Genomic DNA, 88,016 nt, shown 5'->3' on the forward strand with positions numbered 1-88,016 from the left:
CGCCCCGCGCCATGGATGGCGCGTGGCGGCGGCCCCCCAAATCACTGTCGGATTACGGGCATACCGAGCCTAGGCGAGGTGCCGAGTGTTGGGGCGAGGACCTTTTGGTTACTTTTGGGTCCTTCCAAAAGTGACCCGCTGTAAGAGCGGAACCCTAAGCAGCCGTTACCCAAATAACGGATATACACCCAACCCAATCAAACCCACCCCAACCAACTCCAGTAAGTCACCGCAAACACCACCATCAACAAATAACCAACCAGCGTCACCAAAACCCCAACCTTGGCAAACTGCCGCGCCGTAAACGTCCCCGTCCCCAGACACACCATATTCTGCGGCGCATTGATCGGCAGAATAAACCCATAACTCATCACAAACCCCAACAGCATCGTCATCCCCAGCCGACTGAACTCCCCCGGCAACGTCTGCAACACCGCAATCAAAATCGGCAGCAGCGCCGAGGTCAACGCCGTGGCACTGGCAAACCCCAAATGAATCACAATCAAAAACGCCCCAAGAATCGCAAACACCCCCAGCGGCCCCACCTGATCCAACCCCGTGTGCGCCACCACCGCAGCCCCCAACCACTGCCCCGCCTGGGTGGTCAACAGCGCCGTGCCCAGGCTGATGCCCACCCCGAACACAATCACCGTGCCCCACGGGATCCGCGACTGCACATCCTTCCAGGTCATCACGCCGATACCCGGCAGCAACAACAACACCAACCCCGCGTACGTGGTCGAGGTGGTGTCAAAACTGTGCAAGCGCCCTTCCGTGGCCCAGGCCAGCAGCAACATCACCGACACCGTCAACAGGCGCTTCTGCGGCCCGGTCATCGGCCCGATATCTACCAGCGATTGCGCCACCGCTTCCTTGCCACCGGGAATGCTGTCGGTCTCCGGCGGCAGCAATTTAAGCACGAGGAACAGCAACACCGCCGACATGATCAAGGCCCACGGCGCCCCCGCGATCAGCCAGTCGATCCACGACACGCGCTGGCCAAGCATCTTGTCCATGAAGCCAACGGTCAGCAGGTTCTGCGCGGCGGCGGTCTGGATGCCGACATTCCAGATGCTGGTGCCCTGCGCCACCACGATCATGATGCCGGCGGCGATGTTCGAGCGTTTGTCCACGCCGAACGCAGCGATCACGCCCATCATGATCGGCACCACGCAAGCACTGCGCGCCGTGGCGCTGGGCACCACCAGGCTGAGCAAAATAGTCACCGCAATCGCCCCCAGCAGGATGCGTCGGGTGCTGGTGCCGACGCGGCTCAGGGTGACCAGGGCGATGCGCCGGTCCAGGCCGGTGTGGGTCATGGCGGCGGCGATAAACAATGCCCCCGCCACCAGCGCCAGCGCCGGGTTGGAGAAGCCGGTCAGCGCCATGCTGATGGCCGGGCTGGTGCCAATCAAATGAGTGGGGTCTTGCAGCGACGGCGCCGTGCCAAGCAAAAAGGCCATGAGCGAGGTGATCATGATCGCGCTGGCTTCATAGGACACCGCTTCGGTGATCCATACCACCACGGCAAACGCGAGGATCGCCAGCATGCGATGCCCGGCCACCGGCAAGTCGGCGGGCAGCGGCAACAGCAGCACGCCGGCCATCACCAGCACGGCGATCACCAGGCCCAGGGGTAATTTGTAGGATGCCGCGCTCATCGGGTGCTCCAAGGCTCTAGATCAAGCCTTGAGCATGGGGCAAAACCATCTGGGACCTGTTGACCTAGGCCAATAACTGACTCAACACCGCCCGCAACTTGCCGGGTTTGACCGGTTTGTTCAGCAACGGTGCGTCCAGGCGGCGCAACGCACGGCGGCATTGGTCAGTGCGATCAGCCGTGATAATGACCGCCGGGATGTTGCAGGCAAAATGCTCGCGCAACTGCTTGACCACCGCACAACCCACCACCCCATGGTCCAAGTGATAATCCGCCAAAATCAACTCCGGCGCCCTGCCCTGCAAGGCCAGCAAAGCACCTGCCTGGTCGGTGGCGGTGACCACTTCACAGCCCCATTGCCCGAGCAGCGCACGCATGCTTTCGAGGATGCTCACCTCGTTGTCGATCACCAGCAAACGCCGCCCCGGCAACGGATTGCCGGTGGTCGGTTGCACCGGCAATTGGCTGATCGGCAACGGCATCTCATCACTCAACGGCACTTCGATGCTGAACATCGAGCCCCGCCCCGGCCAGGAACGCACGGCGATGGGATACCCCAGGATCTCGGCGATCCGCTCGACAATCGCCAACCCCAGTCCCACGCCTTTGCGGTCGGAGGCGCGGCCGACATCGAGCTGGTTGAACTCCAGGAAGATCGCCTGCAGCCGGTCCGCCGCAATCCCGCGCCCGGTGTCCCACACCTCCAGGCGCAAGCAATGGCCACGCCGGCGTGCGCCCAACAGGATGCAGCCGTCGTCGGTGTAGCGGCAGGCATTGCTGAGGAAATTGCGCAGGATCCGCGTCAGCAGCCGCAGGTCGGTGCTGATTGCATAACGCCCAGTGTGCACCCGTAGGTTCAGCCCGGTCGCCTGGGCCACTGACTGGAATTCCGAGACCAGCGGCGCGAACAGTTCGTCGAGGCGATACAACGCCACATCCGGTTTGACCGCCGCCTGGTCGAGCCGCGAGATATCCAGCAAGTCGGTGAGCAAATCCTCGGCGCCTTCCAGCGCCTGGTGCGTGCGCTCCACCAGCACCTGCTCGACACTGGGCAACTGCCGTTCACGCAACGTGGCGATCAACAGCCGTGCGGCATTCAGCGGTTGCAGCAGGTCATGGCTGGCGGCGGCCAAGTATTTGTCCTTGCTGCGGTTGGCGGCCTGGGCGGCGTCGCGGGCGTCGCGCAGGTCCTGTTCGATCTGTTCGCGCTGGGCGATCTGCTGTTGCAGGTTGTGGTTGGCCTCCAGCAGCTCATCGGTGCGCGCTGCCACGCGTTGCTCCAGTTCGTCGTTGAGACGGATATAGCGCTTGCGCTCGGCCTCCAGCTCATCCAACCGCGCGGTGAGTTCCGGGTAATGGCTCTTGCGCGCCGACTGGTCGCTGAGCCCCAGCAGCCCCGCGAGCGCGCGCTGCTGGTCGTCAGAGAGCTTCGCCATAGACGACCTCGACATCACGCTGGCTCGACTCCCTCGGGTTGGTGAGGATGCACGGATCGCCCATCGCATGCTGGGACAGGAACGGAATATCCGCCACGCGCACCCCATGCAGGCCGAGGGTTTCGTGGAAGCCGATGGCGTGCTTCAGCGCGATCAGGTGCTCCACCAGCCGCCCGCAGATCTGCCGGTGATTGAGGCCGCGACAGTCGATGCCAAAGGTTTCGGCAATCACCTTGAAGCGCTCCGGCGCCGAGCTGTAGTTGAACGCCACCACATGCTCGACCAGCACCGCGTTGCACAGGCCGTGGGGCAGATCGAGAAAACCACCGAGGCTGTGAGACATGGCGTGTACCGCGCCGAGGATCGCATTGGAAAACGCCAGCCCCGCCTGCATGCTGCCGAGCATGATTTTTTCGCGCAGGGCAATGTCCGTGGGGTTGGCGATCATCTGCACCAGGTTGCCATTGATCAGGCGCATCGCTTCCAGCGCATGGGGGTCGGTGAGCGGGCCATGGCCGGTGGAAACGAACGCCTCGATGGCATGCACCAGCGCGTCGATGCCAGTGCAGGCAGACAGGAACGGGTCCATGCTGGCGGTGGTTTCCGGGTCGATCAGCGACACGTCCGGCACCACCGCCTTGCTGACGATGGAGAACTTCATGCGTTCCTGCTGGTTGGATATGATCACGAACTGCGAGACATCCGCCGAGGTACCGGCGGTGGTGGGGATCAGGATCAGCGGCGGGCTGGGGACGCGAAGGGTGTCGACGCCCTCGAACTCAAGAATGCTGCGTCCGTGGGCCACCACAATGCCAATGGCCTTGCCGCAGTCCATGGGGCTGCCGCCGCCGATGGCGACGATCACGTCGCAATGGTTTTCGCGGTACACCTCGGCGCCGGTCATTACCTCTTCGACACGGGGGTTGGGTGAAACGGCGCTGTACAGGCAGTAGTCGATGCCGAGGGCTTGCAGGCTGGCCTCCACATCGGCCACCCAACCGGCGGCGATCACGCCGGGGTCGCTGACCACCAGCACTTTGCGCGCACCGAAGGTCTTGGCGTAGTTGCCGACGTTGTGCCGGCAGCCGGCACCAAAGATGATTTCAGGCGAGACGAATTTACGCAGTTGGCTCAGGGTCTGGCTCATTGGAAAGCCTGTTTTTATTATTTTGGAAGAATGCGCTCCACACTAACCGATCCGGCTGCGAATGCAATCAGACCAAAGAGGCATCCTTCCAGCAGCTCCCGCGATCAGCGGCTAGCGAAGTACATGGTGACTTCGAAGCCAATACGCAGGTCGGTAAACGCAGGTTTGGTCCACATGGGGGCAGTCCTCTTGTTGTGCCGGAGGGTTCCGGTATAGGCATTAATGCATGTGAGGTTGAGAGGGCGAATACTACTTTCGAAGTAGCGAAGACACTGCATTAGTCGCGAATGTACAGAAGTCAAAATGTGGGAGCGGGCTTGCTCGCGAATAGGGTGTGTCAGCCACATTTAGGTTGACTGATCCACCGCTTTCGCGAGCAAGCCCGCTCCCACAGTTTTGACCGCGTTGAATCAGAAGAAGCCCAGCGGATTGATGTCGTAGCTCACCAGCAGGTTCTTGGTCTGTTGGTAATGGTCGAGCATCATCTTGTGGTTCTCACGCCCTACCCCGGATTTCTTGTACCCACCAAATGCCGCATGCGCCGGGTACAGGTGATAACAGTTGGTCCACACGCGCCCGGCCTTGATGGCCCGGCCCATGCGGTACGCGCGGTTGATGTCACGGGTCCACAGGCCGGCGCCGAGGCCGAACTCGCTGTCGTTGGCAATCGCCAAGGCTTCGGCTTCGTCCTTGAAGGTGGTGACGCCCACCACCGGCCCGAAGATTTCCTCCTGGAACACGCGCATCTTGTTGTGGCCCTTGAGCAGGGTCGGCTGGATGTAATAACCGCTGGACAGGTCGCCCTCCAAGCGCTCGGCCGCGCCGCCGGTCAACAGCACCGCGCCCTCCTCCTGGGCGATCTTCAGGTAGGAGAGGATCTTGTCGTATTGCTGCTCGGACGCCTGGGCACCGACCATGGTCTCGGTGTCGAGCGGGTTGCCGCGCTTGATCTTGACGATCTTCTTCATCACCTCGGCCATGAATGCTTCGTAGATCGACTCCTGTACCAGCGCCCGCGACGGGCAGGTGCACACTTCGCCCTGATTGAAGAACGCCAGCACCAGGCCTTCAGCGGCTTTTTCGATGAATTGTGGCTCGGCCTGCATGATGTCTTCAAAGAAGATATTCGGCGACTTGCCGCCCAGCTCCACGGTGGACGGAATGATGTTCTCGGCGGCCGCATGCATGATGTGCGCGCCTACCGGGGTGGAGCCGGTGAAGGCGATCTTGGCGATGCGCTTGCTGGTGGCCAGCGCCTCCCCGGCTTCGCGGCCAAAGCCTTGTACGATGTTGAGCACGCCAGGCGGCAGCAGGTCACCGATCAGCTCGGCGAACACCATGATCGACAACGGCGTCTGCTCGGCCGGTTTGAGCACGATGCAATTACCGGCAGCCAACGCAGGCGCAAGTTTCCAGGCAGCCATCAGCAGCGGGAAGTTCCACGGGATGATCTGCCCGACCACGCCCAAGGGCTCATGGAAGTGATAGGCCGCGGTGTGCTCGTTGATCTCGGCGGCACCGCCCTCCTGGGCCCGGATGCACCCGGCGAAGTAGCGGAAGTGGTCAGCGGCCAGAGGCACGTCGGCGTTGAGGGTTTCGCGCACCGCCTTGCCGTTGTCCCAGGTTTCGGCCACCGCCAGCACTTCGAGGTGTTGCTCGATGCGGTCGGCGATTTTCAGCAGCACCAGGGCGCGGTCCTGGGCCGAGGTCTTGCCCCAGGCATCGGCGGCGGCGTGGGCGGCGTCGAGGGCCTTGTCGACATCAGCGGCGCTGGAGCGCGGGAACTCGGCAATCACTTCGCCCGTCACCGGCGAAGTATTGGTGAAGTACTCACCCTTGATCGGCGCGACAAACTCACCGCCGATGTAATTGCCGTAGCGCGGCTTGAAGCTGACGATGGCGCCGGGGGTGCCAGGTTGGGCGTAGATCATGGTGAGGCCTCTGCTTACTTATTGTTGGGTGTGGATGGGCTGCATCTGGGTGCGTTCGTAGTGGGGGTACAGGTGGGTCACGCTGCGGATCAGTTCATAGCGGCTAAGGCTGATCGCGGCGAATCGCTTGGGGATCGGGCTGCGGATCAGCTCGGGCATGTCGCTGCCCTGGGCCGCACCGTCACGCAGCAACTGGTCGAGCCAGGCGAGGTAGTCGCGCATCTGCTCCAAGGGTTTGGCGTCGCTCGCGACAGGGCCGTGGCCGGGCACAATCAGGGTCCAGGGCAAGCCTTGCAGGGTGGCAAGATCCGCCAACCAGATCGACAGCCCCGGTGAATGAGGCGTGGTGAGCGCACGCTGGTAGAACACCAGGTCACCGGCAAACAGCACGCCGGTCTTCTGGTCGAAGATCGCCAGGTCGGCACCGGTATGGCCGCGCAGCTGCAGCAGTTGCAGGTCGTGGCTGCCGAAGCTTTTCACGCCAGGTTGCAGGGTCTGGTTGGGCAACACCACTTCGGTGCCGCGCATCCAGTCACCGACCATGCGGTACAGGTTCTCGGCCAGGCTGTCGCCTTGCTCATGCAATAGCTCGGTGGTGCCGGCCAGGGCGCCGATCGGCACGTCCTTGAAGGCTTGGTTGCCCAAGGCGTGGTCGGGGTGATGGTGAGTCAGCAGCACCTGGATCACCGGTTTTTCGGTGACACGGGCGATGGCCTGGCGCAGGGCTTCGCCGTAGCGTTTGGACGGCCCGGTGTCGATCACCACCACGCCAGGTTCGGTGACGATGAACCCGACGTTGACGATATTGCCGCCGTTGTCCTTGGCAAAGTTGTCGGTGCTGCCTTCCAAAAGCCAGGTGTTGTCGGCAATCAAACGCGGCTTGAGGCCGTAGTCCAACTCGGCCAGCACCGGCAGGCTGAACAGCAGCAGCCACAGCAGAATCCAGCGCTGGGTCATGGGATGGCCGCCTCGAACTGGCTGCCGCTGGTGTCGCGCAGGGTCAGGCGTGTGGGCCCGGAGCCTTCGATGTCGAAGGCCAGGTTGGGGTTTTCGCTGACCGCAGGGAACAGCGCCAGCCGCGCCAACAGTTGGTTATTCGCACCGTGCAGTTCGGCCTGGTTGATGAAGAATTCGGGAATGCCGCTGACCATGCCGTTATCCATCGGATGGGCGACTTGCAGCTTCACGCGGCTGAATTCGGCGCGCGGGTAACGCCCGCCGAGCACCTCGCCGAGCTGGTCTTCCCAACCGGATTGGGTGCGCACCACGCTGGGCGCCGTGCAACCGCCGCCGCTGGCATCAATCAGGGTCGAGCCAACATGCCACAAGCCATCACGGGTCAGCACCGCCGCGCGTAACGGCGTGGCCTGTTCGATGCGAATCCGGATCGACAGCCACGGCAGCACGCCTTCCATGGGCTGGAAATCGACGATCTGCGGCAGCGGATTCAGCTCGGCCCAGGCGAGGATCTTGACCACGTCACCCTTGAAGGCTCGGGCGTCGATTTCCAACGGCACCTGGCGTGCGTCCTCGGCGAACGGCGGCGCCAGGACCTTCACCCGCTCGTCGAACACGAACGGCGCGTTGTCGAGAAAACGCTGGTGATAGTAGGCCCACATCACCGAGGGCACCGGGTCGACAGGCGCGCCCCAGGCCAGCATCGGCAAACAGCATACCCACCACCCGCGCAGGCCCACGGCTTACTCCTCGACGTGCACGCTGTCGAGGTAGGTACGCACCGCCCACAGGGCTTCCTGGCTCAGGTAATCGGCCATTTTCGGCATGTACACCCGGCCATCGCGCACGGCGCCGTGGCGTACACGTTCCACGAACCACTCATCCCCGGCGTCACCGGCATCGAGCATGCGCAGGTCGGGGGCGATGCCACCGGACTTGGCTTCCAGGCCATGGCACGCCGCGCAGTTCTGGTTGTACGCCGAGGCGCCGACTTCGACGGCCTTGTCATGCTCGGCGGTGGTGCGATACGGGTTGGTGGCGGCCCAGCCATCGGCGTCCAGCGGCACGCCGGCGTCCTTGATCGGGGTGAGGCCCTTGGTTTCCACGGCGGTGGGCGTCACGTTGCCATGGGCCCAGACCGAACCGGTATTGATTGCACCGGCGAGCAGGCAGGCGGTGATCAAGGCGTTGCGTTTTGTTGTCATTATTTTTCCCTCAGGAGTGCACGCAAAACCTCTCGGCAGAGGCTATGGCGACCATCTTAGGAAGCCCCCGGCAGCGCCCGTATGCTGCTTTGGTGGGCGGGTTCTCATCCGTTGGTAGCAGGCCTTGTGGGGCACTGCTAAATCAGAGGCGGTTCGGGAAATTGTCCCGGCAACACCGGGACTTTTTCCGTATTCGCCAACCCAGCCAGGCAGCAACCTGTGCAGGCCAAAACCTCCACTGGGAACTGCAACCATGACAATAAGATCGCTACCCGCCCGCTCACCGCTAAGCCTTGCCGTGCAAGCTTTTGTGCTGGTGGGCAGCCTGTGCCTCAGTGCTGCGAGCTTTGCAGCCGCCGAACCTGCCGTCGCCAAGCAAACCCGTAATGTCACCTGGGAAGACATCGCCAACGATCACCTGACCACCAAGGACGTGCTGCAATACGGCATGGGCACCAACGCCCAGCGCTGGAGCCCCCTGGCCCAGGTCAACGACAAGAACGTGTTCAAACTCACGCCGGCCTGGTCCTATTCGTTCGGCGACGAGAAACAACGCGGCCAGGAATCCCAGGCCATCGTCAGCGACGGCGTGGTCTACGTCACCGGCTCCTATTCCCGCGTATTCGCCCTCGATGCGAAGACCGGCAAACGCCTGTGGACCTACAACCACCGCCTGCCCGACAACATTCGCCCGTGCTGTGACGTGGTCAACCGCGGCGCGGCGATCTTCGGCGACAAGATCTACTTCGGCACCCTCGACGCGCGCCTGATCGCCCTCGACAAAAACACCGGCAAAGTGGTGTGGAACAAGAAATTCGGCGACCACGCCGCCGGCTACACCATGACCGGCGCGCCGGTGCTGATCAAAGACAAGGTCAGCGGCAAGGTGCTGCTGATCCACGGCAGCTCCGGCGATGAATTCGGCGTGGTCGGCCAGCTGTATGCACGCGACCCGGACACCGGTGAGGAAGTCTGGATGCGCCCGTTCGTGGAAGGCCACATGGGCCGCTTGAACGGCAAGGACAGCACGCCGACCGGCGATGTGAAGGCGCCGTCGTGGCCAGATGACCCGACCACCGAAACCGGCAAGGTCGAAGCCTGGAGCCACGGCGGTGGCGCCCCTTGGCAGAGCGCGAGCTTCGATGCCGAGACCAACACCATCATCGTCGGTGCCGGCAACCCCGGCCCGTGGAATACCTGGGCGCGCACGTCAAAGGACGGCAACCCCCACGACTTCGACAGCCTCTACACCTCGGGCCAGGTCGGCGTCGACCCCAGCACGGGCGAAGTGAAGTGGTTCTACCAGCACACCCCGAACGATGCCTGGGACTTCTCCGGCAACAACGAACTGGTGCTGTTCGACTATAAGGACAAGGACGGCAAAGTCATCAAGGCCACCGGCCACGCCGACCGCAACGGCTTCTTCTATGTGGTCGACCGCAACAACGGCAAGCTGCAGAACGCCTTCCCCTTCGTCGACAACATCACCTGGGCCAGCCACATTGACCTGAAGACCGGCCGCCCTGTGGAAAACGAAGGCCAGCGTCCGGCCAAGCCGCTGCCGGGTGAAACCAAGGGCAAGCCGGTGGAAGTCTCGCCGCCGTTCCTGGGTGGCAAGAACTGGAACCCCATGGCCTACAGCCAGGACACCGGTCTGTTCTACATTCCGGGCAACCAGTGGAAAGAGGAATACTGGACCGAAGAGGTCAACTACAAGAAGGGCTCGGCGTACCTGGGCATGGGTTTCCGCATCAAGCGCATGTATGACGATCACGTCGGCACCTTGCGGGCGATGAACCCGACCACCGGCAAGGTGGTGTGGGAGCACAAGGAACACCTGCCACTGTGGGCCGGCGTGCTGGCAACCAAGGGCAACCTGGTGTTTACCGGTACCGGCGACGGTTTCTTCAAGGCCTTCGACGCGAAAACCGGCAAGGAACTGTGGAAGTTCCAGACCGGCAGCGGCATCGTCTCGCCGCCGATCACCTGGGAACAGGATGGCGAGCAGTACATCGGCGTCACCGTCGGCTATGGCGGCGCAGTACCGCTGTGGGGCGGCGACATGGCCGAGCTGACCAAGCCGGTGGCACAGGGTGGGTCGTTCTGGGTATTCAAGATTCCGAGTTGGGATCAGAAAACTGCCCAGAAATAACCCATGGAATATGCGGGGGCCGCCTTTTGTGGCGAGGGAGCTTGCTCCCGCTGGGCTGCGAAGCGGCCCCGGCATTCCTCCTGTGGCACTGCGCAGCCAGGTTTACGACTGCTGCGCAGCCGAGCGGGAGCAAGCTCCCTCGCCACAGGTACCCCGCCACCTTCGAGGTTTTGTGATGAGATATCTGCCGTTGTTACTTCTACTGTCCCTACCCTTCGCCCACGCCGACGACGGCGACGACGCCGCCCTGATCATCAACGGTTGCACGCTTGCCGAGCACAGCCAATGCCCCGGCGCCAATCTCAGGGGCGCCAACCTGCGCAACCAGAACCTGAGCGGCATGAACCTGGCCGGTGCCGATCTGCGCGATGCCGACTTGCGCCACGCCAATCTGGACCTTGCCAACCTGGAAAAAGCCCAATTGCAAGGCGCCAACCTGACCCGCGCCAGCCTGCAACAAGCCAACCTGCGCCTGGCCGACTTTACAGGCGCCACATTGATGGCCGTGCAAGGCTGGGGGATGTTTGCCCAGGGCGCGCAATTTGAAAACGCCAACCTGAGCGCCGCCTACCTGCAATTTGCGCGGTTGTCGGGGGCAAAAATGCACAAGGCCAACCTGCGCGCGGCCGACCTGGAAATGACCTGGCTGAGCAAGGCTGACCTGCAAGGCGCCGACCTCAGCGACGCCAACCTGCAAGAAGCCAAGTTCGGTGAAAGCAACCTGGAAAAAGCCACCCTGAGTGGCAGCCGCCAGCACTATGCCAACTTTCAAGACGCGAATATGGAGGGCTGCAAGGACTGCCCCACCACCTGGGACCGTTAACCGGCGACCCGCACCACCCCCATGTCGATGCCCAGGTGCACCAGTTCGGCATGGGAACTCACCTGCAACTTGCTCTTGAGCAAGGTCAGGTGGTTGGACACGGTCTTGGTGCTGATACTCAGCTGGGCCGCAATCGAACGGGCCGGGGTGCCCTTGGCGAGCATCAGGAAAATCTCCAACTCGCGTTGGGTCATGCTGTGCAGACGGCGATCGGTGGGGTGATAGGCCAACTGGGTGGCCAGGTCCTGTTCGATATAGGTGTGGCCATCGAGGATGCGCTCTACGGCTTCAAGCATCACCGCAGGCGAAGCGCGCTTGGTGAGATAACCCGACGCGCCCGCCTCCAGAGCCTGGCGCACCAGGGGCAGCTCGGCATGCTGGCTGAAAAACAGCACACGTAATTGCGGCAGGCGCTGACGCAGGCGGCGGGTGGTTTCCAGGCCGCTGATACCGGGCAGGCCAAAGCCGATGATCACCAGGTTAGGCACTGCCTCATGCACCCGCGCCAGGGCCTCTTCGCCGCTGGCCGCTTCGCGCACGTACACACCCGGCAGGCCGCTGCGCAACAGCCCGGCATAGCCCAGGCGGACCACGGCGTGATCGTCGACCAACAGGATGTTCATAGCGGCCTCCAATGCCAGTGCTTGCTGTGCATGCTAGAACCCGAGGGCCTGCGGCGACCTACTACTTTGGTACTGGTTTTGCTGTCTATCGTCGCATTCCCAAGGCAGCGGGACTCGCGTGTAATGGGCGCATAACGATAAGGATTGGACCCGCCATGCTGCCCGCTCGACTGCCCCTTGCGGCACTGTTGTGCCTGTTCATCAGCCACGTACAGGCCGACACGCCACTGTTTTCCGCCGAGGGCTACCGCACCCGGCTGTATCGCAGCCCCACGCCCGATCATCTGCCCGGCGTAACTATTGTCGACACGCCAACCCTGCAGACACTGCTTAACCAGACGCCCGCACCGGTACTCATCGATGTGTACCGCCGCCAATGGCTGCAAGGCCGCTTCATCGAAGACCAGCCCCACGCCAACCTGCCCGGCAGCCACTGGCTGGCCAATACCGGCGACGGCGACCTCACGCCGGAATGGCAGGGCTACTTCGTGCGCCACCTGTACAAGTTCACCGACGGCCAGCTGGCACGCCCGCTGGTGTTCTACTGCCGCTCCGATTGCTGGCTGAGTTGGAACGCGGTAAAACGAGCCGCCAGCCTGGGCTATACCTCTGTGTATTGGTACCGCGACGGCTTGGACGCATGGGAAGCGGCAAAACTGCCAGTGATGGCTGCGACACCCGAACCCTTTGAATAAAAAACCACAACAAGAAGGTGAACGGCCATGTACAAAATTTTGATTGCCGACGATCACCCGCTGTTTCGCGAGGCGATTCATAACGTCATCAGCGACGGTTTCCCCGGCAGCGACGTGATGGAAACCGCCGACCTGGACAGCGCCCTCGCCCTGACCCAGGAACACGACGACCTCGACCTGATCCTGCTGGACCTGAACATGCCCGGCATGCACGGCCTCAACGGCCTGATCAACCTGCGCAACGAGGCGCCGACCATCCCGGTGGTGATCGTCTCGGCCGAGCAGGACAAGCAGATCGTGCTGCAAGCCATCACCTACGGTGCCGTGGGTTTCATCACCAAGTCATCACCGCGCCTGCAAATGACCGAAGCCATCCAGCAGATTCTCAACGGCAACGTGTACCTGCCGCCGGACATCATCCGCACCCAGAAAAATACCGGGCAACGGCGCATGCACGACAGCCCGGGGTTTGCCCCGGAGCTGCTGCAGGCCCTCACGCGCAAGCAGTTGCTGGTGCTGGAACGCATGACCAAGGGCGAGTCGAACAAGCAGATCGCCTATACCCTGGAGATTGCCGAGACCACGGTGAAGGCCCATGTGTCAGCGATTCTGCGCAAGTTGAATGTGCATAATCGGGTACAGGCGATACTCAGTGCCGGGGATATTGATTTCGGCTCGTACCTGCGTCGCTGAACCCTCAGGGTCGACTGAGCAGGTGACACATGGCGGTCTTGAGCTTCATTGGCCGCACCGGTTTGTGCATCAACGTATGCCCCAACTCACGAATCTGCTGCTTTAACTCGTTGCTGTAGTTCGCCGTGATCATCATCGCCGGAATCGCACGGCCGCGGCGGGCGTTGATCCGCGCCACGGCATCCACGCCGTTCTGGTCGTCGTCGAGGTGGTAATCGGCAATCAGCAGGTCCGCCTCGGCATGGTAGTTGTCTACCTGGCGCGCCAGGTCCTGTTCCGACAGCGCGGTGATCACCCGGCAGCCCCAGCCTTCGAGCAAGGTGCGCATGCCGGCGCAGATTGCCGCGTCGTTATCCAGCACCCACACCCGCGCGCCTTGCAGGCGTTCGAGCATCGGCTCGCTCATGCACGGCGCCGGCAATGACTTGGGCGCGGTGGCGCTCAACGGCACTTCTACCGAAAACATCGAGCCCTGGCCCGGCCAGGATTTGACGCTGATCCGGTGGCCGAGGATGCCGGCGATCTTTTCCACGATGGCCAGGCCCAACCCCAGCCCGCGATCCTGATCCGGACGCTGCACATCGCCGCGCTTGAACTCCTGGAAAATTTCCTCCAACCGGTCTTCGGCAATGCCCATGCCGCTGTCCCACACCTGGATCAACAGGCGCTGCTGCTGGCGCCGACAGCCCAGCACCACACGGCCCTTGTAGGTATAGCGAAGCGCGTTGCTCAGCAGGTTGCGCAGGATCCGCGCCAGCAGCTGGATGTCGCTGCGCACCAGCGCCGAGCAGCCGATGAAGTGCAGTTCAAGCCCCTCGCTGCGGGCCAGTTCGGTGTATTCGGCGGCCAGGTTGTCGAGCAGTTCACTCAAGGCGAACGGCGCGATATCCGCCTTGATCACCCCAGCGTCCAGCTTGGAAATATCCACCAGGGTGCCCAACAGGTTTTCCACGTCTTCCAGGGAGTTACTCACATTACGCACCAGGGTTTCGCTCGGGCGCTCCAGCAAGGCACTGGTGAACAGCCGCGCCGCATTCAGCGGTTGCAGCAGGTCATGGCTGACGGCGGCCAGGAATTTGGTCTTCGACAGGTTGGCCTGCTCGGCCTCCCTTTGCGCCGCCACCTGCTGCTGGCACAAAGCCTCAGCTCGCAGCCGGGCGTTGATCAGCAGGTGGTTGCTGGCCTTGAGTTCGGCCATCGCCTGGTTCAACGCGTCGGTGCGTTCGCGCACTTGCTCGGCCAGCACCACTGAATGCTGGAAGATGGTGTAGGGGTTATTGCCCTGGGTCATGCCGGACTCGATGCGCTCGATCAGCGCCGCGTTGATCCGCATCAGCTTGTGGTTGTCCTGTTGCAGCCGGGCAAGTTGAGCGGACAGGTCAACGCCGGCCTCGGGCAATGGCGACCCCGGTGAAGGTCTGGTTGATGTGCATGCCATTGAACTGTTCTCCGTAGGTGTTGAAGCCCATCACCCGTTGGTCGCGCAAATAAGCACCGATCGGTTCCAGCTGGCCGGTGTCTTCCAGCTCCAGGCGGCGCAGGAAGCAATCGCAGCCGATGGTCAGCAACAGGTCGCCAAGGCGCGCTTGCAGGCCGTCGAACAGGCCTTTCAGGTTGGGCAGGATCGGGCCAGGCTGCATGACGGTGAGCACGATGCCGTTTTCCACCGCGCAGTAGAAACTCAGGCTGAGGTCGGCGTGCACCTGCTGGATCGAGCGCACGTAATACTGGTCGTGAATGCGCACCGCCAGCGGGTGGGCGGCGAAGACGCGGTGATCGAGGTCGGCCACGGCCACGCCGATATGCCGTGCGTACTCTTCGGCGGCTGGCTCGGCGTTGAGCTCGAAGACGCGACGTGACGGGCTGTCTGCGCCGGTGACCACCAGTTTTTCCGTGCGCGGCAGGATGTGGTGGGTGGTGAACACCTCGAAATCCAGCCAGGTATTGACCAGCACCACCACCGCCGCACCGCTGTGGAAAACACCGTTGAAGTACACGTGGGTGTGGGTGAGGAAGTTGTCGTCACCGGCCGAGCCGCCGAAGTGCGGGATATCGCCCAGGGCGGCACTGAGGGCGGCCAGCACCAGTTCTTCACGGCTGGACAGGCCATCGAGCAAGGTCAGTGCAAAGGTATTGCCCTTGATCGGTGCCAAGGTATTGCTGCGGCAGCCGCCGACCAGGCGCTCGACCATGTCCTGGGCGTTGATCAGGCTGAAGTGTTCTACCTGGTCGATGAGTTCGGTGGCGATTGAAAAGTGCGCGTGGTTGAAGCCCACGGCCGTGATGCAATTGCGCCCATAACCGTGGGCGGTGATCTCGCCGGCGCTGGTGCAGCCCACCACGCGCACGCTGCCAAAGCATTGTTGCAGCGCCTGGCCCAAGGCCTGCAAGTCATAGGAGGCCGAGCAAAAAAACAGCACGAAACCCAGGTACGGATGCAACAGCTGCCGGGCCAGCTCTTCGGCGGCCTGCCCGGCATCCGAGGCCTGGGACATGGCACTGACTACGCCTTCACTGTTGTGCATCGTTGGCTCCCCCTCTGAAGCACCAGTTTACGAAGCGCCAGGGGGGAGACCTATGCTACTTGGGTACTGGGTCGGGGATGCGATGGGATGAGGCGTCAGGCACGGGCAAAGGCCACGGCTTTCTCAAACTGCTCCGGGGTCGGACGCACTCCGGTGTAGAGCACGAACTGCTCCAGGGCCTGGATGGCGATCACTTCCAGTCCAGTAATCACCCGCTTGCCCTTGGCACGGCCACGCACGATCAGCGGTGTTTCGGCGGGGATCGCTACCACATCGAATACAGTCTCGGCAGAGTCCACCGCCTCTGCATCAAACGCCAGTGCGTCCGCTTCAGCGCCGCCGGTCATGCCGATGGGAGTGACGTTGATCAGCATTTGCGGGCGCAGGTCACCCAGTTCGGCCAACCACTCATACCCCAGGTTTTGCGCCAATGCCCGGCCTGCGGTTTCGTTGCGCGCCACGATCACGCCATTGGCGTAGCCGCCATCGCGCAAGGCACTGGCTACGGCCTTGGCCATGCCGCCGCTGCCGCGCAGGGCGAAGGTCGAGTCCTGCGGCACCGCGTGCTTTTTCAGCAGTTGTTCGATGGCGATGTAGTCGGTGTTGTAGGCCTTGAGGTGCCCGTCGGTGTTGACGATGGTGTTCAGCGAGTCGATGGCTTGAACCGAATCGTCGAGTTCGTCCACTAAGGCAATGGCGGCTTCCTTGAACGGCATGGAAACCCCGCAACCACGGACGCCCAGCGCGCGGATACCACCGATCGCACCGGGCAAATCCTGGCTGCTGAAGGCCTTATAGTAGAAGTTCAGACCCAACTGCTCGTACAGGTGGTTATGAAACCGCAGGCCGAAATTCCCGGGGCGCGCCGACAGAGACATGCACAGTTGGGTGTCCTTGTTGGGGTGCATCTGCATGGATAACTCCTTTGAGTAAGCAATTGGGTACAGACCTTACACAACCTTTACCTAGCGGCTGTGCTGTTTTTCAGAAATACGTTGTCTTAAAAGTATCCCCGCGACATTACTTGAGTCTATTGATTGCAGACCACAAGCGCTGGGGCTAACCGAGGAATGACCATGATTCGTACAATCCCCAAGATCGCCTTGCTGGTTGGCGCACTCGCGATGGCAGGCCAAGCCTCCGCCCACGGTGGTGGTTGGGGTGGCCCGGCCGTATTGGGTGCTTTAGTCGGCGCAGCCGTCGTGGGCTCCGTGGTTGCCAGCCAGCCGCGTGAGGTCTACGTGCAGCAGCCGGTGTATGTGCAACCACAGCCGGTGTATGCCGCGCCGCCGCCGGTCTACTACGCACCGCCACCACCGGTGTATGTGCAGCAGCAGGTGTATTACCGCCCGGCGCCGGTGTATTACGGCCCGCCGCGTGGCTATTACGGTCCACCACGCGGTTACTACGGCCCTCCCCACGGCTACTACGGTCGCGGCTGGTAATCGGATCGTCTGAAAAAACAGGCCTCGCAGCGTTGCGGGGCCTTTTTTTTGCCTGCAAAGTCCGGATTCAGGCCGTCAAGGTCGCTCTGAGGACAATGCCCGGCGCGCAATCGCACATCATCGACACCAATGTCTACTTGCCCGAACCGGCCTTGCGCTGTCATGTTTGTGTCACGACATACTTCCACTATCGATCCTGTCCACCCAATAACAACAAGGACGACTGACCATGCCCACGCAAAACCCGCACCGCACCGCTGGCCTTTGTACGTCCAGCAAGGTCTACAGCGCCCTCACCGAACTCAAGCACCTGGAAGGCCATCGCAGCGCCAAATTCCTCGCGCTGCTGGCGGAAAACCTGGTGCGCAAGGGTTTGCTCAGTGAGCAGGAAGTGGTGCACATGCTCGATCAAGTGGTGGACTGACGCCTCGCGTCGATGTCGACTATCGAGACAGGTGATTTTTCCTGCATCACCCCACCCCGTAGAGTGACCACCATAGCGATTGGAGGTCCTTATGCACACTGTTCAAATCATGTCCGTCATCGGCAGCGCCGTTCCCGCCCCTCTGCGCAAGCTGGGTCTGCTTGCCTGCTGGTACCTGGTACGCGATGGCGAAACCATCAGCGGCCCGCTGACATCCCTGTCCGACGCCGAAAAACAACTGCAACACGCCTCGAATTTCAGGCTCCACGCCTGAGGTTCACGGTAATGGCAACTTGACTCGCGGCTTGCTCTCCACAAACAACGCCCAACTGGACATGAACAACGCCGCCACCAACGGCCCGATCACAAAGCCGTTCAAGCCAAACACCGACAAGCCGCCCAGGGTCGAGATCAGGATCAGGTAATCCGGCATCTTGGTGTCCTTGCCCACCAGGATCGGCCGCAGCACGTTATCCACCAGGCCAATCACGAATACCCCAAACAGCGCCAGCACCACACCTTGCCAGATGGCGCCGCTCAACAGGAAGTAGGCGGCCACCGGCCCCCACACAATCCCCGCGCCCACCGCCGGCAACAGCGACAGAAACGCCATCAGTACCGCCCAGAGCAATGCACTGGGAATATCCAGGAACCAGAAGATAAGCCCGCCGAGCGCACCCTGTGTCACGGCCACCAGCACATTGCCCTTGACCGTGGCCCGCACCACACGATTGAACTTGAGCTGTAACCGGCGCTTCTGCGGCTCGGCCAACGGCACCGCCGTGCGTACCTTGCGCACGAGCTCCGGGCCGTCGCGCAGCAGGAAATACAACAGGTACAGCATGATGAAAAAGCTCACCAGGAAATCAAACGTGCCCTGGCCGAAGCTGAACGCCTGGGTGGCAAAGAACTGGCTGCCCTGCATCGCGCTCTTGACGATCTTCTCGCGCAAGCCTTCCAGGTTGCCCATGCCGAAGCGGTCCAGCAGGTGCTGGAAGTACGGCGGCAACACATTCTTGAACTGCTCGATATATCCCGCCACATCCAGCTTGCCGCTTTCGATGTTCTTGTAGAGCGTCGCACCTTCCTGCACCAACAAGGCACTGGTGATGATCACCGGCAGGATCGCGATGATCAGGCAGGCACTCAAGGTGGCCAGGGAAGTGAGGTTGCGGTTCCAGCCAAAGCGCTGCTGCAGGCGCCGCTGCATCGGGGCAAAGATGATGCCGAGGATCACCGCCCAGAACACCGCGCCGTAGAACGGCAGCAGTATCCAGATAAACGCGATGGTCACCAGGCCGAGCAATAACAGCAAGGTCTTGAATTGCAGGTTGGTTTGATTCATGTCCGGTCCATGTCAGAAAAGCAGAGGTCCCTTGTAGGCCCTGTTGCTTAGTCCGCAGCGAAACCTGGGAGTGCCCTCGGTTATTGAACAAGCATAGACCCGCCCACAGCGCGTGGATCGACACCATCGTGCAATGTCCGCTGCCCCTGCCCCGTGATGAGATTGGCGTGCACTTGCGACACTCCATCACGCTCCCACCGGGGCTCTGTCGAACAGAGAGGCCATCATGCTTTTACACATGTCCACCTGGGCTGAAATCGAGCAATTTCTTGAACGCAGCCGCACCATCGTGATTCCCATCGGCTCCAACGAGCAGCACGGGCCCATTGGCCTGCTGGGCACCGATTGGATGTGTCCGCAGATCATTGCCCACCAGGCGCAGGAAACGGCGGATATTCTAATCGCCCCCACGTTCAATATCGGCATGGCCCAGCATCACCTGGGGTTTGCCGGTACCATCACGCTGCGCCCATCGACGTTTATCGCGGCCATCGAGGACTGGGTGCTTTCCCTGGTTGCCCACGGTTTCGAGAAAATCCTCTTTATCAATGGCCATGGCGGCAACATTGCCTCGATCGAAGCGGCCTTTTCGCAACTGTATGCCCGCGCGAGTTTCGCCAGGCAACCCGTCGGGTTCGCCTTGAAACTGAGCAACTGGTGGGACCTGGAAGGCGTTGGCGCACTGGCCAACCGACAATTCCCCACCGGCCACGGGATCCACGCCACGCCGTCGGAGATTGCGGTGACTCAATGGGCCTACCCGGACGCGATCAAGTCGGCGGCCTATTCGCCGCAAATCGCCAATTCCGGGCCGATTCGCGAGGCCCATGACTTCCGCGCACGCTTCCCGGACGGCCGCATGGGCTCGGACCCGGGCCAGGCAACACCGGAAAAAGGCGGTGAGTTGGTCAGGCTGGCGGCCGAAAGCCTGGTGCGCGAGCTGGAGGCATTCAGCCATGAATCAACACCGCTCGGCCCGGTCAACGCCTCGACTAACAACTGCTAACACCGCCTAACTGGTGGCCAACGCGGCCAGGCATCACTCTTGAATCTCACCACCGTCAGCATTCAAGAGGGATGCAACCATGACCGAAGGGTATCGCGGCAATTGCCTGTGCAAGGTGGGCCGTCTCGGCAATGAGAGGCTGTGCACATTGATGGTGCATGTGCTCAATGGTGACCGAGGCGCCGTGCGGCGACTCTCGGGCAACGTCACACCGTTGTTGGTGGCTTTTTATGAGGGCCAGGCACAGGCCGGGCGCATCCGCCATGACAACATCCAATCCCTGGTACGTGAAGCCTTCCTGGCCGTGCTGGAAAATGCCGCAGGCTACGACGCTGCCACACCGTTCCGAGCCTGGTTGCTGGGGATCGCCCGCACGACGCTGCTGGGATATCTGCCCTCCACCAGCGTCCACCCTCTGCTGAATTCGCCATCTATCCAGTGGGCAATTTGACTCTTCCGCTGCCGTCGGTTTTTCCCAGGACATGCCCATGCTGAGCATCGAAAAAATTCTGTATTCCGGCCACACCTCTACCACAGGCGGTCGAGAGGGCGCAGGGCGTAGCGAGGACGACCGGCTGGATATCAAGCTCTCCCCGCCCGGCGCTCCGGGGAGCGGCACCAACCCCGAGCAACTGTTTGCGGTGTGCTGGTCGGCGTCGTTCCTGGCCGCACTGCGTCATGCCTGCAATGCCCGGAAAATCCTGTTTCCGGCCACGGCGGCGATTGAGGCCCAGGTCGACCTGCTGCACGGCGCACAGGGTTTTTTCTTGCAGGCGCACCTCAGCGTTTCGTTGCCCGAGATAGAACCCGAGGTAGCCCGGCAATTGATTGAAGCGGCCCACCAGAACTGCCCCTACTCCAAAGCCACACGCCGCAACATCGACGTCAACTTCACCCTGAACTGAGGTTCAGTGACTCGATACCTACGTGCAATCGCGGTGCCCTGAGGGGTCTGGTTTGATGCTCCCTGACACAACAATCAGAAACAAGGGGACTTGAGCATGAAAAAACTGACGACAGCCGCCGGCGCACCCGTGGTCGACAACAACCATTCGCAAACCGCCGGCCCCCGCGGCCCCGTGTTGTTGCAGGATGTCTGGCTGCTGGAAAAACTGGCGCACTTCGACCGTGAAGTCATCCCCGAGCGCCGCATGCACGCCAAGGGCTCTGGCGCGTTCGGCCGGTTTACCGTCACCCAGGACATCACCCGCTTCACCAAGGCCGACCTGTTTTCCCACGTCGGCAAGACCACGGATGTCTTCGTGCGTTTTTCCACCGTGGCCGGCGAGCGTGGCGCCGCCGATGCCGAGCGGGACATCCGTGGTTTCGCCATCAAGTTCTACACCGAGCAAGGCAACTGGGACCTGGTGGGCAACAACACCCCGGTGTTTTTCCTGCGCGACCCGTTGAAATTTCCCGACCTCAACCACGCCGTCAAACGTGACCCGCGCACCCACATGCGCAGCGCACGCAACAACTGGGATTTCTGGACCCTGCTGCCCGAAGCCCTGCACCAGGTCACGATTGTGATGAGCGACCGAGGGTTGCCGCAGTCCTATCGGCACATGCATGGTTTTGGCAGCCACACCTTCAGCTTTATCAGCCCGGCCAACGAGCGCTTCTGGGTGAAATTCACCTGGAAAACCGCGCAAGGCATCCACAACCTCACCGACGAGCAGGCCAGCCAAGTGGTCGGCGGCGACCGTGAAAGCGCCCAGCGCGACCTGTACACCAGCATCGAAGAAGGCCGCTTCCCGCAATGGACGCTCCACGTGCAAATCATGCCGGAGGTGGATGCCGGCACCTACGCGATCAACCCGTTCGACCTGACCAAAGTCTGGCCGCATCAGGACTACCCGCTGATCGAAGTGGGCGTGCTGGAGCTCAATCGCAACCCCGACAACTACTTCGCCGATGTCGAACAAGCCGCTTTCAACCCCGCCAACGTGGTGCCGGGCATCAGCTTTTCGCCGGATAAGATGCTGCAGGCACGCCTGTTCGCCTATGGCGACGCGCAGCGCTACCGCGTCGGCGTGAACCACCATCAGATCCCGGTGAACGCCCCGCGTTGCCCGGTCAACAGCTACCACCGCGACGGGCAGATGCGCACCGACGGCAATGCCGGCAGCACCCTCGGCTACGAACCCAACAGCCACGCGCAATGGGTGGAGCAACCCGACTTTCGCGAGCCACCGCTGGCCCTGCAAGGCAGCGCTGCGCACTGGAACCATCGCGAAGACACGGACTATTTTTCCCAACCCGGCGCCCTGTTCCGCCTGATGAACGCCGCCCAGCAACAGGCCTTGTTCGACAACACCGCGCGTTCGATCCAGGGCGCCTGCCCCCAGGCCAAAGCGCGCCATATCCAGCACTGCACGCAAGCCGATCCTGCCTATGGCGCGGGTGTTGCCCGCGCCATCGAACTCTTAGGGTGAGCCAGATGGACCATATCGATCACATTATGATTGTCGACGACGATCGTGAGATCCGCGAACTCGTCGGCAATTACCTGAAGAAAAACGGCTTGCGCACCACGGTGGCCTCGGACGGTCGGCAAATGCGCGCCCTGCTCGATGCCACGGCGGTGGACCTGATCGTGCTCGACATCATGATGCCGGGCGACGATGGGCTGGTGCTGTGCCGTGAGTTGCGCGCGGGCAAACACAAAGCCACGCCGATCCTGATGCTGACGGCACGCAATGACGAAACCGACCGCATCATCGGCCTGGAAATGGGCGCCGATGATTACCTGGTCAAACCCTTCGCCGCCCGCGAGCTGCTGGCGCGCATCAACGCCGTATTGCGCCGCACCCGCTCGCTGCCGCCCAACCTGATCGTCAGCGAGGCCAGCCGTCTGCTGGCCTTCGGCAAATGGCGGCTGGACACTACCGCGCGTCACCTGATGGACGCCCAGGGCACTATCGTCAACCTGAGCGGCGGCGAATACCGCCTGTTGCGGGTCTTTGTCGACCACCCCCAGCGTGTGCTGAGCCGCGATCAATTGCTCAACCTCACCCAGGGCCGCGATGCCGACCTGTTCGACCGCTCCATCGACTTGCTGGTCAGCCGCCTGCGCCAGCGCCTGCTGGATGACGCGCGCGACCCGGCCTACGTCAAGACGGTGCGCAGTGAAGGCTATGTGTTCACCTACCCGGTGGAAATCCTTGGAGAAGCCTCGTGAAACGGCTGCGCTGGCCGCGCTCCTTGGCCTCGCGCCTGACGCTGATCTTTCTGACCAGCCTGGTAATCGCCCACGGGCTTTCGTTCGGGCTGCAGTTTTATGAGCGTTACCAAAGCGCCATGTCGCTGATGCTGGGTAATTTCGAACAAGACATCAGCACCTCAGTGGCCATGCTCGAACGCCTGCCCGCCGAAGAGCGGCAAGCCTGGCTGCCGCGCTTCGAACATGCCACCTATCGCTACCAACTGGATGAAGGCCAGCCTGGCCAGCCGATGGACATGGCCACCGCGCCTGCCTCGGTGCATTCGATGGAGGCCACCCTGGGCCAGGACTACAGCCTGACCTTCAATACCATCCCCGACAAACGCCCGCATTATCAGGCGCACTTGCGCCTGCGCGATGGCACGCCGCTGACCATTGATGTGCGCCCACAAGTCTCACCGCTGTCGCCCTGGCTGCCGCTGTTACTGGGGGTGCAGCTGTTGCTGCTGCTCGGCTGCACCCTCCTGGCCGTGCGCACCGCGATTGAGCCGCTGACGCGCCTGGCCAATGCGGTCGACCGCCTGGACCCCAACGGCGGCGGCGCGCGCCTGGATGAGAACGGCCCCACCGAGGTGGCCTACGCGGCCGTGGCCTTCAATACCCTGCAGGAGCGCATCGCCACCCACATCAAGGAACGCATGCAACTGCTCGCGGCTATTTCCCACGACCTGCAAACCCCGATCACGCGCATGAAACTGCGTGCCGAGTTCATGGAGGAGTCGGTGGAGCGGGAAAAACTCTGGAATGACCTCAGTGAAATGCAGCACCTGGTCCAGGAAGGCGTGGCCTATGCACGCAGCATGGACGGCACCGTCGAGGCCAGTCGCCGGGTCGACCTGCATTCGTTTCTCGACAGCCTGGTGTTCGACTATCAGGACGTCGGCAAACAGGTGGTGCTCACCGCCCCTACCGGGACCGTGATCGACACCCGCCCCCACGCACTGCGCCGGGTGCTGGTGAACCTGGTGGACAACGCGTTGAAGTTCGGCAGCGACGTCACGGTCAACGTCGAGTACCACGCCGACGCGCATCTGTCGATCCAGATCCTTGACCGTGGCCCCGGCATTCCCGAGGCGCAACTGCCCGACGTGGTCAAGCCGTTCTATCGCGTCGAAAGCTCACGCAACCGCACCACCGGCGGCACCGGGCTGGGCCTGGCCATCGCACAGCAACTGGCGCACACCCTGCAAGGCGGCTTGACCCTGTACAACCGCGAGGGCGGCGGGTTGTGCGCGCAGTTGCTGCTGCCGCGCTGCCAGTCGCCCATGCCGTCAGTCGCGGACCAGAAAGTCGCGCGGTGAAACGCCGATCGCCCGGCGAAACATCGCACTGAAAGCACTGGCGCTCACATAGCCCAGGTCCTGGGCGATCCGGCCGATGGGCTCGCCATTCTCCAGCCGTTCCAGGGCACAGGCCAGGCGCACCTGCTGCACCCACTGGCGGTAGGTCAGGCCGGTTTCCTTGAGAAACAGGCGGATCAGCGTGCGTGAACTGGCGCCGACCTGGTCGGCCCAATACGCCACCGTATGGGTTTGCCCAGGTGTATCAAGAATCGCGCGGCACACCATCAGCAGTCGGCGGTCGAGCGGCCACGGGATCTGCAACGGCAAGGTGCGCGCGGCGGCCAGTTCGCTGAGGATCAGCGCCACCACGTGGCTATTGCGACCTTCCAGTTCGTACTCGATCGGCTCATTGGCCAGCACCAGAATCAGCTCGCGCAACAGCAGCGAAACATCGACGATCCGGCACCGGTCACCGAAACCGGCGGCCGCGTCGGCCTGGATATAGATCGAGCGCATCTGCACCGGCGTCAGCATCAGTTGATCGTGTTCTTCTTCGGCGGGAATCCACAGTGCCCGTTTGGGCGGCAAGAACCACAGGCTGCCCTGGGCAACGGCGCGCATCACCCCACTGACCGCATACAACAACTGGCCGTGGCGGTGGGTGTGCGGCGCGTTGTAGGCGCCGGCCGCCTGGTTGCGCACCAGAGCCATGAGCACACGGGGCACGTCCTGGTAATCCAGGTAGTCCTCACTGCGTCCGTTCAGCTCGGCAGGCTTACCGACGGTGCGGGCATCTTGTTTCATGGTGGGCTCATCGCTTTGTCACTTTGTCGATATAAGCTGGCATTTGTCGATTCTTGCACATTGCTACGATCGGTTCGACTTCCACGACCCGAAGAGCCCGTCGACATGACCTCCACCGACAAGCACAGCCTGGCAGCCGTCCTCGGCCTGTTGGTGCTGTCCATCGCCCTGCGCCCCGCCATCGTATCCATCGGGCCGATCCTGCTGTTGATTCAGGACCATTATGGGTTGAGCTTTACCCAGGCGGCGCTGCTGACGTCGATCCCGGACGTGTGCATGGGTGTGCTCGCCCTGCTTGCGCCAGGCTTGAGCCGACGCTTTGGGTCAGACCGCTGCATGATTGCGGCGCTGGTGCTGATCGGCGCCGCGTGCCTGTTGCGGGCGGTCTCGCCGAATGCCGCGCTGCTGCTGCTGAACACCTTTGTGATCAGTGTAGGCATCGCCATCGCCGGCGCGTTGATGGGGGGCTGGATCAAAACCCACTTTGCCCACCGTCCGGCGTTTTTCATGGGTATTTATGCCGCAGGCTTGAGTGTCGGGGCCACCCTTTCTGCACTGTTCACCGCGCCCATCACCGAACTTGCCCACAGCTGGCGGGTAGGCGCCGGTGTATGGAGCCTGTTGAGCGTCACGGCGGTGATCAGCTGGGTGTGGATGGCCCGACGTTTCGCGGCCGGCGCGCCCCGGCTGGCGCCAGCACCGGCCCGGTCGATCCGGCTGCCGTGGCGCAATCCCCAGGCTTGGCTGGTGGCGCTGTACTTCGGTGCCAGCCAGTTTGTGGTCTATGCCCTGTTCGCCTGGCTGGCCCCGTCCTCCACGGAAACGTCCGTCACCCACCTGTCCGCCGGCACCTTGTTGGGGCTGTTCACCGCGGTGTTCGCGGTTGCCAGCGTCGGCGCCGGCCTGATCCCCGGCAAGGCCCATGACCGTCGCGGCCTGCTGGCCGTCTGCACATTGATCGCGCTGGTGGGCACCGCCGGCATGGCGTTTGCGCCGACGGCCTGGCCTACGCTGTACGTGTTGCTGGTGGCGATCGGCCTGGGCATGGCGTTCACCGTGGGCATGACGCTGCCACTGGACAATGCCAGCAGCCCTGCACAAGCCGGTGCCTGGACGGTATTCATGCTGTTTATCGGCTACCTGGTGGCCGCCTTGGGCCCGCTGTGTTTCGGTGCACTGCGCGACCACAGCGGCAACTACAGCCTGGCCTACGCCATGCTGTTTGCCGTGCTGGTCTTCATGCTGTGCCTGACGCCGATGCTCAAACCGGCCCAAACCAACGCCCCCGCGCCCCATGCGGCCGAGGTTGTACGGACTTGAACCAACACTGGGATCTCCTATCATGCTCAGACCGAGACAGGGTTCCAACACCCTTGAATACACCCTCCCCTTTTCGAGAGCGTGATAACCGTGGAGTCCGCCCCTGACGACCTGCATGAGGCCGCGAGCCTGGATTTTGCCTTCGGCCCTTTTCGCGTGGTTCCGGGCAAACGCTTGCTCACGAAAGATGGCGCGGCACTGGATATCGGCGGTCGTGCCCTCGACCTGCTGATCGCCCTACTCGAACGTCCAGGACGCGTGGTGTCCAAGCGTGAACTGATCAGCCTGGTGTGGCCCGACATCATCGTCGAAGAAGGCAGCCTGCGTTTTCACATGACCGGGCTGCGTCGCATTCTGGGCGATGGCGAAGACGGTGCGCGCTATATCAACACCCAAGTCGGCGTTGGCTACGCGTTCGTCGCGCCGATGGAGCGCACTGCCCGACCATTGCCTGCCGCGCACAGCCGCCCTCGAGTGGCCAATGGCGTCGGCCGCCTGCCGCCGCGCCCCAGCCTGATCGGGCGCCACGCCGATGTGGCGCTGGTGATGGAGCGGCTGCGACAGCCCAAGCTGTTCACCATCGTCGGCCCAGGCGGCGTGGGCAAGACCAGCCTGGCCGTGGAAACCGGCCACTGCCACGCAGAGGAAGACGCCGTGCACTTCGTCGACCTGGCCCAGGTCGAGGATGCGGGCTTGGTGCCCATCGCCCTCGCCAGCGCACTGGGTATTGCGGTGCAGGCCGAAGAACCGATGCAGGTGTTACTCGCCCACCTGCGGGCGCAACGGTTGCTGCTGATCATCGACAACTGCGAACACCTGATCGATGCGGTCTGCGCAATCGTTGAGCAGATCCAGGATACGGCCCCGGGCGTGGCCCTCCTCGCCACCAGTCGCGAACCGCTGCGGGCACGTGGCGAGCACGTGTATCGGCTCGACCCGCTGGCCTTTCCCAGCCAGTTGCAGGACTTGAGCGTTGAACAACTGCTGGGATTTCCCGCCGTGCAACTGTTTGTCGAGCGCGTGTACGCCAGCAATGCCGCACTGGCCCTGGCACCCGGCGATGCACGTCTGATTGCCGACATGTGCCAACGCCTGGAAGGCATGGCGCTGCCCATCGAATTGGCGGCGGTGCGTGTGGCGGTGCATGGCGTACACGCCACTCACGCCCTGCTCGGCGAGCGCTTTTCCCTGGGATGGGCCGGCCGCAGGACCGCGCTGCCACGGCATCAGACGCTGCGCGCAATGCTGGACTGGAGTTACGACCTGCTCTCGGCCAATGAACGCCTGGTGTTCGAGCGGCTGGCGGCGTTTGTCGGTCCGTTTGCCCTGGAGGCGGCCTCGCACATTGCCGCCGACGACTGGATCGACCCCGTCAGCGTGGCCGCCACCCTGGATGAGCTAGCCGCCAAAGGCCTGGTCACCGTGAACCGCAGCAACGCCACGACCTCTTACCGCTTGCTGGAAATGACCCGCGCCTATGCGCGGGAAAAACTCCAAGTGCGGGGCCCATCCGAGGTGCACGCCCTGGCCTTCAGGCACGCGGCCTACCATATGGAGCAGCTCAAGCACCTGGGCGACACCCCTCACGCCATCTTCGCCAGCGCCACGCGGCTGGGCTGCCAGTTGGGCAATATCCGCAGCGCGCTGGAGTGGAGCTTCGGCCCCCAGGGCGATCCCGGCCTGGCTCTGCCGCTGGCGGCAGCGAGTGCGCAACTGTTCCTGCATTTTTCCCTGTTGGTGGAGTGCCGCACCTGGTGCACCCGCGCCACCGAATTGCTGGAACTCGGCTACTTCGGCACGCCCACCGAAATGGAACTGCAGGCCGCCCTGGGCCTGGTGCTGATGTTCACCAAGGGCAATAGCGCCGCCGCAGAAAAAGCCCTGCTACGCGCCCTGGACATTGCCGTGAGCCTTGGCGAGCACCGCTCGCAACTGCGCCTTTTGGGGCGTTTACAGATTTTCTACGAACGCATTGGTGACTTTAAGGCATCCCTGGCCTGGGCCGAACGCGCCGTGGAGATCGGCGCAGGGATCGGCAAGCCGGAAGCCATCGCGGTTGCCGCCTCCCTTGCGGGCATTTGTTATCACTTGCTGGGGGACCAGGCGTTGGCGCGCCACGCGTTGGAACACTCCCTGCGCAACAGCGTGCCGTCGCAGCGCAGCCTGACCATTCACTATGGCTTCGACCATCGCAACCGCACCGGCCTGGCCCTGGCGCGCACCCTGTGGCTGATGGGCTTTCCCGACCAGGCCAGGCAAGGCGCCCAGCAGGTCGAAACCGAAGCCGCCGCGCTGGACCATGCAACCACTCATTGCATTGCGCTAGTCTGGACCCTGCAGATATACATCTGGACCGGTGACCTGCACACCGCCGCCGAGCGCCTGCACACCTTCAAGTCCATTGCCGAGGCCAACGCCTTCGGCCCCTATATCGCCGCAGCCATGGGCTTTGGCGCGGCGGTCGCGATCCGCGCAGGCCAGCCCGGCAATGCCGTCGCCGTCCTTGAGGAAACCCTGGCGCGCCTGCACGGCATGCGCTACGAATTGCTGACCACCTCCTTCGAGATCGCCCTGGCCGAGGGCTTGATGCTGGAGGGGCAATTTGAAAAGGCCCTGGCACAAGTGAAGGCGACCATCGAACACTGCCGACACAGTGGCGATACCTTCCCCCTGCCGGAACTGCTGCGTCTCCAGGCCAGCATTCATAAGGCACAAGTGCCCGGCGACAACCAACGGCCTGAGACACTGCTGGAAGAATCCTTGAGCCTGAGTCAGCAGCAAGGCTCACGCAGTTGGGCGTTGCGCAGTGCCATCGACCTGGCCGCGCTGTGGCAGGCGCAAGGTCGCGGCAGTGAGGCCCAGCGTTTGCTGGGCCAACACCGCGAGCAGTTTTCGGAAGGCTTCGACACCCAGGACCTGCGCCTGTTACAGACGCGCCTGGACGATGCTCAACACGCCTGAAGAAGCCTCAGGGCTTGGCCGAAGGGCGCAATGGGCGAAAGGCTTCGCGCAGTTCCTCGCTGAACAGTTGCGGCTGTTCCCAGGCGGCAAAATGCCCGCCTTTGCTGACCTGGCTGTAGTAGGACAGCGAGGGATAAGCGCGCTGGGCCCAGGATTTCGGCGCCTGGTAAATCTCGCGGGGGAACACGGTAATGCCGACCGGAACCTTGATGGTGTCGGTCTTCTGCGCCGCAGCGCTGAAGTTATTGTTGTTGTTCTCCCAATAGAAACGCGAAGACGCCGCACCGCTGTTGGTCAGCCAATACAGGCTGATGTCGTCGAGCATTTCATCACGACTGAGCACACGCTCGGGCTTGCCATCACTGTCGGTCCAGGCGGCGAATTTCTCGTACATCCAGGCGGCCGTACCGGCCGGCGAGTCGGCCAGCAGATAGCCGATGGTTTGTGGGCGAGTGACCATCATCGCGCCATACGCCGCGTTGCGCCCAAAGAAAGTACTCAACGCGTTGTAGGCTGTGCGCTCAGGTTCGGTGAGGTTAGCGGGCGCCGGTTCGCCACTGTTGATCGGTTTGACCAGTTCAGACGGCACGGTGGCCGGCATATTCAGGTGAATGCCGAGCAAACCGGGGGGCGCCAGGCGGCCCAGCGCGTCGGAGATCACCGAGCCATGGTCGCCGCCCTGGGACACGTAATGGCTGTAGCCCAGGCGTTTCATCAGCACATCCCAGGCCTTGGCGACCCGGTCCGGGCCCCAGCCTAGCTCGGTGGGCTTGCCGGAAAACCCATGGCCGGGGATCGACGGAATCACCACGTCGAAAGAATCTTCGACCCGGCCCCCATAGGCGACCGGGTCGGTCAGCGGGCCGATGGTCTTGAGGAATTCAAATTGAGAACCCGGCCACCCGTGGGTAAGAATCAACGGCAGCGCGTTCGGATTGCGCGAGCGCACATGAATGAATTGGATGTCGACCCCGTCGATGGTGGTCATGAACTCAGGCAGCGCATTGAGCTTGGCCTCGGCCTTGCGCCAGTCGTAGCCATTGCCCCAGTACTTGACCAGTGCCTGTACCTGCGCCAATTGCACGCCCTGGGAGGTGTCGTTGACGGTTTCCTGGTCGGGCCAGCGGGTGGCGGCGATGCGTTTATGCAGGTCGGTCAGTTGGGCTTCATCAACGTGAATGCGGTAAGGACGGATGGCGTCGGTGGCCGCCCACGCGGCCTGGCTGCCGGCGAGCAGCGCCAGGCCAAGCAACGAGGCCCGGCAGCGAAGCCGCAGGTAATGGGACGAAGCTGCAAGCATGATGAATCTCCTGTCGTGGCACTGCGCCCTGGTGGCCCGTGCAAGACCGATCAGACCATCGGCGTTTGCCACGCACGATTGCACGTAGGTGTCGGTCGATACCTTTGTATGACTTGCCAGCAGAGGCGCCCGATGCTGCCATCCACCCTCGATAAACAAAGGACCCAACGCCAATGAGTGGGCAGGCAATCAGTGCGGCAACACCGGGCATTGCGACACGGCGCGCTGCGTGGACCGTGGTGGGGCTGTGCTTGCTGTTCAATGTGATCGATGGCCTGGACGCCATGGCCATGGCATTCACCGCCAGCCGCGTCGCGGCGCAGTGGTCATTGAGCGCGGCGCAAATCGGCCTGCTGCTCAGCGCCAGCCTGGTAGGCATGGCCTGCGGCTCGCTGGGGGCTGCGCCGATGGCCAACCGGCATGGACGCCGCCGGGTGTTGCTGGCGAGCCTGATGCTCAGCGGCGTGACCATGGTGCTGTGTTTCTGGAGCCAGGGTTATTGCACGTTGCTGTGCCTGCGCTTGCTCACGGGAATCGGCGTAGGCGCGGTGTTGGTGGGCGCCAATGTCCTGACCCACGACCATGCACCGTCCACCCGTCGCAGCCTGGCAATTGCCTTGCAATCGGTGGCCTTTGCGCTGGGCGCCACCTTGGGTGGGGTGCTGGCCCATCTGCTGAATGACGGGCTCGGTTGGCGTTATGTGTTCCTGGCAGGGGGCGGCCTGACGCTGTTGGTCGGCGTGGCCGGCGTGCTGTGGTTGCGCGAATCCGCGTCGCAGGTGGCGCTGGCGGCCGAGCGGCCAGGCCAAGGTTATCGCGGCCTATTCAGCCATGGACGCTGGGCATCGACCTGCGCCTTGGCCTGCGTATGCTTTTTGCTGATGTTCGGGTTTTATTTTGTAATGAGCTGGACCCCCATGCTGCTGACCCATAGCGGTTTTTCCGCACGCCACGGCATCACCGGCGGCATGTTGCTCACGGTTGGTGGCATGTTCGGTGCGCTGCTGTTGGGCTTGGGTGCAAATCGCTGGGGCTGCAACCGGTTGCTGTGCATGTGCCTGCTGCTCAATGCCGTGCTGATGCTGCTGATGGTGACGGCCACGCGCGTACCGCTGCTGGCGATTGCCACGGGGTTCACGGCCGGCCTGTTGCTCTATGCCGCCATTGCCGCGCTGTTTGTGCTCGCGCCCCAGGCGTTCGACAGCGCCGAACGTACGCGCGGCGTGGGCCTGGTGCTGGCCACGGGAAGGCTGGGGGCAATTGTGTCGCCCACATTCGCCGGTGTACTGCTCGACGCCCAATGGCGTCCCCAGGATCTGTTTACCTTCTATGCGAGCAGCCAATTGCTGGCTGCCCTGCTGATCTGGCGCCGCCGCCAGCCTAGGCGTGAGGCAGGATAATCAGCTTGCCGGTGCTGCGGCGTGACTCGATATCCCGATGCGCCTGGTGCGCCTGCGCCAATGAATAATGCTGGCCGATGTTCACCTTGAGCCTTCCAGTGCTCACCCAGGTGAACAACTGCTGCGCGCGGGCCAGCAAGGTCTCGCGGTTGCGCACATGGTGCATCACCACCGGGTAGGTCAGCTTGACGCTGCGCGGGATGGAAAAGATATCGATCGGCGCAATCGGGTCCATGAACGCGCCGAACAGGGCCAAGGTGCCGAAGTAATCCAGCAGATTGAGTGACTCGCTGAAACCTTCATTTCCGGTGCCGTCATACACCACATTTACCGCGTGCTTGCCCACCAGGCGTTCGACCTGGCCGGCGATATGCCCGGCGTGCCCGATCACCACGTAATCGGCGCCGGCCGCCAATACGCTGTCAACCTTGTCGGCATGGGAAACCCGGCCAATCGCCTGGCCGCCGAGCAGCTTGACCATCTGCGTCAGCATCAGCCCCACGCCCCCCGCCGCAGCGTGGATAAACGCCACGTCGCCCTTCTGGATGGCATGCACGTCAAACACCAGGTTGCTCGCGGTAAGGCCTTGCATCATCAGGCCGGCGGCGGTTTCGAAGCCGATGTCATCGGGCAACGGCACCAATTGGCTGACCGGGGCGATGACCTGTTGCGCATAGCTGCCAGGCACGTAATACCAGGCCACCCGATCACCGGGTGCTACCTCAGTCACCTGCGGCCCGACGGCCAGCACCACGCCTGCGCCTTCTGCGCCCAGCGTCAGCGGCAACGAGCTGGCGGCGCCGAGGCCTCGGCGCGCGCCGGTATCCATGAAATTCACCCCGGCGGCAATGACCTGGACCAGTGCCTGCCCAGGCCCCGGCCGGGCCAGTGAAACCTCTTGCACGGCCAAGACTTCGGGGCCGCCAAATGCGTTGATCATCACCGCTTTCATCGTGTTCACAGCCTTCAACATCCGTCAGCGTCGGATGACGCCAAACCTGCCGCCATGCTGTGCAGCGCGTGTATCTGCGACATGTCGGCAAAGCGGCGGGTTTGAATGGCTGTGTAACGTCAGCCGCGCTGGATACAGTGGCTTACCTTCACACCAGGTTGAGCACCACATCGATGTTGCCACGCACCGCCTTGGAGTACGGGCATGTCTGGTGGGCACCTTCAATCAGCGCCAGCGCCACATTGCGCTCCAAACCCGGCAGGCTGACGTTCAAGCGTGCCCGCAGGAAGTAAGCATCGCCCTCCATGCACAGGTCGACTTCAGCATCGATGGCCACATCAGCCGGCAGCTCGACCTTCAATTTGCGCGCCGCCAAACCCAGGGCGCCGTTGAAACAGGCCGACCAGCCGGACGCAAACAATTGCTCGGGGTTGGTGCCGGTGCCTTTGGAGCCCGGTGGGGAATGGAGAATGTCCAGGCGCCCATCGTCGCTTCGCGAGGTGCCTCCATCGCGGGCACCGGTGGTGTGGACTTTGGCGGTGTAGAGTACTTGTTTGGCGGTCATGGCAGAGCTCCGGGAAATTGAGGAAAGCGCACTCGGGATGCGCGGCTCAATCAAAACAGAACCCGTGCCCGCCATCGATAACACGATGGTATCGTTTGCCTGCCCGCCAGCGTGGGCATGCGACACCTAAGTATGATGGGCGAACTGCCGCCCACAGGGCATTCTCTGCGCACGGCGCCTGTCACTAGAGAACCGGTATGTCGAATGAATTCGATCGCGTCGTCGATGCACTGCCTGGGGTGGCCTTCACCGCCCTGGCGGACGGCAGCGTCGACTACGTCAACCAAGGCTGGTGCGCCTACACCGGACGCAGTGCCAGCGCAGCCATCGGCTGCGGTTGGCAGGCGGCCGTGCATCCGGACGACCTGCAGACCACGCTCAACGCCTGGCGCGAGGCGGTACGCAGTGGCGAGCCCTATCGCAAGGAACTGCGCCTGCGCCAGGCGGACGGTGCCTACCGCTGGTTTGTCAGTGACGGCAAGCCGATGCGCGACAGCCAGGGCCGGATCCTGCGCTGGTGGGTGATCAGCGTGGACATCAACGAGCAAAAGCGCGACAAAGCCTTGATCGCCCATGCACTGGCCGAAGTCAGCGCCTCGGAAGACCGCCTCAGCAACATCATCAACGCTATTCCAGGGTTTGTCTGGAGCGCGGCGCCCGACGGCAGTGTCGGCTTCGTCAACCAGCGCTGGTGCGACTACACCGGCATGAGCCTGGACGAAGCGCGCGGCGATGGTTGGGCGCGCTCGGTCCACCCCGACGACGCCGAGCAACTGGCCCACTATTGGGGCGCCCTGCTGCAGTCGGGCGAAGCCGGAGAGTACGAGGCGCGGTTGCGCCGCTTCGACGGCGACTACCGCTGGTTCCTGGTGCGCGCGGTACCGCAACGCGATGCGTGGGGCGTGGTGCTGCGCTGGTACGGCGAGAACACCGATATCGAAGACCGCAAACGCGCCGAAATGCTCGCGGCGAGCATCGCCATCGAACGCCGGTTATCCGAAGAAACCCTGAGCAAGGCGCGCTCGGAGCTGGCGCACCTGGCACGTGTGGCGAGCCTGAGCACCGTCACCGCCTCGATTGCCCACGAAGTCAATCAGCCGCTGGCCGGCATCATCACCAATGCCAGCACTTGCCTGCGCATGTTGGGCGCCGACCCGCCGAATGTCAGCGGTGCCCTGGAGACCGCGCGGCGTACCATTCGTGATGGCAACCGCGCCGCCGAGGTGATCAATCGCCTGCGCGCGCTCTTTTCGAAGAAATGCATCACCCTCGAACCAGTCGATTTGAACGAGGCGGCACAGGAGGTCATCGCCATGCTGCTGGGCGAGTTGCAGCGCAATGACGTGAAGCTGATCCCGGCATTTGCCGACGCCCTGCCCACCGTCAAGGCCGACCGCGTGCAGCTGCAACAAGTGATCCTCAACCTGATCCTCAATGCCACCGAGGCGATGAACACCATGACGGGTGGTTCGCGACACCTGCATGTCACCACCGGGCTGGACGAACACCAGGGCGTCTACCTTGCCGTGAAGGACAACGGCAATGGTTTCGACCCGCAGGATGCCGAGCGCCTGTTCCAGGCGTTCTACACCACCAAGACCACCGGCATGGGCATTGGGCTGTCCATCAGTCGCTCCATTATCGAGCGCCACGATGGCGTGTTGTGGGCCACCGCCCATGACGGCCCCGGAGCCACTTTCCAATTTGCCCTGCCGAGCATGACCGACCAGGATGCCGACTCGACCAAGGAGGGAATCTGATGGAACAGCCTGTTCTTATAGCGGTTGTCGATGATGACGAATCGGTGCGCGAATCCCTGCCGGACCTGCTCCGGGAGTTCGGTTTTGCGGTCGAAGCGTTTTCCTCGGCGCCAGCGTTCCTGGCATCGCCCCATGTGGCGGGCACGCGCTGCCTGATCCTCGATGTGGCGATGCCTGGTATGTCCGGCCCGGAAATGCACGCCACCCTCCAACTGCGCGGCCATGCCATTCCGGTGATTTTTATCACTGCCCATGGCGATACCGGCGACCGGCTGAAACTGATGCGCACCGGCGTGGTGGACTGCCTGATGAAGCCGTTCAGCGAAGCGCAATTGCTCAAAGCGCTGAGCGCGGCCTTTCCAGTCGACTGAACCGCTCCGGCAGGGAGCTATCTTGAAGGAGCTATCATGATGTATTCGACTCACCCCAGTGCCCATGCACGCAGAGCCGCGCCGATGACCGACACCCAGCCGATCGTATTCGTTGTCGATGACGATGTTTCCGTGCGCGAATCCCTGGAGCTGCTGATCCGGTTCGCCCAGTGGCAGCCCCGGCTGTTCGAATCGGCCCAGGCGTTTCTGAGCCAGCCGCGTACAGACGTGCCCACCTGCCTGGTGCTGGACATCAACCTGCCCGACCTCAACGGCCTGGACCTGCAAGCCGCCATCGCCAACGAACGCCCGGACACACCGATCATTTTCATCACCGGCTACGGCGATATCCCTTTGACGGTGCGCGCCATGAAGGCGGGGGCGGTAGAGTTCCTGACCAAGCCGTTCAATGATGATGTGCTGTTGACCGCGATTGCCGGTGCCCTCGAAAAGAGCCGCACCCTGCTGGACCAACAGGATCAATTGCGTGTCCTGCGGGCGGCCTACGCCACCCTGACGCCACGGGAGCAGGAGGTGATGACAAGGGTCGTCGCGGGGCATATGAACAAAGTCATTGCCAGCGACCTGGCGATTAGCGAGATCACGGTCAAGGCCCATCGGGGCAAGGCAATGCGCAAAATGAAGGCCCGCTCGTTGCCGGACCTGGTCAAGATGGCGGCTTTGCTGGCAAAGCCGCTGCATTGAGTCACTGAGGGGCCTTCGCCTCGTTCAACAGCGTCTGGATCATCTGCTCCTGCGCCTCATAACGACCTTCGCCAAAATGGGTGTAACGCACTTGCCCCTTGGCGTCGACCAGGTAATGGGCGGGCCAGTACTGGTTGTCGAAGTTGCGCCAGATCGCGTAGTTGTTGTCGATGGCCACCGGGTAGGTGATACCCAGCTTGCGCACCTGGTCCTTGACGTTGCCGATGATGCGCTCGTAACCGTATTCCGGGGTGTGGACGCCGATCACCACCAAGCCGTCCTTCTCGTATTTCTTCGCCCATTGCTTCACATACGGCAGCGTGTGCTGGCAGTTGATGCAGTCATAGGTCCAGAAATCCACCAGCACCACTTTGCCTTTCAAGGACTCGCGGGTGAGTTCCGGTGAGTTGAGCCACTCGACCGCGCCGGCCAGCGACGGCATGGCGCCTTGGGCATTGTCCTGGGCCGGGTCGGCCTTGACCTTGCTCACCACGTAATCCACCACCTTGGGCACGTTTTCCAGCACGCCTTTTTCCAGGCTGCTGACCCCTTCGGACGAAGTGCCTGCCAGCAGGGTCTTGTCCGCTCCGGTGGAAATCACCACCGCCGCCGCCAGCACCGCCACCCCAGCCCCACGGCGCAGCCAGCCAGTCACCGGAATGGACGCCTTGAGTCGATTGACCAGGCCACGCCCGGCAAAAATCAGCGCGCCCAGGGACAAGGCGCTGCCCAGGCCGTAGGCCACCAGCAACAGGCTGGTCTGCGCATTGGCGCCTTGCAGCATCGCGCTGGTCAGGATCACTCCCAGGATCGGCCCCGCGCACGGCGCCCACAGCAGGCCTGTGGCGACGCCGATCATCAACGACTTCAGCGGACCGGACAGCGTGCGGCTGTCAGGATCGATACGGTTGCCCAACAACACGAAGGGCCGCGCCAGCCAGCCACCGACCCGCGCCGAGATCAGCGACAGCGCAAACAGCCCCATCACGATCAGTGCCACATGGCGGCCGGTGTTATTGGCCTGTATCACCCATTCGGTGCTGACCACGGCCAGGCTGGAAATCAGCGCGAAGGTCAGGACCATGCCGCCGAGGGTCAACAGGATCGAACGGCGGGTGCGGTCGACGCCGGCGAACAGAAACGGCACCACCGGCAGGATACAGGGGCTGAGGACGGTCAGGATGCCGCCCAGGAATGCGATGAGTAGCATGGTGTTTACCTTATCGAGTGGGGAGACGGTGTCACGCCGTCTGGTGGTCCAGCGCCTGGCCGAGCGGTGTGCGGCGGCTGCCGTCCTCTACCAGCAGGTCATGGCCGGCGGCATGTTGCACCGGCGTCAGTTGGAAGCAGGTGCTGGCGGCGCAGCTGCTTTTCTCCACGGCGGCGTTGGCGTGCACGGCCGTGCCGGCAAGGGCAAAGGCGGTGGCGGTCAAAAAGCGGGTCAGGTGGTTCATGGCAGTCTTCCTGTGGCAAACAATGGGAGGGGACAGCGGGACTCAGTTATCGCCGACGCAACCGTCGCCGAACTTGAGGTAATCGAGCACCTGGGTCTTGTCGTGGGAGTCCAGGTAGGTCATGCGCGCATTCACCACGCCGCAGGTGGACTTGGAGTCCTGGCTCATCGATACCACTTGCTTGATGTCCAGGTGCGTGCCGTAGTTGTAGGTCTGAGCGGTAACGGCGGCTTCGGCGCGGGCCGACAAGGTGCAGATGTTCAGGGCGGCAAACAGGCAGGCGGCGTAGATGGCTTTGGTGTTCATGGTGGTTGACTCCAGGTTCTCAGGGTTGGAGGCGGTGTGCCTCGTTGGAATCAATTAAAAGCCCCTGAGGTATCGCGCCTGTGTCGGAAAACCGCGCGGATAAATCGATACGTATCCACAGCCCCTGCCGATACACAGCGATACAAAAAGCCCAAAGGACGACCTGGATCAATAAACCGCCCTCGCCGCTCGGCTACCTTCGCGACCTTTTGCGACCCGTGCCCATGCCCCCCATCCTCGCTCCCGAACTGCTCGCCCCCGCCGGCACCCTGAAAAACATGCGCTACGCCTTTGCCTACGGCGCCGATGCGGTCTACGCCGGCCAGCCGCGCTACAGCCTGCGGGTGCGCAACAACGAATTCGACCACGCCAACCTGGCCCTTGGCATCCAGGAAGCCCACGCCCTGGGCAAGCGCTTTTATGTGGTGGTGAACATCGCGCCGCACAACGCCAAGTTGAAGACCTTCCTCAAGGATCTGGCGCCGGTGATCGCCATGGGCCCGGACGCGCTGATCATGTCCGACCCTGGGTTGATCATGCTGGTGCGCCGGCATTTCCCCCAGATGCCGATCCATCTGTCGGTGCAAGCCAACACGGTGAACTGGGCCAGCGTGGAGTTCTGGCAACAGCAAGGGATCTGTCGGGTGATCCTGTCGCGGGAATTGTCGCTGGAAGAGATCGACGAGATCCGCCAGCAGGTGCCGGCCATGGAGCTGGAAGTGTTTGTGCACGGTGCCTTGTGCATGGCCTATTCCGGGCGTTGCCTGCTCTCGGGCTACATGAACAAGCGCGACGCCAACCAGGGCACCTGCACCAATGCCTGTCGCTGGAAGTACCAGGCCACCCCGGCGGTGGAAAACGCCACGGGGGATATCGTCCAGCAATATCAGACGACCCTGGGCATTGGCGCGCCCACCGATCAGGTGTTCCTGCTACAGGAAGCCAACCGCCCCGATGAACAGATGCCCGCCTTCGAGGACGAACACGGCACCTACATCATGAACGCCAAGGACCTGCGCGCCGTGCAGCACGTGGAGCGCTTGACCCAGATGGGCGTGCATTCGCTGAAGATCGAAGGCCGCACCAAGTCGCACTTCTACTGCGCGCGCACCACCCAGGTGTATCGCCAGGCCATCGATGATGCGGTGGCCGGTCGCGCCTTCGACCGCACCCTGATGACCGACCTTGAATCCCTGGCCCAACGCGGCTACACCGAAGGTTTCCTGCGCCGCCATGTGCACGATGAATACCAGAACTACCAGAGCGGCAGCTCCGTGTCAGAGCGCCAGCAGTTCGTCGGCGAGCTGACCGGCGAACGCCGGGGCGAGCTGGCCGAGGTCAAGGTGAAAAACCGTTTTGCCGTGGGCAATCACCTGGAATTGATGACCCCTGCCGGCAACTTCCACTTCGACCTGGCCACCTTGCACAACGCCAAAGGCGAAGCCATCGACGTCGCGCCGGGGGATGGGCACACCGTGTATGTGCCGCTCCCGGCGCAGATGGACCTGCGCTTTGGCTTGCTGATGCGCGACCTCTAACGCGTCGCCGCGCAGAACCGGTGGATCGCCGCGCAGGCCTGGCGCAACGAATCGTCATCCAGGGCATAGGCGATGCGCAGGTACGGCGCCAGGCCGAAGGCGCTACCGTGCACCACGGCCACGTTGGCTTCGTCGAGCAAGGCGTGGGCGACGTCCTCGTCAGTCTCAAGCAACCTGCCAGCGGCCGAGGTGCGTCCCAGTAGGCCAGCGCAAGAAGCAAAGGCGTAGAACGCGCCGCTCGGGCTGATGCATGCCAAGCCAGGCGTGGCGTTGAGCAAGGACACGACCAGGTCGCGGCGCCTCTGGAAGACCGCCCGTGATTGGCGGATAAAGTCCTGTGGCCCGTTCAAGGCAGCAATGGCGGCATGCTGGGAAATCGCGCTGGCCCCCGAGGTCTGCTGGCCCTGGAGTTTTTCCATGGCCTCCAGCAGCCAGCGCGGGCCGGTGGCGAAGCCGATGCGCCAGCCGGTCATGGCGTAGGCCTTGGAGACGCCGTTCATGGTCAGCACCCGAGGCGCCAAACGCGGCTCTACCTGGGCCAAGGTGTGGAAGGCCTGGCCGTCGAACAGCAGATGCTCGTAGATATCATCCGCCAGCACCATCACATGGGGATGCTTGAGCAACACGTCGGCCAGCGCCTGCAATTGCGGGCGACTGTAGACGGCGCCCGTCGGGTTGGACGGGGAGTTGAGGATCAGCCAGCGGGTGCTGGGGTTGATCGCCTGGTCGAGCGCGGCCGGGGTCAGTTTGAAGCCGTCCTCGGCGCTGCACGGCACAATCCTCGACGTGCCGCCACACAGCTCGACCATCTCCGGGTAGCTGACCCAGTATGGCGCGGGCACGATCACTTCGTCGCCTTCGTTGAGGGTGGCGGCGAGTGCGTTGTAGATCACATGCTTGCCGCCGTTGCTGACAAGGGTGTCTTGCCAGGTCACCTCCAGGCCGTTTTCGCGACGGAACTTCTCCGCCACCGCTTCGCGCAGGGCCCGCACGCCAGCGACCTGGGTGTAGCGCGTACGGCCATTGCGGATCGCCTCGATGCCGGCCTGGCGGATGTGCTCCGGGGTGTCGAAGTCCGGCTCGCCAGCGCACAACGAAATGATGGTTTCGCCTTCGGCCCGGCGCGCGGCGACGCGGTCGATGATGCGGTAGGTGGCGGACGGTTGCGCCTGGGCCAGGCGCTTGTTCAGGGTATTCATGAGCCCTTCCTCTGCAAGGTGTGATAACCCAGGGATTCACGGGCCTGCTTCAGCGTCTTGCCCGCCTCGATCTGCGCGCGGATCTGCGATTCCACCGCTTCGATCTGCCGTGCCACCTGCGCCACCTCAGCGGCACGGGCGCGGGGCACCACCAGCACGCCGTTGGCGTCGGCCACTACGATGTCCCGGGGGCACACGCGGGTTTCGCTGATCGCCACCGGCTGGTTCACCGACAGCACTTCGACGCGGTCCTTGCCGGTGCGCATGTAGCGGCCGCGGGTGAACAACGGGTAGCCATCGCCCAGGGCTTTGCTGACGTCACGGCACACGCCGTCGATCACCGTGGCGGCTATCCCGCGCGCGCTGGCGTACTGGGTCATGATGTCGCCCCACACCGTGCAATCGGTGCGCCCGGCGTTGGCGATGACCACCACATCCCCTGGCAGCACGTCTTCGATAAAGTCGCCCACCGAGCCCGGTGGCGTGTTGGCCGGCACGTATTGCACGGTAAATGCCGGGCCCACGACGGTGCCACGGTAGTTATCCAGCGGCGCAATGCCCAGGCATTGGCCGGGGATGCCCAGCTTGTCCATGGCATCCGAGACGCCAGGGGTGTCCAGCCCTTCGAACAGGGCGACCAACTGTTGATCGTTCATCGGGCAGACTCCACGCGGATGGCTTCGAATTGGCTGTCGTGCATCACGTCGGCGACCGAGCGGCCGCTGCGCACGGCGTCGACCATGCCGGCTTCACGGGCGGCGATGCGCTCGCCCAGGTCGAGCACTTGCTCGATCACCGCAGCCGGGATAAACACCGTGCCGCAGCGGTCGGCGATCACGAAGTCATCTTGCGCGACGTCAACACCGCCTACGTTGAGGGTGACGCCGGAGTCCACCTGCACCACACGGTTACGCGCGCTGATCATGGTCACGCCACGGCCGTACACCGGATAACCAATGGACGCGCTGCCGTCGATGTCACGGCTGAAACCGTCGATCACCGAACCCCGGATATGTTTGGCGACGGCGGCGTTGGCGATGATGTCGCCCCAGCAGGAAATGCCATCGATCCCGCCGGCAATCACCAGCACGCGGTCATCGGTGGTAATCGCGTCGATCACCGGGGAAATCAGGTGCGCCGTGGGCGCGTCATCGGTCTTGGGGGCCAGTTTGACCGTGCTGGCCCGGCCGACCACTTTGGGACAGTCCCACAGCGGCCGGATGCCGACCACCGCGCCCGTCAGTTGCAGGAAATCCAGTGCGTCGGAAACCGTGTTGGTATCGAGTTCAGCCAGGCGTTGAAGCGGGTCGACAAGTGACATGAGATGAGCCCCTGTTGTGGTTGGGGCTCAAGTCTCACTGAGGGGCGGTGATCGGTATATTCGTATTAACGTTAGGCAAACATACGTTTTACCTATGAAAGATCAGATGCGGAACTGGCCGACCAACTGCCCCAGGCGCTGGCCCAGATCCGCCAGGCTGCGAGAGGTCTGGGCGCCCAGTTGGGTCTCATCGGCCACGCTGTCCACCGCCACGGCAATCTGATGCACGCTGCGGTTGATCTCTTCGGCCACGGCGGTCTGCTCCTCGGCGGCGCTGGCAATCTGGGCGTTCATCGAATTGATGGTGCCGATCAACTGGGCCATGGCATCCAGGGACGCCCCGGCTTCGTTGGCCTGGGCCGAGGTGCCGTCGCCGGCATCGCTGGAGCGGCGCATGGCCTCCACCGCCGCCTCGGTGCCTTTTTGCAGGCGGTCGATCATGCCCTGGATTTCCTGGGTGCTGGTCTGGGTGCGACTGGCCAGGGCGCGCACTTCATCGGCGACTACTGCAAAACCACGCCCGGCCTCCCCTGCCCGCGCCGCTTCGATGGCGGCGTTGAGCGCCAGCAGGTTGGTCTGCTCGGCGATAGAACGGATCACGCTGAGCACACTGACGATGGAGGACACGTCCTGCTGCAGGCTGTCGAGGGACACACCGCTGTTACGGATGTCGTTTACCAGCGCATGGATCTGCGCAATGCTGCCGTCCACCACCCGCTTGGCGGCCTGGCCTTCGGCGTCGGTCTGTTGGGCCGCGACCGAGGCACCCTGGGCACTGCGCGCCACTTCTTGCGCAGCCGATGACATCTCATTGATCGCGGTGGCGACCTGATCGGTCTCGTGGCGCTGGCGTTCCATGGCTTGTTCGGAACGCTGGGCCTGGTCGGAGACCTGGCTGACCAGGCCGGTGAGTTGGCTGGTCATCTCGGTGATCTGGCGCACCAGCCCGTGGATCTTGTCGACAAACCGGTTGAACGCGCCCGCCAGGTCACCCAGCTCGTCCTGACTGGTGATGGCCAGGCGGCGGGTCAAGTCACCTTCGCCGGCGGCGATGTCGTCGAGGTTGGCTTTCATCAAGTGCAGCGGACGCAGGATGGTATTGGCCAGCAGCATGCCCACGGCCGCGATCACCAACAGCACCACTACCGCCACGCCGAGAATGCTCAGCAGCACGCCCTCCATGCGTTTCTGCACCTTGGCTTCGACCACCGCCACCTGGGCTTCAATGCCGTCCAGGTTCACCGACGTGCCGATGACCATGTCCCATTTCGGCAGGTATTCGGTGTAGCCAAGCTTGGGCACCAGTTCGGTCTGGCCCGGCTGGGTCGAGCTGTATTGCAGGTAGTGGGTGCCGTCCTTGCCGACCTTGACCAGGTCGCGATTGACGTACACGCCATTGGGGTCGCGGTTGTCCTTGAAGCTCTTGCCCACGCCGTCGGGGCTGTTGCCCTTGAACAGGCGGATGGTCTCGGAGTCGTAGCCGAAGAAGTAGCCGTCCTTGCCGTAACTGGTGTTCGACAAGAGCTTGACCACCTGGCCACGCGCGGCGGTGTCGCCGGGGGCCGCCGCGTCGTAGAGCGGCTTGATGGTGGTCATCGCCACTTCGACATAACTTTGCAGCGTGGCCTTGGCGTCATTGAGCAGGCGCTGGCGGGTTTCATCCACCTCGTTGCGCGCCTGCCCCTGCAGGATCCACACGGTGGTCAGGCTGATGACCACGGCGAACAGCAACACCGGCACTACGGCGAGGGACAGTACTTTGGCCTTGAGGCTCAGACGCATGGCTTTTCTCTCTCTTATTAGTGGCGACTGGAGAGGTTAACGGCCGCAGAGGATGTTTCTGTAGGGAGCGGGTTTGTTGTGGTGAGCGGGCTTGCCCCGCGCTGGGCGGCGAAGCCGCCCTAATCCAGTCACTGCGATGTATCAGAAAAACCGAGGTGCCTGGATTTGGGGCGGCTTCGCCACCCGGCGCGGGGCAAGCCCGCTCACCACAGTTTTGCAGTCAGAGGGTCATCGCCGCCAGCCAGCCAAAGGCCAGCAACGGAATGTTGTAATGCAGGAACGTCGGCACCACCGTGTCCCATATATGGTGATGCTGACCGTCGACATTCAACCCGGAGGTCGGGCCGAGGGTGGAGTCCGAAGCGGGCGAACCGGCATCACCCAGCGCACCGGCCGTGCCGACGATGCACACGATGGCCACCGGGCTGAAGCCCAGTTGCACGCACAGCGGCACAAAGATCGCGGCCAGGATCGGCACGGTGGAGAACGACGAACCGATGCCCATGGTCACCAACAGGCCCACCAGCAACATCAACAACGCGCCCACGCCACGGTTATGGCCGATGAACGCCGCCGAGGTTTCCACCAGCGAGCGCACGTCGCCCGTGGCCTTGAGCACTTCGGCAAAGCCTGACGAGGCGATCATGATGAAGCCGATCATCGCCATCATCTTCATGCCTTCGGTGAACAGGTCGTCGGTGTCGCGCCAGCGCACGATGCCCGACACCGAGAAGATCAGGAAGCCGGCCAGGGCGCCGATGATCATCGAGTCCAGCCACAGCTGAATGATGAACGCCGAGGCAATCGCCAGGCCGGCCACCAGCAGGGTCAGTGGGTTGTAGTGCACCGCCACTTGCTCGACGCGCTCGATTTTCTCCAGGTCGTACACACGTTTTTTGCGGTAGCTGATAAACACTGCCACCAGCAGGCCCACCACCATGCCCAGCGCCGGCAGGCTCATGGCGTGGGTGACGTTGACCTGGCTGATGTCCACGCCGCTCTTGGCCACGTTGGCCAGCAGGATCTGGTTGAGGAAGATATTGCCAAAGCCCACCGGCAGGAACATGTAGGGCGTGATCAGGCCGAAGGTCATCACGCAGGCGATCAGACGGCGGTCCAGTTGCAGCTTGGTCAGTACGTACAGCAGCGGCGGCACCAGCAACGGAATGAACGCGATATGGATCGGCAGGATGTTCTGCGAGGCAATCGCCACCACCCACAACAGGCCGATCAACAGCCATTTGACGTGATTGCCGCCGCTGGCTTCCTGACGGTCCACCAGCAGCAGCGCCTTGTCAGCCAAGGCGTGGGCCAGGCCGGATTTGGCAATCGCCACGGCGAAAGCGCCGAGCAAGGCGTAGGACAATGCCACGGTTGCACCACCGCCCAAGCCGCCGTTGAAGGCTTTGAGCGTGGCGTCGATGCCCAGGCCACCGGTCAAGCCACCCACCAGGGCGCCTACGATGATGGCGATGACCACATGCACGCGGGACAAACTGAGCACCAGCATGGTGCCGACCGCGGCAATGACTGCGTTAATCATGGTTACCTCAAGCAGAAAAACAAAAAAACAGGCATGCCCGCGCCCAGGCGGCCATGGGGTGGCAGCCAGCGTGCAGGCTTGAAGGAGGTCTTATTAGAGGGCGCGCACTTTGCCGGACGCAGGTTCACATGTCAAAAAACGGACCTTTGTAGTGAGCAGCTTTCTGTGGTGAGCGAGCTTGCTCGCGCTGGGCTGCGCAGCGGCCCCAAAAAGGGCGGGAGCGCTACGCACTCCAGCGCGAGCAAGCTCGCTCACCACAGAAGCTCGCTCACCACAGAAACGCCCTCTCCACAAAAGCAGGTTTAAATTGATTGTTTGAATAAAGAAAACTCCAAAACCGCCGATATAGAGCCTCTATGTGTTTTCAGGTAAGGATGTACCGATGTCGCTTAGACAGCTCTCCATTCAATGGAAAATCACCCTGCTCGCCGGCCTCTGCCTGCTGGGAATCGTGACCCTGCTGGTGGGTCTGTCGTTGTATCGCATGGAGCAGAGTTCGCAGCAGGTCAAGGCATCCAGCATGCAGATGCTGGATGAAGCCGCCCAGGCGCGCATCGAGGCCCAAGGCGAAGTGCAGGCATTGGGCATTCGCCGCCAGTTCATGGACGCCTACCAATACGGTCACGGTTTCTCCCGCCAGGTGCTGTTCTTGCGTGAGCAGGCCGAGAAGCGCTTTCTCGATGCCTTCGACACCCGCGAAGACCTGACCCGCCAGGTCAAGGCCGCGTTGCAGGCCAACCCGGATTTGCTCGGCTTGTCCCTGGTGTTCGAAGCCAATGCCCTGGACGGCAAGGATGAGCTGTTCGCCGGCCAGGCCGAGCTGGGCAGTAACGACAAAGGTCGCTTCGCCCTGTACTGGTCGCAGCCGACACCCGGCAAGCTGGAGTCGATGGCGTTGCCGGAAAGCGACATGTCCGACACCCGCGTCGGCCCCAGCGGTGAAAAGGCCAACGCCTGGTTCACCTGCCCACGCAGCACACTCAAGCCGTGCGTGATCGAACCGTATTTCTATAGGATCAACGGGCAAAACGTGCTGATGACCAGTATCGTCTTCCCGTTGATGGTCAACGGCAAAGTCATCGCCTCGCTGTCAGTGGACATCAACCTCAACAGCCTGCAGGCCGTGAGCCAACAGGCCAGCCAGAAGCTGTACGACGGCCAGACCCAGGTCAGCATCCTCAGCCCCACCGGTTTGCTCGCCGGCTACAGCCCGGACGCGAGCAAGCTCAGCCAGCGCCTGGACCAAGTTGATACAGCCAACGGCACGCAATTGATCAGCGCCCTGGCCAGCAGCACGCAAATCCGTAGCCTGCGCACCGACCACCAACTGAAGGTACTGGCACCGTTTGCGCCAATCCCGGACGGCAAGCCGTGGGGCGTGTTGCTGGATGTGCCGGAGAAAGTCCTGGTCGGCCCGGCTGAAGCGCTGAAGGCTCAGATGGACGCCGATAACACCCGTGGCACCCTGCTGGAACTGGGCCTTGGCCTGCTGGCTGCGGTGGTCGGCTTGATCCTGGTGTGGTTGATGGCCCGCAGCGTGACCCGCCCGATCCTCGGCGTGGCCCACATGCTCGAAGACATCGCAAGCGGCGAAGGCGACCTGACCCGACGCCTGGCCTACGACAAGCAGGACGAGCTGGGCCAACTGGCTGGCTGGTTCAACCGCTTCCTCGACAAACTGCAACCGATCATTGCCGAGGTGAAACGCTCGGTGCAGGACGCCCGTGGCACAGCCGATCAATCCGCTGCGATTGCCACTGAAACCAGCGCCGGCATGGAGCAGCAATATCGCCAGGTCGACCAGGTGGCCACCGCGTCCCATGAAATGAGCGCCACTGCCCAGGATGTGGCGCGCAGCGCTGCCCAGGCCGCACAAGCCGCCCGCGACGCCGACCAGGCCACCCGTGATGGCCTGAAGGTGATCGACCGCACTACGCGCAATATCGGCGAGTTGGCGGCCGACATGAGCACGGCCATGACCCAGGTCGAAGGCCTGGCCGCCAACAGCGAAAAAATCGGTTCGGTGCTCGAAGTGATTCGCGGCATTGCCGAGCAGACCAACCTGCTGGCCCTCAATGCCGCCATCGAAGCCGCCCGCGCCGGTGAGGCCGGCCGTGGCTTTGCGGTGGTGGCCGACGAAGTGCGCAACCTGGCACGGCGAACCCAGGAGTCCGTAGAAGAAACCCGCCTGGTCATCGAACACCTGCAAAGCGGCACCGAAGAGGTGGTCGGTTCCATGGGCAACAGCTATCGCCAGGCCCAGGGCAGTGTCGAACAGGTGGGGCAAGCCGTGACGGCGCTGCGCCAGATTGGCGATGCGGTGACAGTGATCAGCGATATGAACCTGCAGATCGCCAGCGCCGCCGAAGAACAAAGCGCCGTGGCCGAGGAGATCAACAGCAACGTAGCGACCATTCGCGATGTGACCGAGTCGCTGTCGGAGCAGGCGAATGAATCGGCACGGGTGAGCCAGGCGTTGAACAGCCTGGCGAATCAGCAGCAGGGGTTGATGGATCAGTTCAGGGTGTGATCAGCCGCTTGTCGAAGCGACAGGCTTATCCCTGGCGCTTCGGCAATTCGATCAGCACTTTGAGCCCGCCCAACTCGCTTTCCTGCAACTGCAGCACCCCACCCCACACCTCGACGATATCCCGCACGATCCCCAACCCCAGGCCATGACCATGGATCTGTTCATCCAGGCGCGTGCCACGGCTGAACACCTGGTCACGCTGGGTTTCCGGAATGCCGGGGCCATCATCTTCTACCGCCAACAAGTAGCTGTGCTCGGCCTCGGTAACGGTCAAGCGTACCTCGGCATCTGCCCATTTGCAGGCGTTATCCAATAGATTGCCAAGCAACTCCAACAGGTCTTCTCGGTCCCAGGGCAGCTGCAAGCCGGGCGCGGCGTGGGAGCTCAGGTCCAGGTGTTCGCCGTGGATCATGTTGAGGGTAGCGAGTAGGCCGGGCAGTTCTTTTTCGCAGTCGAACAGCGCGCCCGGCAGGGTTTCCCCCGCAAGGCGAGCACGATTGAGCTCGCGGTTGAGGCGGTGCTGCACCTGCTCCAGGTGATCGCGCAACAGCTTGCCCAACTCGGGATGATCCTTCAGCGCGTCGCTCGAAGCGGCGCTCAACAGCACCGCCAGCGGGGTCTTGAGGGCGTGGCCGAGGTTGCCCAGCGCATTGCGTGAACGCTTGAGGCTGTCTTCGGTGTGAGCCAGCAGGTGGTTGATCTGCGCCACCAGCGGCTCCAGTTCCAGTGGCACCTGGGTGTCGAGCTGTGAACGCTGGCCCTGTTGCAGCTGGGCGATCTGGTTACGCGCGGTTTCCAGCGGGCGCAAGGCGCGGCGCACGGTGATCCGTTGCAGGATCAGCACCAGCAGCAACGCCGCCAACCCCAACACCAGACCGATCTGACGCATCAGGCGAAAGCTTTCCCGCACCGGCGTGTAGTCCTGCGCCACGCTGATGGAGATTGACTGGCCGAAGCGTTTGTAATCCTCGCGCAACACCAACAGTTGCTGGCCTTCCGGCCCCAGTTGCAGGTTGCCCTTGAGTCCCGCCTCGGGAAGATGAGGCAGGTCCTGGTCCCACAACGAGCGGGAGCGCCAGTGCTTATCGGCAAAATCGATACGGAAATAGTGCCCCGAAAACGGCCGTTGATAGGCCGGCGACAGGCGTTTCTCGTGCAATTGCAAACCTTCAGGGCCACGTACCAACGCCACCAACAAGCTCTCGCTGTCGTTGCGCAAGCCGGCTTCCAGATAGCGCTGCAACCCTGTTTCGAACAACCACAGGCTGGTTTGCGCCAGCGCTACGCCGACGACCACCATCACGCTGACCAGGCCCAGGCTCAGGCGCCGCTGGATTGACCTCATGCGCCGCTGGCGCCAAACCGGTAACCCTGGCCGCGCCGGGTCTCGATCACACTGCGGCCCAGCTTGCGACGCAGGTGGTTGACGTGGACTTCCAGCACATTGGAGTCGCGCTCGGTTTCGCCGTCATACAGATGCTCGGCCAGGTGGCTTTTCGACAGGATCTGTTCGGGGTGCAACATGAAATAACGCAGCAGGCGGAATTCGGCGGCGGTCAGTTGGATCTCCGCGCCATCGCGCAGCACGCACTGACGGCCTTCATCCAGATGCAGGCCGGCGGCCTGCAGGGTCGGTTGATTCGCATGACCGTGGGAGCGGCGCAACAGCGCCTGGATGCGCAGGTGCAGTTCCTCGGGGTGAAAGGGTTTACTCAGGTAATCATCGGCGCCAGCCTTAAGCCCTTCGATGCGCTCGGCCCAGGAATCGCGAGCCGTGAGGACCAGCACCGGGATGGCCAGCGCGGCGGCACGCCATTGCGCCAGTACCTCAAGCCCAGGCAAACCCGGCAGGCCCAGGTCAAGAATGATCAGGTCATAGGGTTCGCTACGCCCCTGGTACGCGGCGTCGCGACCATCGGCGAGCCAATCGACGGCATAACCCTGGCGTTGCAGCCCGGCCAGCAGTTCATCGGCCAGGGGAACGTTGTCTTCCACCAAAAGCAGGCGCATCAGTCTTCCTCGTCTTTGATCAGCACACCCGTGGATGCGTCCAGCTTGATCTCGCGCACCACGCCGTCGGCGGTGACCAGTTCCACTTCATAGGCATATTTACCGTGCTTTTTTTCAAGCTCGGCCTCAAGCAGACGCGAGCCAGGGTGACGCCCCATGGCCTGCTCCAGCAACTGCTCCAACGGCAAGATGATCCCCTGCTGGCGCAGTGCCAAGGCCTCGTCCTGATCAAGATCGCGGGCAGCCAGACTTGAGCAAAAAACCAGGAGCACCAACGCCACTCGACTGCCGGTGTTTAAATTTACCTTCATTACGTTTCCTGATGATTCTTGAGAACCTGCCCAGTGAGCGCGTCCAATTCAATCTCCCACTCGATGCCGTTGGTGTCTTCCAGTTCAACTTGGTAAAGGTACTTGCCGTACTCTTCGTCCAGGTCGGTATCCAGCAGCGTCGAGCCTGGATGCAGGGCCAAGGCCGTGGCTTCCAATTGATCAAAGGCGACAATAGTAACAGTGGCAGGCACTTTCAGTGGCTTGTCGGGGTCCACGGCTCGGGCCTGGGTCGCCGTGAGAGCGATGATACCGGCGGCGACCAGCACTGTGAGGCGCTTCATGGAGAGTCTCCGTTTCAAGATTTTTCCTACGTCCGCCACCGTACCGTCTGCAACTTAACTGAAACTGAATTGCCACCATGGCAATTTCCCACAGGCCTCTTCACCCATCGCCGTGAGAGATTTCCTATACTGCCCCGCTCGTTGCATGAGAGACCGGAATGACAGCCATCCACATCAAGTTTCCCGCCCTGACCCTCAAGGCCGGCAAACGCGCCTTTACCCGCATTCGCGAGCAAGGCCTCACGCCGGCCGACGTCGGCATCCTGCCCGGCGCGGCCGGCGGCCCCAAGGCATTGGGTATCCAGGGCCTGGACCTGGCGCTGTTCGGTGAATGGCTACCCCGCGCGCCACGGGAACGGGCGCTGGTCGGCGCGTCCATCGGCTCCTGGCGGTTTGCCAGCGCATGCCTGCCCGACCCGGTGCAAGGCCTGCTGGACCTCGGTCGCCTGTACAACGAACAAAGCTTTGCCAAGGGCGTGACCATGGCCGAGGTCAGCCAGAGCTGCCAGCGCATGCTCGACGACCTGCTGGCCGGTCGCGATGCGCGGGTGCTGGACAACCCTAGCTATCGCCTGAACATCATGGTGGTCAAGAGCCACGGCCTGCTCGCTGATGACCACCGTGGGCGCCTGGGACTCGGCCTGTCGTCGGTGATCGCCGATAACCTGCGCGGCCGCGCGCGGCTGTCGCGGCACTTTGAACGGCTGATCATCCACGACCCACGACAGGCGCCACCGGTGCATCCCCTAAAGGATTTTCCATCGCGCTTCCTGCCCCTGGAACTGGGCAACCTGCGCCAGGCCCTGCTGGCCTCGGGCTCCATCCCCATGGTGATGCAAGGCGTGCGCGACCTGCCGGGTGCAGGCGCCGGCACCTACCGCGACGGAGGCCTATTGGACTATCACCTCGACCTGCCCTACCACGGCGACGACATCGTGCTGTACCCGCACTTCACGGACCGGGTCATCCCCGGCTGGTTCGACAAGGGCCTGCCATGGCGGCGCAGCAGCCCACAGGGTTTGCAGGATGTATTGCTGCTGGCGCCTTCCAAGGACTACCTCGCCCGCCTGCCCCACGGCAAACTCCCGGACCGCAGCGACTTCAAGCGCTTCATGGGCGACGACCCAAGCCGTAACAAGTACTGGCAGACCGCGATGAGCGAGAGCCAGCGGCTGGGCGATGAGTTTCTGCAACTGGCGGATAACGGCCAATTGGGCGAGCGCCTACAGCCCCTGTAGCCGCTGTCTCCCCACTAACCACGATGCGAAGCGAGCCGCTCTTGATCTTGATCTCAGGCGCCCCGTCAAACACGCNNNNCGAGTGTTGGGGCAAGAGCGCTTTGGTTACTTTCGCGCTTTTCGAAAGTGACCCGCCGTAAGGGCGGAACCAATATCAGCCGTTACCCAAATAACGGATATGTACCCCGCCCACCACCAACATCCAGTTCGCCTATCAGTCCGCCAGCGGGAGCAAGCTCCCTCGCCACATGCAATCTATAATTCGCCAGCAAGCCGATGCCTACAGAGGGACGGTATGCGCGGCAAGGGCTCAAGCTGTTAAACTCGCCGCCTGCCAGATACCTGACCGAGCTGAAAACACTGTGGAAATCTTCAAAGAATTTACCTTCGAGTCCGCCCACCGCCTGCCCCACGTACCGGAAGGCCACAAATGCGGGCGCCTGCATGGGCATTCGTTCAAGGTGGCGATCCACCTGAGCGGCGACCTGGATCCCCATACCGGCTGGATTCGCGACTTCTCGGAGATCAAGGCGATTTTCAAGCCGCTCTATGAACGCCTCGACCACAACTACCTCAATGACATCCCTGGCCTGGAAAACCCCACCAGCGAAGTGCTGGCCAAGTGGATCTGGAACGAGTTGAAGCCCCTGCTGCCTGAGCTCAGTGCGATTCGTATCCACGAAACCTGCACCAGCGGTTGCATCTATCGCGGCGAGTAAACGTGCGATGTGAAAAAACCACCCTGCGCGGTGGTTTTTTTGTACCTGCCTCCCTTACAGTCGTGGCTTCCTGCCCGCAAGGAGCCCACTGCAATGATGCGCCCCGCCACTGCTGATGATGTTGCTGCCATTGAGGCTATCGCCCAGGCCGCCTACTCGCCGTACATCGAACGGATCGGCCGCAAGCCCGGCCCGATGCTGGAGGATTACCGCCAGTGGGTGCAGGCCGGTGGCGTACATGTGCTGGAAAATGCTGGGAGAGTTCAGGGTTTTATTATCCTGCTGGATGATGGCAACGCGCTGTTGCTGGATAACCTGGCGGTCGCCCCAGAAGCCCAAGGGCTGGGCTTTGGGCGATTGCTGATGGACTTTGCCGAGCACCAGGCGCTCGATGCCGGCTTCATGGCCATTCGGCTGTACACCAACGAAGCCATGACCGAGAACATTACGCTGTACACCCGTCGAGGCTATGTCGAGACCCACCGGGCCGAAGAACACGGCCTGCGCCGGGTGTACATGCTCAAACAACTCGCGGAGTAACCCATGGAAAACACTTGGCTGGCCCAGGCCAAACGCTTGCAGGCGCTGGCGTCCACGGGGCTGCACTTTTGCACCGATGATTTCGAGCGCGAGCGCTTGGAAGAAATTGCCGAGATTGCCCACACCATGCTCGCGCAATTGGGCAATGTGCCCTTGGAGCGCATCACCGGGTTGGTTACGGACTTCGCCAAACGCTACTCGACGCCAATGATCGATGTGCGCGGTGCGGTCATCCAAGGCGATCGGATTCTGTTGGTTCGGGAGTTGACCGACGGCTGCTGGGCGCTGCCGGGTGGTTACGCTGATATCGGCTTGTCGGCGGCGGAAAACATCGTCAAGGAGATTCGCGAAGAAGCCGGGCTGACGGTGACCGCGCGGGCCCTGTACAGCGTGACGCACAAGGCCAAGGGCTTGTATCGGCCGGACGTGCGCGATTTCTACAAGCTGTACTTCCTCTGTGAACCCGTAGACCAGTCGGCGCCGATGGCGGGGTTCGAGACCACCGAGGTGGGCTTTTTCCGCCTGGATGAGCTGCCACCGCTGTCCCGTGGGCGCACCATCGAAAGTGACCTGGAAGCCGCATTCGCCTTCCATCGTGGCGAGACCACACAGACGCTGTTCGACTGATCCAATTTGTATCACTGCTGCACCGCTTTCGTGCCCGACTGGGCACGGCGAACACTCCTTCCAGCGTTTCTCCCCTGTTTGGCTATAAATAATGTGCACGGTGCACAGCGCCCGCCGTGCGCACATCACTGCCGCCGGTTTGGCACGCGCGGTGCAATAGGCCTGCGTCACTCATTCAGGGAGCAAGCACATGACGCAGCAAGAACCGGGCAACGATTACCCCCTCAGCGAAGTCCCGATGCATGCGCGCAAAGGCCTGGCGTCTACCGCCATGGTGCTGCTGGGCTTTACCTTTTTTACCGCGACCATGTTTGCCGGCGGCAAACTGGGTGTGGCGTTCAGCTTCACCGACATGCTTGGCGTCGTAGCCTTGGGTAACCTGCTGCTGGGTATCTACGCCGCAGGCCTGGGTTACATTGCCTTCAAGAGCGGGCTGAATTCGGTGTTGATGGGGCGCTTCTGCTTTGGCGAAATGGGCAGCAAGCTCAGTGACTTGATCCTCGGTTTCACCCAGATCGGCTGGTACGCCTGGGGCACCGCCACGGCCGCCGTGGTGCTGGGCAAGTATTTCGAGTTGGGCCAGGGCAGCGTCCTTGCGTTGATGGTGCTGTTCGGCCTGGTGTTCTGCGCCACGGCCTACATTGGCTATCGCGGGCTGGAGATCCTGTCCTACATCGCGGTGCCGGCGATGGGTATCCTGCTGTTTCTGTCGATGTGGGTGGCCACGGTCAAAGTCGGCGGGCTGGATGGGCTCCTGGCGGTGGTGCCGACTGGCGAACTGGACTTGTCCACGGCGATCACCCTGGTGTTCGGCACCTTTGTCAGCGGCGCGACCCAGGCCACCAACTGGACGCGTTTTTCGCGTTCCGCCAAGGTGGCCGTGCTGGCCAGCCTGATCGGTTTCTTTATCGGCAACGGTTTGATGGTGCTGATCGGCGCCTACGGTGCCATCGTCTATCAGCAACCGGATGTGGTCGAAGTATTGCTGCTGCAAGGCTTCGCCATGGCGGCGATGGCCATGTTACTGCTCAACATCTGGAGCACCCAGGACAACACCATCTACAACTTCGCGGTGGCCGGCTGCAACCTGCTGCGCACCAAGCGGCGCAAGACCGTGACCCTGGCCGGCGCGGTGATCGGCACGCTGCTGGCGTTGCTCGGCATGTACGACATGCTGGTGCCGTATTTGATTCTACTGGGCACGGTGATTCCGCCGATTGGCGGGGTGATCATGGCGGACTTCTTCTATCGCTATCGCGGCCACTACCCGCGCCTGGCGGATGCGCGCCTGCCGGCGTTCAACTGGCCAGGGTTGGTGGCCTATGGGGTGGGCACGGTGCTGGCGTTCAACTCACCTTGGGTCGCACCGTTGGTGGGTATCGTGGCCGCGTCGTTGACCTACATCGTGCTCACCGCCGTACTTCGCGTGCGTGCGCCCTTGGCTGACGCCCAGGCATGAGCCTGACCCTCGCCGATGTGCTGGCCTTGCCGGGCCTGGAGTCCATGCGCCTGCGTGCCGGCGCCGCTGGCCTGGATAATGGCGTGCGTTGGCCCTATGTGGCGGAAAACAGCGGCATCGCCGAGTGGGTGTTGGGGGGTGAGTTGGTGTTCGTCACCGGGATCAATCACCCACGCGACGAAACCAACCTGCTGCAACTGCTGGAGGAAGCCTGCGAACGTCAGGTGGCCGGACTGGTGATTCTGACGGGGCCCGCGTATATCCAGGCGATTCCCCAGCGTTTGCTCGACGCCGCCGAAACCGCCGGCATGCCGCTGATCGAACAGCCCTATTCGTTGAAAATGGTGCTGGTGACACAGGCCATTGGCTCGGCGCTGATCCAGTCCGAGCAATTGGGACGCTCGCGGCATGATGTACTGGAGCGCTTGCTGACCGGCGATTACCAATCCCTGGATCTTTTGTTGCACCGGGCCACGCAGTTGGGCATTCCTTTAGCTGAGCATTGGCAGGTGGTTCAACTGCAACTGGAAGGCAGTGAGTTGCTGTTTGCCCAGGGTGATGCGGCTTCTGTGGAGGTGCAGTTGGCCCGCCAACATGACGGTATCAGCCGTCGATTGCGTCAACTCTCGGCCGGTTTGCCGGTACTGGGGCGGGCCGGGCAATGGACACTGCTGCTCCCAGCTCCAGATGCTGTCGCAGCATTGGCTAATCGCCAGCAATTGGCCAACTGGCTCAACCCATTGAACCTGCGCCTGGCACCGCTCAAACTGTTTATCGGCCTGAGCGCCGCCGCTCACCCACCGGCACGCCTGGCCCAGGGACAGGATGAGGCCCGCCAGGCGCTTGCCGCTGCACGACGTTTCAGCGAACGCGCCGGGTTATGCGTGTACGACGAACTGGGCGTGCTCAAATTGCTCAGCGGCGTGCGTGATCGCGCCCTGCTCGACCAGTTTCTCAACGAACGCCTGGGCCCATTGCTGCGCCACGACCTGCACCACGGCCCCAGCCTGATGCCCACCCTGGAAGCCTGGTTCCATGAGAATGGTAACCTTGTGGCCGCCGCCCAGCGGCTGGCTGTGCACCGCAACACCCTGACGCACCGCGTCCAGCGCATCGAAGCCCTGTGCGGGCTGACGCTGGATAATGCTTATGATCGCCTGGACATCGGTATAGCGCTGATGATCTGGCGACTGTCCGCCTGATTGTTTTTAGCCAAGAGGAACTTGCCCATGCACATCATCAACGCCCGCCTGCGCAACCGTGAAGGCCTGCATGATCTGCACCTGGAACATGGCCGGATCGCCAGTATCACGCTGCAATCAGGATCACCGATTGCGGCAGCCGACGACCTGGACGCTGCTGGCAACCTGGTGATTCCACCCTTTGTCGAACCGCATATCCATCTCGATGCCACCCTGACCGCTGGCGAACCGCGCTGGAACATGAGCGGCACCCTGTTCGAAGGCATCGAGTGCTGGGGCGAACGCAAAGCCACCATCACCCAGGAAGACACCAAGACCCGCGCCAAGAAGACGATCCAGGCCCTTGCCGCCCACGGGATCCAGCATGTGCGCACCCACGTCGACGTCACCGACCCGGACCTCACCGCGCTCAAGGCCATGCTGCAAGTGCGTGAAGAAAGCACGCACCTGATCGACCTACAGATCGTCGCATTCCCCCAGGAAGGCATCGAGTCCTATCGCAACGGCCGCGAACTGATGGAAGAAGCCATCCGCCTGGGCGCCGACGTGATCGGTGGCATCCCCCACTTTGAATACACCCGCGACCAGGGCGTGAGTTCGGTGAAGTTCCTGATGGACCTGGCCGAACGTACCGGCTGCCTGGTGGACGTGCATTGCGACGAAACCGACGACCCGCACTCGCGCTTTCTCGAAGTGTTGGCCGAAGAAGCCCGCAGCCGCGACATGGGGGCCCGCGTCACCGCCAGCCACACCACCGCCATGGGCTCCTACGACAACGCCTACTGCGCCAAACTCTTCCGTCTACTGGGGCACTCGGGGATCAGCTTCGTCTCTTGCCCCACCGAGAGCATTCACCTGCAAGGCCGCTTCGACAGCTTCCCGAAACGCCGTGGCGTCACCCGGGTCAATGAACTGCTGGAAGCCGGCATGAACGTGTGTTTCGGCCAGGACTCCATCGTCGATCCCTGGTATCCCCTGGGCAACGGCAACATCCTGCGGGTATTGGAAGCCGGTTTGCACATCTGCCACATGCTCGGCTACCGCAACCTGCAAAGCGCCTTGGACCTGGTGACCGACAACAGCGCCAAGGCCATGGCCCTGGGTGAGCGTTACGGCCTGGAGCCCGGACGGCCCGCCAACCTGTTGATACTCTCGGCGGACAGCGACTATGAGGTCATTCGCAGCCAGGGCTTGCCGCTGTACTCGATCCGCAACGGCAAGGTGTTGATGAAGCGTCAGCCGGCGCAGGTGGAGTTTGTGTAAACGCCAGGCTCAGACGATAGAGTCGATATCCAGCGTTTGCGCCCTCCCCCATTCGTGATGCAACGCGGGAGGAATGCGGGCGACTTGCGACAGTTCACGGTTTTCACGGTGGCTGAACCAGCGCTTGAGGCTGGGTTGCAAGTGGGCGCTATGGGCCTGGCTGCCGTAGACATCTCGGGCTTCCAGGCGTCGCCAACGTAGGGTCGCAAGGCGCTCACGGCTGGTGTGCAAGCGGTCGATCTCGCTGTTCAAGGCATCATGATGTTCATAGCCCCGATCGTTGGCGGGCCTGAGACGGGCCAGTTCCCGACGCTTGTTGCGCAGTTGCTCGCGCATGGTTTCAAGTGCTAGGTCGAGCAACTCGAACTCTCTTGGCGTGACCAGCGGGCCGTTGCTTTCCTGGGTTTGTTGCCAGCGACGGAGCGTCGCCCAGGCCGCCGGGATGTAGCTGGCGGTCATGAAGTGCTGGTTGGCCTGGAACAGCTGTTTCAGCAGGTTATCCCGCTCGGGCATATCACCATGGAGTTGCAAGGCTCGGTTGCAACCGGCCTCCTGGATGGACTCACAACCGGGCTTCCACAACACCGAAGACTGTGTGCCGTCCGGCAACATGATCGGCATGAAATGGTGTTGTTCGCCGTGGTGTTGGTAAGGGTTTCCACCAAGGCGAACCAAACCGGCGGCGAACAGCAGGCCGCCCGGTGCAGGAGCGGCGAACAGTGTGACGGCGCCGGGGATCCAGAGTTTGGCGGTGGTGTTCATCCATGGGGCTGGCACGCTGGGGACGGGGTCGTTGTGATTGACGATGCGATGGTGGACCAGGGTTGAGGCGCCCTCGGTAAATTCGGAGTCGGCGGCACGGGGGGCGCCGTAGGTGTAGAGGAGGATGTTGTAGTTACGGTCCTGGGTACGACGTAGCCCTTCTGCCAATAACAAGGCAATTGCACCGCCAAGGCTGTGGCCGCAGATGATTATTCGTTGGTCGGTATGGAATTGATCGAGATACCGCAGCACGAAATCACGCATCGCCCGGTAAGCCTGATAAAAACCTTGGTGGGCCTTGCCGACACCTTCTGTGAAAGGGACCTGATGGGCGTTTGCATCTCGCATCCCGTCTGCGGCGCTGGCAGTTCCACGCACTGCAATCAGGATTGCTTCATCGTGGTGGGTGATAAACGCTTGGGTATCTGTACCAAAATGCTCATCATCGAAAAAGTGCAACCGCGCTGGATGTTCTTGCTTTTCCCTAAGCTCCGGTCGGTTTTGTGGGTACATCGAGGGATCGAAAGGCAGAATCTCGAAGCGCTGAGAGTAAGAGACTTCTTCGTAAATGGGGTAGAAACGCTTCACTTGTTCCGCATCAAACCGCCAAGCCTGTTGATAACCCGAAAGACTTTCAGCGAATAGATGCCCAACACTGGGATCGTGAGGGAAGCCAACTTGGTCTTGGGGACTTTTAGATGGCTCCTGACCGAAATTGCAGTAACTCAAAGTCGCCATCAATGCTAGTTGATAGAGATTCAAGGCGCAAAAGCTGTCGTCGGTTGAAAGTATCGGACGGAAGGCCCGTAGTGGTCGAACCTCCAGAGCGGTGTGGTTGTTGGGAAACAATACGATTCCCGCCAAGTTTGATTGGGGTGGTCCGAACCCCAGGTCGCCCATCATTTTCAATGCGTGCCGCTGGGGTTCATGACTCCGAGGTGCAATCGGTGGCAAGTGGGCGACATGGCGGACTAAATCACGCACTTCCACCTGATAGAACCGGTTGGCCTTTTGCTGAGCAGGATTACTTTTGGGGCGCTGACCATCAGCGGCAGCAAAGCGAGCCTGCTCAGCCCGAACTTGAAGCTCGGTGATAGGGAGCTTGTAGGTAGAACGCAACATCAGCCAATGATATGGCTGCTCTTCGCCTGAATACAGGTCATCAAAAATAAGTACCACGGGCCCACAGTAAATATCTTGCACCTTGGCAAACCCTTCTCCATTGAGCCTGCCTTTGTACTCCTGCCCTGCACTATCGTAGACGGTGTAAGGCAGGCCACCGTATAACGTTCCCACGCCCAGTTCATCGACCAGGCTAAAGCTCACCCAATGCCCGCGCAACGAACAGGCTGGTTTGCTATCACTGAAAAAAGCTTGCTTCCTTGCATCCAGCTTCATGGCCTTGCTCCTTGTTATTCACATGACGGATAGACATCACAGACGCGGCCATCCGGCATTTTTACTGGTTTAAAGTCGGAGGTGTTGCCGTTACAAAACGCATAAATATCCTCAAAGCTTTTACCTTTACAACGTTTCCAGCCGCCTGGTACTGCTACCCAGTTGTCACCAACAGCCGGTTCTTCCTCACCAACGACAGTCACTACCATCCTGAGCGTTTTCCCTGGTAGCCGATCTCTTTGCACAAGACCTGACAACGAACTCACTTTGCTCGCATAACTGCATTTTAGAATCTTGATGATCGCGTGCTGGGGCCCCACTGTCCGAAACGACCACTGACAACGCCGATGCAACTCCTGAATCCCCGTCGCTGGCATCCCAAATTCATTAACGTCCGAATCATCTAGAATTGGGAAACCTGTGAGGTCTCCCCCAACATCCGTATCTCGCTTCCCCCACTTCGCATACAGATCAAAATCCACACTTCGTAAAACCGTAGGGCAACCTTCAATCACCTCACTCAACGGCAACTCAAAACTCACGCGCTCGGCCACAGGCTTGTAGCTCGCAATAAAAATCTTCCGCTCCGGTCGCTTGCCCCGACGCCTAGGCAACATGCAGGTTTCCCCTGTCGCAGGCCCGTAGTTGGCACCACCGATGAAACGGAACTCCGCCGGCAGATCAACCTCCAGCGTAAAGCGATCAACCGGCTTGCCCGCACACCCTGTCAGCCCCAGCATCCCCACCACACCCCATACACCTAGGCTTCTTTTATTCATCCTTTCCCTCCATTGATCGCCACTGCTCCACCACCCGCTCAAAGTGATCCTCTGGGGCTTCCCCAACCAGCGGTTGCCACCGAATGACGCTGCTGCGGGTGGCCTCCTCCAACCTTCGTACCACCAGAAACGCCAATCGCTCCGGGCCCCGCCATCGCCAGGTACGCGCCTGCTCCAACACTTGGCTCAGCCAAATTCTCGGGTCCTGGAATTCCACCAGTGCGACCAGGTCTTCGCTGTGTTCGGCCAACAGATAACGCAGGATATTGGCGTGCAGGATGGCTTCGGCATTCGGGTTGGGTGTGTTCAGCCAAGGGACCGGATCAGGTAGCGGATACTCGCCGGGAGCCGGGTTATCAGCCATTCGCCAGCGGCCTTCGTGCCAGTAACACAGGCTGATCAAGGGGCCGAGGAATGCCGGCCAGTGCTCAGGGCATAGATAGTCCAGCGCACGCGCGAGGGTACGGTTGTCGTGAAAGCGGTACAGCGATTGCTCGCCCTCCGGCCCCGTCAGCAAACGGTCGCGCCAGTGCCGGGTCACGCTTGTCAGGTCCTCGCCTGGCAAGCTGCCCAGCCAGCCCCAGTGACCCTCGGGCTGTTGCAAGAGGTCTCGTAATGCAGGCTCGCTCATCTGCTTCAGCAGCAGGATGGCGGGACCGTCCATCATGAGTTCCGCCAGCACAGTCTCACCATAGAAGCTGCGGTAGTCCGACAAGCTGCGCACTGCCAGCAGTCGTTCGCGTGCGGCGTTCTGTCCCTCAAGGATCAAACACAGATGCCGCCCTGCCTGCTGTTGTTGGGCCATCCATTGGCCTGGCATGTCCTGCATCAGGCAGCCCTCCCCGGCAGATCACAGAGGCCTTCACGGCAGCGTTCGCACACTGGGCAGTAGTCCGCCCCCAGTTGTCGGGCCAGGTTCATGGTCGAGCCTTGTACCTTGGAGACCTCTGGCGCACCGGCCATTCTCATGGCGCTCGCCAACGGGGTCGCAGACGGTGAGCCGCCAACGGCAATGGGACGACTGCTGAAAATGCCACCAGCCTGGATGACCAGATGCTCTCCACCCGCCTTGAGACTCAGCTGCGCACCGGCATCGATTACCAGGCTGGCACCGGACTTGAAGTGAAGTTGCTGCCCAGCCTCGATGACCAGGGTCTGCGCCACCTGGGTCCGGCTATCGCCTTGTACATCAAGGTAGTCATTGGCCTTGAGCACCACTTTGCGGTCGCCGGTGATGTGGCGATGTTCTTCGCCTTCCAAGTGAGCCGTGCTTAAGCCATGGACGACTTCTCGCCGCTCCCCCACGACCTCCAATCGACTGTCATGGCCGACCCTTTGCTCCAGGTCCCGCTGTGCACGCAGGTAGACAAGCTCCTCGCCACGGCGATCTTCCAGGTAGACCTCGTTGGCGCCTTCCCCCCCAAGGGAACTGCGGCTGCGCAAAACGCTACGGGTCTTGTGCTGCGGCAAGGGATAGGCCGGCCGGTGCAACGCATTCGGCAGGCAGCCGTTGATCAACGGGCGGTCGGGATCCCCGTCCAGGAAGGTCACCAACACCTCCATGCCCACACGCGGGATCATCGTTGCGCCAAACCCGTCACCGGCCCAGCCAGATGCCACTCGCACCCAGCAACTGCTTTTATCATCCGCCGTGTCCAGGCGGTCCCAATGAAAGCGCACCTTTACCCGACCATAGGCGTCGCAATGCACATCCTCACCGGCGGGCCCGGTCACGGTTGCGGTCTGGCTACCATTGATGGTCGGCTTGGGATGCCTGAGAGACGGCCGATGCACGGCCTGCCAAGGTGTTGCGGTAAAGCGATTGCGATAGCCGTGGAACGCGTCGGTTGCCGGTGTTGCTTCCTCCAGCACCTGGGGTTGATAACCCTCATGACGCACCGACGTGATCAGCCACAGGTCGTTGCAGGATGGATCGGGATGATCTCGTATCTCAAGGAAGTGCCCACTGCGCAGCACTGGCTGATCACTCTTGCCCAATGCCCGATGCCGATCGCGCTGGTGACGCTCCAGGCTCCGATGCGCCAATTGCTTGCCACGGGTATGACCGGTGAACCCTGCCGGGTACTGATAGTCCTCAAGGGGGAGTGTCGACGCGACACCCGCGCTGTCGTGCAGGTGCAAGGAAGGATGTTCGAAGTCGTAATCACGGCGCACCGTCCTTTGGCTGCGGGTGGCCAAGCGCACGTCGAATCGCTGGATAACCCTTGTCTCGACTTGGGGTCCGCCGGGAGCGCTATAGCGTTGCCCGGGTAAACGCCCAAACACCGTCTGGTCATCACCAAATACCAGCAGATGATTGTCTAGGCTGTGACGAAAATGGTAGTGAATGCCTTCCTCTTCACAGAGCCGCTGGATGAAGTGCAGGTCGCTTTCTGCGTACTGCACGCAGAACGTACGCGCCGGATAAACCACCGGGCCAAGTTCAAACACGTAGGCATCCGCCAGGATGCCATGCTGCTCAAGGACCTGCGCGATGATCTGCGGCACACTGCGTTGCTGGAAAATCCTCTGGTCATGCCGATGTGCAAGACAGGCCAGCCGGGGCGCCAGGGTCAGGTGATAACGCGTGATGCGCCGACCTGGGTCGTCCCGTCCGATGGCGTAAACCTGCCCATGCAAGCCTTCGTTCGCTTCACCAAGATCCAGGTAAGCGGGTTGGTGGAGCAGCGCCTCCAGATCAAGGGAAGGGTTTTCGCTGACCACCTGTATATGGATGAAAAAGGGTTGATCGAGGACTTCATTACCTTTGAATGCCAGGACTTGCAAGGCAGTGTTTATCTGTGGAAGAACCAAATTGAAACGTGACGAAACAAACGCGTTAACCATCCGTGGGCACCCGCCGTTAATGAATGAAAACCCTGAGATACTTCCCCTTGCTGGACATCGAATCAGTCAGCAAGAGCAAGCGCTTGAATATCTCAAAGCTTAGCCATTCCGGGCGAAAATCGGCCGTTCCAAAATAAAACAGAAGTTTCGTACGACGAAGTTAGAAGTATCTTTTACAAGATAATAAAACGAACCCATGAAACACTGTTTATGAACAAGAAACGCCCTACACCGCAATTCATCAACATGACTAACCGATATAGAAACAGCCGACACCGAATCACAGTATCAGCCGTTAAACAACTTCACGGTTGCGGCTCTGCGGCCCCGAACAGACTGACGTTCAGTACAGTCTCGCCCTCGGTGTGCAAGCGAACCGGCGCAATGCCACCAGGCATCACCACTGCTACCTCGCCACTCTCGACCCAGCCCGCCCGCCACGCCGCACAAGCCACCGCACTGGCGCTGGTTCCGGAAGACGCGGTGGGTCCCTCTCCTCGCTCGAAGACCCGCGCGATGACTCGATTGCCGGGCTGGCGTGCCGCCCATTGCAAGTTGACGCCTGCCGCACAAGGCCGACCACCACCCGCCGGGGGCGCAAATGCAATGTTCTTCAAGGGCTCGAACAGGGCTGGCTGCTGCATCTGTGCGTTATCTGGCAATGCAGATAACCGCTCGACCAGCGTCACGCAATGGGGGTTGCCCACCCGCACGAATTGGCTGGTTGCCCACTGAGGGTTGATCGCCGCCAACTCGCTCACATGGCTCCGTTCAGTGTCATTCACACCCGCCTGCGCCCCCACTGCCGCAGCCCCGAAAGCGGGGGCTCCCAACTCAAGCCAGAACCCTGAAATCTGCTCACGGACGGCCGGTTCAACCCAAGTCGACACAGGTGAGACCGCGTCCGATTTGTCGTGGTGCACCCGCAACTCACAGGCCTCGCTCATCAGGGCCTGGTCAGTGAGTGCCTGGGCGAAAATCGTCAGGCCGTTGCCACTGCGCTCAGCCAGGGAACCGTCGGTATTGACGATCAGCAGGTCAAACGGCGGCTCGGCCTGGAACGGCCCGACCAGCAAGCCATCACAGCGATGGGCCTTGGCACCGGCCGGACGTGGCATTGAGCCCCACTCGCATTCGGACGCGATGGCCGACGAGGTCCAGTCATTGCGAGTGTACGCGGCCAGCGCAGCGCTCTCGGGCACATCAATGCCCATGTTTCTCAATGAGGTCGGGCTGACCACACCGTAGATATTGCCGCGGGCGTCGTAGAAAAGGGTCATGCCGCTGTGCGCCTGAAGTTTTTCATCGGTGGGTCCTTGTCGTTGCCTGAATATTGAGACAACAGCGTATTACAGAAGCGACCTACAGCGGGAGGCGGCCTGGAAGGTGGTAATCCACCACGAGAACCCAGGGGTTCAAAAGCCCCCACAGGGATTACGCACCTTCCAGAACGCCTCCTACACACTCGATACTGCTTGTGTGGCGGCGAACCGTCCAGGCGTTCCAGATGTGTAAAAATAAAATTCACGACCATCGCCATCTCAACGGAACGCGGCTCGCGCCTCATGGCCTGATGTGCAAGGATGTCACGCCGGACATCGTTCGTAGAACGCAAAACCAAGGATTTTTCATGACTGCCATCCCCACCTCAGCGCCCGTGGTTCCCGGGCGGCTGGAGCAAATGTCGACCCGTATCGCTTTCTTCATTGCCGGCTTCGGCATCGCAGCCTGGGCGCCGCTGGTGCCCTATGCCAAGGCCCGTGCCGATTTGAGCGAAGGCACTCTTGGCCTGCTGCTGTTGTGCCTGGGCGTCGGTTCGATCATCGCCATGCCTGCCGCCGGTGCGTTGGCCTCGCGTTTTGGCTGCCGGCGCGTGCTCAGCGCCGGGACGATCATGATCTGCCTGGCATTGCCGATGCTGGCGACGGTCAGTTCGATTCCGTTATTGATGGCCGGGTTGTTTCTGTTTGGCGCCGGCCTGGGAACGGTGGATTCCACAGTCAACCTGCAAGCGGTGATCGTCGAGCGGGCCAGTGGCAAGACCATGATGTCAGGCTTTCACGGGCTGTTCAGCTTGGGTGGGATTGTCGGTGCGGCGGGCGTTTCGGCGTTGCTGGGGCTTGGACTGTCACCGCTGCAGGCGACCCTGGTGGTGATCGTCATCACGCTGGCGGCACTGTTCAAGGCGGCGCCGCACCTGCTGCCCTACGGCAGCGAGAGTTCGGGCCCGGCGTTTGCCGTGCCCCACGGTGTGGTGCTGTTCATTGGATGCCTGTGTTTTATCGTGTTCCTGGCCGAAGGTGCGGTACTCGACTGGAGCGCCGTGTTCCTCAGCGCCGAACGCGGCTTGGACGAAGCCTATGCGGGACTGGGTTACGCGGCCTTTGCCTTGACCATGACTGCGGGTCGATTGACCGGTGATGCCATCGTGCGTCGGCTGGGCGCTACCCGGGTGATCGTGGCCGGCGGCGCGCTGGCGGCCGCCGGCACATTCCTCGCCACCTTGTCACCGGCCTGGGAAATGGCCCTGCTGGGTTATGCATTGATAGGCGCCGGTTGCTCCAACATCGTGCCAGTGCTCTATACCGCTGTCGGCAAGCAGACGGTCATGCCAGAACATATTGCCGTGCCGGCCATTACCACCCTGGGCTACGCGGGGATATTGGCTGGGCCGGCCGTGATCGGGTTCATCGCCCATGGCAGCAGCCTGGCGACCGCCTTTCTATTGATTGGCGTACTGCTGGCGGCGGTGGCGATCAGCGGGAAGATACTGCGCGTATGAACATAAAGCGGCATGAGCAGATTGAGTCTTTCAAGCGGCTCATGCGGGTTTGCGTAGGTTACTTCCCCTTCTCTTCCTTGTCGTTTTCAAGCCAGCGATCAATGCTGTAGTTCTTCAGCCAGCCATCGTCATTCAGGCTTCCGAAAGGGCTGTAACCATTGGCTTTGTAACTGTCCAGAGAGGCCATCAAACCCGGCCTCTCCATCAGGTTCTTGGCCAGGTACACCTGTTGCTCGCTGTACTTTTTCAAAGGAAACCCGGTGCGCACATCCCGCAGAGGTTCACCGTTGTTGCCTGTTTGATTGGGGTCCTTGGCGATTTCAATAATCGTGTCTTTATTCACGTACCGATGCCTTTGTGTACCGAAAAAGAACGTGCGGTCTTCCGATTTGTCCCGCCAGTCATCAAACATGCCCTTGAACGCCTGGACAACCTGAGCATCGGTTTTCGCATGAAATGGGTCCGCGCTCTGCGTATTGGGGTTGGTATTGCCGATCTGCGAGTCGCCAGCCTTGGTCAAGCTGTCATGCGTGATTTCACCGCCCTTCGCGGTGATCGCATCGTTCAATCGAGGACGGTTGAGTATCTCTCGCGCCAACATGATGGTGCGCTCCGAGACTTTGCTACTGCTGGGTTCTTCTTTGGCTATCTCCTGTAATGAACCTTGGGTCAGTCGGCCATCCTTCTTGAAAGCGTCCAGCAATGACAGGTTGTTTTTCAAGTCGGTCGCCAGCAGATGGTCGTCCGAGCTGACGAAGGGGTTGCCAACGTTCGTCATGCCTCCGTACAGGTTCTGACCGTCGAAGTGCCGGTCGGCTCCGTTCGCGAAACGGGTGTTGATTGACTGCGTTGCCGGTAGCGGCTTACCCAGTGCACGGGCATCGACCTCAAAGCGAGACTGACCAGTCCCCGTTGGCCCAGGCGTGTTGGACTCACCTGCTTGCGTATAGCTCAGATTATTGACACTACCAATCATGACTCACCTCCACCCTATCTAGATTTCGTAGCCTGGGCCTTGATTGCCTGATCTTCGAAAAGGCCTCGAAATCAAGATGGCACAAGCAACGATTGAGTGGTCCTGAGAAAACAACGGTTCCGAAGAGGGTCGTCCAAAACACTGGATATACCCCTGGGAATCTTAAGCGCTTGTAACCAGCTGCCCTGCTGCGCATCCATGCTCTGGAAAATCCTGGTGTGTGACACGGTGAAACCTAGCGCCGGGACACCTTGCTCCAAAGGCTCGCTAACATTGAAAACACAGGGTTGGGCGCCGACTGCTCCGTAAACAAACGAGAACCTTTGTCAAAATCCTCGGCGGTGGGCGCCTTGAAGCTGAACCTGGGTGAGGATGTGAGGTTCAGCTCTTGAGGTTTTCTTGAGTTTTGCGCCTCATGCGCCAGTGCAGTCACGGTCGATGCGGTATACGGAGAGTGACGGGAATCAAATGATGTCGAGTTCATGGTCCAGACCTAATCCGGTAGATGAAGGCCCCCATCGGCATTCAATGGCCGGTGGATATTGTCTTTGTGGTACGTCTTCGCGAACAGTTCCACATGATTGGGGTGTATTGGCTGCGCCAGCACTTGTAGCCCCCAGCCGTGTAGTGCACAGCAGGGGCCCCGGGTCTAACGAAGCAATGTGTAGAGTTCCTGGCGAGAAATCCTGCCATCGCGCTGCCAACTGTAGATATTATCCATCGCTGACCTCAGATCAGAGCGCGCCATGACTTCCCGCGAAAGCTGGGTGAGATGGTCGTTGTACGGATTGCCGGTCAACGGTTGCATCGCACGTGCATTAAGATCCCTGAGTTTTATCGTGCTGCTGAAGTACCCTCCTTTCAACGCATTGAAATTGTTCAGTACGTCTTGGATGATTTGCTTGTCGTCACTCAGTTTCAGCGGATTGTCCGAGCGAACAAAGCTCCTGATATCGTCTTTGGACAAACGACCATCCAGAGCACCGGTGCTGCCATTTCTATCGAGGGATTGCAGCAGTCCGGGACGCCGCAGCAGTTCGTTCGCCAGTCGTATGTTCGGGTCTTTGTAAGGATTGCCGGTCAACGGTTGATTAGCGACTTTCTGCAGGCTCTGTTGCGTGATGTCGCGCGAAGGCCAGCGTCCCTTGAACGCGCCATAATTATTCAAAAGGCCTTGCGCCAGTTGTTCGTTGCTCTGTTTCGAGTAATAAGGGTCCGGCAACGTCGGCGTCGGACGCGGCGGCGGGCCAGGATTCGGACGCAGGTTTCCGGGCAACGGCCGCGGCGGCGAGCCACCGAATATCGGTCCGGTTTGATTGGACTGCGCAGTGAAATTGACGCCTACCGTGACCTGGACATTTGACCCGGTGACAGACCGCTCGGCAGCGGGTTTTGCATCTCCAAGGGAGGCGTTATCGAGGGAAGGAGCAACGCTCTGATTGTATGCTGATACCGACATTCCAGTTCTCCAGTTCGGTCTATTCAGGTGCCTGGCCTTGAGTCGTCAAGGAAACCAGCGAAGGCAGGCATATCCTGTGTGGCAGAACTGTGGGAACCGGTTCCTGAGACCGCTGAAAGTATCCAGAATCGAAGTAGGAAGAACATCTGATCGAGTGAGAGACAAGCCACTCTGTCGGCAGGCAGTGCCGCTCTCCCTAAGCAGGAAGAGCGGCAATATTTCAATCAGAACCCTACGCTGGCCTGTACGAAGAACGTACGAGGCTCGCCCAGGTACAGCCCGGCATTGTTGTCGCTGGAACGGGTGTAGTGCTGCTGGTCGAAGACGTTTTTCACGCCCACACCCAATTTCAGGTTGGACAACTGCTCGCCAAAGTCATAACCGCTGCGCACGTTGACCGAGACGTAACCGGGGATATCACCGTACTGACCGTCAGCCGTGCCCTGGGTGACGTAGGTGCTGGTCGTGCCTGGCGCACGCTGGCCCGACTGGGCGTACACATCCAGGTTGTGGGTCCAACGGTTGACGTCATAGCGCAGGCCCAAGGTGGCCACTTCACGGGAGTACAGCGGCAGGTCACGGCCCTTGAACGGTACGTCGCCTTCCGAGGTGGCCTTGGTGTAGGTGAAGCCGGCATTGGCGGTCAGGCCGTCCAGGCGCGGGTCCAGGTTCGACAGGTCATAGTGGGCCGAGGCCTCGATGCCAGTGTGCTTGGTCGCACCGAGGTTGGTCCAGCCCACATCGTTGCTGACGTATTGCAGCTCATCCGAGAAGTCGATGTAGAAGAACGTTAGCTCGCCGCCCCACACATTGTCGTTGTAGCGCGTACCCACCTCGTAGGTCTTGGCCTTTTCGGGGTTCAGACCATTCGCGGTCTGGTCGCCGGTGCCGCCCTGGCCCAGTTGGAAATATTGCAGGCTGCCAAACGACGTCTCGTAGTTGGCGAACAGTTTCCAGGCGTCGGAGACGTGGTACATCACGCTCAGGGCCGGCAGTGGTTCGTTGTTGTGGACTTCGCGGCGTTTTTCCTGGGTACGCGTGCCGTTCAAGGCAACCACCGGGCGATCGTGCCATTCGGTACGGATGTCTTCGAAGCGGATACCCGGCGTAATGGTCCACTTGCCGATATCGACTTTGTTATCGATATAGAACGCGTTGGCCTCGGTGCCCCCGGTGCGGTCCTGGTAGACGTGACCATCGCTCTGCCCACCCGGCGTCGGCACATTGTTGACCAGGTTCAGGCTGGTGGCCTGCTCATGCATGCCTTCCTTGAGGTAGCGATAGCCCAGGCTGACTTCCTGGGTACTCGGTCCTACGTCGAACACATGGGACACCCGTGGCTCGATGCCAAAGGTGTAGTAGGTGCGCGGGTAGGAGCCGATCGTCTTGAGGTCGCGGTTGGCGATGTTGCTGCCGCGGAAGCTGTCGGAATAATAAGTCAGCACTTCGGCCTGGGTGCGGTCGTCGATCTGGCGGATGTACTTGAAGGACACATCCTTGCGGCGCCCGCTGAAGTTGTCCCAGTCACGTACCGATTGGTAGGGGTTGGCATCGAACTGCTTCTGGGTCAGGCCGCCGGGCATGTCGGCGCTGGCGTCGTAGTAGTGGAAGTTCAGCGAGAAGTCGTCTTGATCGGTCGGCGCCCAGTGGGTCTTGAAGATGACGTCGTCGATGTCGTTGGAATTGTTGCTGTTGCGGTAACCGTTGCCATTGACCCCGGAGTACAGCAAAGCGGCGCCGATGCCATTGTCGGCGGTGCCGCCGATGAAGGCGTTGTCCACGTGCTTCCAACCGCCGTGGGCAGAGGTTTGCAGGGTGGTGCCGACTTCGCCGGAGAATTTCTCGGGGATGGCACGGGTCACGAAGTTGATCACGCCGCCGACGTTTTGTGGCCCATAACGCACGGAACCGGCACCGCGCACCACGTCGATACTCTCCAGGTTGCCGGCGGAAATCGGCGCCATCGACAGTTGCGGCTGGCCGTAGGGGGCGAACGCAGCCGGTACACCGTCGATCAGTACGGTGGAGCGTGGCGACAGGCGCGATGTCAGGCCACGTACGCCGACGTTGAGGGAAATATCACTGCCGCCGGTGCCGTTGGATTCCTGCACCTGCACACCCGGCACGCGACGCAGTACATCGCCGACGTTCATTGCGCCTTGCTCCACCATGGCTTCGCGACGGATCACCGTGCGTGCGCCGGGATGGTTCTGCACCACTTCAGCGTTGGCGTCGCCGAGCCAGTCGCCGACCACCTTGATATCGGTGGCGCCCAGTTCCAGGGGCGAGCCGGCTTCACCGGTGCCGCTGTTCAGCGGGCGCAGGGTCACGGAACCTGCGTCGATCTGGTAGTCCAGGCCGCTGCCTTGCAGCAATTGGCGCAGGGCTTGTTCTGGGGAAAGATTGCCGTCTACCGCCGGTGCCTGCTTGCCCGCGACCAACTCGGGGCTGAAGAACACTTGCAGGGAAGTCTGCTGGCCCAATTGGCTCAGCGCCGCGCCCAAGGGCTGGGCCTGGATGTGAATGGCGTCGGCGGCGTAGGCCGAAGGCAGCGCGGCACTGACCGCAAGCGCCAGGGCCAGCGGCGCCCAGCGGGAGATTTTATTGTTGTTAACGGCAAGTTTTTTCACGTCGAACCTAGTCCTGTGATCGCAAGAGTATGCGGCTGTTAATGCAAACCAGTTGCAGTTGCAGGAGAAGACGAAGAACTCGAAAAAAACCTGAATGTCAGCGTGAAATAATTTCCTGGCTGCCGTCCGGCAAGGTGCGCAAGGCTACCGGCAGGATGTGCGGCAAAGCCTTGAGCAAGGCGTCGGTGTCATTGGCCTTGAACACGCTGGTCAGGCGCAGGTTGCCCACGGCGGGCGTGCTGACCCGCAGCGGTTGCTCGCGATAACGCGAAACTTCCCGCGCCACTTCACCCAGCGAAGCGTTGTTGAAGACCAGCTTGCCCGTGCGCCAGGCGGTCAATTCCTCAGTGTTCACCGCGTAGGCACCAGCCACCGATCCTGTGTTGTCGACGTGGGTCCCCAGGCCTGCCGTCAACGTGACCACCTTGTCCGGTGAATGACCTTGCACTTTCACAGTGCCGGCCTCGACCATCACGCGAGTCTGGTCGTCATCACGACGCACATCAAAGCGCGTGCCGGTCACCGTCACCTGCCCTGCCCCGGCGGCCACTACAAAGGGTCGACTGGTGTCATGCTCGACGCTGAACATTGCCTCGCCCTGCTTGAGCTCCACGCCGCGCCGACCTTTTTCAAAATGCACCGCGACCACGCTGCGGCTGTTGAGGTCCATCACCGATCCGTCGGGCAAGGCCACCTGGCGATGTTCACCCAGGCGCGTGCTGAACTCGGCACTGTAGGGTTTTGGATGATCAAGTCCGCTGAACAGGCCCAAACCCAACGCTACCGCGACAACACTGGCGGCGACCGCATAACGCAATACGGCGCGGCGCTTGGGCCGCTCCACCGGGGCCTCGCATAACGCCTGCAAGCGGGCCTTGGGCAGCAAGTCGGTGGCACTCCACAGGCCTTGTAGCACATCAAATTCGTATTGATGATCGGGATGCTCGTTGCGCCACGCATCAAAGCGCTGGCGCTCGGCAGCGCTCAACTCGGTGTCTTGAAGGCGCACAAACCATTGCGCGGCTTCGTCTCGGGCACGGTTATCCATCATGGAAGATCCTGTTTCAAAGCGGGCAGTCATGGCGCCATCGCGTCCAGGCGGTCGCGCAGATGCCGCAGGGTGCGGATCATATACTTTTCCACCATGTTTTTAGACAGCCCCAGGCGTTCGGCGATTTCCTGCTGGGTCAGGCCTTCGATCTTCTGCCAGATGAAAATCTTGCGGCAGTTGAGCGGCAGCTCGGCCAAGGCCCGCTCGATGGAGTCCGCCAACTGGATCGCGTGCATGAAATGCTCCGGGTCGCCGCTGTGGGGCGAGCGCTGATCAAAGGCTTCCAGCGTGATGGCCTCACGCCGGTCTTCGCGTCGATAGGCGTCCACTGCGATATTGCGCGCGGTCTGATGCAGGTAGGCGCGCGGTTGCTCCACCTGATCGGATTTCGACTCCAGCACCCGCACAAAGGTGTCATGGGCCAGGTCTTCGGCCTGTTGACGGTTTCTCAGGCGGCGCGTCCAGGTTCCGATCAACTCTTCGTAATGTTCGAAAAAGCCTGTTCTGCGGGGCGGCTGAGGGATCATCGCGGGTGCACTGGGGAGGCGGGGCGTGAATAGTAATGCTTCCTATTAAGTGGAGCAATTGCTACCCGTCGTACACCTGGAAACTATTGCGTGCTGCCCACCTGCTTGAGACGGCTGAGTTTTTCGCGGCTACCACACACACTCATCTGGCACCATTTGCGCTGCTTGTTCTTGGAGATGTCGAAGAACACCCAGTCGCAGTCAGCGGCACCGCAAATGCGCAACGCGTGCAGATCACCGGACATCAGTAACTGCGTGGCCTCGATGGCCAGGCGCCCAAGCACCATAGCTGTCAGCTCCTGAGCCGTCGCGCAGGGCTTCCACGCCCAGGCAGGTTTGCCCTCCACGGACCGCAGCACCCGCCAGGCAACACCTTGCTGGAACACCTGGTTGATTTGCTGCAACGCCTCATCGGGCGCGGCACCCTGTAACGACAACGGATAGAACACCGCGTACAGGCATTCCCTGAACGCAATGATCGCGTCCAGGTCCGGCTGGTAAGCCATGGAGGAGGCAAACACCATCGGTTTGTAGTCGTCGAACTCTCGGGCCGAGATCAACGACGCATGCAATGCCCATTCGAAGAAGAACTGAAAGCTGGTGAGCCGCTCTTCCATGACCTTGAGCGAAGTGCCGGGACGACGGCCATTGGTGGTATTGATAAAGTCCAATACCCGGGCCCCACCAATCAGACGGATCGATTTTGCAGTGCCCGTAAAATGTGTCATGCCTGCTCCTGAAAAAACGCGTTCTCCCTGCGATGGCGCAGATTACCCTGTTTTTTCAAGTTGCAGACATTGTCATCCCCGCGCAAAGACAGACGGCTAAGCGCGATCGTCGTTATGCGCGATCCAGTCAAGAATCGTCGCGACCGACTGTTCCACTGAAAGCGCCTGGGTATCCAGGTGCACTTCCGGAAACACCGGCACATCGTAGTGGGAGTCGATGCCAGTGAAGTGCTTGATCAACCCCGCACGGGCTTTTTTATACAGGCCCTTGGGGTCACGTTGTTCGGCGGTTTCCAACAGCGCGTCCACATGCACTTCGACAAAAAACTCATTGCCGATGATCGAGCGCGCGTAGTGCCGGCTGGCCGACGAGGGAGAAATCAGCGCCACGATCACGATCAGCCCTGCCTCCAGCATCAACCGCGCCACTTCGGCGACCCGCCGGATATTCTCGTCACGGTCGCTGTCGGTAAAACCCAGGTCTCGGCACAGCCCGCCACGCACCGAGTCGCCGTCGATAATGGCAGTGATCCGGCCCTGTTCCTGCAGGGCATTGTCCAACGCATCGGCAATGGTCGACTTGCCGGACGCGGAGAGGCCGGTCATCCAGATGACCACGGGGTTATGTTTCATGCCAGAGCGGTGACTGAACGCAAACGCGTGCAGGTTCCGGTGCGGCGTGTCTGGAAAATAACTCATGACTGTTCACCCTCCTTGACCGAAACAGGCTGTTTGCCCAACAGGAACACCATCACGCATTGCACAAACAACAACAGCGCCACCACCCAGTAGACGGTCGAGAACGACCCGGTCAGGTCCTTGGAAAATCCGCCCAGGAAATTGCCGCACACGCCCCCCAGGCCGATCAACACGTTGGCAATGCCAAAGGCCTGGGTCAGCCGACTGACCGGGACGATTTGCCCGATGTAACTGGGCACCAGCCCGAAGATAGGATAAAACGCCAGCGCAAACAGAAACGCCGCCAGGTAGAACAACGGCAGGCTGTTGAAACTGAACACCAGGCTGGCAGCCAGCCCCGCGCTCAGGAAACACATCGCCAGCGACGCGCGCACCCCGACCTTGTCGGCAATCCACCCCACCAGGAAGCCCGACGCCATGCCCACCGCGCCGATGGTGGTCCAGATAAACCCGGCGTCCTGTACCGACACACCCAACTCATCACGCAGGAACGGCGCCAGGTACGTCTGGAACGGCAGCAACGCCATGCCATTGAGAAAGGCGATGGCCCAGGTCAGGTACAACGAGCGGCTGAGCCAGGGCTGGTGGCTGTCAAACGCGGTGGCGCGTTCCCCGGAAAACCCGGTGTCCTGGCTCGCAGCGAAGTTACGCAACAGAAACCAGGCCACCACGCACAGGGCCACCGAGATCAGCCCGGCAGTGAGCCAGATCGAGCGCCAGCCACCATTCAATGTCAGGAACGACACCAGCAAACCGTTGATGAATACGCCGTAGCTGGTGCCACTGGAAATCAGCCCCATGACCCGCGAGCGGTTTCCGGGGCTGAAGCCCTTGGTGACGATCTCTGCCAACGGGATGTACACCGAGGCGGAACAGCCACCGAGCAGGATCAACAGCGCGCCCGACAACCAGATGCTGTTGCTGACACTCAGCCCCAGCAGCGCCAGGGACGTCATCACCGTCGATACCAGGCTGATTTTCCACCCCTCGAAAAACCGGCTGATATAGCTTGTCACCGATGAAAACAGCAGGAAGCCGATCTGCGCGCCGCCAGTGATCAGCCCCACCGTGGTGTAGTCAAAACCGATGTCGCGGCGCATGTCGACCACCAGGTTGGCGAACAGGTAGACGCCAAAGCCATAGGTACTGGCCACAAACCCGGTGAGGACCACCGCCAGCACGACGCTGTCCAGTGGCCGGGCATTGCTCTGTACGAGTGTGCTCATCAAGCCCTCCTTATTCGGCGCGCGCGGTGTGAATGACGAAATCACAATCCATCATGTCGTAGTCACGTTCGAAGTCGCCGTAACTCTCATGCTGGATGAACCCGGATTTGAGCACCTCGCCCTTCAATTCGCCCGGCAACAGCGGATACACCTGCAGCCGGTATTGTTCTGCGTCATCAAAGGAATAGATGAACTCACACAGGTGCTCATCGACCTGTCCCAGGCTGACCGAAGCATTCGTACCGCAGTAATAGTAATGACCGCTGGCCTTGTAGTTGCCGGCACGGATAGCGAAAAAATTGCGTTGGTCTACGATCAGCAAACCACCCGGCTTGAGCAAGGCCCTGAATTTGGCCAGCACCCGCAACCGATCGTGGGCGGCGAAGACATGGCACAACGAACTGCCCAGGCACACCACCGCATCGAATTGGCCAAGTTCCTGGGAGTCCAGCGAGTGCCAGTCGCGGTAGTGGGACTGGATGTCCAAGCCATGCTTGCGAAAGTTCACCCGCGCCTTGGTCAACATCGTGCTGCTGCCATCCGTGGCGACCACATCGAACCCCGCTTGCTTGAGCTGGACGGCATGAAAGCCACTGCCGGTCGAAACATCTATCACCGACTGCACGCCATGACTGCGCAGCAGGTTTTCGAAGAACCCGTCCTCCCCCGCTTTGCGTTTTTCCCAATCGATCAATTCATCCCAACGCTCGACGAAATCCTCCGAGTACTGCTTGGCATAACTGGCGACTTCGTTGTGCTTGCGCCCCGATATCTGATTCATCACACACCTACCAGGTTGAATTCTTGAAGGACAGGTACTTGCTCGCCAGCTCGCGGGCAAACTCGGCGGACTGCTCGATGGACATGGTGTTCTTGGAGTACCCCAGCATCGATTGCATGACGGCCATGCACTGCGGGTTGTAAGTCACCGAACCATCACAGTGGATTTCGTCGATGCCATCCTGGCTCTGGCAGATGCTGTTGATGCGCACCGCCTCGTCCTGTGGACAGGCGTCGGAGAACTGCACCTGGATCTGCCCATCATGCAGCCGCACCGGATACCCGCCCGGAAGCCCGAGAGGCCCCGGCGCATGGACCAGGACCGGCACGGGCGAGAACAGCCCTTCGATGACCGTGACGGCAGAGCATGCGGTGAGGAACTGCCCGTCCACTCCGCCCAGGCGACGGAACTCGGATTTCACCGTCGAGAAAATCGCCTCGGCCGGCAGGCGCACCACCTCTGGCCGGTCACGCACTTCATACAACAGACGGTAGCTGGCCCGCGCAGGTAACCCAGCGCGCGGCACGTAGTGGCTGAAGTAATGCTGGGCATACAGCTGCACTTGCACATCCGCAGGCGCACATTCGAGCAACCGTGCGATGGAGAAACGCACCGCTGGAATCAGGTTGGCCACATTACCCACGCCAATATCCGGCGCCAGGCCGATGCGCGCCAAGATCGGGTTGACCGCATCCGGGAACGCCGCATTCACGGTTTTAGTGGTGATTCCGGAGGCTTTCACCGTCCGCATCAGGCAATGCATCAACGTCAGGTGCATGGGCAGCCAGGGGCCGAACTGGGCCTGATCGAGCTTCTCGAACGACAGCTTGGGCAGCCCGGTGATGACCCGCCATGACTGCAGCGATGCGCAGTTCACCAGCATATCCGGGGCTTCTTCACGTAGCAGCTGCGTGACCCTGCCGATATCCGTCAGGTCGGCAACCACGGGTTTGATGTCGATAAATTGGCCCAACTGTGCACACGACAACGTCACCAGGTTGCACAAGCGGATCGTGGCTTCTTCATTGCGCCCCAACACCACAAAGTCGAACGCGTTTTTCGGCCCCAGAATCTTCAGGATCTGCAGGCATAGGTTGCCGGCGCCTACCAGCAGCAGTTTTTTCTTGCGCACCGGAAGGCTCATCGTGGGTAGGCCCCGTTGTCGACCGGAATCACCCTGCCCGTGATGTGACGCATGGCATCGCCGGCCAGCAGAAGGATGACCTCAGCCACCCCACTGGGCAGGATCGGGTCCTTGAGGACTTCCTGGCGGGCGTACTCGGCGCGTCGGTATTCGGGGATGGTGCCGTAGATCGCGGTGTCATGGATCAGCGCCGGGGACACCACGTTCACCCGCACGAACGGCGCGAAGTTCCAGGCGTTGGCCTTGGTCAGGCCGATCACCGCCGCCTTGGTGGCGCCATAGAGCGCGTCGCAGCTGCCCACTTCTCCAGCCACCGAAGCGATGTTGACGATGCTGCGCGGGGCTTCGTGCTTCATCTCCCGTTCGGCAAAGTCTTTGGAGAGGTAGACCAGCGCCTTGAGGTTGACGGTGAGGATCTCGTCGATCTGCTCATCGGAGTAGGCGTAGACACTTTTGCCGTGATAAATCCCGGCGTTATTGACCAGGCCGTAAATACTTGCATGCCGCTCATACAGTTTTGGAATAAAACCCTTGATGACTGCCATGTCCGAAAAGTCAGCGATATGCGCTTCAAACACGTCAGCGCCATAGACACCTTGCAGCACTTTCAAACCCTCGGCATCCTTGTCCGCACCGATAACGAAATAACCCTGCTGAATCGCCAGTTCCACAGTAGCCCGGCCAATTCCGTTGGCCGCTCCGGTCACAATCAACTTTTTCATACAACAATCCCTATTGGCAAAATTCATTCATGCGCGCGTAATACGTACGGTGATATTCGTACATCGCCTTTAAATTCGGATATTGATCAAATAGCGTGATATCAACGCTCGGATTACTTGGAGAAACAATCCGCTCACTGTTTTCCGCGTCGGCATGCCAACTACGCCACGTTTTCCATTGTTGGGGACACTCACGCTTCCATGTCATGGCGTGTGGCAGAAACTCTATATTCAAATGATCACAGAGTTTACGGATCACTCGTTCTGGCTCTGCGGCCAGATCATCCGCATTGATCACATAGGGCACTTTGCCGGTCAGTTTGGTGACCACACAAAATATGTCATACAGTGCTTTATGCCCAATGGCCTGCAAGGGCATGTCGGGATGCACCCGATGATGGGAAACAATACTGCTGGCAGGCTCACGAATCAGAAAGATGTTGTCCTGTTGCGCGAGAAAGCCCACATCAACTTTCAAGTCATCCAAACAGTGATAACACATGTCTTTATGGAAGACGTTCGCACGCTCACGGGCATTCAGTAGATGTTCTTTTATACCTGGGTAAGTCGTGGGCAAACTGTGATCCCACTCGTCCGAAGGAATCGCCGAGTCCTCGGAAAACGCCATATGCGCAAAAGGTTCATGGAAGACCTCAAAATCGCCACGCTCGATAAATACGCGTTCGAGCACCGTGGAGCGCGAACGCGGGTGGGCCCACAACCCGATCATCCGGTTCATGCGATCACCCCAAATTCAGCAGCGAGCAATGCGTTGAATGCGCGCTTGAACGGTGTCGTCACGGGGCAAAGCCGAACGCAGTAATCCGCCAGGCGCCGATGCGCGCTATTGGCTTCATTGCAGGCGTTGATAAAGGCTTCATGGTTGCCGAAGTCGTACGGTTCGATACTGTCGACAAAATAGGCTTCGTAGAAATACGGGATACGGATCAGCTTCGCGAAGGTCGAGGCCGGGGGTTTCTGGGGTTCCTGCGCGGGTACCACCGGTTTGCCGTGGCTTTCGCGCTCGACCAGGAACTCAACTACGTCCGGCGTCAGTGTGTAGCAGGTCGCGGTTTGCCCGGTCTTTTCCAAGTGCCAGCAATGCTTGTTGCCACGTTCGTCCACATCGATCTTTATGCTGGAAAGCAGGGTTTTGATCGGCACGGTCGAGGCCGCCACCAGCGTCTGGATCTGCTCGTAAATCATCAACTCGGCCCAGCGCAGTTCCTCGGCATTCAGAGCCAAGCCACGCTCGGCAGCCTGCAGGGTGAACTCGGGCTGGCAGGCGAAACGCCCAATCATGAACGTGATCACGTACTTGCAGCGGCTGGTGTCGATACCGTTGCTGCGCGCGGTCGCCCTGCCACACTCGATGGCCTGGATACCGGCCTGGAACTGGGCAACCGTGAAGCAAAAGGTGATGTTGATCGAGGCGCCCTGGGCCACCAGTTGCTCGACGGTGGCCAGCCCTTCCAGGCTGCCCGGCACCTTGACCATCACGTTCGGCGCCAGGCGATGCAACTCCAGGCCGCGGGCGGTCATGCGTTCGGTGCTGCGCACATCTACCGGGTCAACCTGGGCGGAAATCCAACCTTCAGCCTGTGCCGATTGAACCCACCGCGACTTGAGCGTGGCAGCCCCTTCGACGATGACTTCGTTGTACAGCTGCTTGCGCAACTCATTGGGAGACAGCTTGGCCAGGTTGAAACGTGAAGACCAATACTCGCGCTTTTCAAGGATGACGGCCGTTACCAACCGCGGGTTGGTGGTCGCACTGCACAAGCCCCAGGGCTGGGAGAACTCATCCGGCATCAACGCTTGTATGTATGTCGCGGCCGCCGGGTACTTTTCCAGCAGGTGTTGTTTATACGGCAGATATACGGCAGGCGATGAATCCCACCACACTTGCGAAGATTGATCGTTGCGTTTGAGCCGTTCCAGGTAACCAAGTGTGTTCACGACGCCTCCTCCCTGAGTCAATTAAATATGGTCAATACTTCACGTATGTCGGCAATCGGTAATGCTCCCGCTGCGGCCAACTGCGAATGCCGATGCGCGGGACCAAAGCCCAACACTTTTATATTGGCCGCTATCGCAGCCTGGATACCCGTCACACTGTCTTCCACCACCAGCGCATCACTCACATCAATGCTGTAAGTCCGGCAGGCCGTCAGGAACACCAAGGGATCAGGTTTCCAATGACCCAATTCATAACAGCTGAATATTCGGCCTTCGAAATAAGAAAACAGTCCCGCCAGGCGCAAGCAATGCTCTATCTTGTTGCGTGGCGCACTCGAAGCAACGCAATAAGGCACGTCCAACTTTTCCAGGACTTCCAGCATTCCATCCGTGGCTTTTAAACTGAGTGTCAGTGCGTGCAGCGCCCGTTCACGAAAACGCTGTTCAAACGCGTCGTCCACACTGACATTTAATAATTGCTCAGCTTCGCGCAAACACTCAGCAATCTTGCGCCCACGAAAGTGTTCGATAAAACGTGTGACATCAAGCAGCGTGTCGCCCTGAGCCAGGGCATTAAACATGGAGATCAATACAGACAGGGTTATTTCTTCACTTTGGACCAGAACACCGTCGCAATCGAAGATAACTAACTTAGGCACGCCAACTAAGGCCGCTGCTTTTACCTGAACTGGTAGTTCCCCTATATCGGCCGAAAGGCACATAGAAATCTCTTATAGGTGGCCCCGCGATGACTTCCGAACTACCAACGGAGCGGGTTGATGTGTGCCTATAAGACACGCGGCGAAAAAGCCTGTCAAACGCTTTTGAGCGGTTTTTTAGTATCTTGTGGTTATTTTTTATAGTTCTGTTATTCCATTTTTCACCATGGTTGTAGTCGCTAAATTCACACGGGTGAACTTCCCTTGCGCGCGATCAGTCAGCTACTTGAACTCACGAATTCAAGGTCGGTGAGCAATGCGTATCTCGTTGGAGCAACAAGTGGCGCTGGTGACCGGTGCCAGTTCCGGAATCGGTGCCGGCGCGGCAAAGGCCCTGGCGCAAGCCGGAGCGGCGGTGGTGCTGAATTACAACAGCCAGGCCGCGCCGGCCGAGGCACTGGCAGAACAGATCAACACCGAGGGTGGCCGGGCGATTGCCATCGGTGCCAACGTGGCTAAAGAAGAAGAGGTAGAACGGCTTTTTGCCCAGACCCTCGATGCCTTCGGCCACTTGGACATCCTGGTGGCCAACTCCGGGATGCAGAAGGACGCCAATCTGGTGGACATGAGCCTGGATGACTGGAATGCGGTGATCGGCGTCAACCTCACCGGCCAGTTCCTGTGTGCCCGCGCGGCGGTGCGCATCTTCAATCGCCAGGGCGTGCGCGAAGGCGTGTCGCGGGCGGCGGGCAAAATCATCCACATGAGTTCGGTGCACCAACTGATCCCGTGGGCTGGGCATGTGAACTACGCGGCTTCCAAAGGCGGTGTGGAGATGCTGATGCGCACCCTCGCCCAGGAAGTCAGTGAGCAACGCATCCGCATCAACGGGGTTGCGCCGGGGGCGATCCGCACCGCGATCAACCGAGCCGCCACCGAAGGCGCGGCAGCACAAGAGCTGCTCAAGTTGATTCCCTACGGGCGGATCGGCGACGTGGAAGACGTCGCCAACGCGGTGGTGTGGCTGGCCAGCGATGCATCCGATTATGTGGTCGGCAGCACACTCTTTATTGACGGCGGCATGAGCCTGTATCCGGAGTTCCGTGGCAATGGTTGATTTGAACGAACCACAAAGCGCCATCGATGCCCACGGCATCATTGGCGACATGCGCAGTGCCGCATTGGTGAACGACAAAGGCAGTATCGACTTCTTCTGCTGGCCGGAATTCGACAGCCCCTCGATCTTCTGCTCGCTGCTGGACAGCCCCGACGCCGGCATTTTCCAACTCACCCCGGACCTGCCCAACGCGCGTCGCGAACAGATCTACCTGCCCGACACCAACGTGCTGCAAACCCGCTGGCTCAGCGACGAGGCCGTGGTGGAAATCACTGACCTTTTGGCAATTAGCGAGGAGATCGATGACCTGCCGCTGTTGATCCGCCGCGTGCGTGTGGTCAGTGGCAAGGCCGATATCCATCTGCGCTGCGCGGTGCGCCATGACTACGCGCGCACGCCCACCCAGACCACCCGTGACAACGGCACGGTGTGCTTCAGTGCCGACGGCCAACCCGGCCTGCGTTTGTCCAGTAGCCATCCACTGCAGATCAAAGACGGTGCCGCCGTGGCCAGCTTTACCCTGGAGCAGGATGAAGGTGCCGAATTCGTTCTCGGCGGCCAGGAGGATGAACGGGTGGACAGCAGTTGCACCGACCTGGCGCTGGCCCACACCTTGAAGTTCTGGCGCGGGTGGATCGCGCAATCGAACTACCGTGGGCGCTGGCGCGAAATGGTCAACCGCTCGGCCCTGGCGCTCAAGCTTCTGACGTCACGCAAACACGGCGCGATCATCGCCGCTGCCACTTTCGGCCTGCCGGAAACGCCCGGCGGCGAACGCAACTGGGACTACCGCTACACCTGGATCCGCGACGCATCCTTCACCGTCTACGCCTTCATGCGCCTGGGGTTTGTCGAGGAAGCCAACGCCTATATGCGCTGGCTCAAAGGCCGCGTGAGTGACTGCTGTGGCCAGCCGACCAAGATCAATATTCTCTACGGCATCGACGGGCGCCAGGAACTGCCGGAAGCCGAGTTGGAACACTTCAGCGGCCATGGCGGCGCCAAGCCGGTACGTATCGGCAACGAAGCCTTCGACCAGATCCAGCTGGACATCTATGGCGAGCTGATGGATGCGGTGTACCTGGTCAACAAGTACGGCGAGGCGATCTCCCATGAAGGCTGGAAACACACCGTGGAGGTGGCTGATCAAGTCTGTGAAATCTGGAACACCAAAGACGTGGGCATCTGGGAAATGCGCGGCGAGCAGCATCACTTCCTGCACTCACGACTCATGTGCTGGGTAGCACTGGACCGGGCCATCCGCTTGGCTTCCAAGCGTTCGCTGCCGGCGCCGTTCGCACGCTGGGACCAGACGCGCCAAGCGATCTACGCCGACATCTGGAGCAACTTCTGGAACGAAGAGCGCGGGCATTTCGTGCAGCATATCGGCAGCACCGCGCTCGACGGTTCGATGCTATTGATGCCGCTGGTGAGGTTTGTCGCCGCCACCGACCCACGCTGGCTCTCGACCCTGGAAGCCATCCAGAAAAGCCTGGTGCGCGACGGCATGGTCTACCGCTATCGCAACGACGACAGCCAGATCGACGGCCTGCAAGGCACCGAAGGCGCGTTTGCGGCCTGCTCGTTCTGGTATGTCGAATGCCTGGCCCGCGCCGGACAAGTGGAAAAGGCCCACCTGGAATTCGAGCAACTGTTGCGCTACTCCAACCCCCTGGGCTTGTACGCCGAAGAGTTCGACAGCCAGGCCCGCCACCTGGGTAACACGCCCCAGGCCTTGAGTCACCTGGCGTTGATCAGCGCGGCGACGTTCCTGGACCGTAAACTCAGCGGGGAGAAAACCACCTGGCAACCCTGAAGTGGCCTGTGCACAATGGGCAGCCCCTCGACCACGGACAGGAACGCCATGCGCCAGGTACTGCTGATCATCGATGTGCAACCTTCCTTCAACCCGCCCGCGTGGCTGGTGGACGGCATCAACGCCCTGCTGGGGCGCATGCCGTCAGTCGCCACCGTGGAGCGCCACGACGAGAGCGTCACGCCCTTCGCCCGGCAACTCGGCTGGCAACCGGCGCCGAACGACCAGAGCCTGGTGGCCGCCGATCGCATCTTTATCAAACACGGCTATGCGCCAACACCCGAGACCGTCGCCTACCTCAAAAGCCTCGCGCCGCAACGCGTGCTGGTGTGTGGTATCCAGACCGACACCTGCGTGCTGGCGGCCGGGTTTGCGCTGTTTGACGCGGGATTGCAGCCGACCTTGATCAGCGATCTGACGGTGGGTTCGTCGCTGGATCGGTCGGGGCAGTTGGGCGTGGATCTTTGGCGGCATCATTTCGGGCAGGTGGTTGATCGGGACCAGGTCGCTGCCACCTTATGAGCGCCTTCCCTACCCTGCATACTCGTCGCCTGCAGTTGCGGGAACTGGTCGAGCACGACGCCTTGGCGCTGTTTTCCCTCTACCGCGATACCGACAGCATGCGCTGGTTCGGCGCTGACCCGATGACCGAAATCAGCCAGGCACAAGCCCTGATCGAGACCTTTGCCCAATGGCGTACCCAGCCTAATCCGGGCACTCGCTGGGGGCTTGAGTTCGAGGGCAGGCTGATCGGCAGTTGTGGCTTATTCAAGTGGAACCGTGGATGGAACAGTTGCGCGCTGGCCTGCGAGCTTGCACCCGACTTCCGAGGGCAAGGCCTGATGAGCGAAGCCCTGCGCGCCACACTGGAATGGGGTTTCATGCAGATGCACTTGCACCGTGTCGAAGCGCTGGTTCATCCACACAACCACGCATCCCGCGCGTTGCTGGAGCGTCTTGGCTTCAAAGTCGAAGGAAAGCTGCGAGAGGCCGGATTCTGGAACGGCCAGCGGCATGATCTTGAGGTGCTGGGGCTGCTGGCGCGGGAATGGCCGTATCAAACCGGCCTAGACAAGTAAGCCCACTGCCGCAAATCCCCCCCCAACCCGTCACGGCTTTCGGCTAGAGTTCCAGCATCCCTGGCCAGCCGATGAACGCTCACCATGACCATAACCGCCCCACTGCTCTACGTACGCACGTCCATGCTCGATATCGCTTACGAAGCCCACGGCCCCCTCGACGGTGAGCCGGTGATCCTGCTGCATGGCTTCCCCTATGACCCGCGCGGCTATGACGCGATTGCGCCGGTACTGGCCGAGCGTGGCTACCGGGTACTGGTGCCGTACCTGCGCGGTTACGGCCCGACGCGGTTTATCAATGAGCAAGTCATGCGCTCCGGGCAGCAGGCGGCGTTGGGCAAGGATCTGCTGGATTTCATGGATGCATTGGCGATCCCGCAAGCCACCCTCACCGGCTACGACTGGGGTGGGCGAGCCGCGTGCATCGTCGCGGCGCTATGGCCCGAGCGGGTGCGCGGGTTGGTGACCGGGGATGGCTACAACATCCAGGACATTGCCAAATCCCTCAAGCCACGGGCGCCTGTGACGGAACATCGCTTGTGGTACCAGTTCTACTTCCATACCCAACGCGGCGTAGACGGTTTGACCGCCAACCGTGGCGAACTGTGCAAGTTGCTGTGGGCGCTTTGGTCGCCCTCCTGGGCCGAGGGGCCGAGCCTGTATGACCAGACGGCGCCGTCGTTCGATAACCCGGATTTTGTCGAGGTGGTGATTCACTCCTATCGCCACCGTTTCATGTATGCCCCCGGTGACCCGGCGCTGGAAGCCATCGAGCAGGCGTTGGCGTTGCAGCCGCCGATCTCGGTGCCGAGCATTTCGCTGTGCGGTGCCGATGATGGCGTGGGCCCGCCGCCTGAAGTGGATGATGATGTCGAGCATTTCAGCGGGCTTTACCGACGCCAGGTACTCCCCGGCGTGGGCCACAACATTCCTCAGGAAGCGCCGCAGGCCACGCTCGACGCACTGACGCACTGCTGGAATTGCTGGGCGAAAAGCGTTCGCGGTAAGCCTGGGGTGTGACCGACAAGGCGCGCAGGAAGCTGCGACGCAGGGTCTCTTCGCTGCCAAAGCCACACTGCACGGCGATGCGTTTGATCGAGACTGCGCTGTCAGCCAACTGCCGGCGTGCAGTTTCGACGCGGATCAATTCGACGGCGCGGGCCGGGGTCTGGCCGGTTTCGGCGCGGTAGTGGCGTACAAAGCTGCGTTCGCTCATGCCGGCTTGGGCGGCCAGGGTCGAGATGCTCAAATCCAAGGTGAGGTGTTCGGCGATCCAGGCGTGGAGTTCGGCGAAGCGGCTGTCGTCTTTTTGCAGGGACAGGGTCACGCTGAATTGGGACTGGCCGCCGGGACGCTTGAGGAACACCACCAGGTGCCGCGCCACTTCCAGGGCTACGGCGCGGCCCAGGTCTTCTTCCACCAGCGCCAGGCACAGGTCGATGCCAGCAGTGACGCCGGCAGATGTCCAGACGGCGCCTTGCTGGATAAAGATCGGGTTGGACTCCACCGTCAACGCCGGGAATTTGCGCGCCAGTTCTTCGCAACGCGTCCAGTGGGTGGCCACCCGACAGCCATCGAGCATACCGCTGGCGGCCAGCAAAAACGCGCCGGTACACACCGAGGTCATGCGCCGGGTATGCCTGGCTTTCTCGCGCACCCACTCCACCAGCGCTGGGTCTTCAGCGGCGCCGTATACGCCCCAGCCGCCGGCAATCACCAACGTATCGCACGGCGCATCGACGGCGGGCAGCGGCTGGGCCAGCAGTGCCAAGCCAGCCGACGTCATCACCGGCTCCGCTTGCGCGGCGATCACCGACACGGCGTAGGGCAACGGCAGGCCGCGTTGACGCGCCAGGTCATTGGTGGAGGCAAACACCTGCAACGGCCCGGTGACATCCAGCACCTGGGCGTTATCGAAAGCAAGTACGTGGACGATTCTGGGCATGATTGGCGTGATTCGTGGGCTCAATGGCGTATTCGCCAAAGCCTAGGCCTCTAGAGTGAAGCCGTCCACCCCTTTGACGGAGCGCTTTTCATGACCTTGCAGATCGGCTTTGTGTTGTTTCCCGGCATCCAGCAACTGGATCTCACCGGCCCTTATGACGTACTGGGTTCGTTGCCGGATGTGAAGTTGCACCTGGTGTGGAAAGACCTGGAACCGGTCACTTCCAGCACCGGCCTGGTGTTCACACCGACCATGACCTATGCCGATTGCCCGCGCCTGGATGTGATTTGCGTGCCCGGAGGCTCAGGTGTTGGGGCGCTGATGGAAGATCCGCTGACGTTGGACTTCCTCAAGGTACAAGCCCAGACCGCGCGCTATGTGACGTCGGTGTGCACCGGCTCGCTGGTACTCGGCGCCGCCGGTTTGTTGCGCGGGCGCAAGGCGACGACGCACTGGGCCTATCACGACCTGCTCGCCCCGCTCGGTGCGATCCCGGTACAAGAACGCGTGGTGCGTGACGGCAACCTGTTGACCGGTGGCGGCATTACGGCTGGCATCGACTTCGCCCTGACGTTGGCGGGCGAGTTGTACAGCGAAGCGGCGGCGCAACTGGTGCAGTTGCAGATTGAATATGCGCCGGCACCGCCGTTCGATTCCGGGCGTCCGGACACGGCGCCCAAGCATGTGTTGGAGGAAGCCAACAAGCGCACGGCGGAATCGCGCAGGGTGCGTGGGGAGATCGTTGCGCGGGCTGCGGCTCGGTTGGGGTGATTCTTCATAGCACCTGTGGATACTGCAAAAGCGATGTTTGGGTCGGGTCGGGGACATATCCGTTATTTGGGTAACGGCTGATATGGGTTCCGCCCTTACGGCGG

81 protein-coding genes and 5 pseudogenes are annotated in these 88,016 nt (G+C 61.5%); 36 read left to right on the plus strand and 50 right to left on the minus strand.

What is annotated here, in order from left to right; translation table 11 throughout:
- Positions 1-197 precede the first annotated feature (197 nt).
- The 8 genes from HX823_RS27875 to pedF form a co-directional block, all read right to left on the minus strand.
- The gene (locus tag HX823_RS27875; protein ID WP_177077801.1) at positions 198-1,661 is read right to left on the minus strand and encodes a DASS family sodium-coupled anion symporter; all 1,464 of its coding nucleotides are present in this window, start codon (positions 1,659-1,661) and stop codon (positions 198-200) included.
- Positions 1,662-1,725: 64 nt separating this feature from the next.
- Positions 1,726-3,096, minus strand: a complete 1,371-nt coding sequence (locus tag HX823_RS27880) for a hybrid sensor histidine kinase/response regulator (protein ID WP_177077803.1) — start codon at positions 3,094-3,096, stop codon at positions 1,726-1,728.
- A complete protein-coding gene (gene ercA / locus HX823_RS27885; RefSeq protein ID WP_033899789.1) occupies positions 3,080-4,243 on the minus strand; it encodes an alcohol dehydrogenase-like regulatory protein ErcA in 1,164 nt (387 codons plus the stop codon). The genes HX823_RS27880 and ercA overlap by 17 nt, the downstream gene beginning before the upstream one ends.
- A gap of 104 nt (positions 4,244-4,347) precedes the next feature.
- Positions 4,348-4,419 (minus strand): pyrroloquinoline quinone precursor peptide PqqA, encoded by a 72-nt coding sequence (gene pqqA / locus HX823_RS27890; protein ID WP_010209364.1) that lies wholly within the window; start codon positions 4,417-4,419, stop codon positions 4,348-4,350.
- Between the two features lie 234 nt (positions 4,420-4,653).
- Positions 4,654-6,174, minus strand: coding sequence for an aldehyde dehydrogenase family protein (locus HX823_RS27895; protein WP_033899788.1), 1,521 nt, complete (start codon positions 6,172-6,174; stop codon positions 4,654-4,656).
- Positions 6,175-6,192: 18 nt separating this feature from the next.
- Entirely contained in the window at positions 6,193-7,131 is a 939-nt protein-coding gene (locus HX823_RS27900) for a quinoprotein relay system zinc metallohydrolase 1 (protein ID WP_177077805.1), read from the minus strand.
- Positions 7,128-7,835 carry a quinoprotein dehydrogenase-associated SoxYZ-like carrier gene (locus tag HX823_RS27905; RefSeq protein WP_177077877.1) on the minus strand — a complete coding sequence of 236 codons (708 nt, stop codon included), beginning with the start codon at positions 7,833-7,835 and terminating at the stop codon, positions 7,128-7,130. Before HX823_RS27905 ends, HX823_RS27900 begins: the two co-directional genes overlap by 4 nt.
- A 39-nt stretch (positions 7,836-7,874) precedes the next feature.
- Complete coding sequence (gene pedF, locus HX823_RS27910; RefSeq protein WP_038849856.1) at positions 7,875-8,336, minus strand: cytochrome c-550 PedF; 462 nt, start codon at positions 8,334-8,336, stop codon at positions 7,875-7,877.
- A gap of 253 nt (positions 8,337-8,589) precedes the next feature.
- Between pedF and exaA the strand changes: the two genes are divergently transcribed.
- Together exaA and HX823_RS27920 are read left to right on the plus strand one after the other, a co-directional pair.
- Positions 8,590-10,488 carry a quinoprotein ethanol dehydrogenase gene (gene exaA, locus HX823_RS27915; RefSeq protein ID WP_080642433.1) on the plus strand — a complete coding sequence of 633 codons (1,899 nt, stop codon included), beginning with the start codon at positions 8,590-8,592 and terminating at the stop codon, positions 10,486-10,488.
- 175 nt (positions 10,489-10,663) lie between these two features.
- Positions 10,664-11,311, plus strand: a complete 648-nt coding sequence (locus HX823_RS27920) for a pentapeptide repeat-containing protein (RefSeq protein WP_038845081.1) — start codon at positions 10,664-10,666, stop codon at positions 11,309-11,311.
- Here HX823_RS27920 and HX823_RS27925 read toward each other — a convergent pair.
- Entirely contained in the window at positions 11,308-11,934 is a 627-nt protein-coding gene (locus HX823_RS27925; RefSeq protein ID WP_038845083.1) for a response regulator transcription factor, read from the minus strand. The two genes, HX823_RS27920 and HX823_RS27925, sit on opposite strands and share 4 nt — an antisense overlap.
- A gap of 155 nt (positions 11,935-12,089) precedes the next feature.
- On the opposite strand from HX823_RS27925, the gene HX823_RS27930 reads away from it, so the two are divergent.
- Positions 12,090-12,629, plus strand: coding sequence for a PQQ-dependent catabolism-associated CXXCW motif protein (locus HX823_RS27930; RefSeq protein WP_177077807.1), 540 nt, complete (start codon positions 12,090-12,092; stop codon positions 12,627-12,629).
- 27 nt (positions 12,630-12,656) lie between these two features.
- Positions 12,657-13,322 carry a response regulator transcription factor gene (locus HX823_RS27935; protein ID WP_038845087.1) on the plus strand — a complete coding sequence of 222 codons (666 nt, stop codon included), beginning with the start codon at positions 12,657-12,659 and terminating at the stop codon, positions 13,320-13,322.
- A gap of 4 nt (positions 13,323-13,326) precedes the next feature.
- Here the strand turns inward: HX823_RS27935 and HX823_RS27940 are convergent.
- The 3 genes and pseudogenes from HX823_RS27940 to HX823_RS27950 form a co-directional block, all read right to left on the minus strand.
- A pseudogene (locus HX823_RS27940) lies at positions 13,327-14,565 on the minus strand (hybrid sensor histidine kinase/response regulator); the annotation flags it as partial.
- Positions 14,566-14,701: 136 nt separating this feature from the next.
- On the minus strand, positions 14,702-15,847 hold the full coding sequence (gene nosP, locus HX823_RS27945; protein ID WP_177077811.1) for a nitric oxide-sensing protein NosP: 1,146 nt from the start codon (positions 15,845-15,847) through the stop codon (positions 14,702-14,704).
- Between the two features lie 95 nt (positions 15,848-15,942).
- A complete protein-coding gene (locus tag HX823_RS27950) occupies positions 15,943-16,761 on the minus strand; it encodes a shikimate 5-dehydrogenase (RefSeq protein ID WP_038845092.1) in 819 nt (272 codons plus the stop codon).
- Positions 16,762-16,917: 156 nt separating this feature from the next.
- On the opposite strand from HX823_RS27950, the gene HX823_RS27955 reads away from it, so the two are divergent.
- The 3 genes from HX823_RS27955 (at position 16,918) to HX823_RS27965 (ending at position 17,990) form a co-directional block, all read left to right on the plus strand.
- On the plus strand, positions 16,918-17,292 hold the full coding sequence (locus tag HX823_RS27955; RefSeq protein ID WP_016980060.1) for a hypothetical protein: 375 nt from the start codon (positions 16,918-16,920) through the stop codon (positions 17,290-17,292).
- Positions 17,293-17,521: 229 nt separating this feature from the next.
- Positions 17,522-17,716: a hypothetical protein gene (locus tag HX823_RS27960; RefSeq protein WP_033899765.1), complete on the plus strand. Its 195-nt coding sequence runs from the start codon at positions 17,522-17,524 to the stop codon at positions 17,714-17,716.
- 91 nt (positions 17,717-17,807) lie between these two features.
- A complete protein-coding gene (locus tag HX823_RS27965; protein ID WP_033899763.1) occupies positions 17,808-17,990 on the plus strand; it encodes a hypothetical protein in 183 nt (60 codons plus the stop codon).
- A gap of 3 nt (positions 17,991-17,993) precedes the next feature.
- On the opposite strand, the gene HX823_RS27970 is transcribed toward HX823_RS27965, so the two are convergent.
- Positions 17,994-19,061 carry an AI-2E family transporter gene (locus tag HX823_RS27970; RefSeq protein WP_010211353.1) on the minus strand — a complete coding sequence of 356 codons (1,068 nt, stop codon included), beginning with the start codon at positions 19,059-19,061 and terminating at the stop codon, positions 17,994-17,996.
- 226 nt (positions 19,062-19,287) lie between these two features.
- Here HX823_RS27970 and HX823_RS27975 point away from each other — a divergent pair, with 226 nt between their 5' ends.
- From HX823_RS27975 to HX823_RS28000, 6 genes are all read left to right on the plus strand, one after another.
- The gene (locus HX823_RS27975) at positions 19,288-20,067 is read left to right on the plus strand and encodes a creatininase family protein (protein WP_177077813.1); all 780 of its coding nucleotides are present in this window, start codon (positions 19,288-19,290) and stop codon (positions 20,065-20,067) included.
- A 79-nt stretch (positions 20,068-20,146) separates the two neighbouring features.
- A complete protein-coding gene (locus HX823_RS27980; RefSeq protein WP_177077815.1) occupies positions 20,147-20,518 on the plus strand; it encodes a sigma factor in 372 nt (123 codons plus the stop codon).
- A 37-nt stretch (positions 20,519-20,555) separates the two neighbouring features.
- Positions 20,556-20,972, plus strand: coding sequence for an organic hydroperoxide resistance protein (locus tag HX823_RS27985; protein WP_038845098.1), 417 nt, complete (start codon positions 20,556-20,558; stop codon positions 20,970-20,972).
- A gap of 96 nt (positions 20,973-21,068) precedes the next feature.
- A complete protein-coding gene (locus HX823_RS27990) occupies positions 21,069-22,502 on the plus strand; it encodes a catalase (RefSeq protein ID WP_038845100.1) in 1,434 nt (477 codons plus the stop codon).
- 5 nt (positions 22,503-22,507) lie between these two features.
- Positions 22,508-23,248, plus strand: coding sequence for a response regulator (locus tag HX823_RS27995; RefSeq protein WP_038845136.1), 741 nt, complete (start codon positions 22,508-22,510; stop codon positions 23,246-23,248).
- A complete protein-coding gene (locus HX823_RS28000; protein WP_177077817.1) occupies positions 23,245-24,591 on the plus strand; it encodes a HAMP domain-containing sensor histidine kinase in 1,347 nt (448 codons plus the stop codon). Before HX823_RS27995 ends, HX823_RS28000 begins: the two co-directional genes overlap by 4 nt.
- Here the strand turns inward: HX823_RS28000 and HX823_RS28005 are convergent.
- Complete coding sequence (locus HX823_RS28005) at positions 24,562-25,377, minus strand: helix-turn-helix transcriptional regulator (protein WP_038845104.1); 816 nt, start codon at positions 25,375-25,377, stop codon at positions 24,562-24,564. The two genes, HX823_RS28000 and HX823_RS28005, sit on opposite strands and share 30 nt — an antisense overlap.
- A gap of 105 nt (positions 25,378-25,482) precedes the next feature.
- Here HX823_RS28005 and HX823_RS28010 point away from each other — a divergent pair, with 105 nt between their 5' ends.
- Complete coding sequence (locus HX823_RS28010; RefSeq protein ID WP_177077819.1) at positions 25,483-26,697, plus strand: CynX/NimT family MFS transporter; 1,215 nt, start codon at positions 25,483-25,485, stop codon at positions 26,695-26,697.
- Between the two features lie 90 nt (positions 26,698-26,787).
- Positions 26,788-29,658: a winged helix-turn-helix domain-containing protein gene (locus tag HX823_RS28015; protein WP_177077821.1), complete on the plus strand. Its 2,871-nt coding sequence runs from the start codon at positions 26,788-26,790 to the stop codon at positions 29,656-29,658.
- 7 nt (positions 29,659-29,665) lie between these two features.
- Here HX823_RS28015 and HX823_RS28020 read toward each other — a convergent pair whose 3' ends face one another.
- Entirely contained in the window at positions 29,666-30,958 is a 1,293-nt protein-coding gene (locus tag HX823_RS28020) for an epoxide hydrolase family protein (protein WP_177077823.1), read from the minus strand.
- A gap of 173 nt (positions 30,959-31,131) precedes the next feature.
- On the opposite strand from HX823_RS28020, the gene HX823_RS28025 reads away from it, so the two are divergent.
- A complete protein-coding gene (locus HX823_RS28025) occupies positions 31,132-32,358 on the plus strand; it encodes an MFS transporter (RefSeq protein ID WP_177077825.1) in 1,227 nt (408 codons plus the stop codon).
- Here the strand turns inward: HX823_RS28025 and HX823_RS28030 are convergent.
- Both HX823_RS28030 and HX823_RS28035 read right to left on the minus strand, forming a co-directional pair.
- Entirely contained in the window at positions 32,339-33,310 is a 972-nt protein-coding gene (locus HX823_RS28030) for a quinone oxidoreductase (RefSeq protein ID WP_177077879.1), read from the minus strand. The genes HX823_RS28025 and HX823_RS28030 overlap by 20 nt on opposite strands.
- Before the next feature lie 148 nt (positions 33,311-33,458).
- Positions 33,459-33,875, minus strand: coding sequence for an organic hydroperoxide resistance protein (locus tag HX823_RS28035; RefSeq protein WP_038845112.1), 417 nt, complete (start codon positions 33,873-33,875; stop codon positions 33,459-33,461).
- Positions 33,876-34,072: 197 nt separating this feature from the next.
- Here HX823_RS28035 and HX823_RS28040 point away from each other — a divergent pair, with 197 nt between their 5' ends.
- From HX823_RS28040 to HX823_RS28050, 3 genes are read left to right on the plus strand one after another with little or no spacing between them, the layout of a single operon-like run.
- Entirely contained in the window at positions 34,073-35,635 is a 1,563-nt protein-coding gene (locus HX823_RS28040; protein ID WP_038845114.1) for a PAS domain-containing sensor histidine kinase, read from the plus strand.
- Positions 35,635-36,006 carry a response regulator transcription factor gene (locus tag HX823_RS28045; protein ID WP_038845116.1) on the plus strand — a complete coding sequence of 124 codons (372 nt, stop codon included), beginning with the start codon at positions 35,635-35,637 and terminating at the stop codon, positions 36,004-36,006. Before HX823_RS28040 ends, HX823_RS28045 begins: the two co-directional genes overlap by 1 nt.
- Before the next feature lie 39 nt (positions 36,007-36,045).
- Entirely contained in the window at positions 36,046-36,711 is a 666-nt protein-coding gene (locus HX823_RS28050; protein ID WP_080642377.1) for a response regulator transcription factor, read from the plus strand.
- A 1-nt stretch (position 36,712) separates the two neighbouring features.
- Here HX823_RS28050 and HX823_RS28055 read toward each other — a convergent pair whose 3' ends face one another.
- Genes HX823_RS28055 through HX823_RS28065 form a run of 3 tightly spaced genes read right to left on the minus strand, consistent with a single transcriptional unit; the run spans position 36,713 to position 38,471 of the window.
- Entirely contained in the window at positions 36,713-37,921 is a 1,209-nt protein-coding gene (locus tag HX823_RS28055; RefSeq protein WP_038845118.1) for a cytochrome c biogenesis protein DipZ, read from the minus strand.
- A gap of 31 nt (positions 37,922-37,952) precedes the next feature.
- Positions 37,953-38,165: a hypothetical protein gene (locus HX823_RS28060; protein ID WP_177077827.1), complete on the minus strand. Its 213-nt coding sequence runs from the start codon at positions 38,163-38,165 to the stop codon at positions 37,953-37,955.
- Between the two features lie 42 nt (positions 38,166-38,207).
- A complete protein-coding gene (locus HX823_RS28065; protein WP_038845122.1) occupies positions 38,208-38,471 on the minus strand; it encodes a DUF2790 domain-containing protein in 264 nt (87 codons plus the stop codon).
- Between the two features lie 224 nt (positions 38,472-38,695).
- On the opposite strand from HX823_RS28065, the gene yegQ reads away from it, so the two are divergent.
- A complete protein-coding gene (gene yegQ, locus HX823_RS28070) occupies positions 38,696-40,009 on the plus strand; it encodes a tRNA 5-hydroxyuridine modification protein YegQ (RefSeq protein WP_038845124.1) in 1,314 nt (437 codons plus the stop codon).
- On the opposite strand, the gene HX823_RS28075 is transcribed toward yegQ, so the two are convergent.
- The 6 genes and pseudogenes from HX823_RS28075 to HX823_RS28095 form a co-directional block, all read right to left on the minus strand.
- The gene (locus tag HX823_RS28075; RefSeq protein ID WP_177077830.1) at positions 40,006-41,208 is read right to left on the minus strand and encodes a pyridoxal phosphate-dependent aminotransferase; all 1,203 of its coding nucleotides are present in this window, start codon (positions 41,206-41,208) and stop codon (positions 40,006-40,008) included. The two genes, yegQ and HX823_RS28075, sit on opposite strands and share 4 nt — an antisense overlap.
- Positions 41,205-41,864 (minus strand): RraA family protein, encoded by a 660-nt coding sequence (locus tag HX823_RS28080; protein ID WP_177077832.1) that lies wholly within the window; start codon positions 41,862-41,864, stop codon positions 41,205-41,207. The genes HX823_RS28075 and HX823_RS28080 overlap by 4 nt, the downstream gene beginning before the upstream one ends.
- Positions 41,861-42,529 (minus strand): RraA family protein, encoded by a 669-nt coding sequence (locus HX823_RS28085; protein WP_038845131.1) that lies wholly within the window; start codon positions 42,527-42,529, stop codon positions 41,861-41,863. The genes HX823_RS28080 and HX823_RS28085 overlap by 4 nt, the downstream gene beginning before the upstream one ends.
- Before the next feature lie 102 nt (positions 42,530-42,631).
- A complete protein-coding gene (locus HX823_RS32380) occupies positions 42,632-43,453 on the minus strand; it encodes a methyl-accepting chemotaxis protein (protein WP_371317987.1) in 822 nt (273 codons plus the stop codon).
- 36 nt (positions 43,454-43,489) lie between these two features.
- A pseudogene (locus HX823_RS32385) lies at positions 43,490-44,311 on the minus strand (cache domain-containing protein); the annotation flags it as partial.
- A 220-nt stretch (positions 44,312-44,531) separates the two neighbouring features.
- Positions 44,532-45,851: a Na+/H+ antiporter family protein gene (locus HX823_RS28095; protein ID WP_161630234.1), complete on the minus strand. Its 1,320-nt coding sequence runs from the start codon at positions 45,849-45,851 to the stop codon at positions 44,532-44,534.
- Positions 45,852-46,455: 604 nt separating this feature from the next.
- Here HX823_RS28095 and HX823_RS32390 point away from each other — a divergent pair.
- Both HX823_RS32390 and HX823_RS32395 read left to right on the plus strand, forming a co-directional pair.
- Positions 46,456-47,526 (plus strand): annotated as a pseudogene (locus tag HX823_RS32390) (HAMP domain-containing protein); the annotation flags it as partial.
- A 276-nt stretch (positions 47,527-47,802) separates the two neighbouring features.
- A pseudogene (locus HX823_RS32395) lies at positions 47,803-48,384 on the plus strand (methyl-accepting chemotaxis protein); the annotation flags it as partial.
- Between the two features lie 25 nt (positions 48,385-48,409).
- Here the strand turns inward: HX823_RS32395 and HX823_RS28105 are convergent.
- Genes HX823_RS28105 through HX823_RS28120 form a run of 4 tightly spaced genes read right to left on the minus strand, consistent with a single transcriptional unit; the run spans position 48,410 to position 51,007 of the window.
- Positions 48,410-49,729, minus strand: a complete 1,320-nt coding sequence (locus HX823_RS28105; RefSeq protein WP_177077838.1) for a sensor histidine kinase — start codon at positions 49,727-49,729, stop codon at positions 48,410-48,412.
- Positions 49,726-50,394 carry a response regulator transcription factor gene (locus HX823_RS28110; protein ID WP_038844943.1) on the minus strand — a complete coding sequence of 223 codons (669 nt, stop codon included), beginning with the start codon at positions 50,392-50,394 and terminating at the stop codon, positions 49,726-49,728. The genes HX823_RS28105 and HX823_RS28110 overlap by 4 nt, the downstream gene beginning before the upstream one ends.
- A complete protein-coding gene (locus HX823_RS28115; protein WP_033899740.1) occupies positions 50,394-50,705 on the minus strand; it encodes a PepSY domain-containing protein in 312 nt (103 codons plus the stop codon). The genes HX823_RS28110 and HX823_RS28115 overlap by 1 nt, the downstream gene beginning before the upstream one ends.
- Positions 50,705-51,007: a PepSY domain-containing protein gene (locus tag HX823_RS28120; protein WP_038844946.1), complete on the minus strand. Its 303-nt coding sequence runs from the start codon at positions 51,005-51,007 to the stop codon at positions 50,705-50,707. Before HX823_RS28120 ends, HX823_RS28115 begins: the two co-directional genes overlap by 1 nt.
- 158 nt (positions 51,008-51,165) lie before the next feature.
- On the opposite strand from HX823_RS28120, the gene HX823_RS28125 reads away from it, so the two are divergent.
- The 7 genes from HX823_RS28125 to codA all read left to right on the plus strand — a co-directional run bounded on the left by HX823_RS28125 (position 51,166) and on the right by codA (position 58,055).
- The gene (locus HX823_RS28125; RefSeq protein WP_177077839.1) at positions 51,166-52,245 is read left to right on the plus strand and encodes a patatin-like phospholipase family protein; all 1,080 of its coding nucleotides are present in this window, start codon (positions 51,166-51,168) and stop codon (positions 52,243-52,245) included.
- A 362-nt stretch (positions 52,246-52,607) separates the two neighbouring features.
- Entirely contained in the window at positions 52,608-52,964 is a 357-nt protein-coding gene (gene queD / locus HX823_RS28130; RefSeq protein WP_003190259.1) for a 6-carboxytetrahydropterin synthase QueD, read from the plus strand.
- A 93-nt stretch (positions 52,965-53,057) separates the two neighbouring features.
- Positions 53,058-53,504 carry an N-acetyltransferase gene (locus tag HX823_RS28135; protein WP_177077840.1) on the plus strand — a complete coding sequence of 149 codons (447 nt, stop codon included), beginning with the start codon at positions 53,058-53,060 and terminating at the stop codon, positions 53,502-53,504.
- Positions 53,505-53,507: 3 nt separating this feature from the next.
- Positions 53,508-54,131: an NUDIX hydrolase gene (locus HX823_RS28140; protein WP_038844953.1), complete on the plus strand. Its 624-nt coding sequence runs from the start codon at positions 53,508-53,510 to the stop codon at positions 54,129-54,131.
- Between the two features lie 190 nt (positions 54,132-54,321).
- Positions 54,322-55,590, plus strand: coding sequence for a cytosine permease (codB, locus tag HX823_RS28145; RefSeq protein WP_038844954.1), 1,269 nt, complete (start codon positions 54,322-54,324; stop codon positions 55,588-55,590).
- Positions 55,587-56,792 (plus strand): PucR family transcriptional regulator ligand-binding domain-containing protein, encoded by a 1,206-nt coding sequence (locus HX823_RS28150; protein ID WP_177077841.1) that lies wholly within the window; start codon positions 55,587-55,589, stop codon positions 56,790-56,792. The genes codB and HX823_RS28150 overlap by 4 nt, the downstream gene beginning before the upstream one ends.
- A 27-nt stretch (positions 56,793-56,819) precedes the next feature.
- Positions 56,820-58,055: a cytosine deaminase gene (codA, locus tag HX823_RS28155; protein WP_177077842.1), complete on the plus strand. Its 1,236-nt coding sequence runs from the start codon at positions 56,820-56,822 to the stop codon at positions 58,053-58,055.
- A 9-nt stretch (positions 58,056-58,064) separates the two neighbouring features.
- Here the strand turns inward: codA and HX823_RS28160 are convergent, their stop codons facing one another.
- The 5 genes from HX823_RS28160 to HX823_RS28180 all read right to left on the minus strand — a co-directional run bounded on the left by HX823_RS28160 (position 58,065) and on the right by HX823_RS28180 (position 65,121).
- Entirely contained in the window at positions 58,065-60,215 is a 2,151-nt protein-coding gene (locus HX823_RS28160) for a lipase family protein (protein ID WP_177077843.1), read from the minus strand.
- Positions 60,216-60,229: 14 nt separating this feature from the next.
- Positions 60,230-60,994, minus strand: a complete 765-nt coding sequence (locus HX823_RS28165) for a hypothetical protein (RefSeq protein ID WP_177077844.1) — start codon at positions 60,992-60,994, stop codon at positions 60,230-60,232.
- Complete coding sequence (locus tag HX823_RS28170; protein WP_177077846.1) at positions 60,987-61,823, minus strand: DUF4123 domain-containing protein; 837 nt, start codon at positions 61,821-61,823, stop codon at positions 60,987-60,989. Before HX823_RS28170 ends, HX823_RS28165 begins: the two co-directional genes overlap by 8 nt.
- Positions 61,823-63,841: a type VI secretion system tip protein TssI/VgrG gene (gene tssI / locus HX823_RS28175; RefSeq protein ID WP_177077847.1), complete on the minus strand. Its 2,019-nt coding sequence runs from the start codon at positions 63,839-63,841 to the stop codon at positions 61,823-61,825. Before tssI ends, HX823_RS28170 begins: the two co-directional genes overlap by 1 nt.
- A 305-nt stretch (positions 63,842-64,146) precedes the next feature.
- A complete protein-coding gene (locus tag HX823_RS28180; protein WP_177077849.1) occupies positions 64,147-65,121 on the minus strand; it encodes a diaminopimelate epimerase in 975 nt (324 codons plus the stop codon).
- A 350-nt stretch (positions 65,122-65,471) separates the two neighbouring features.
- On the opposite strand from HX823_RS28180, the gene HX823_RS28185 reads away from it, so the two are divergent.
- Entirely contained in the window at positions 65,472-66,623 is a 1,152-nt protein-coding gene (locus HX823_RS28185) for an MFS transporter (protein ID WP_038844968.1), read from the plus strand.
- A gap of 58 nt (positions 66,624-66,681) precedes the next feature.
- On the opposite strand, the gene HX823_RS28190 is transcribed toward HX823_RS28185, so the two are convergent.
- From HX823_RS28190 to HX823_RS28255, 14 genes are all read right to left on the minus strand, one after another.
- Positions 66,682-67,599 (minus strand): hypothetical protein, encoded by a 918-nt coding sequence (locus HX823_RS28190; protein ID WP_256350289.1) that lies wholly within the window; start codon positions 67,597-67,599, stop codon positions 66,682-66,684.
- 649 nt (positions 67,600-68,248) lie between these two features.
- The gene (locus tag HX823_RS28195; RefSeq protein WP_256350290.1) at positions 68,249-69,058 is read right to left on the minus strand and encodes a hypothetical protein; all 810 of its coding nucleotides are present in this window, start codon (positions 69,056-69,058) and stop codon (positions 68,249-68,251) included.
- A gap of 224 nt (positions 69,059-69,282) precedes the next feature.
- Entirely contained in the window at positions 69,283-71,688 is a 2,406-nt protein-coding gene (locus tag HX823_RS28200; protein ID WP_177077851.1) for a TonB-dependent receptor, read from the minus strand.
- 97 nt (positions 71,689-71,785) lie between these two features.
- Positions 71,786-72,739: a FecR family protein gene (locus HX823_RS28205; protein ID WP_038844973.1), complete on the minus strand. Its 954-nt coding sequence runs from the start codon at positions 72,737-72,739 to the stop codon at positions 71,786-71,788.
- Between the two features lie 26 nt (positions 72,740-72,765).
- Positions 72,766-73,266 carry a sigma-70 family RNA polymerase sigma factor gene (locus HX823_RS28210; RefSeq protein WP_033899716.1) on the minus strand — a complete coding sequence of 167 codons (501 nt, stop codon included), beginning with the start codon at positions 73,264-73,266 and terminating at the stop codon, positions 72,766-72,768.
- Positions 73,267-73,349: 83 nt separating this feature from the next.
- Positions 73,350-73,994, minus strand: coding sequence for a CGNR zinc finger domain-containing protein (locus tag HX823_RS28215; protein ID WP_177077853.1), 645 nt, complete (start codon positions 73,992-73,994; stop codon positions 73,350-73,352).
- Between the two features lie 96 nt (positions 73,995-74,090).
- Positions 74,091-74,693, minus strand: a complete 603-nt coding sequence (gene cysC, locus HX823_RS28220; protein WP_177077855.1) for an adenylyl-sulfate kinase — start codon at positions 74,691-74,693, stop codon at positions 74,091-74,093.
- Positions 74,690-75,919: a nitrate/nitrite transporter gene (locus HX823_RS28225; RefSeq protein ID WP_177077857.1), complete on the minus strand. Its 1,230-nt coding sequence runs from the start codon at positions 75,917-75,919 to the stop codon at positions 74,690-74,692. Before HX823_RS28225 ends, cysC begins: the two co-directional genes overlap by 4 nt.
- A gap of 10 nt (positions 75,920-75,929) precedes the next feature.
- Positions 75,930-76,700, minus strand: coding sequence for a bifunctional 2-polyprenyl-6-hydroxyphenol methylase/3-demethylubiquinol 3-O-methyltransferase UbiG (locus HX823_RS28230; protein WP_177077859.1), 771 nt, complete (start codon positions 76,698-76,700; stop codon positions 75,930-75,932).
- Positions 76,701-76,707: 7 nt separating this feature from the next.
- Positions 76,708-77,844, minus strand: coding sequence for a hypothetical protein (locus HX823_RS28235; RefSeq protein WP_177077861.1), 1,137 nt, complete (start codon positions 77,842-77,844; stop codon positions 76,708-76,710).
- Entirely contained in the window at positions 77,841-78,566 is a 726-nt protein-coding gene (locus tag HX823_RS28240) for an SDR family oxidoreductase (RefSeq protein WP_177077863.1), read from the minus strand. Before HX823_RS28240 ends, HX823_RS28235 begins: the two co-directional genes overlap by 4 nt.
- Before the next feature lie 10 nt (positions 78,567-78,576).
- Positions 78,577-79,305, minus strand: coding sequence for a sulfotransferase family protein (locus tag HX823_RS28245; protein WP_080642376.1), 729 nt, complete (start codon positions 79,303-79,305; stop codon positions 78,577-78,579).
- Positions 79,302-80,525: a transaldolase family protein gene (locus tag HX823_RS28250; protein WP_177077865.1), complete on the minus strand. Its 1,224-nt coding sequence runs from the start codon at positions 80,523-80,525 to the stop codon at positions 79,302-79,304. Before HX823_RS28250 ends, HX823_RS28245 begins: the two co-directional genes overlap by 4 nt.
- A 17-nt stretch (positions 80,526-80,542) precedes the next feature.
- Positions 80,543-81,247: an HAD family phosphatase gene (locus HX823_RS28255; protein WP_177077867.1), complete on the minus strand. Its 705-nt coding sequence runs from the start codon at positions 81,245-81,247 to the stop codon at positions 80,543-80,545.
- Positions 81,248-81,500: 253 nt separating this feature from the next.
- Here HX823_RS28255 and HX823_RS28260 point away from each other — a divergent pair, with 253 nt between their 5' ends.
- The 5 genes and pseudogenes from HX823_RS28260 to HX823_RS28280 all read left to right on the plus strand — a co-directional run.
- Positions 81,501-82,301: an SDR family oxidoreductase gene (locus HX823_RS28260; protein ID WP_177077869.1), complete on the plus strand. Its 801-nt coding sequence runs from the start codon at positions 81,501-81,503 to the stop codon at positions 82,299-82,301.
- Positions 82,294-84,117: a glycoside hydrolase family 15 protein gene (locus tag HX823_RS28265; protein WP_177077871.1), complete on the plus strand. Its 1,824-nt coding sequence runs from the start codon at positions 82,294-82,296 to the stop codon at positions 84,115-84,117. The genes HX823_RS28260 and HX823_RS28265 overlap by 8 nt, the downstream gene beginning before the upstream one ends.
- Before the next feature lie 48 nt (positions 84,118-84,165).
- Positions 84,166-84,639: an isochorismatase family protein gene (locus tag HX823_RS28270; protein WP_038844996.1), complete on the plus strand. Its 474-nt coding sequence runs from the start codon at positions 84,166-84,168 to the stop codon at positions 84,637-84,639.
- Entirely contained in the window at positions 84,636-85,196 is a 561-nt protein-coding gene (locus HX823_RS28275; protein WP_177077873.1) for a GNAT family N-acetyltransferase, read from the plus strand. Before HX823_RS28270 ends, HX823_RS28275 begins: the two co-directional genes overlap by 4 nt.
- Before the next feature lie 84 nt (positions 85,197-85,280).
- Positions 85,281-86,162: pseudogene (locus tag HX823_RS28280) on the plus strand (alpha/beta fold hydrolase); the annotation flags it as partial.
- Here the strand turns inward: HX823_RS28280 and HX823_RS28285 are convergent.
- Positions 86,077-87,141: a GlxA family transcriptional regulator gene (locus tag HX823_RS28285; RefSeq protein WP_256350291.1), complete on the minus strand. Its 1,065-nt coding sequence runs from the start codon at positions 87,139-87,141 to the stop codon at positions 86,077-86,079. The pseudogene HX823_RS28280 and the gene HX823_RS28285 sit on opposite strands and share 86 nt — an antisense overlap.
- Positions 87,142-87,231: 90 nt before the next feature.
- Here HX823_RS28285 and inhA point away from each other — a divergent pair, with 90 nt between their 5' ends.
- On the plus strand, positions 87,232-87,912 hold the full coding sequence (inhA, locus tag HX823_RS28290) for an isonitrile hydratase (RefSeq protein ID WP_038845009.1): 681 nt from the start codon (positions 87,232-87,234) through the stop codon (positions 87,910-87,912).
- Positions 87,913-88,016: the final 104 nt, after the last annotated feature.

This window comes from Pseudomonas sp. P7759, assembly GCF_013386445.1.
Taxonomy (GTDB): Bacteria; Pseudomonadota; Gammaproteobacteria; order Pseudomonadales; family Pseudomonadaceae; genus Aquipseudomonas; species Aquipseudomonas azotoformans_A.

What these genes read in the sequence shown, in the direction of transcription:
- HX823_RS27875 (WP_177077801.1), bottom strand. Translation starts at nt 1,661, where the DNA reads ATGAGCGCGGCATCCTACAAATTACCCCTGGGCCTGGTGATCGCCGTG.
- HX823_RS27880 (WP_177077803.1), bottom strand. Translation starts at nt 3,096, where the DNA reads ATGGCGAAGCTCTCTGACGACCAGCAGCGCGCGCTCGCGGGGCTGCTG.
- ercA (WP_033899789.1), bottom strand. Translation starts at nt 4,243, where the DNA reads ATGAGCCAGACCCTGAGCCAACTGCGTAAATTCGTCTCGCCTGAAATC.
- HX823_RS27895 (WP_033899788.1), bottom strand. Translation starts at nt 6,174, where the DNA reads ATGATCTACGCCCAACCTGGCACCCCCGGCGCCATCGTCAGCTTCAAG.
- HX823_RS27900 (WP_177077805.1), bottom strand. Translation starts at nt 7,131, where the DNA reads ATGACCCAGCGCTGGATTCTGCTGTGGCTGCTGCTGTTCAGCCTGCCG.
- HX823_RS27905 (WP_177077877.1), bottom strand. Translation starts at nt 7,835, where the DNA reads ATGCTGGCCTGGGGCGCGCCTGTCGACCCGGTGCCCTCGGTGATGTGG.
- pedF (WP_038849856.1), bottom strand. Translation starts at nt 8,336, where the DNA reads ATGACAACAAAACGCAACGCCTTGATCACCGCCTGCCTGCTCGCCGGT.
- exaA (WP_080642433.1), top strand. Translation starts at nt 8,590, where the DNA reads ATGACAATAAGATCGCTACCCGCCCGCTCACCGCTAAGCCTTGCCGTG.
- HX823_RS27920 (WP_038845081.1), top strand. Translation starts at nt 10,664, where the DNA reads ATGAGATATCTGCCGTTGTTACTTCTACTGTCCCTACCCTTCGCCCAC.
- HX823_RS27925 (WP_038845083.1), bottom strand. Translation starts at nt 11,934, where the DNA reads ATGAACATCCTGTTGGTCGACGATCACGCCGTGGTCCGCCTGGGCTAT.
- HX823_RS27930 (WP_177077807.1), top strand. Translation starts at nt 12,090, where the DNA reads ATGCTGCCCGCTCGACTGCCCCTTGCGGCACTGTTGTGCCTGTTCATC.
- HX823_RS27935 (WP_038845087.1), top strand. Translation starts at nt 12,657, where the DNA reads ATGTACAAAATTTTGATTGCCGACGATCACCCGCTGTTTCGCGAGGCG.
- nosP (WP_177077811.1), bottom strand. Translation starts at nt 15,847, where the DNA reads ATGCACAACAGTGAAGGCGTAGTCAGTGCCATGTCCCAGGCCTCGGAT.
- HX823_RS27950 (WP_038845092.1), bottom strand. Translation starts at nt 16,761, where the DNA reads ATGCAGATGCACCCCAACAAGGACACCCAACTGTGCATGTCTCTGTCG.
- HX823_RS27955 (WP_016980060.1), top strand. Translation starts at nt 16,918, where the DNA reads ATGACCATGATTCGTACAATCCCCAAGATCGCCTTGCTGGTTGGCGCA.
- HX823_RS27960 (WP_033899765.1), top strand. Translation starts at nt 17,522, where the DNA reads ATGCCCACGCAAAACCCGCACCGCACCGCTGGCCTTTGTACGTCCAGC.
- HX823_RS27965 (WP_033899763.1), top strand. Translation starts at nt 17,808, where the DNA reads ATGCACACTGTTCAAATCATGTCCGTCATCGGCAGCGCCGTTCCCGCC.
- HX823_RS27970 (WP_010211353.1), bottom strand. Translation starts at nt 19,061, where the DNA reads ATGAATCAAACCAACCTGCAATTCAAGACCTTGCTGTTATTGCTCGGC.
- HX823_RS27975 (WP_177077813.1), top strand. Translation starts at nt 19,288, where the DNA reads ATGCTTTTACACATGTCCACCTGGGCTGAAATCGAGCAATTTCTTGAA.
- HX823_RS27980 (WP_177077815.1), top strand. Translation starts at nt 20,147, where the DNA reads ATGACCGAAGGGTATCGCGGCAATTGCCTGTGCAAGGTGGGCCGTCTC.
- HX823_RS27985 (WP_038845098.1), top strand. Translation starts at nt 20,556, where the DNA reads ATGCTGAGCATCGAAAAAATTCTGTATTCCGGCCACACCTCTACCACA.
- HX823_RS27990 (WP_038845100.1), top strand. Translation starts at nt 21,069, where the DNA reads ATGAAAAAACTGACGACAGCCGCCGGCGCACCCGTGGTCGACAACAAC.
- HX823_RS27995 (WP_038845136.1), top strand. Translation starts at nt 22,508, where the DNA reads ATGGACCATATCGATCACATTATGATTGTCGACGACGATCGTGAGATC.
- HX823_RS28005 (WP_038845104.1), bottom strand. Translation starts at nt 25,377, where the DNA reads ATGAAACAAGATGCCCGCACCGTCGGTAAGCCTGCCGAGCTGAACGGA.
- HX823_RS28010 (WP_177077819.1), top strand. Translation starts at nt 25,483, where the DNA reads ATGACCTCCACCGACAAGCACAGCCTGGCAGCCGTCCTCGGCCTGTTG.
- HX823_RS28020 (WP_177077823.1), bottom strand. Translation starts at nt 30,958, where the DNA reads ATGCTTGCAGCTTCGTCCCATTACCTGCGGCTTCGCTGCCGGGCCTCG.
- HX823_RS28025 (WP_177077825.1), top strand. Translation starts at nt 31,132, where the DNA reads ATGAGTGGGCAGGCAATCAGTGCGGCAACACCGGGCATTGCGACACGG.
- HX823_RS28030 (WP_177077879.1), bottom strand. Translation starts at nt 33,310, where the DNA reads ATGAAAGCGGTGATGATCAACGCATTTGGCGGCCCCGAAGTCTTGGCC.
- HX823_RS28035 (WP_038845112.1), bottom strand. Translation starts at nt 33,875, where the DNA reads ATGACCGCCAAACAAGTACTCTACACCGCCAAAGTCCACACCACCGGT.
- HX823_RS28040 (WP_038845114.1), top strand. Translation starts at nt 34,073, where the DNA reads ATGTCGAATGAATTCGATCGCGTCGTCGATGCACTGCCTGGGGTGGCC.
- HX823_RS28045 (WP_038845116.1), top strand. Translation starts at nt 35,635, where the DNA reads ATGGAACAGCCTGTTCTTATAGCGGTTGTCGATGATGACGAATCGGTG.
- HX823_RS28050 (WP_080642377.1), top strand. Translation starts at nt 36,046, where the DNA reads ATGTATTCGACTCACCCCAGTGCCCATGCACGCAGAGCCGCGCCGATG.
- HX823_RS28055 (WP_038845118.1), bottom strand. Translation starts at nt 37,921, where the DNA reads ATGCTACTCATCGCATTCCTGGGCGGCATCCTGACCGTCCTCAGCCCC.
- HX823_RS28060 (WP_177077827.1), bottom strand. Translation starts at nt 38,165, where the DNA reads ATGAACCACCTGACCCGCTTTTTGACCGCCACCGCCTTTGCCCTTGCC.
- HX823_RS28065 (WP_038845122.1), bottom strand. Translation starts at nt 38,471, where the DNA reads ATGAACACCAAAGCCATCTACGCCGCCTGCCTGTTTGCCGCCCTGAAC.
- yegQ (WP_038845124.1), top strand. Translation starts at nt 38,696, where the DNA reads ATGCCCCCCATCCTCGCTCCCGAACTGCTCGCCCCCGCCGGCACCCTG.
- HX823_RS28075 (WP_177077830.1), bottom strand. Translation starts at nt 41,208, where the DNA reads ATGAATACCCTGAACAAGCGCCTGGCCCAGGCGCAACCGTCCGCCACC.
- HX823_RS28080 (WP_177077832.1), bottom strand. Translation starts at nt 41,864, where the DNA reads ATGAACGATCAACAGTTGGTCGCCCTGTTCGAAGGGCTGGACACCCCT.
- HX823_RS28085 (WP_038845131.1), bottom strand. Translation starts at nt 42,529, where the DNA reads ATGTCACTTGTCGACCCGCTTCAACGCCTGGCTGAACTCGATACCAAC.
- HX823_RS32380 (WP_371317987.1), bottom strand. Translation starts at nt 43,453, where the DNA reads ATGACCAGCCAACTCACCGGCCTGGTCAGCCAGGTCTCCGACCAGGCC.
- HX823_RS28105 (WP_177077838.1), bottom strand. Translation starts at nt 49,729, where the DNA reads ATGAGGTCAATCCAGCGGCGCCTGAGCCTGGGCCTGGTCAGCGTGATG.
- HX823_RS28110 (WP_038844943.1), bottom strand. Translation starts at nt 50,394, where the DNA reads ATGCGCCTGCTTTTGGTGGAAGACAACGTTCCCCTGGCCGATGAACTG.
- HX823_RS28115 (WP_033899740.1), bottom strand. Translation starts at nt 50,705, where the DNA reads ATGAAGGTAAATTTAAACACCGGCAGTCGAGTGGCGTTGGTGCTCCTG.
- HX823_RS28120 (WP_038844946.1), bottom strand. Translation starts at nt 51,007, where the DNA reads ATGAAGCGCCTCACAGTGCTGGTCGCCGCCGGTATCATCGCTCTCACG.
- HX823_RS28125 (WP_177077839.1), top strand. Translation starts at nt 51,166, where the DNA reads ATGACAGCCATCCACATCAAGTTTCCCGCCCTGACCCTCAAGGCCGGC.
- HX823_RS28135 (WP_177077840.1), top strand. Translation starts at nt 53,058, where the DNA reads ATGATGCGCCCCGCCACTGCTGATGATGTTGCTGCCATTGAGGCTATC.
- HX823_RS28140 (WP_038844953.1), top strand. Translation starts at nt 53,508, where the DNA reads ATGGAAAACACTTGGCTGGCCCAGGCCAAACGCTTGCAGGCGCTGGCG.
- codB (WP_038844954.1), top strand. Translation starts at nt 54,322, where the DNA reads ATGACGCAGCAAGAACCGGGCAACGATTACCCCCTCAGCGAAGTCCCG.
- HX823_RS28150 (WP_177077841.1), top strand. Translation starts at nt 55,587, where the DNA reads ATGAGCCTGACCCTCGCCGATGTGCTGGCCTTGCCGGGCCTGGAGTCC.
- codA (WP_177077842.1), top strand. Translation starts at nt 56,820, where the DNA reads ATGCACATCATCAACGCCCGCCTGCGCAACCGTGAAGGCCTGCATGAT.
- HX823_RS28160 (WP_177077843.1), bottom strand. Translation starts at nt 60,215, where the DNA reads ATGAAGCTGGATGCAAGGAAGCAAGCTTTTTTCAGTGATAGCAAACCA.
- HX823_RS28165 (WP_177077844.1), bottom strand. Translation starts at nt 60,994, where the DNA reads ATGAATAAAAGAAGCCTAGGTGTATGGGGTGTGGTGGGGATGCTGGGG.
- HX823_RS28170 (WP_177077846.1), bottom strand. Translation starts at nt 61,823, where the DNA reads ATGCAGGACATGCCAGGCCAATGGATGGCCCAACAACAGCAGGCAGGG.
- tssI (WP_177077847.1), bottom strand. Translation starts at nt 63,841, where the DNA reads ATGGTTAACGCGTTTGTTTCGTCACGTTTCAATTTGGTTCTTCCACAG.
- HX823_RS28180 (WP_177077849.1), bottom strand. Translation starts at nt 65,121, where the DNA reads ATGACCCTTTTCTACGACGCCCGCGGCAATATCTACGGTGTGGTCAGC.
- HX823_RS28185 (WP_038844968.1), top strand. Translation starts at nt 65,472, where the DNA reads ATGACTGCCATCCCCACCTCAGCGCCCGTGGTTCCCGGGCGGCTGGAG.
- HX823_RS28190 (WP_256350289.1), bottom strand. Translation starts at nt 67,599, where the DNA reads ATGATTGGTAGTGTCAATAATCTGAGCTATACGCAAGCAGGTGAGTCC.
- HX823_RS28195 (WP_256350290.1), bottom strand. Translation starts at nt 69,058, where the DNA reads ATGTCGGTATCAGCATACAATCAGAGCGTTGCTCCTTCCCTCGATAAC.
- HX823_RS28205 (WP_038844973.1), bottom strand. Translation starts at nt 72,739, where the DNA reads ATGATGGATAACCGTGCCCGAGACGAAGCCGCGCAATGGTTTGTGCGC.
- HX823_RS28210 (WP_033899716.1), bottom strand. Translation starts at nt 73,266, where the DNA reads ATGATCCCTCAGCCGCCCCGCAGAACAGGCTTTTTCGAACATTACGAA.
- HX823_RS28215 (WP_177077853.1), bottom strand. Translation starts at nt 73,994, where the DNA reads ATGACACATTTTACGGGCACTGCAAAATCGATCCGTCTGATTGGTGGG.
- cysC (WP_177077855.1), bottom strand. Translation starts at nt 74,693, where the DNA reads ATGAGTTATTTTCCAGACACGCCGCACCGGAACCTGCACGCGTTTGCG.
- HX823_RS28225 (WP_177077857.1), bottom strand. Translation starts at nt 75,919, where the DNA reads ATGAGCACACTCGTACAGAGCAATGCCCGGCCACTGGACAGCGTCGTG.
- HX823_RS28230 (WP_177077859.1), bottom strand. Translation starts at nt 76,700, where the DNA reads ATGAATCAGATATCGGGGCGCAAGCACAACGAAGTCGCCAGTTATGCC.
- HX823_RS28235 (WP_177077861.1), bottom strand. Translation starts at nt 77,844, where the DNA reads ATGAGCCTTCCGGTGCGCAAGAAAAAACTGCTGCTGGTAGGCGCCGGC.
- HX823_RS28240 (WP_177077863.1), bottom strand. Translation starts at nt 78,566, where the DNA reads ATGAAAAAGTTGATTGTGACCGGAGCGGCCAACGGAATTGGCCGGGCT.
- HX823_RS28245 (WP_080642376.1), bottom strand. Translation starts at nt 79,305, where the DNA reads ATGAACCGGATGATCGGGTTGTGGGCCCACCCGCGTTCGCGCTCCACG.
- HX823_RS28255 (WP_177077867.1), bottom strand. Translation starts at nt 81,247, where the DNA reads ATGTGCCTTTCGGCCGATATAGGGGAACTACCAGTTCAGGTAAAAGCA.
- HX823_RS28260 (WP_177077869.1), top strand. Translation starts at nt 81,501, where the DNA reads ATGCGTATCTCGTTGGAGCAACAAGTGGCGCTGGTGACCGGTGCCAGT.
- HX823_RS28265 (WP_177077871.1), top strand. Translation starts at nt 82,294, where the DNA reads ATGGTTGATTTGAACGAACCACAAAGCGCCATCGATGCCCACGGCATC.
- HX823_RS28270 (WP_038844996.1), top strand. Translation starts at nt 84,166, where the DNA reads ATGCGCCAGGTACTGCTGATCATCGATGTGCAACCTTCCTTCAACCCG.
- HX823_RS28275 (WP_177077873.1), top strand. Translation starts at nt 84,636, where the DNA reads ATGAGCGCCTTCCCTACCCTGCATACTCGTCGCCTGCAGTTGCGGGAA.
- HX823_RS28285 (WP_256350291.1), bottom strand. Translation starts at nt 87,141, where the DNA reads ATGCCCAGAATCGTCCACGTACTTGCTTTCGATAACGCCCAGGTGCTG.
- inhA (WP_038845009.1), top strand. Translation starts at nt 87,232, where the DNA reads ATGACCTTGCAGATCGGCTTTGTGTTGTTTCCCGGCATCCAGCAACTG.